The following is a 114,414-nucleotide window of genomic DNA, read 5'->3' as shown; positions in this document are numbered from 1 at the left end:
GAGCTTCGCGACCTGATACTGCTGATCCCCGCCACTCACCAACACCAAGTTCCCGCCAGCGGTAATTTCGCTGCCGATGTTTTTCACATCGGTCACTTCGTCGTGCTTGGTTTTCTTTGCGCCGAAGGAGCCTTTTTTCTTCATGTCGTATAGCGAGTAGTCGCTGTCCTGCGCGGCCAGGACTTCGAGTTTGTTGCCTGCCGCCAGATACGCTTCGTCGTTGGCGGCGATGCGGCTGGAGGTGACGGCCAGATTTTGACCGGCGCTGACGGCAACACTGCCGCCCGCCGTGATCTCGGTTTGAACCTGGCTGACGTGGTCTTCCTGCTTTTTGACCTTCTTGCTCTTGCTGTACGAGTGCTCCTCATCCGCTGCGGAGCTGATGGTGACGTCTTCGGTCGCGGCCATGGCGATGTCGCGTTTGGCGTCGATCTCGCTGGCGATGGCGTTGATGTCGCGTCCGGCCTGGACCGAGAGGTCGCGGCCTGCGCTGACGGTCGAGCCGATCTGGGTGATGTCGCTGCTGGTGTGTTTAGGGCTGAGTATCTGGCTGTTGGTAACTTGCGCAGAGGCGATGTTGACGTCTCGCCCGGCGTTAAGGATCAGGTCGCGGCCGCTCTGGAGCGTGCTGCCAATGTTGTTGATGTCACGCCCGGCGGAAACGCTCAGGTCATTGGCCGCTTCGATGCGGGCGGCGTTGTCGGCGTACTCCTTGTGCAGTTGGCCCCGCACGTCGCTGTCCAGCGACGTGACGCTGCGCTCGTTGGTGACATCGCCGCCGATGGCGGTCACGGTGACGTCTCGACCGGCGATGATGCCGCCTGCTTTGTTGGTGACGTCGTTGCCCGCGAGCAGGTCCAGGCGGTTGCCGGCTGAGATCAGGCCGCTGTTGACCAGGTCATTGCCAGCGGTAGTGGACAGGTTGTTGGTGGCCTTGAGGGTGCCGACGTTGTCGAGGTTCTGGCCGGCGATGAGGGTCACGTCCTTACCGGCGATCAGCGCGCCGTTCGGGGCGAGCCGACCATCGGCCTGAGCCAGATACAGCACTGGCACCAGCACGTTTTCGCCATTCACTTCGCGCTCTTCGAGCCAGACGATGTCGTGAGTGAGCGCCGCCACTTGCTCGGAGGTCAGCGAGACGCCGACGGTCAGGTTGAGCTGGGTTTTGCTGGCGATGGCGTTGTTCATCAGGTACTTGAACTGATCCTCGTTGGAGGTCTGTCCGTCGATGAACGCCTGGCCGGTGCGTGAGGTAACGGCTTGCTGCACCAGACGCTGTTCGTAAAGGCCGTCGCCCAGGCGCTTGGCGCTTTCGTCGGGGTTGTAGCCGAGGCCCGCGAGCAGGTAATCCGAGCTCATGAATTGCTTGAGGTCGGTGAGCACCGGGTTGGTTTCGATCAGGTACTTGCCGGTGCGGGCCGTGGCTGCGGTGGATGGCAGGCCTTGAACCCTGACGACCGTCTGCGCGGTCGCCGACTGACCTGGGCTGATGCCGGTGGGGTTTGCGCCACCGATGACGCTGATGCCGGGAATGGGGGTAACGCCTGGGGAGCCTGGATTTCCGGAGACGCCTGTGACGCTTGCTGCGCCTGTGACACCGTTAACGCCGCGAGGTCTTGCTCAGGGCATCACGGTAGATGACACGCTCGGCGCGCAACTGATGGGTCTGGCTGTCGCCGTTCTGCTTGAAATCGAAGCCGTTGGCCTGGGCCTGTGAGCGGTATTCGCTTTCGCTGTAGCTGTAACTGAAATTCCACCAGCCCCACGGCAGGTTGTAGGCCAGCCCGCTGTTGTGCGAGGTGTGCAGGTGATCGGTCATGGCGTCGTGGCCGCCGCGCAGGCTTAGTTGATCCGCGAGGCCCAGCGGGCTGTCCCACTCAAGCCCGGTGTTCCACTGTTGCTCGCCGGTGCTGCGCTGGCCGTCATTGTTGCGCGACAGGCTCACGCGCCACGGCTTTTGCGGGGTGTTCTTGACCATCACGTCGCTGCCGCCGACTTCCTGGCCCGGCGTCAGCTCCATTTGCGCCTGATTGGAGGGCAGGCGATTGAGCTGATCAACCATCTGCTCGATCTCGCGCAGGTTGACCAACTGCCCTTCCCGCCCCGGAAACGCCATCGCCAGCTCACGCTCACTCAGGCCACCGTCGGCAGCGCTGCGCAGTTTTTCCAGCTGGCCTTCTATCACCAGCACCTGCAACTGCCCCTTGGACAGATCTTGCTGTGGCAAGTAGGCACGGCTGGTCACCAGCCCTTTCGCGATGTACAGGTTGGTGATGGTCTTGAGCAGTTCGTTGAGCTGGGACACGCCCATGCACGTGCCCAGATAGGGCTGGGTCAGGCGCTGCCGTTCGGCATCCGACAACGACGCAGCACCCTTGAGCTCGATGGCCGTGATGGTGAAGCAACGCGTGTCGACTGGGGCAGCCGGTGCGACAGGTGCAGCTTGCTTGCCGGGCAGACTCTTGAGGTCTTCGAGGCGGCGCTGCTGATCCTGGAGCAGTTGTTCCTGACGGTCGCGCAGCAGATCCTGATCGCCCGGAGTGGGCGCGGCGCGAGTCATTAGAGGCGTTGCGGCGAACAAACAGAGCAGCGCAACTCTTAGGGCGGAGAGGTCCACGAAGCGTCCTTGCAATAGCACAGTGATATCAAACAACGGCGCGACGGTAATGAGCCATTAGAATGACGTCAATAAGCCGACGAAAAGTTTCATGTTCGCCCGAATCGTCGGTCGCGGACCTCCCTCGGTTGGCCAACGCTCGCCACAAAAAAAGGCCGCCCACGAAAACGGACAGCCCTTTTATCGTCCCGCCATCTCATCTTTTGAGGGACGCAGGTTGCGGTTTAAACCGCGTTTAATTCAATGGCGCAGCAACTTGCGCAACGGCACCCCATCCTTGAGCACCGGCGACTTGATGACGATGTAGCTGAAGTACTTGGAGATCCCGATGTTCTTGTCGAGCAGGCTTTCCACCACTTCCTGGTAGTGCTGAATGCTGCGGGTCATGAAGCGCACCAGGTAGTCGTAGCCGCCGCTAATGAGGTGGCATTCGAGGACTTCGTCCACCAAGCGGATGTTGGATTCGAACTTGGCGAAGTCTTCGCGCTTGTGGTCGCTGAGGGTGATTTCAGTGAAGACGGTGACCGAGTCGGTGATCTTGCCCAGGTTCAGATGCGCTTTGTAGCTGGAGATATAACCAGCCGATTCCAGCCGCTTGACCCGTTGCAGGCACGGGCTGGCGGACAGGCCGACGGCATCGGCGAGGCTGACATTGGTCATCCGGCCGTCCTTCTGCAGTTCGACCAGGATGCTGATGTCGATCCGATCCAGTTTTACGAGCCCTTCCATCACGTACCTCTTGACTGCCGTTGTAAGACAATCTTCTAGCAAAATCAGCGCCGTAAAGACAGCTGATGCTGCGCCACCAGGTCAGCCATGCTGTTAATGCAGTATTCCGCCGCGCAGGGCGAAGGCTGACGCGCCCGGTGGCGGCCGATCAGGCAGCGGTCCAGACCGGCGAACGTGTCGACCGACGGTCCCGTGACGTGCAGGACCGGTTGCACCTGATCGCCCTGATCCGTGAGCCATTGCGGACCTTCGGCCAGGGAAATGAAATCTTCCGGTGCAATTCCCAGCCGCTCGCAGAGCACGCCACGGTCCTCGGCATCGCGGTCGCCGCGCACCAGCAGCCGATAGAACTTGCGCAAGTACAGCATCGCCCCCGGTGCGTCTTCGAACAACGACCAATTGCCCGCCGAACGGGCGAAGCTCATGCCCTCCTCCCAACTGGCGTGCAGGCCCCACTTTTCGGCGAGTTGGCGATGGGCGAAGCACAACAGGCCGCTGAAGCCCAGCTCGGCGAAGCGCGGATACAGGGTCGCAACGACGGCGTTGAATTCCGCCAGCACTTCATCTTTGGCCGGTTGCCCGCCGCGGCTGTCGAGCAGCGGTTGCAGCGCGGCCCAGACGCCTGAATCGCGGTCCACCAGCACTTCATCGCAATCAATCAGTAACGCTCGGTACTCTGTCAGCCCAAACCCTGTCAGCCCCAATTCTGTCAGCCCCATGTGGATTGAACCTCCTGGATGCATCTGGCCCGTAGCGGGCAAGGCACTACTTTAAATTCGAGTTCAAGACCCGTGCCAAGGCGGCGTCGAGGATCTGCACGGCTTCATCGACCTGGGCTTCTGTCGTCACCAATGGTGCGAGGAAGCGCAGCACGTTGCGATAAACGCCGCATTTGATAACCAGCAAACCACCCGCCCGGGCTTCGTCGATCACCCGTGCATTGAGGTCGGCGTCCGGGGTGCGCGCGGCGTCATCCTTGATCAGCTCGATCGCCAGCATGAAACCGGTGCCGCGCACGTCGCCGATGCGCGGGTAGCGCGCCTGCAAACCGATCAGGCCGCGGCGCAGACGCTCGCCCAGGAGTTGGCTGCGCGCCAGCAGTTGCTCTTCCTCGAACGCATCGATCACCGCCAGTGCCGCCGCGCACGCCAGGGCGTTGCCGCCGTAGGTGCCGCCGAGGCCGCCGGGCAGCGGCGCATCCATGATATGCGCCTTGCCGACCACGCCCGATAACGGCAGGCCACCAGCGAGGCTTTTGGCGACGGTGACCAGATCAGGCTGTATGCCGGCGTGCTGGTAACCGAACCAGGTGCCGGTACGGCCGAAACCGGTCTGGATTTCGTCGAGGATCAGCACGATGCCGTGCTTGTCGGCCAAGGCGCGCAGGGCCTGGAGAAACTCCGGCGGCGCGGTGAGGAAACCGCCGTCGCCCTGCACCGGTTCGATCAGAATCGCAGCCACGCGGTCCGGTGCCACCTGGGTGGCGAGCAATTCATTCAGCGCAGTGATTGCGTCAACACTGCTGACGCCGCGATACGCGTTCGGGTACGGCGTATGGAACACTTCCGGCGCAAACGGCCCGAAGTTCTGTTTGTAGGGTTGGCTCATGCCGGTGAGCGTGGTGCCGAGCAAGGTGCGTCCATGGAAGCCGCCGCGAAAGGCGATGACTGCCGAACGGTTGGTGTGGGCACGGGCGATCTTCACGGCGTTCTCCACTGCTTCAGCGCCGGAGGTGAAGAACGCGGCCTTGTAGGCTTCCTGACCGCCGATCATTTCGCAGAGGCGCTGAGCCAGATCGAGGTAAGGCGCATAGGCCGCCACCTGAAAGCAGGCATGGGAGACTTTTTGCAGTTGAGCCTGCACGGCGGCGACCACTTTCGGGTGATTGTGGCCGATGTTGAGCACGCCGATGCCGCCGACGAAATCCAGGTAGCGCTTGCCATCCACGTCCCACAATTCGGTGCCTTGGGCACGGTCGATCACCAGCGGGTGCGCGGTGACCAGACCACGGGGCACAAATTGCTCGCGCTGACGGAGCAAAAGAGGGGTTTCGTCGACTTTGCTGTTCATGGCATTTCCCATCGTGAGTCCGGCAACCTGGAGGCGGTTGCGATGCTGATCAGGTTACGGCGTGCGGGCAACGCACTTAGCCGAACTTGGCCCGTGAGAAATTCGGATCAACTGTTTTGGCCCCGCCTTTCAACAGATCCTGCGCCGGGCTTGGAGGATGATGTGGGCTGGCTCCCTACCCCTTCCCTTCAGCCTCTTTTCAGCAGGAAACGCCCATGGCCTTGCTCTATAAAGCCGACCCCGCGCGCGCGCCACACTGGCAGAGACTCTTCGCCGAACATGCACCGGACATCGAATGGCGCGCCTGGCCGGACATCGGCAATACCGAGGAGGTCGAGTATCTGGCCGCCTGGCAGGCGCCGGATGATCTGACGCAGTTGCTGCCGAATCTGAAAGTGCTGTTCGCGCTGTCGGCCGGGGTCGATCAGTTGGATCTGTCGCGGTTGCCGGCGGATCTGCCGGTGGTGCGGCTGCTGGATCCGGGCATTACGCGGGGGATGTGCGAGTACGCGACTTGGGCGGTATTGAGTCTGCATCGGGATATGCTTCGGTACCGCGAGCAGCAGGCGGCGCGTTGCTGGCAGGCGCATCTGTTGCAGCCGGCAGAGAACCGGCGTGTGGGGGTGATGGGGCTGGGCACCCAGGCGCAGCAGATTCTGGCAACACTGGCGCCGTTCGGGTTTGCCTTGTCGGGCTGGGCGCGGAGTGTTCATGAGATTGAGGGCGTGACTTGTTTCGCGGGTCAATCGCAGTTGGCGGCGTTTCTGGGGCAGTGCGATATTTTGCTGTGTGTGTTGCCGTTGACGGAGCAGACGGAGGGGATTCTGGACCGGAATCTGTTTGCGTTGCTGCCGCGGGGCGCAGGGCTGGTGAATATGGGGCGCGGCGGGCATCTGGTGGAGGGGGATTTGCTGGAGGCGCTGGACAGTGGGCAGTTGGGCGGCGCTGTTCTGGATGTGTTGCAGGTGGAGCCGGCGGCGACCGATCATCCGTTTTGGGGTCATCCGCAGGTGGTGTTGACGCCGCATGTGGCGGCGATGACGCAGCCGGCGAGTGCGTTTGGGGTGTTGCTGGAAAATATTCGGCGGTTTGAGCGGGGGGAGCGGATGGTGGGGCAGATTGATCGAAATCGGGGCTATTGAGATCTAGATCAAGATCAAAGGCGTCTGCCTGGGGGCAGACCGTTTCGCCTTCGGCGACTTACTTTTGAAAAGCACCAAAAGTAAGCAAAAGTGCCTGCTCTCGGTTTGGCCCTTCCTTCGTCAGGGTTCCTTCACTCCGGTCTCGCTCCGTGGGCCCGCCGCCATCCGCCATCCATGGCGGGGGGCGGCTCTCGCGGCATCCATGCCGCTCGGCCCACGGAGCGAGACCTGCGTTCAGCCTGCACCCAAGTCGCGATTGGTGTCGTCTGGGCTATTTGCGTATGAGGATCAAAAGCAGATCAAAAGCAGATCAAAAGCAGATCAAAAGCAGATCAAAAGCAGATCAAAAGCAGATCAAGGGCTTCCCGACTGAGCCGGTCTTACGGGGATCGCCGCCGGTCCCACTGACACAGCGCATGCTTTTAGTGGGACCGGCTTTAGCCGGGAAGTTTTTGATCTGATCGTTCCCACGCTCCGCGTGGTAATGAAGCCCCGGACGCTCCGCGTCATCGGTCTCACTGATGTACGCGCCCTCATAGTGGGACCGGCTTTAGCCGGGAAGAGGCCCGCGCAATCGATATTAATTTCGTGGTGTGGCATCCGACGCCTTCCCGGCTGAAGCCGGTCCCACTGACATCAAAAGCCTGTCGGCACGGCAACATTCCGAAACCGCCCTACCGTTGACCACTCATCGACCCGACCGCATCCTCCGCCGCCCTAAATTGGCGGACTTCAGGAAGGTCATGTTCAAGGACGACAAAAAAGATCCCTTCGGGGAGAACTCGATTTTCAAAGGGCTTCCAAACGGGGGCGCGTCATGGACACCGTGGAATCCGCCTCCCGAACCCGTGCGGGTGCCCACTCCGATGCCAGAGCGCTGGCCGGTCCCGAAGGAGCGCACGGACAAGGTCTTCGCCAAATCCTGTACCGGGGAATGGTGCAGCACTGACGCCGGCACTGAGGTAGAGCCCGCCTCCAACTTCGGCGCGATCATGATGGCGGGCGCCATGCTCCTGCCCTACGCCTCCGACGCCATTGCCGCCGCACTCGGCGCAGACATGGGATTGGGCCGCATGGCCGGCGGCGGCATCGTGCAGCGCAGCCACACGTGGCTGCTTCGCGGAGCAGGCGGCCCGGCGAGTCTGTTCATCGTCGGCATGCTCCCGGCGAAGATGGGCGATGGCACGCTGTACACCGACGACGAATTGCGCAACCTGACTCAGGCGACAACGCGGGTGCGTTTCCAGATGCGCCGTGATGCAGAAGGCGAATTGCAGATCTACGGCATCCATTCCAAGTCATCCGGCGATGACTCGGTTCGCACCGTGCAAGCCCGCTGGAACGCCGACAAAAGTGCGATGGAAGCCCACCTCAATGGCGTCACCATTCTCATGACGCCCCGCCGGGGCCGACACGGGAGACTGGAACCGCTGGTCTACCCTGAAAACAGCGACGCGAGCTTAGGCACCATCCTCGTCCACCCGATCCCGGACGACACCGACAGCCAGCTCGAAGGCCTCCCCGGCGACGACATCACCGCCGAAGACTGCATCCTCGTCTTCCCCGCTGACTCGGGGCTGAGGTCGATGTATGTGGTGTATGCAAGGCCGTTTAATGGGGATCATGGGTATCATCCGCCTCCGAAAGAACTCGCCGCATTTCCCGACGCAAAGGTTGCGCCCCGGAAGACATCGGTCAAGGGCGGTGGAGGTCTGCGCAAACGCTGGAAAACCCAGGCAGGCGAGATTTTCGAATGGGACAGCCAGCACGGGGCAATTGAAAAATACAACAAGCGAGGAAAACACTTGGGAGAGTTCGACGCAGAAACAGGCACTCAAACCAAAAGTGCAGACAGCACACGCGAGGTTGAACCTTGAAATACATCGTTGAGGTATTCGACAGAGAGAGCGAACAGCTCAAGCTTGAAATCAATCTGCCCGACGGTTGCGACGCTCAATTGAGCGAAATCATGGAGTGGTCGGAACCGCAACGCGGCGACGAAGGATACGACCTGAACCGCGATCAGGCTTCAGCCATTGAGGCATTGGTTGGAAGAAAATTCTTTGATGAGGTTCATATCTTCCAACTTACATGCAATGTCGCTTAAAGCTCGACCGTTTAAAGGGGACTGATTTATTTACAGCGCTTCTCCATAAATTAATCTGTCCCCGGTCCGTTGGTGTGGCATCCGACGCCTTCCCGGCTAAAGCCGGTCCCACTGAGATCAAAACCTATAATCGGTGAGCCAGACACATGCAGATCGTTCCCACGCTCTGCGTGGTAATGCCGCCCCGGACGCTCTGCGTCCCTGTAGGACCGGCTTTAGCCGGGAAGAGGCCCGCGCAATCGATATTAATTTCGCGGTGTGGCATCCGACGCCTTCCCGGCTGAAGCCGGTCCCACAAAAGTCAGAAGCCAGTCCTGCAGAAATCCCGGCCCTAAACCAACCTCCCGGCAATCGCCGCCCCCACGTCTTGCGTCGAGCCCTTCCCGCCCAAATCCGGGGTGATTGGCCCCTCTGCAATCACTTCCTCAATCGCCTTCAATATCCCGTCATGGGCCGCGCGGTAGCGTTCGTCTCCGTTGCCGAGGAAGTCGAGCATCAGCGCGCCGGACCAGATCATCGCGATCGGGTTGGCGATGTTCTGTCCGTAGATGTCCGGCGCGGAGCCGTGCACCGGTTCGAACAACGAGGGGAAGCGCCGTTCCGGGTCAAGGTTCGCCGAGGGGGCGATGCCGATGGTGCCGGCGCATGCCGGGCCGAGGTCGGAGAGGATGTCGCCGAACAGATTCGACGCCACGACCACGTCAAAGCGGTCCGGCTGCAACACGAAGCGTGCGCAGAGGATGTCGATGTGCTGCTTGTCCCACGTCACCTCAGGGTAATTTGCCGCCATCAAGGCCGTGCGTTCGTCCCAGTACGGCATGCTGATGGAGATGCCGTTGGATTTGGTCGCGGCCGTCAGGCGTTTGCGCGGGCGGGTCTGGGCGAGTTCGAAGGCGAATTTGAGGATGCGGTCGACACCACGGCGGGTGAACACCGATTCCTGCAGCACGAATTCGTGTTCGGTGCCTTCGAACATCTTGCCGCCCACCGACGAATATTCGCCCTCGGTGTTTTCGCGGATCACCACAAAGTCGATGTCGCCCGGCTTGCGCCCGGCCAGCGGACAGGGCACGCCGGGGAACAGGCGCACGGGGCGGATGTTCACGTATTGGTCGAAGTCACGGCGAAACTTGAGCAGCGAGCCCCACAGGGAAATGTGGTCCGGCACCTTGTCGGGCCAGCCCACGGCGCCGAAGTAGATCGCGTCATAGCCCTTGAGCTGTTCGAACCAGTCGTCGGGCATCATTTTCCCGTGGGCGAGGTAGTAGTCGCAGTGGGCCCAGTCGAGCACGTCGATGCTCAGGTTCAGTTCCCATTTTTTCGCCGCTTGTTCCAGTACCCGCAACCCTTCCGGCAGGACTTCCTTGCCAATGCCGTCGCCCGCAATCGCGGCGATTCTGAATGCCTTGCTCATGGTGCGCCCCTTGCAATGAATCAGTTCAAGCCGCCGATGTGGAAGGCTTTGACTTCAAGGTACTCGTCCAGGCCGTACTTGCTGCCCTCGCGGCCGAGGCCCGATTGTTTGATGCCGCCGAACGGCGCGACTTCCATCGAGATGATCCCGGTGTTGAGGCCGACCATGCCGAATTCCAGCGCTTCGCCGAAGCGCCACGAGCGCTTGAGGTCCTGGGTGAAATAGTAGGCGCCCAAACCGAACGGCGTGGCGTTGGCCAACGCCAATGCCTCGGCTTCATCAGTAAAGCGCATCAACGGCGCCACCGGGCCGAAGGTTTCCTCATTGGCCAGGAGCATGCCGGCGTGGGCGTCAGCCAGCACGGTGGGTTGCACGAACTGACTGTCGCCTGTGGGAATCCCGCCGCAGAGCAGTTTCGCGCCCTGACTCAGGGCATCGTCGATGTGCCGGGCCACCTTGCTGACCGCCGCCGGATTGATCAGCGGGCCGATGGTCACGCCTTTTTCCAGGCCGTTGCCGACCTTGAGTTTGCCCACCTCCTCCACTAGCCGCGCGGCGAATCGGTCGTAGATGCCCGCCTGCACGAGGATGCGGTTGGCGCACACGCAGGTTTGTCCGGCGTTGCGAAACTTGCTGATCATCACCCCGGCCACGGCTTGTTCCAGGTCGGCGTCGTCGAACACCACAAACGGCGCATTGCCGCCCAGTTCCAGGCTCAGGCGCTTGATGTGTTCGGCGCTCTGGCGCATTAGCAGGCGGCCGACGGCGGTGGAGCCGGTGAAGGAAATCTTGCGCACCGCCGGGTTGCCGGTGAGTTCTTCACCGATGCCGGCGGGCATTCCGGTGATGACGTTGAACACGCCGGCCGGAATGCCGACGCGCTCGGCCAGCACCGCCAGCGCGAGGGCCGACAGCGGCGTGAGGTCCGACGGTTTGACGATGACCGGGCAACCGGCGGCCAGGGCCGGCGCGCATTTGCGGGTGATCATCGCGTTGGGGAAGTTCCACGGGGTGATCGCGGCGCAGACGCCCACGGGTTGCTTGAGGGTCAGCAGGCGGCGGTCGCCACTGGGGGCCGGCATGGTTTCGCCGTAGACCCGGCGCGCTTCTTCGGCGAACCATTTGACGAAGCCGGCGCCATAGCGGATTTCGCCCTTGGCCTCGTTCAGCGGCTTGCCCTGCTCGCAGGTCATGATCAACGCGAGGTCGTCGAGGTGGTCGATCATCGCCTGGAACCAGCGCTCCAGCAGCGCCGCACGTTCTGCCGCCGGGCGCGCGCGCCACGCCGGCCAGGCACGCTCGGCAGCTTCGATGGCCCTGCGGGTATCGGGCGCGTCCATGGCCGGAACCTGGGCAAGCAGTTCGCCGGTGGCGGGGTCGCGGACGTCCAAGGTGGCGCCGCTGTCGGCAGCGATCCACTGGCCGTTTACGTAGGCGCGTTCAGCCAACAGGCCGGGGTCTTGCAAGCGATTCTTGAGCATTGTCGAGTCCTGATCCGAGACAGATTCCAGTCTAGGGATCTGCCTCGGACGAGGATGCCGAAAGCGTCTTCAAACCAGCGTGCCGTGCTGAAATTCACGTCAGGACGGCAGGCTCTGCTACGCCTTCAGCGAGCCCAGCAGCCCTTGCAAAAAGCGCTCGCCGGCGTCCATCTGGCTGACCTCGATAAACTCGTCCGGCTTGTGCGCCTGCTCGATGGAACCCGGGCCGCACACCACCACCGGCACGTCGAGGCGCTGCTTGAACAGACCGCCTTCGGTGCCGAAGGAGACCTTGGTCATGCCGGTGTCCGGCGCGGCGAATTGCTTGAGGAAGCTCACCGCTTCGACCGTCGGGTGGGTATCCAGGCCGGGGTAGACATTGATGGTCTCGATCTCGATGGCCGCCGCGCTGGAAAGCTTCTGCGCCTCCCGCACGATCACTTCGGCGCGCTCGCGCATCTGCTCGATGAACTGCTCCAGATTGTCTGCCGGCAGGTTACGCACCTCGAAATCCAGGGTGCACAGGTTCGGCACGATGTTCAGCGCCTTGCCGCCACTGATCTGCCCGACGTGCACGGTGCTGTAGGGCACGTCGTAGTCGGTGTCCTGGGCGCCGTGTTGTTGCAGGTGTTGCTGGCTTTCACGCAGGGAGGCGATGAAGTCGCAGGCCACGTGAATGGCATTCACCGAGCGCGGCGCCAGGGAGGAATGCGCCTCCTGACCCCGGCAATAGGTCCGGTAGGAGCCCTTGCCTTTGTGCCCAAGGACGAATTGCATGTTGGTCGGCTCGCCGATCACGCAGAGAAACGGCCGCACCGGCGCCAAGTGCAGCACATCGAGCAAGCGCCGCACGCCGACGCAGCCGATCTCCTCGTCATGGGACAGGGCCAGTTGCAGCGGGCGAGTAAGGTTGTGGGCTGCCGCATCGAGCATGGCGTCGATGGCCAGGGCGATGAAGCCCTTCATGTCGCAGCTGCCACGGCCATAGATGCGCCCGTCCTGCACGGTGGCGGCGAAGGCCGGAAAGGTCCATGCCTGCCCCGCCGCCGGCACCACGTCGGTGTGCCCGGAGAGCAACACGCCGGGCTGGTCTTTCGGCCCGATGCTGGCGAACAGGTTGGCCTTCTTGCCACTCTCGTCCTTGACGATCAACGACTCGATGCCCTTGCTCAGCAGCAGGTCGCGAACGTAGTCGATCAGGGCCATGTTGGACTCCGACGACACGGTATCGAAGGCCATCAGCCGTTTCAGAATCTCGAGAACGCGGGGTTTCATGAGGCGTGGCTCCGTTGCGCGGCAGGAAGGGCAAAACGTCTGATGGAGAATGCCTCGATCGGGGTCGTGGTGCGACCGGTGTCGAGCAGTTCGGCCATCACATCACCGACGCCAGGGCCAAGCTGAAAGCCGTGGCCGCAAAAGCCGAAGGCGTAGAACAGGCCGTCGACAGTGCCGCTGGGCCCCATCACCGGCAGCGAGTCCGGCAGGTAGCCTTCGATGCCGCTCCACACGCGGATGATGTTCAGATTGCCGACGCCCGGCAGCAGGCGGCGCATCTGCTCCGCCTGATTGAGGATGCTGCGCGGCTCCACAGCGGCGCGACGGTTGAGCATGTCCGGTTTGCTGCGAAAGCCGCCGCCGATGACGATGTTGCCCCGGGGAATCTGGCGGAAATAAATCACCTCTTCGGCGATCTTGGTGTACACACCGATCACTGTCGGCAAGGCGTAGGGCACCGGCTCGGTGACCGCCATCTGCGGGCCGTGGGTGTCCAGCGGCACCGGCTCGCCAAACTGCGCCGAGAGCTTCTGGCCCCAGGCGCCGGCGGTGATCAACAGCTGCGCGGCGTGAAACTGACGACCGTCCGTTGTGGTGACATGAAAATCCCCGCCAACCTTCTCGACCTCGGCCACTTCCGTGCGCTCTTCGATCTGAGCGCCCAGGCGCCGGGCGGCGCGGGCAAAGGCCGGGGCGGCGAGGCGTGGGTTGGCATGGCCGTCGTGGGGGGCGTAAGAGCCGCCTTTGACGTCCGCGCCGAGGAAGCCAAAGCGCTGATGCAGCTCGGCGCCACGGTAGATTTTCAGGTCAAGTTCCTCGGCTTCCGGGGCGGCGGCATACGCCTCCAGCTCGGCGATTTCGTCTTCGCGGTAACACACGCGCATGTGCCCGCTGGGGATGAATTCGAGGTCGTCGTCGATCAGTTCCGGCAGGCGTTTCCACAGTGCGTACGATCGGTTGGCCAGCGCCAGTTGCCCGAGAAAACGCCCTTGCCGGCGCACGTTGCCAAAGTTGACGCCGCTGGCGTACTGGCCGATCTGATCCCGCTCCAGCAGGATCACCGACTGCCCGCGCCGACGCAGAAAGAACGCCGTCGCTGAGCCCATCACGCCGCCACCGACGATCACTACATCTGCTTTTTGCACGCTCATGGCGACACCTCCTCAATGAGCATCGACAAGGGTTTGACCGGTGCCTGCCCGCGCTGGCGACCGACTTCCTGCACCTGCACGCCGGCCTCTGCGGCGATCACTTCAGCCCCCGCCTGGGAGCAATAACGCCCCTGGCAGCGACCCATGCCGACCCGGCTGAAAGCCTTGGCACGGTTGACTTCACACGCGCCCTTCTCGTTGACCGTGCGGCGTAATTCGCCGGCGGTGATCATCTCGCAGCGGCACACGATGGCGCTGTCGGGCAAGGCCTTGGCCTGCTCGGCGGGCCAGGGAAACGCTTCGGCCAGGCCCAGACGAAACTGGTCCATCACCGTGAGCGCCTGTTGCTGTTCATCACGCAGTCCGGCATTGAACGGCTGCTTGATGTCTTCCAGCAGCGCCAAGGCCACTCGGCGTCCGGCGTGCTCGGCGGCATCGGCGCCGCGAATTTTTGCCCCGTCGCCGGCGGCATAGACGCCGTTTACCGACGTACGACCGGCCTCGTCCGTCGCCAGCCACCATTGGCTGGAGGCTTCATCGAAGGCCATGGCGCAACCGGCCAGATCACCCAGCTGGGTTTCCGGGCGCAGGTGATAACCCAATGCGACGGCATCCGCCTGCACGGTCACGGCCTTGCCGCTGTTGGTGGTGAAGCGCACGCCTGCCACGCCATTGGCGGCATCGCCCAACACCTCTAACGGCTTGACGCCGAGATGCACGGGCACTTTAGCCTGATACAGCTGCGCCAGAAATTTCATGCCGGTCCACAACAGCCCCGGCCGTGCCAGCAGTTTTGGCAGGGCTTTAAGACGCAGGCTGAAGGGTGAGGTATCGAGGACCGCGGCCACAGTCGCGCCGGCTTTGACGTACTGGCTGGCGACCAGGTACAGCAACGGCCCGCTGCCCATGAACACCACCCGATGGCCGATAGACACGGCCTGATTTTTCAGAGCGATCTGCGCCCCGCCCAGGCTGTAGGTGCCCGCCAGTTGCCAGCCTTCGATGGGCATCAAGCGGTCGGTGGCGCCGGTGCAGAGGATGAGCGCGTCATAGTCCAGCGTGCTGTGGCGGCCCTGATTCGCGCAGCACAACTGCCCCGGCGTGAGGTTCCACACCAGCGTGTCCGGGCGGTAATCGATGGCGCCACGGATGCGGTCGAAGGTCTGGTGCAGGTCCTTGGCCTTGTCGGCTTCGCTGCCATACAAGGTGGAGTAATCGCGGGTGAATCCGTCCGGCTGACGGCGGTAGATCTGCCCGCCGTCGCGACGGTTTTCGTCCACCAGAATCGGCTTGATGCCGGCCGCCAGCAAGGTTTCGGCGCAGCGCACGCCGGCCGGGCCCGCACCGACGATGACGACGCGATGGGTGCTCAACTGTGCAGTGGCCATGTCGCCTCCGGTTGTGTGGTGACGATGTCCAGGCCGTCGCGGACTTCATTGGAGCAGGCGCGCAGGCGTTCGCCGCCACGGGTCCAGACCCAGCAATCCTGGCAGGCGCCCATCAGGCAGAAACCGGCGCGGCGGCCGCTGTCGAATTCCGACTGGCGCAGCGAACCGCCCTGGGTCAGCAACGCCACCATCAGCGTGTCGCCCTGCAACGCTTCGATTGGCGCGCCATCCACGATCAGGTTGACCGTCGGCCGGCCCTGTTCGGCCAGCCTCACAAAACGCCCTTTCATGCATACGCTCCAAAGCTTGTGGGGGTAACGCCGCGCTGGGTCGCCAGCAGATCGGCGCCATCGCGGTGGCAAAGAATTTCGCTGCCGTTGTCCAGCGTGCGGCGCTTCGGCGCGGTGCGGTTGCACAGGCCGTCGACGCGCACCGGACAGCGGTTGAGGAAGGTGCACAGCTCCGGCAGGTTGGCCCGCTCGCCGATCGGCGGCAGCTCGCCACTGGTCGCGCCGCAGGTTTCCAGCCAGCCCTGCCGCAGTTCCGGCACCGAATGGATGAGCAGGTCGGTGTACGGGTGGTACGGCGCTTCGGCAAAAGACTCGCGGCGGCCGGCGTGGACTTTGTGGCCGCTGTACATCACCACGATGTCGTCGCACAGCGCACGCACGGTGGAGATGTCGTGGCTGATGAACAGGTAGGACACGCCCAGTTGCTGACGCAGGTCGCGGAGCAGTTCGAGAATCGCCGCGCCAACCACGGTGTCGAGGGCCGAGGTGACTTCATCGCAGAGAATCAGGTCCGGCTTGGCTGCCAGTGCACGGGCCAGATTGACCCGCTGTTTCTGGCCGCCCGACAGTTCATTGGGGCGGCGGTCGGCCATGTCTCGCGGCAGGCGCACCAGATCGAGCAGCTCGCCGATGCGCGCCTGCAACGCCGCGCCCTTGAGACCGAAATACATTTTCAGCGGACGGCTGAGGATGGTCGCCACGCTGTGCATCGGGTTGAGCGCGGTGTCGGCGTTCTGGAAGACCATCTGAATCCGGCGGAACTGCTCCGGCGTGCGCTCGGACAGGCTGCCGCCCAACGGCTGGCCGTCGAAGGTCAGACCACCCAAGGCCGGGGTCAGCAGCCCCGCCACCACCCGCGCCAGAGTCGATTTACCCGAGCCCGATTCACCGATCACGCCGATGGCCTGGCCCCGCCGCACGGTCAGGTCGATGTCTTCCAGCACGCGGATCGCCGGCATGCCGTGCAGGTTTTTGTTGCCGTAGCCGGCAGTCAGGCCAGTGATGGTCAGCAGTGGCCCCTCTTCAGCAACGCCGCACGGCGGACGAATGCCCGTGTCAGGCCGCGCGGCCGCCAGCAGGCTGCGAGTGTAGTCGTGGGCCGGCGCCTTGAGCAGCGGCGCGGTGGCGCTTTGTTCAAGGATCTGCCCGCCGTTGAGCACGACGATCTGGTCGGCCATCTGCGCGACCACGGCCAAGTCGTGGGACACGTAAACCGCCGTGGCGCCTCGCTCGCGTACCACACGTTTGAAAGCGCGCAGCACGTCGATCTGGGTGGTGACGTCCAGCGCGGTGGTCGGCTCATCGAGCACCACCAACAGCGGGTCGCTGATCAGCGCCATGGCGGCCATTACCCGTTGCAGTTGCCCGCCAGAGACCTGGTGCGGATAGCGGCGGCCAATGCGCTCGGGGTTTGGCAAAGCCAGGTCGCGGAACAGGCCGATGGCCTTGGCTTCCAGTTCGGCGCGGGTGCCGAGGCCGTGGATCAACGGCCCTTCCACCACTTGATCGAGGAGTTTTTTCGCCGGGTTGAACGCCGCCGCCGCGCTCTGGGCAATGTAGGAGACACGATTGCCCCGCAGGCCCTGCAACTCTTTTTCGCTCAGGGCCAGCATGTCGTGGTCGCCGACCTGCACCACGCCACCGGACAACCGGCAGCCCCGTCGCGCATAACCAAGCAAGGCCAGGGCAATCGTGGTTTTGCCGGAGCCGGACTCGCCGATCAGCGCCAGCACTTCGCCCTTCTCCAGGGCAAAACTCACGCCCTTGACGATCTCCACTTCGCTGCCCGGATCACCGGCCACCACGCGCAAGTCTTCGACGCGAATCAACTGGGTCATATCAATGGCCTCCCGAGCGTCGACCGCGTCGCGATGACAGGTAGTCGATCAGCAGATTGACGCCGATGGTCAGCGTGCCAATGGCCAGCGCCGGAATGATGATCGCCATCGCGCCCTGGTTGAGGCCGCCGATGTTTTCCCGCACCAGCGAGCCAAGGTCAGCGTCCGGCGGTTGCACGCCAAGCCCCAGAAAACTCATGCCGCTGAGCAACAGCACGATGTAGCCGAAACGCAGGCCCAGGTCGGTGAGCACCGGGTTGAGCATGTTCGGCAGGATTTCCCGGCACGCCACGTACAACTTGCCTTCGCCCCGGGTGCGCGCCACTTGCACGTATTCCAGGGCTTCGATATTGACCGCCATGCTGCGGGCCACCCGGAACGAGCCGGGGATGTAACTGATGACCGCCGTGCAGATCAGCAGCGTGACCGACGAGCCGAAGGCCGACACCATGATCAGCGCAAGCATCTTGCTGGGGATCGAAATGAACGCGTCCATGATCCGGCTGATGATTTCGTCCAGCCATTTCGGAGAGACCACCGACAGCAGCGCGCAACCGGTGCCAAAGGTGCTGGCCAACAGCGCTGCCACCAGCGACAGGCCGACGGTGAAGCGTGCGCCCACCAGCACTCGGCTGAGCATGTCGCGGCCCAGGTAATCGGTGCCGAAGGGATGGGCCAGGCTGAAGCCTTCGAAGATATTGTCGGAAATCACTTCCCCGACCGGGTGCGGCGCCAGCCACGGGCCGAACAGCGCCACCAGCAGCCAGATCACACAGACGGCAGCGCCGACCAGTCCCAGCCAGGACGGGTTGCCGGAGACCTTGGCCAGTGCCAGGGCTGAAGACGCAGGCCTGGATTTCGCAATGAGCGGGTTCATTGGTTTCTCAGCCTCGGGTTGGAGAGGATGGCGCAGAGGTCGGCAAGCAACACCAACGCCAGATAGGCCGCGCAGAACAGCATGGTGCAGGCTTGCACCAGGGCCATGTCGCGGTTGGTCACGGCATCGACCATCAGGCTGGCGATGCCGGGGTAGTTGAAGATGGTTTCGACGATCACCACCCCGCCGAGCAGGTACGACAGGCTCAGGGCGATGGCGTTGGCAATCGGCCCGATGGCGTTGGGCAAGGCGTGGCGCAGCACGATGCGGATCGGGCTGACGCCTTTGAGGCGGGCCATTTCCACGTACGGGCTGTCGAGCTGGTCGATGACGGCAGCACGGGTCATCCGCGCCATCTGCGCCACGATCACGCAGCACAAGGTCATCACCGGCAGCGCGTAGGTGCGCAAAAACTGCAGCGGCGAGGTGATGTCAGTGGCATAGGACAGTGCCGACAGCCAACCGAGGTTGACCGCGAAAATCAGCACCGCCAGGGTCGCCACCAGAAACTCCGGCACCGCGACCATCGCCAGAGTGATGAAACTCAGGCAGCTGTCGATGCGCCCGCCCCGGCCCATGGCCGAACCGATGCCGAGGATCAGCGCCAGCGGCACCGACACCAGCGCCGTGGCGCCCGCCAGCATCAGCGTGTTCGGCACCCGGCCCGCCATCAATTCACCCACCGGCATGGCGTTGGACACCGACTGGCCCATATCGCCGGTGAGCAAATTCATCAACCAGTGCAGATAGCGCAACACGCCGGGTTGATCGAGCCCCAGTTTCAGGCGCAGGGCCGCCACCTGTTCCGGGGTGGCGAACTGCCCGAGGGATTGCTGCGCCGCGTCGCCCGGCAGCACGGCCGTGATCGCGAACACGACCATCGACACGATCAACAGGGTCACGACCCCGGCACCGAGGCGCCGGCAGATCAACCACAGCGTATGGCTATTCATCGCACTGCCTCCTCAAGCGTCCAGCCACACCTGCTCGGCGAACATGTAACCCATGAAGCCGCCCAACGGGTTGGAGTCGTAGCCCTTGATGCGCTGGTCGACGCCGTCGATATTGCTGATAAACACCGGCACGCCGATGCCGCAGTGATCGTGCACCAGGGTCTGCATGTCGCCGTACATCTTGGCGCGCTTGGCGTCGTCGGTTTCCCCCCGGGCCAGCATCAGCAACTGGTCGAACTGATCGTTCTGCCAGCCGGACTCGTTCCACGGTGCCTTGGACTGGAAGAACTGCGAGAACATCACGTCGGCGTTCGGTCGCGGGTTGATGTTGCCGAAGCTCAACGGGTGCTTCATCCAGTGGTTGGACCAGTAGCCGTCGCTCGGCAGGCGGTTAACGTCCAGCTTGAGCCCGGCCTGTTTCGCCGATTGCTGCAGCAGCACGGCGATGTCCACGGAACCTGTCGCGGCAGGCGATGCCATGACCGGCATGGTGATGCTTTCCATGCCGGCTTTCTTCAGCAGGAATTTGGCTTTTTCCGGGTCGTAGACCGTTTGCGGCAAGTCGGTGTTGAAGTAGCGCGAACCCGGTGCAATCGGGTGATCGTTGCCGACCACGGCGAAGCCACGGAAGACCGCGGATTTGACCTGTTCACGGTCCAGCAGCAGTTTCATGGCCTGGGTGAATTCCGGGCTTTTGCCGGGGAGCTGGTCCTGGCGAATGATCAAGTCAGTGTAGTTGCCCGACGGCGCATCAACGACGCGGTGTTTGGGGCTGGCGGCGATGCGCGTGGTGGAGCGCGGGTTGACCTCGTTGATCATGTGCACGTCACCGGACAGCAACGCGTTGACCCGCGACGGCTCGTCGGCGATGGCGATGAATTCGATCTCGTCGAGGTACGGCAGGCCCGGTTTCCAGTAGTTCTTGTTGCGCACGGCCACCGAACGCACCCCCGGCTTGAACTCGCCGACGGTGAACGGCCCGGTTCCGATGCCTTTGTTGAAATCGGTGGTGCCCTCGGGAACGATCAGCAGGTGCGACACGGCCAGGATCGACGGCAGTTCGGCGTTCGCGGCGCTGAGGCGAATCTGCACTTCGTTCGGGCCGGTGGCTTTGATTTCGGCGAACTGCTCCATCAGCGGCATGACTTTGGAACCGGTGAGCGGGTCCTTGTGGCGGTTGAGGGAGAACACCACGTCGGCGGCACCGAGGCTCTTGCCGTTGTGGAAGGTCACGTCCTTGCGCAGGGTGATGGTCCACAGCGTGGCGTCGACATTGTCGATGCGCTCGGCCAGTTCCAGCTGCGGCACCAAGTGCTTATCGAAGCGGGTCAGGCCGTTGTAGAACATGTAGTGACGGGCGTAGTCGGTGGACAGCGCGCCCTTGGCGGGGTCGAGGGTGTCGGCGGTGGAACTGGACATGCCGGCGACGCGGATCTTGCCGCCCGGTTTGCCCTTGCCGCCAGCGGTGGCTTCTTCGGCGAACAGTTTGCCGGCGCTGCCGAACAGGCTGCCCGCCCCCGCTGCGGCAACACCGGCCAGGCCGAGCATCTGCAAAGCATTGCGCCGCGACATGCCGCGATTGAGGCCTTCGAATACCCGCAGGCTGTCTGGGCCGGAGATAAGCTCGGGGGTGTCTTTGTGGTCAGTCATATCAAGGCTACCTGTCGATGATCGGGATATTCGAGTGCTCACGGATGTCCGGAGCGTCCTGGAAACGCAGACGACGGTGACGGTACAGCGGCGACTCAGTGCAGGCTCAGTGCATGATTCAGTGCAAATAGTCCTGCAAGCGGTAGTACGCGCCCACGAACGGCAGAAACCACGGCTTGCCGAAGTGCCCGGGAATCGCCGGCCACTCCAGTTCACGCCAGGGGTTGGCCGCTGCGTTGCCCGCCATGACCTCGGCCATGACCTGGCCCATGTGCACGGACATCTGCACGCCATGGCCGCTGTAACCCATGGAATGGAACACGCCGCCGTGCTGGCCGGCGCGGGGCAGACGGTCGGACGTCATGTCCACCAGACCGCCCCAGCAGTAATCGATTTTCACGTTGGCCAATTGCGGGAACATGTTCAGCATCGCCGCCTGCAGCACCTTGCCGCTCTTGGCGTCGGACACACCGTCGGACATGGCAAACCGCGCACGCCCGCCAAACAGCAGGCGGTTGTCCGGGGTCAGGCGGAAGTAGTTGCCGATCTGGCGGCTGGTCACGTACGCCCGGTGCTGTGGCAACAACTCGTCGATCAGCGCCTGGGGCAAGACTTCCGTGGCGATGACAAAACTGCCCACCGGCACGATCCGCCGGCGGTACCAGCCGAGGTCGCCGTGCTGGCAAGCGCCGGTTGCCAGCAGCACTTGGCCTGCGTGCAGCGAGCCCTTGGCGGTGTTGACCTGATAACCGCCGGCCTGGGGCTTCCAGTCCTTGACCGGGGTGTGTTGGTAAATCATTGCGCCGCGCCGGGCAGCGGCTTCCGCCAGACCGACCCCAAAGCGGCCGACGTGCATTTGCACGCCGTTGCGCTGCAACAAGCCACCGTGAAACTGCGACGAGTTGACTTCGGCACGGGTTTGCTCGGCATTCAGCAGCTCGACGTCGGCGTCCACCTCTTGGCGGATCAACTCGCAGGTGCGGGCCAGGCCTTCGTAATGCAGGGGTTTGGCCGCCAGCTTGAGCTTGCCGTTGCGCAGCAGATCGCAGGCGATCCTTTCCTGCTCGACCAACGACACGACGGTCTGCACCGCGCTCTCATAGGCCTGGTAATAGGCCCGCGCTCTGGCCGCACCGAGACTGGCGTGCAGCCCGGCGTAGTCTTGCGCCACGCCGGTGTTGCACTGGCCGCCGTTGCGACCGGAGGCTTCACCGATCACGCGACCGGCGTCCAGCACCACCACGCTGGCCCCCTTGAGCGCCAGCGCCCGCGCCGCCGACAGACCGGTGAATCCACCGCCGATCACGGCCACGTCGACCTGCCCGGGCAAGCCGCCGAGTTGGGCACCGGTGAAGGCCGGTGAAGTGTCGAGCCAATAGGATTCACTGCCCATCTTTAACCCCTTATTGCGAAAACGGCGGCGCTGAAACGGCGTGGGAGACGGCGCTTGAGTTACAGGCCCACCAGCGCCGGCAGCCCGCCGATGTCGGTGATTTGCTGGTACTCGAAATACGCATTCGCCGGCACTTCATGCCCGCGGGCGACGAAGGCCTTGTTCTTGATCTTCATGTCGTGGGCCGGCATCAGGTCGTAACGGAAGCTCGAAGACACATGCAAGATGTCTTCCGGGCCGCAGCCGAGGTTGTCGAGCATGAATTCAAAAGCTGCCAGACGCGGCTTGTAAGCCTGGGCCTGTTCGGCGGTGAAGACCTTGTGAAACGGCGCGCCGAGTTTGTCGACGTTGGACATGATCTGGCTGTCGCTGGCGTTGGAGAAGATCACCAGGGGAATCTTGTCGGCGATCTTCGACAGACCGGCCGGCACGTCGGCGTGGGGGCCCCAGGTCGGCACCGCGTCGTAATACAGCTGGCCTTCATCGCGGTATTCGACGCCCCAGCGTTTGCAGGTCCGGGCCAGGGCGGTCTTGAGGATCACGTCGTACGGCTGCCAGTCGCCCATGACCTGATCGAGACGGTAGGCCGAAAAATCTTTGACGAACTGGTCCATCTGTTCAGGCTTGACGCGGTCGGCGAAGAGCTCGCGGGTCATGGTGCCCATGTGGAAGTTGGTGAGCGTGCCGTAGCAGTCGAACGTAATGAATTTGGGACGAAGAAAGCTCATTGAGTGCGGTCCTGAAGTCAGTTGAGTGTGGCAAGCGTTCGCTGCCCTGGCGGCGCGTCGGCCTCGTTGCAGCACAGGTTCATTACATCACTGTGAAATCAGCATATGCCGTCTAAAACGACCCGTGCTCAATACAAACCACCGTTTTGGTGGCTGACCTCAGCAGAGTTTGCGGTGCGCGCCAGCCTTGGGCAGGGCCTGTGTTTGTGCGCTTTTAGGGGGCTTTTGTGAGGATTGCCGGGTGGAAAGGCTTAAGAATGGGGCTTGCGGCGGCAGATAATGTTGATCGTTCCCACTCAGACCGCGGGAACGATCATCGGGGCTGAAACGATAAAATCCGTCCCTGGCATTTGCTGCCGCCCTCACCCCGGATTTAAGTACGAAGTAGGGTACCGTCCCCCGCCGCGGGACGAATCTGCCGAATATCCCGCGCCCTCTTGTCAGCCCTTTAATCAGGTGGGATACAGGCGCTCAGCGCTATCTGAATAACGCATAACGGAGCCTCGCCATGTCCGCCCTGCCGCACCCTTCTTATACCTACCGCCGGATGACCGTTGCCGATCTGGCCGCCGCCCATGACCTGTCGGTGCAACTGAAATGGCCCCATCGCCTGGACGACTGGGCGATGTTGCATCGGGTCAGCGACGGCTTCGTGGTCATGGACGGCAGTCGCCTGATCGGCAGCGCCTTCGTCTGCCCTCAAGGTGATTTCGCGACCATCGGCCTGGTGATCGTCAGCAACGACTATCAGGGCCAGGGCATTGGCCGCCGCTTGATGGAGACGGCCCTCGCCGCGTGCGAGCCGCGTACGCCGATTCTCAACGCCACCGTCGCGGGCAAGCCGTTGTATGCCAGTCAGGGTTTCGTCGAATTCGGCCGGGTGCAGCAGCATCAGGGCCAGGCCATCGTCCCGCCGCTTGAGGACTTGGCCGAAGGTGAAACCTGCCGCGCCCTCACTGCCGACGATCACGCCCCCCTGCTCGCCCTCGCCAAAGCCGCCAGCGGCCTGGATCGCCGCGACGTGCTGCGCGATCTGCAGGTGGAGCACGCCGTGGGCATCGAGCGTGACGGTCAACTGCGCGGTTTCGCCCTGCTGCGGCCGTTCGGGCGCGGGCGCTGCATCGGGCCGGTCGTGGCGGAAAACATCCATCAGGCCCAGCACCTGATCGGTGTGTTGCTTGCGCAGGTGCCAGACACTTTTGTGCGCATCGACATCCCCTTGGCCTGCGGACTCAGCGACTGGCTGGAAACGGCGGGTCTGAAGAACGTCGACACCGTGGTGCAGATGGCCCGAGGCACGCCGCCCGAGGCCAGCCAGGGCGTGCAACCTTTCGCGCTGATCACTCAAGCGATCGGCTGACTTTTTTACGGAGCATCAACTATGTCATCTCCCGGTATTTTGCTGTTGGCGCGCGCTGATGGCAGCGGCGTTGCGACGTCTTTCAACTCGGCGCCGTTGAGCGCCCTCGATCCTTTTGCCGAGGCGCGAAATGTGGCGTGGCGCGGCGATGACGGGGTGTCGGCCGGGCTGGTGCGGTTCACCGGCGACGCGTTGATCGAGGACTTTCCCTACAGCGAGACGCTGGTGGTGCATGCAGGGCATGTGGTCTTGAGCAGCGCGGAGCAGACGCTGGAGTTGGGCGTCGGCGACAGTGCGGTGATTGGCCGTGGCAGTCGGGTGGCGGTGCATGCCAGCAGTGGCAGTGAGTGGGCATTTTGTGCGGTGGATGTGGAGAACGCGCCTGCGCGCCCCGGTTTGACGCTGTTGCCGGCGCATACGTGGCTGGAGCCGTCTGCGACGCTGGAGCCGCCGATTTTGGTCGGGCCTGCGCCGCAGTGTCGGGCGTTGAGTCTGTTCGATGATGAGGTGACGGATTTAAAGGTTGGGATCTGGGATTCGACGCCGTATCAGCGCCATGGTCGTGCGCATCGGTTGCATGAGTTGATGCATCTGTTGGAGGGGAGTGTGACGCTGGCCGATGATGAGGGCGGTGAGGTGACGGTCAATCCGGGGGATACGGTTTTTGTGGTGAAGGGGGCGTTTTGTGCGTGGACCAGTGCGGTGTATGTGCGCAAGGTCTATGCGGTGAAGTGAGTTCGGCGTCTCTCTTTAGATCAAGATCAAGATCAAGATCAAGATCAAGATCAGGATCAAGGGCGTCTGCCTGGGGGCAGACTGTTTCGCCTTCGGCGACTTACTTTTGAAAAGCACCAAAAGTAAGCAAAAGTGCCTGCTCTCGGTTTGGCCCTTCCTTCGTCAGGGTTCCCTCACTTCGACGACGCTCCGTGGGCCCGCGCCGAACGGACATCCATGTCCTGACGGCGCTCTCGCCGCATCCATGCGGCTCGGCCCACTCCGCGTCGTCTGCGTTCGGCCTGCACCCAAGTCGCGTTCTGCGGTGTCTGGGCTTTTTGCGTATGAAGATCAAAAGCGCTTAGTAGGACCGGCTTTAGCCGGGAAGCCTTTGATCTTGATCGTTCCCACGCTCCGCGTGGGAATGCATCCTGTGACGCTCCGCGTCACCGGTCTCACTGGCTCCACGCGGTGCTTTTTTGTGGGACCGGCTTCAGCCGGGAAGCCTTTGATCTTGATCGTTCCCACGCTCCGCGTGGGAATGCATCCCCTGACGCTCCGCGTCACCGGTCTGACTGATTTACGCGCGCTTTTAGTGGGACCGGCTTCAGCCGGGAAGTGCAGTCAAGGACGCGGAGCGTCCCAAGCTGCATTACCACGCGGAGCGTGGGAACGATCATCGGCGTGATGCCGGTGCAACTATTCACACCTTCAACGCATCTTCCAGAAACGCCACCAACGCCTGCACCCTCGGACTCCGCAATTTCCTGGAGGGCACGAGGAGGTTGACCGGGGCGCTGTCGAAGTTCCAGTCGGCGAGGACGCGCACGAGGTTGCCGCTGGCGATGGCGTCGCTGACGTCCCATTGCGAGCGCAGGACCAGGCCCAGGCCTTGTTCTGCCCAGCGGCGGGCGACGCTGCCGTCGTTGGTGAGCAGGGCCGGTTCGATGCGCAGGGTTTTGCGGGCGGCGCCTTTGCGCAGGTGCCACAGGGTGACGTCTTCGTCGTTTTCACGGATGCAGATGCAGCGGTGGGCGCTGAGTTGGTCCGGCGAGGTCGGCTCGCCGTGTGCTTGCAGGTAGGCCGGGCTCGCGCACAGCCAGCGTTCGTTGGGTGAGAGTTGCCGCGCGGTCCAGAGGCTGTCGTTGAGGTGGCCGATGTGGATCACGGCGTCGCTGTCGTGCCGGTCCGGCCAGGGTGTTTCGCGCAGGTCCAGGTGCAGGCACAACTGCGGATGTAGCCGGATGAAACGCGCCAGCAGCGGTGCAAGTCGCTGGCGTCCGAAGCCAAACGGCGCCGCCAGCCGCAACGTGCCGACCAGTCTTTCGTCCTTTTGCCGGAAGGATTCCGGTAGCGCTTCGAGCTGTTCCAGCAACAGCGCGCTTTCCCGGGAGAAGCGTTCGCCGTCGGCCGTCAGGCTCAAGCGGCGGGCGTCCCGGTTGGCCAGGGTCAGGCCCAGCAAGGTCTCCAGTTTACGCAGGCGCATGGACAGCGCCGGCGGCGAGACATTGAGCGCTCTGGCCGCCGCGCTCAGGGATTCGGCACGGCTCAGGGCGACCGCCAGGCGCAGGTCTTCGATTGAGATCATTCACTTTTACTTAATGATTGATGAGGCTGGATTGAACCACACCTTAACGACAGCTGAGTAGAGTGCAGCCTGTCCCTCGCCACCCGAGTTCCGTCATGTCTACGCCGATCGCTTCTCTCGACACCCCCGCCGCGCTGGTGGACGTCCCGCGCATGCAGCGCAACATCCAGCGCATGCAGCAGCGCATGAACAGCCTCGGCGTGCGGTTGCGTCCCCACGTCAAGACCAGCAAATGCCTGCCGGTGATTCAGGCGCAGATCGCGGCCGGTGCGAGGGGCGTGACGGTCTCGACCCTGAAAGAAGCCGAGCACTGTTTCAACCAGGGCATCAGCGACGTGTTGTACGCGGTCGCCATCGCGCCCGGCAAATTGGATCAGGCACTGGCGCTGCGGCGCGCCGGCTGCAACCTGAGCGTGCTCACCGACAGCGTTCAGGGCGCCCATGCCATCGTCGCCTTCGCGAAGGAGCACGACGAACGCTTCCCCGTCTGGATTGAGGTCGACTGCGACGGCCATCGCTCGGGCCTCGCCGCTGAGGACCCAGCGCTGATCGACGTCGCGCGCATCCTGAGCGAAGGCGGCGTGCAGCTGCGCGGCGTGATGACCCACGCCGGTTCCAGCTACGAACTCGACAACCCCGAAGCCCTGCAAGCCCTCGCCGAACAGGAGCGCGCACTCTGCGTTCAGGCTGCTCAACGCATACGTGACGCCGGGATGGACTGCCCGGACGTCAGCATCGGCTCCACGCCCACAGCCCTATCCGCCCTGAATCTGGATGGCGTGACGGAAGTACGTGCCGGTGTGTATGTGTTTTTCGATCTGGTCATGCACAACATCGGCGTCTGCCAGGCCGACGAGTTGGCGCTGAGCGTGCTGACCACGGTGATCGGCCATCAGCAGGAAAAGGGCTGGATCATCACCGACGCCGGCTGGATGGCCATGAGTCGTGATCGCGGCACCCAGCGTCAGCGTCACGATTTCGGTTACGGCCAGGTGTGCACTGAAACGGGCGAGTGGATCGAAGGGGCGTTGGTCACCGGCGCCAATCAGGAGCACGGGATCATTACCCTGGGCGACGCCGACAGTACCGACCTCGCCACGCGTTTCCCCATTGGCAGTCGCCTGCGCATTCTGCCCAACCACGCATGCGCCACCGGCGCACAGTTTCCGGACTATCACGCCCTCGACGCCGAGGGCGCGGTGCACACCTGGAGTCGTCTGCATGGCTGGTGACATCGAGATCATTCACACGCCCCACGCAGCGGCGCCGGGCGGACACTATTCCCAAGCAGTGGCTTACGGCGGCTTGCTGTACGTGTCCGGGCAGTTGCCGGTGCGGGCCAACGGCGAGCACAGCGCCGATCAGCCGTTCGAAGTGCAGGCCTCGATTGCCCTCGACAACCTCATGGCCATCCTCCGGGAAGCGGGCCTGGGCCCAAGCGATTTGCTGAAAGTCACGGTCTACGTGGTGGGAATTGAACACTGGCCGGCGTTTGACCGACTCTATGCGCAGTGCCTGGGTGAGCATCGGCCCGCCCGCGCTGTGGTGCCAGTCCCGGTTTTGCATCACGGTTACCTGATTGAGATAGAAGCCGTAGCCCGTGGCCTGCAACCCCATAACCTGCGTGAGGAACCTTCATGACCCCGCAAAAAAGCGATGTGCTGGTAATCGGCGGCGGCGTCATGGGCGCCTCCTCGACGTTTTTTCTGCAACGGCGCGGCCGCTCGGTGACCCTGCTGGAACGGGACCAGATCGGTCAGTACGCCAGCGGCGTGAACTTTGGCAACGTCCGTCGCCAAGGTCGTTATCTGGGCCAGCTCGAACTGGCAAACCGGTCGTGGGGATTGTGGAAACGTCTGCCGGAGCTGATCGACGACGACCTGGAATTCATCCCCAGCGGGCACATGCGCGTGTGTTATCGCGAGGACGAAATCGCCGAGCTGGAGGCTTATGCCGCTGCACCGGAAGCCGAGCAACTGGACCTGAAAATCTATCGCGGTTCAGAGCTGCACGAGCGGTTTCCCTTCCTCGGCGCAGAGGTCAAGGGCGGCTCTTACGCGCCTCACGACGGTCACGCCAACCCGCGTCTGGCGGCCCCGGCATTTGCCCGCGCGGCCGGTCGGCTTGGCGCACGCATTGAGGAGCGCACCGAAGTCGCGGACGTGCAAAAGGTCGGCGGACAGTTCCACGTCACCACCACCGACGGGCAATTGTTCGTCGCCGAGCAGCTGTTGATCACCGCCGGCGCGTGGGCGACCAAACTGTCGCAACAGTTCGATGAGGCCGTGCCTCTGGAACCCAACGGCCCGCAGATGTCGGTGACCGAGCCGGTGCCCTACGCGTTGCCGACGGTGATCGGCGTGTTCACCAAGATCAAGGAAGAGGTGATCTACTTTCGGCAGATTCCCCGCGGCAACATCATCATCGGTGGCGGCGCCCGTTGTGCGCCGGACATGGTCAACCGTCGGGCATTTTTCAAGCCTGAAAGCCTGATCAATCAGATGCGCCAGATGAAACGGCTGGTTCCCGGCGCCGAGAAGCTCAACATCATCCGCACCTGGAGCGGTATCGAAAGCTACACGCCGGACTCGCTGCCGGTCATGGGCCGCAGCGGCATGGTCGACGGGCTGTTTTACGCTTTCGGCTTCTGCGGCCATGGCTTCCAACTCGGCCCTGGCGTCGGCGACGTAATGGCCGAACTGATCAGCACCGGCAGCACCAGCACGTCCATCAGTCCCTTCGACATCCGCCGGTTTACTCAGCCATCACTCGTACCGCAACTGGCAACAAGCCTTCTCAGCACAGGAAAACTCATATGAGCGACGCCTACGTTTATCGCACGGCCACGGCGGCCGACATGCCGGCTGCCCACGCGCTTTCCGTGCAATTGAAGTGGCCCCATCGCGAGGAAGACTGGGCGATGGTCCAGCGCACGTCCGAGGGCTTTGTGGCTGAACGTGAAGGGCAATTGGTGGGCGTGGCGTTTGCTTGCCATCAGGGGGCTTATTCCTCCATCGGGCTGGTGATCGTCAATGATCAGCACCAGAGCAAAGGCATTGGCCGCCAGTTGATGAACCTGTGCCTGGACGCCGCCGCGCCGCGTACGCCGATCCTCAATGCCACTGAATCGGGGGCGCCGCTGTATGTGAGCATGGGTTTCGTCGAATACGCGCGGATTCAGCAGCATCAGGGCGTGCCGCAGTTGCCGCCGGTTCTGGCTTCGACGGGAGAAGCACGCTGTCGTGAGGTGACCCAGGCCGAATACCCGCAGGTGATCGAACTGGCCAACGCTGGCAGCGGGCTGGACCGCACGGCGGTGCTCAACGATCTGCTGCCGATGGCGGAGTGCGTGGTGGGCATCGAGGTGGACGGGCAACTGAAGGGATGCGCCCTGCTCCGTCGTTTTGGTCGCGGGCATCTTATTGGGCCGGTGGTTGGGCAGGATCTGGCGCAGGCAAAACAGATGATCACGCACCTGCTGGGCCTGATCCCCGGCGCGTTTGTGCGTTTCGACATTCTGGCTGAATGCGGTCTGGTGGATTGGCTGGAAGGACTGGGGCTGCCATGCGTTGATCGCGCGCCCCGCATGGTGCTGGGTGAACCGCCGGAGTCACGGGATGGCATTGCCCAGTTTGCGATGGTGACCCAGGCGATTGGGTGAACGTTGCAAGGCGCACCGCCATTTGTAGGACCGGCTTCAGCCGGGAAAGCGTCAGGCGCCACACTGCATAATTGATGGCGCTCACACGGGCCTCTTCCCGGCTAAAGCCGGTCCTACGAAAACACATCGCGTGCATTCAGGATCTCCGGCATGACCTCGACTGTAGGACTGGCTTTAGCCGGGAAGGCGTCGAGCGTCACGCCGCAAAACTGTGGGTGCACATGCGGGCCTGTTCCCGGCTAAAGCCGGCCTACGAAAAACAGACCGCATGCATCCCGCCAATCAGGCAGCTTACGCAATCCCTTGTGGGACCGGCTTTAGCCGGGAAAGCGTCAGGTGTCACGCTGCGAAATTGATGGCGCACACGCAGGCGGATTCAGCAGATTCTCCCTTGCAGACCGCAACAACGGCATCTTTTGCCTGGGCCGGTTTGTTAGCGTATCGAGACGTCAGGACTCGCTGTTCGCAGCACTTATCACCGCTCCAGGGAGCTAGCTGGATGACCTCATACGCTTCAAATACCCACGGCATCGAGCTGCAAAACGCCGGGCAGTTCTACATCAACGGCGAGTGGATATCCCCCGCTATCCACGCCAGTTTGCCCGTGGTCAATCCGGCCACTGAAGAGGTGGTCGCCGAGGTCGCGCGGGGTTCGGCCGAGGACGTTGATCGCGCCGTCGCCGCAGCCCGCGCTGCCTTCTCTGGCTGGTCAGCAACACCGGTGGAAGAACGCGCATCGATCCTTGGCAAAATCCACGAACTCATCCTTGAGCGCAAAGAGTCCCTCGCCCAGATCCTGTCCCTGGAAATGGGCGCGGCCATCAGTTTCTCCCGCGCCATGCAGGTGCCGCTGGCCGCCGAACACGTGCGGGTCGCCCGGGATCTGCTCTCCACCTACCCCTTCAGAACCGTTGAAGGCAGCACCGCCATCGAACGCGAGGCCATCGGCGTCTGCGGCCTGATCACGCCGTGGAACTGGCCGCTCTACCAGATCACCGCCAAAGTCGCGCCGGCCCTCGCCGCCGGTTGTACGGTGGTGCTGAAACCCAGCGAGCTGTCGCCGTTGAGCGCCCTGCTATTCGCCCAACTGGTCCACGACGCCGGCCTGCCTCCCGGCGTGTTCAATCTGGTCAACGGCAGCGGTGCGGACGTCGGCGCCGCCATCGCCGCCCACCCCGACATCGACATGATCTCCATCACAGGCTCGAACCGTGCCGGAGCCCTCGTCGCACAAGCGGCGGCGGTCACGGTGAAGCGCGTCACGCAGGAGCTGGGCGGCAAGTCGCCGAACGTCATGCTGCCTGACGCCGACTTTGCCAAGGTCGTGCCGCTGGGGGTGATGTCGGCCTTACGCAATGTCGGCCAGTCGTGCAGTGCACCGACCCGCATGATCGTGCCCCGCGCCCGCCTCGCCGAAGTCGAAGCACTGGCCGCCGACACCGCCAACGCCTTGATCGTCGGTGACCCGCAATCCCCCGACACCCAACTCGGCCCGATTGCCAACGAGGCCCAGTTCAGCCGCGTCCAGGCGTTGATCCAGGCCGGTATCAGCGAAGGCGCGAAACTGCTGTGCGGCGGGCCGGGCCGGGTGCCGGGGTTTGAAAAAGGTTATTACACCAAGCCAACGGTGTTCTCCGAGGTCGACTCAGCCATGCGCATCGCTCAGGAGGAAATCTTCGGTCCGGTGCTGTGTATCCTCGCCTACGACACCATCGACGAAGCCGTGGCAATTGCCAACGACACGGTCTACGGCCTGGGCGCCCACGTGCAGGCGCAGGACCTCGAACTGGGCCGCGCCGTCGCCTCGCGCATTCGCGCCGGGCAAGTGCACCTGAACCACCCGGCGTGGGACCCGATGGCGCCCTTCGGCGGCTACAAGCGCTCGGGCAATGGCCGGGAGTACGGCGTGATGGGGTTTGAAGAATATCTGGAGACCAAGGCGATTATCGGCTTCAACGCCTGATCGCGCGTGCACCGGAATCCTTGGACGTCTCGGCTTGTGGGATCGGCTTCAGCCGGGAAGTCGTCATTCGTCACACCGCAAAATGGGTGGCGCACAAACCGGCCTCTCCCCGGCTAAAGCCAGTCCTACAAAGGTATCGGCGTGCAAGACAGCATCCGCAGCCGCTGAAACCATGAATCAGCCACCGCAAAAAAGGGCTGTCCGCGCAAACGGACAGCCCTTTTCAACATCCGCCCGATTTACGCCAGGCTTTTGCTCACCACTTCATACACGTCCGGCGACAGCGGCCCGGAAGCGAGGATGCGCTCCAGTTCCGCTTTCATCAGCGCTTGCCGCGCGCTGTCGTACTTGCGCCAGCGGGTCAGCGGCGCCAGTTGGCGCGAGGCGATCTGCGGGTTGAAGCCGTTCAGCTCGATGACCAGATCGGCCAGGAAGCGATAGCCCGAGCCATCCGCCCCATGGAAGTTGATCAGGTTCTGCCCGGCAAAGGCGCCGATCAAGGCACGCACCTTGTTCGGGTTCTTCATCGTGAACGCCGGATGCTGCATCAGCGCTTTCACCCGCTCCAGCCCGCCCGGCAAGGTGCTGCCGGCCTGCACACTGAACCACTGATCCATGACCAGCGCGTTGTCCTTGAAGTTTTCCGCGAACACTTCAAGCGCCTTGGCCTTCTCGGCCTCGAACGGCGAGTTCACCAGCACGGCCAGCGCGGTGAGGCGCTCGGTCATGTTGTCGGCGGTGTCGAACTGGTCGATGGCGGCGGCCAGGACTTCCGGCTTGCCGGTCAACATCAGGTAAGACAGGGCGATGTTCTGCAGCGCACGGCGAGCGAAGTGCTCGGACGCAGCCACATAAGGCGTCTGCTTCGACAGCTCGCGGTTGGTCTGGTAACGCTGCCACAGCGCGTCGCTCAGGTTGTCGGCCAATTGCTGACGGGCAAACTCGCGCGCGGCGTGGATCGCATCGACGTCAGCCACTTCGCTGATCTCGATCAGATACGCCTCGCCCGGCAGCGAGAGCATTTCCGCGACCATGGCCTGATCCAGGCTTTCGTCGGTCAGCACCGTGTGCAACGCGGTGATCAGACGCTGATCCATGACCAGCGATTCGCCTTTCTGGTGCTGGCCGATAAGGTCCTGCAGCACTTGCACGGACAGTTGCTGACCGGCATCCCAGCGGTTGAAGCCGTCGCTGTCATGCTGCATCAGGAACATCAGTTGATCGCGGTTGTACGGGAAGCTCAGTTTCACCGGCGCCGAGAACCCGCGCAGCAGCGAAGGCAGCGGCTGCTCGGCGATGTCGATGAAGGTGAAGGTCTGCTCGGCTTCGATCACCGAGAGCACGCGGGAGGTGTTCACCGCCGGGGCCTCGCCCTGCAGGCGCAGAGGGAGTTCCTGACCCTGAGCGTCCAGCAGGCCCATAGCGACCGGGATCACGAACGGCAGCTTCTGATCGCCCGGCTGGCCAGGCGTGGTCGGCGTGCTCTGACGGAAGGTCAGGCTGTAAGTTTTCGCAGCAGCGTCGTAAGACTCGCTGACCGCCAGACGCGGCGTGCCAGCCTGGGAGTACCAGCGCTTGAACTGCGTGAAGTCGACACCGTTGGCGTCTTCCATGGCCTTGACGAAGTCGTCGCAGGTCACGGCCTGGCCATCGTGGCGCTCGAAGAACAAGTCGCTGCCCTTGCGGAATCCTTCCACGCCCAACAGCGTGTGGATCATGCCGACCACTTCCGCGCCCTTCTCGTACACGGTCAGGGTGTAGAAGTTGGAAATCTCGATGAAGCTGTCCGGGCGCACGGCGTGGGCCATGGGGCCGGCGTCTTCGGCGAACTGGTGGGTGCGCAGGTAGGCGACGTCCTGGATGCGCTTGACGGTGGCCGAGTTCATGTCCGCCGAGAAGCCGGAATCACGGAACACCGTGAAGCCTTCCTTCAGCGACAGCTGAAACCAGTCGCGGCAGGTGACGCGGTTGCCGGTCCAGTTGTGGAAGTATTCGTGGGCAACGATCGCTTCGACACGCTGGTGGGCGGCATCGGTGGCGGTTTCGGCGCGGGCCAGGACGGCGCTGGAGTTGAAGATGTTGAGGCCCTTGTTCTCCATGGCGCCCATGTTGAAGTCGTTGACGGCGACGATCATGAAGATGTCCAGATCGTATTCGCGGCCATAGACTTCTTCGTCCCATCGCATGGACTTCTTCAAGCTGTCCATGGCGTGCTGGCATTTGTCGACGTTTTCCGGCTCGACGAAGATGCGCAGCGTGACCTTGCGCTGGCTCATGGTGGTGAAGGTGTCTTCGATGCACCACAAGTCACCGGCCACCAGCGCGAACAGGTAGGCCGGCTTCTTGAACGGGTCTTCCCACGTCGCCCAGTGGCGGTCGCCGTCCTCGGACGGGCCGGCGGCGATCAGGTTGCCGTTGGACAGCAGGATCGGGAACGCCTGCTTGTTGGCGCTGACGGTCGTGGTGAATTTACTCATCACGTCCGGGCGGTCGAGGTAATAGGTAATCTTGCGGAAGCCCTCGGCCTCGCACTGGGTGCAGAACATGCCGCTGGATTTGTACAGGCCTTCCAGGGCGGTGTTGGTTTCAGGGTGGATCTTCACGGTGGTGTCGAGGGTGAAGGTCTCGGACGTCGGCTGCACGGTCAGGCTGTCGGAGGTCAACTGGTAGCCGTTGTGTGACAGGTCGCCCGCGGTCAGGTCGACATCCGCCAATTTCACCGACAGCAGCTCAAGCTGCTGGCCGTCGAGTTCCAGCGGTGGCAAGGCCGCGCTCTGGGCCAGCGCGGCGCGCTCCGGGTTGCGGCGCATCACCAACTGCGCGTGGACAAGCGAGTGGTCGTCGAACAATTCAAACGTCAGGTGGGTCTCGTCAATGAGGTACTCCGGCGCCTGATAATCCTTCAGGTAAATCATTTTCGGCTGGTCGGTGCGCATGCTGTTGTCCCTTCTTCTGCTAATACGGGCTACTGATGCACGGCGAGTTGATACGCCGTGTATTTGCGAATATTGATCACGCCGGTGTCGAAGATCAGGTACTGCCCTTTGACGCCTAACAGGGTGCCTTCGGCGATCGGATCCTTGTCCAGGTTGAAGCTGACGATCTTGGTCGGGTAGGCCTCTACCGGGTATCGGATCTCGATGGGCTCGACATCGTTCATCACCTGAATGGCCTGCAAGCCAAAGCGCATTTGCAGCGCGACAAGCCCCTCGGCACAAGACTCGAACAGTTGCTGACGAATCGCCGCCAGATCAACCGCCGGTGCGTCGCCCTTGAGCAGCGCGCGCCAGTTGGTGCGATCAGCCACCTGACTGCGGAACAGGTCTTCGACGAAACCGGATTGCTGGCGCGTGGCACAGCGCACGATCGGCAGCGCCTGGCTGGCGCCCTGGTCCAGCCAGCGGGTGGGCAGCTGGGTGGCACGGGTAATGCCGACTTTGACGCCCGACGAGTTGGCCAGATAGACCACGTGATCGGTCATACAAAACTGCTCGCCCCACGCCGGATCGCGGCAGGTGCCATGTTCGTGGTGGCAGCGTTCGGGGCTCATGATGCACAGGTCGCACTGGGCCAGCTTGAGCATGCACGGGTAGCAATAACCCTGGCTGTAGCTGGTCTTGGTGCGTTTGCCGCAATGGCTGCAGTGAATGGCGCCCAGAAACTCAAGGCGCACGGTCTTGCCGATCAGCGGATTGACGGGGATCTGTGAATCCCCCAGCCGGAACGCGTATTCCACCCGCGAGGCCTCAAGCCGCGCGGACATTTTGTTGACGGAGCCTCTGCCGATTTCAATCAATGAATGGAGTCCGATTTGAACAGGATATTGGGGACCGGCGCCGACTTCGACGCGCACTCTTGCGGGCCCATGTAGCCGATGCGCTGGTCCTCGGGCACGTTGCGCACTTCCCAGGCAATCAGCGCCTGCAGCGACAGCTCACGTTGTTCCTGGGTCAGCTTGCGGCCGTCGGACCATTTGCCGATTTCCACCGCCAGCTTCAGGCTTTCGTAGACGTCCGGGGTGATGTTTTCGATCATTTCGACAAAAGAGGACATTGGGTTCTCCCAGAATTAAGCGGGCGATTTTAATGTCTGCGGCGGGCCAGTGCACCGCCCACAAGACCTGTAGCACAACCGATGATCAGGCCGCCGACATGGGCGCCGTTGGCGATTTCGCCAAACCCGAGCACACCGACGACGCCGGACAGGCACACCACCAGCCAGATCAGCATCATCCCCAGAACACCGCGTGGTAAACGATACATGGGGTTGGGGGCGAGCAATTGAAAGATCCAGCAGTGACCGAGCAGGCCATACAGCACGCCGGACAGACCACCGAACAGACTCGGGCCGCTCCAGAAATACTGGACGTAATTGGAAAAGGCGCTGAACGCCAGGGTCAGGCCGAGCAACTGCCAACTGCCCTGGCGCATTTCGATGCGCCGGCCCAGCTCCCAGAACCACAGCGCGTTCATCACCAGGTGCAGCACGCCGAAGTGAATCAGCATCGGCGTGACAACCCGCCACCACTGCCCCGCCCCCAGCGACGTTTCCACCGGCAAAAAGCTGATGTACTCGCCGTTGACGCGGAAGTCGTTGAAGGTCAACCCGCTCAAGGCTTCAAAATTGTCGCCGAGCAAAGTCACGCCGGCGACGATCAGGCAGATCAGCAAGATCACGCTGGTCACCGGACTGTTGCGCACCTGCACCAGCGGACTGGGCCGGCTTACGGTCACGACTTCACGGCCCGGGGGCAACTGCGCGGTCGGGTCGCCTTCAGGGTATTGCTGATACAACTGACGGACGTCATCGGCCAGTTGCGGTGCATCGGGCACCCACAGCACTTGCTCGCCCGCCTCTTCGCTGACCCGATGGGGCACGTTGAGGCGTCGCAGCAACTCGACGAAACCGCTCAGGTCGGTTTGAAGCGGCAGGCGTAAAACAGCAACCGGACTCATTGACCTATCTCCGGTCGGGTGACGTCGACCCAGACGAACTTGTCCGGGTCGATCTGGGTTTCCTGATCCAGCCGGTAGGCGACCAGCTTGCCGTAGAGCACGGCGCTGTAGTCCAGGCACGCCAGGTTGGGCCGGATCGGCGCGGGAATGCCGCTGCGCCAGTAGTGGCCGACGAACAACAGCGGTTCATTGGCGCCGTATCGCAGCAGCGCGTTCTTCTCGCTGGGGGACAGCGGCCGCCGCGCCACCGGCTCCGGCAGCGCGTCAGGCTGAAACACCACGTCGCCGTAGGTCTGCGGGTCGTCTTCCCAGAACTTGGTGCGGAACGAGGCGCGGGTCAGGCCGTCGCCGCCGGTCAGGGTCATGCCGTGGGGCAGGCGCATGTCGGTGCCGCGCAGCAGGCGATCAAACACCGCGCAGGCAAAACTGCCCGGCTCCGCCGACGCCTGCACGAAGGCCTGGTCGATGCGACCGTCGCCATGAACGCTGCGCAACGGCGCGATCAGGCTGGCATCCCAACAGGCGTGGACGACACGGAAGCGCTCGGCGTCGATGAACAGCGGCAGTTGGTAAAACCATTTGAGAAAGTCGTTCCAGTCACCGGGATGCTGCTCGAACTGCGCCAGGGTTTCGCCCAACAGACGGGCATGGCGCGGCGTGTGTTCGCGCACCCACTCATGGCCGCTCTCGGGCGGCGCCGGCGTGCTCCAGCCCAGCGCGTTGAATTCATGGTTGCCCATGATGCAGAACGCCTGGCCGGCCTCGACCATGTCACGGACGATGTGCAGCGCTTCGCGAATACGCGGGCCGCGGTCGATGATGTCGCCGAGGAACACGGCGATGCGTTCAGGGTGGCGCCAGACGCCGGCCTGAAAGCGGTAACCAAGGGTGTCGAGCAAGTGCTCAAGGGTCTGGGCACAACCATGCACGTCACCGATCAGATCGTAGCCACGCGCGGGATCGAGCATCAGTCGCTCCCGCCGCCAAGCCGACTGCCCCAACCGAGTTTGGTCCGGCAGACTTCGTAGTAATTGTGATCGAGCGGGTGAATGAGTCGCAGCTTCTGCGGCTTCTTTTTCACGGTCACGGTGTCACCGGGCGCGCAGGTGAAGTGGTTCTGGCCATCGCAGGAAACCTGTGGGTAGATCGTCATGTCCTTTGAGACAACGATTTTCAGCTCACTGTTTCCATCGACGACAATCGGCCTGCCGGACAGCGTGTGCGGGTACATCGGCACGATGACGATGGCGTCGAGCTTGGGGTGCATGATCGGGCCGCCCGCCGACAGCGCGTAGGCCGTGGAGCCGGTGGGCGTGGCGACGATCAGGCCGTCGGCCTTCTGGCTGCAGACGAACTGGCCGTCGATGTAGATTTCGAATTCGATCATCCGCGTGGATTTGCCGGGGTGCAGCACCACGTCGTTGAGCGCGTCGCCCTGGCCGATCGCTTCACCGTGACGGCGCACTTCGGCCTGCAACAGGAAGCGGTTTTCCACCAGATAGTGGCCGTCGAGCACTTCGGCGACTTTGACTTCCAGCTCGTCGGGGCGGATGTCCGTCAGAAAGCCCAGGCTGCCACGGTTGATGCCCAGCACCGGCACGTTGTGCTTGGCCAGCGCACGGGCGGCGCCGAGCAGACTGCCGTCGCCGCCGACGACGATGACCATGTCGCAGACTTCACCGAGCATCTTGCGCGAAGACGTCTGCAGACCATGCCCCGGCAGGACCTCGGCGATGGCGTCTTCGAGGATCACATGCAGGTGCCGCGATATCAGGAATTTCTTGAGTCGGCGAACGGTCTCCACCACCTGGGTACTGCCCAGGCGACCAATGATGCCGATATTTCGAAATTGCTCCATGGGGCTCCCGCAGGCGTGATGCGTGTAAAGAACGCGATTATGGGCGAAGGGGTCGGGTGCGGCAAATGAAGCGCCAATTGCACGCTATCCACACCCGCTCTGGGTTAGGCGAGTGAACGCCCTCTTGAGGTCGATTCACTCTGTGGGAGCCGGCTTGCTGGCGAATGCAGTGTGCCAGCCGGTGAACTGGGTGCTGATCAACCCTATTCGCCAGCAAGCTGACTCCCACAGGTGTTGCATGGCCTTCGGATTTTGCGTGCACTCAACACACGGTTTGCGTACGGCCGCGATCTCCCGGCTCGACGCAGCTCCATTGTGGGAGCGAGCTTGCTCGCGAATGCGGTCTGCCTGTCTCAATTTATCTCGCCTGAACTAACGCATTCGCCAGCACCTCCATTCCACTGACATATCCGGCCTCGTGCGCAGGCTCAGGCCGCAGGGCCGACCATGGCGCGGCGAATATGATCCGGTGGCTGCAACCGCCCCTCACCCGCTATCCTGCCACGATGAATACCCCGTTCCCGACCCTGAGCACTCTGCCCCGTCAGCTTCGTACGCCCACCGTGCGTGACCTGGCGTGGGTGGTCCTGTCACCGCCCCTGCTGGCTGAAACCCAATGGCCCCAGCGTCACCCGCTCAGCGGCAGCGACTGGGTGCAGCACCCTAAAGCACTCGAAGCTTTTTTAACGCAGCTGGATCAAGACGACAGCGCACTCAACGACTGGCTGGCGAGAAGCTCGACGCGGCGGCTCGGGCTGTATTACGAGCGACTCTGGCAGTTCGCAATCCAGCACGCGCCCAGCGTCGAGTTGCTCGCGGCGAATCTGCCGATTCAGGGCGACGGTCGCACACTGGGCGAGCTGGACTTGCTGCTGCGGGATAAGGACGGCGATCACCACATTGAATTGGCGATAAAACTGTATCTGGGGCGGCAGGATCAGGACGCCGAAGATCCGGAGCACTGGCTCGGCCCCGGCTGCGTCGACCGGCTGGATCTGAAGCTCGCCCACTTGAATCAGCATCAACTGCCCATGTCGGCGCGCCCGGAAAGCACCGCGATACTCGCCGAACGGGGGGTGGACACCTTCAACGCGTCGCTCTGGCTGGCGGGTTATCTGTTTTATCCCTGGCCAAACACCGCAGCTTGGCCCCAAGGTGCGCACCCCGACCATCTGCGCGGAACGTGGCTGCATCAGAAGGACTGGCCGGGCTACGTAGAACAGAGCCGGGAGGGCCGCTGGCAATTGCTGCCGCGTACGGCCTGGCTGGCGCCGGCGCGCTGCGACGAGGCCTGGACACCTGGCCAGTTTCAGGACTGGCTAAACGCCCTCGACCCGCTCGCGCCGGCGCAACTGCTGGTGCGCCTGACCCGCCATGCCGACGCCCACTGGGAAGAAGCCGAGCGGTTGTTTCTGGTGCCGGACCTGTGGCCGAACCTGCCCGACGCGCGCCGCGTTACAGGCTCAGTCGCAGCACCAGCGCCGCGAGAGTAATCAACAGCACCGGCACGGTCAGCACAATGCCGACGCGGAAGTAATAGCCCCAGCCGATGGTCACGCCCTTCTTCGCCAGCACATGCAGCCACAACAAGGTCGCGAGGCTGCCAATTGGCGTGATTTTCGGGCCCAGATCGCTGCCGATCACGTTGGCGTAAATCATCGCTTCCTGCAGCACGCCGTGGGCGTGGCTTGCATCAATGGACAACAGGCCGATCAGTACCGTCGGCAGGTTGTTCATCACCGAGGACAGCAGTGCCGTCAGTACGCCCGTGCCCATCGCCGCGCCCCACAAACCATGCTCAGCGAAACGATCGAGCCAGGTCGCGAGGTAATCGGTCAGGCCCTGATTGCGCAGGCCGTACACCACCAGGTACATGCCCAGGGAGAAAATCACGATCTGCCACGGCGCGTCTTTCAACACCTTGCGCGTCGAGATGCGGTGGCCCTTGGCGGCAATGCCCAACAGGATCGCCGCGCACACGGCGGAGATCGCACTGATCGGAATCCCCAGCGGTTCCAGGGCAAAGCAGCCCACCAGCAAAATCCCAAGCACCCACCAGCCGGTCATGAAGGTCGCGCGGTCCTTGATCGCCGAAGACGGTTCGGCCAGTTGCGAGGCGTCGAAGGTCTTCGGGATGTCGCGGCGGAAGAACAGCATCAGCACCGCCAGCGTGGCGGCGACGCTGACCAGATTCACCGGCACCATCACTGAGGCGTAGCGGTTGAAACCGATGCCGAAATAGTCGGCGGACACGATATTGACCAGGTTCGAGACCACCAGCGGCAGGCTCGCGGTGTCGGCAATGAACCCTGCCGCCATCACGAAGGCCAAGGTGGTCGCCGGCGAAAAGCGCAGCGCCAGCAACATCGACATGACGATGGGGGTGAGGATCAGCGCGGCGCCGTCGTTGGCGAACAGTGCCGACACCAGCGCGCCGAGCAGCACGATAAACGCGAACAGTCGCCGACCCTTGCCGTTGCCCCAACGCGCCACGTGCAGCGCAGCCCAGTTGAAAAAACCGGCCTCGTCGAGCAGCAGGCTGATGATGATCAGCGCAATGAACGTCCCGGTGGCGTTCCAGATGATGTGCCAGACCTGGGGGATGTCACTCAGGTGCACCACCCCGAAAATCAGGGCGAGCACTGCGCCGAAGGTTGCACTCCAGCCGACACCAAGGCCTTTGGGTTGCCAGATCACCAGGGTGATGGTGACCAGAAAAATCGCGACGGCTATCAACATCTTTTTGAAGTTCTCGGAAGCAGGATGGCGAGGATGCCCAACAGCGGCAGGTAGGAGCACAGCGTGTAGACATAGACGATGCCGTGAAGGTCCGCGAGGTGACCCAATAATGCGGCGCCGATGCCGCCGAAGCCGAACATCAGGCCGAAAAAGATGCCAGCGATCATGCCGACGTTGCCCGGCACCAGTTCCTGGGCGTAAACGACGATGGCCGAGAACGCCGAAGCCAGAATGAAACCGATGATCACGCTGAGCACACTGGTCCAGAACAGGTCGGCGTAGGGCAGCGCGATGGTGAACGGCGCCACGCCCAGAATCGAGAACCAGATCACCGCCTTGCGGCCAATGCGATCGCCAATAGGCCCGCCGAAGAACGTACCCGCCGCCACCGCTGCCAGGAACATGAACAGATGCAGCTGCGAGCTGGCGACCGTCAGCTGGAATTTGTCGATCAGGAAGAAGGTGAAGTAGCTGGTGAAGCTGGCCATGTAGAAGTACTTGGAGAACACCAGCAGCGCCAGCACCACCAGCGCGCTGGTCACCCGACGTTTCGACAATCCGTGTGTCGCCGCCTGACCGGCCTTGATCTTGAACAGCGCCAGATGGGCCTTGTACCAGCGGCTGATGGCGTACAGCAGGCCCACAGAAAACAGCGCCACCAGCCCGAACCAGGCGATATGCCCCTGACCGAACGGAATGATGATCGCTGCCGCGAGCAACGGCCCGATGGCCGATCCGCTGTTGCCGCCCACCTGGAAGCTCGACTGCGCCAGACCAAAGCGCCCGCCTGAGGCCAGCCGGGCGATGCGCGAGGCTTCAGGGTGAAAGGTCGACGAGCCGATGCCGATCAGGCCTGCGGCGAGCAGGATCAGCGGGAAGCTGCCAACGGTCGCAAGCATCATCACGCCGCCCAGAATGCACAACGAGCCGACTGGCAACACTAACGGATTGGGATGACGATCAGTGAAATAGCCGACCCAGGGCTGCAGCAGCGACGCTGTGACCTGGAACGTCAGGGTGATCAAACCGACCTGGGTGAAGCTCAAGCCGTAGGAGGCCTTCAGCATCGGGTAAATCGAGGGCAGGATCGACTGGATCAAATCGTTAAGCAGATGCGCCAGCGCCACCGCACCGATGATGCGCATGACCAAGGGGCTTGATGACGTTGATTGCGGGGCGGGAACGGGTTGGGTATCGGTCGCGGGCACGGTTGCAGGGCGGGTAACGGCCATCAGGTCCATCCATCGAACATTGATGCGCCGTCGGACTCGTTACAGAACATGTCAGCGGCACAGGGGGTCGCCAATGTGCCATTTTTTGGGGCGCCGCTGCCATGTTTTGTTGCGGATTTGTGCGTCGGGTTGCGTGGTGTCAGAACACCTTAAGCTTTCTGACACCACTCTCCTGTCAAGCAAACGCAAATCCTGTGGGAGTGAGCTTGCTCACGAAGACGGCGTGCGATCCGCCCAACATCCACCAGGCACACCGTCTCCTTCGCAAGCACGGTGGAGCCCCAGTCAAACCGCCGTCTGCAATCTCCCCCGCGCAGTCAACGAACCTTCCACCTCATGCAGCGACACTTTGGACGTTTCCGGCAACGCCAGTCCGCCCGCCAGCGCCAGCAGCGCAATCACGATCAGGTAAAACGCCGGTGCCAGGTTGCTGCCCGTTGCGCCGATCAGCCACGTCGCCATCAACGGCGCCGTTCCGCCGAAGATCGTGTACGCCATGTTGTAGGTGATCGCCGAAGCGGTGTACCGGGTGCGCGTCGGAAAGGTCTCCGACAACAGCGCTGCCGTTACCACGCCGCAGAGGACGGCGCCAATTGCCAGCAACATCACGCCGACGATCGACGCCACAAACGAACCGGAACTGGCCATCAGAAACGACGGATACACCACCACGATCAGCAGGACGCAGGTGCTGAGCACTGTCTTGCGTCGCCCGACCTTGTCGGAAAATGCTCCGGCCACCGGGCAGATCGCCGCCGCGAACAGCAACGCAATCAACGACACCAGCAGCGCGGTCGCACGACTGAGCCCGCCAGCGACCTGCAAATACGTCGCGAAGTAGGTGGTGAACATGTAGAACGACAGCGCCGTCAGCGACACAAACGCTCCTAGGCAGCAGATCGCCGCGCCGTGATTGCGCAGGGTTTCCTTGAGCGGCGAATGAGCCACCGCGTGCTCCTGCTTGACCGCTTGAAACGCCGGGGTTTCGTCCAGTTTCCAGCGCAGGTACAGCCCGACCAGCCCCAACGGCGCGGCGATCAGAAACGGCAGCCGCCAGCCCCAACTGCCCATGGCTTCGGTGCTCAAAGAGGCTTCCAGCGCGTAGGCGATGAGCGCCGCCGCCGCGAACGCCGAAAAAGTCGACACCGGCACGAAGCTGCCGTACCACGCCCGTTGCGTGCGCGGCGCGTGCTCCATCAAGTAAGCGCACGCCCCCGCGTATTCACCCCCGGCGGAAAAGCCCTGGGCGCAGCGGATGAGGGTGAGCAAGACGGGCGCCATGACGCCGATTGCCGCGTAGGTGGGCAGCAGACCGATGATGGTCGTCGCCCCGGCCATTAGCAGAATGGTGAACGCCAGGGTGCGCTTGCGGCCGATGCGGTCGCCCAGCATGCCGAAGAACACCCCGCCCAAGGGACGAAACGCGAAAGCCACGGCGAACACCGCGAAGGTTTTCAATAACGCCGCGCTGGCATCGCCGCTGGGGAAGAACTGCTGGGCGATGGTCGTCGCCAGAAAGCCATACACCGCGAAGTCAAACCATTCGACGAAATTGCCGATGGCGGCCGCCACGATGACTTTTCTCAGGGTGGCAGGATCAACCTGCTCAAGGACGGGAGTGGTCATGGAAACCTCGGCGCGCGTGGGAAAGATCCGATTATCGGTACAGCGCCCTGCCCGCCCGACTCCAGAAATGTCGCCGACGTACTCAGGACCGACCTATCGGAGGGTGTGGGCCGCAGGATTCGTGCCAGTGCCCGGAGCGGGTAATTTGCTCTCGCTCAGGCCAAACGCCCGTGGACACAGTCGTCGTTCATATTTCACATCCCATTTATCCACTGTAGCGACGAGCACCACATCGTCATCCACGCGCACGACGCGTTCGCGAGGTTTGGCGCACGCATCATTGACGTAGGTTTCGAACCGGTACGCAAAGACCTCTGCCACTCCGAGTAATGCCCTGTCGAACCACGGCGACGCTAGGGCGATGACTAGGAAAAACATCGCCATCGCGATCAGACGAGCGAATTCGAGCTGCACTCGGCGGCCTAAACGCGCTCGCGAGCGCTTGAACGAAGCCCGCCCGGAAAACACAAGAGACTGGAGGTTGTTGACCAGCGCAGACCACACGCCGTAGCCAAGGGCACGAATGGCGACGGTGATATACAGCAGCGTTAGAAACGCGACGGCCACAGCGACAGTCGCAGGCACCACAATGAAAGCGGTGGTGTACGGAAAAGGATTCGACGCCGTTTTCGAGAATTCATTGATCAGCGTAGAGGCGTAGCCGGCGGACACCGAAGCGGACATGGTCAACAGCCCGGCCATCAGGGCTTTTCCATACAAAGACCGCTTCGCCCACCGATCCACTGCGCCGATCCAGCCGTTGATCTCAATACACAGGGCAATAATCAGTGGGATCCCTGACAACGCCATGAGGCTATGGGCCGCTGCTCCAAACTCACTGGTGTACGCCACGGTCAGAAGTGACACGACAGAAATGAGCAGGCCAGCGTCATAAAGGCTCACTTTGAGCGAAAGACGCCGACGCTTTTTAACGAACCTGACTTTTTTGGCGTGCAGATAATCCATGAACTTCAACAGCATTTGAACTCCTTGTTTTAGGTGGGAGACGACACGCGAAGATAAGCGGCCTCCCCACTGGAACGCCTGCCTTGCAGCCCTCCCGAATGTATAAAGATCAACCGAGTGCCGATTGCAAACCGCCCCTCCTGTACGGACTGCTTCAACGCCAACAACGCCTTGCCGGTGTAGATGGGCTCGAACGGAATTCCAGATTCGCGCTCGCAGCAACGGATGAAGTCGAGCAACTGAGCATCAGTCCTGGCAAAGGCGCCGAGGGATGCATCAAGCAACGAATAAGGCAGCCTTGACTTCAAACAGCTGCTTTTTTCAGGGTCCCCATATTCCGATATTCCAGTAGTCCATTTCTCACACGTTCGCGAACCTTCCCGGAGCAATGCGTCGACGTTGCCTGCCACCCCATGATCCCCCGGCACCGCCACCGCGCCGATCACCTCATGCTGCCCCGCCTCTGCCAGCACCAGTCCGGCAAGGGTGGTGCCGGTGCCACAGGCCAACCACCAGCCGTCGTAATCTTCCCACCCCAAAGCGCTAAGCTGGCTGCGCGCCTGTTCGACGATTTCAGCGCAGCCCACCGCACCGTCAAGCCCGCCGCCGCCTTCAGGCACCGGATAAAGATGCGGATACCGCTCGCGCCACGGCAGCCAGAAATCCGCGTCATGCCGCGCGCGATACGCGGCGTAGCCCAGCCAGTGCAACTCCATGCCGAACGCCTGCAGATCCAGCACCGTCGGCGTCTCGACCGCATGCCCGCGCAACAACCCGACCGTGCCAAAACCAAAGCGCTTGCCCGCCGCCGCCAGCGCATGCAGGTGATTGGAATGCGCGCCGCCCAGACTGATAACGCCCCGCGCCCCGGCCCGTTCAGCCGCCGCCAGATGGTGCTTGAGCTTGAACCATTTATTGCCGCTGATCAGGGGGTCGACAAGGTCCAGCCGCAGGATCGCCGCCTCCACGCCGGCTGCCTGGAGCCAGTCGAAACGGAGGGGTTGCAGCGGTGCACGAGGGAGTGGTGATGAGGGAGCAAACATGAAATCGGTCGGGCAATGGACGGTGCGAGAGTCTAGCACTCGTCGCGCTGGAGTCTCGATTTGGGGGGCTGTGTAGGGCGATTCTTGTTCTTCATTAGGACGCGTCCGGTTCGTGTTTTCGCTATGGAACGGCGCCTGGAAATGCCTCATCTTCGCCCGCTTCAGCCCCCGTCATGGATGAGTTGACTGGTTCTTTATGGACCGGTCGGGGGCGCATTCTCCTGCCAAGGACGCTCATTCATGCTCACCGTATTGCCGCCTTTCTTTGATCACAGTCGCCATAAACTGGTTGTTCACAGCCTGCCTATCGCCCTCGACGTTTTAGCCTTTGAAGGTGAAGAACAGCTGAGCCGGCCGTTTCTTTACCGCGTTGAATTTACTTCGGTTGAGCAGGACATAGGGGCTGAACGTGTGTTGGGGCGGGATGCGCAGTTCAGCCTGCATGCGGCGGCGCATACGTTGCCGGTGGCGATTCGTGGTTTGTCGGTGCCGTCGGTTAAACCGTTGCGAACGCTGCATGGGGTGGTGACAGGCTTTAAGCGGCTTTCCGGTTCTGCTGACGAGGCCAGATACGAGATTACTTTGCAGCCGCGGCTGGCGTTGCTGGGTCGTGGGCGGCAGTTCCGGATCTATCAGCATCAATCGGTGCCGCAGATTGTCGAGAGCATTTTGCGCACTCGGCATGATTTCGAAGGGCAGGATTTTCTGTTCACGCTGGTGCGGGAGTACCCGAAGCGCGAGCAGGTGATGCAGTACGGCGAGAGTGATCTTTCGTTTATTGCGCGGTTGTTGGCCGAGGTGGGGATCTGGTATCGGTTTACCAATGATGAGCGATTGGGTATTGCGGTCGTCGAGTTTCATGATGATCAGCGGCATTACGTTCGGCCGCGGGTGAGCGTGCCGTTCAGGCCTCAGTCGGGGTTGGGTAGCAGCGGGCAGGATGGCGTCTGGGGGCTGCAGGTCAGTCATCAAGTGGTGGAGAAGAACGTTCACTTTCGGGGTTATCACCATCGGGATGCGAACGCATGGCTGGATGGGGATGTTGATCAGACGCGGGGTGACACCACAACTTATGGCGAGGCTTATCACTATGCCGAGCCGTACAAGATGCTCGGTCACAAGCTGGATCAGGACGAGGATTTAGAAGGCGAAAGCGGGTTTTTCTATGCCCGATTGCGGCATGAGCGGTATTTGAATGACCAAACGCGGCTGAGTGGGATTAGCAGCAGCGTTACATTGGGATTGGCGCAGGTGCTGGCGATTTCCGGTGGGGCGCCTCAGGCTTTTGAACCGGGGGCGGTGATCACAAGGCTACGGTTGCGTGCGGCGCGGGATCGCAGTTTTGAACTGAGCTTTGAAGCGATTCCCTATTCGGAGAGCGTGTGCTTTCGGCCGCCTTTGCTGACCAAGCCTGAGATAGCGGGCACCGTTCCGGCTCGCGTGACCAGTTCGCTGGCCAACGATCCCTACAGCCACATCGACAGCGAAGGTCGTTACAAGGTCAGCTTTCTGTTCGACCGCGACAGCTGGAAACTCGGTGAGGAAAGTCTGTGGCTGCGGCTTGCCCGTCCCTATGCCGGGGATACCCACGGGCTGCATCTGCCGCTGATCTGCGGGACCGAGGTGGCGATTGCTTTCGAGCAAGGCGACCCGGACCGGCCCTACATCGCCCATGCCCTTCACGATAATCGCCACCCTGACCATGTGACGCTGCTGCGCAGCGATTACAAACGCAACGTCCTGCGCACGCCGGCGAACAACAAGCTGCGCATGGAAGATGATCGCGGCAAGGAACACATCAAACTCAGCACCGAGCACAGCGGCAAGAGCCAGCTGAACCTTGGGCATCTGGTCGACAGTGAGAAGGATAAGCGCGGCGAAGGCTTTGAATTGCGCACGGATGGCTGGGGCGCGATTCGGGCCGGGCGCGGGGTGTTTATCAGTGCGGATGGGCAAACCAGGGCGCAGGGCCAACAGCTCGACATGAGCGCGGCGGTCGGTCGATTGCAAAATGCCGGTGAACAGCTGGAAAAACTCTCGGCAGATGCTGCCATCAGTCACGCCTATCCTGCCGACGTGCAGGCGCAACTTGATCTGCTCAAACAGGATCTGGACGCACTGAAATCCTCGGTGTTGCTGCTCAGCGCTCCCGACGGCATTGCCCTGACCAGCGGCAAGCATCTGCAACTGGCCGCGCAAGACAACCTGATGCTCAACGCTAGCGGTGAAGCCGACATCAGCGTGGTCAAGAAACTGTTCATAGGTATCGGCCAGGGCCTGAGCCTGTTCGTGCGCAAGGTCGGGCTCAAGCTGATCTCCAACGAAGGCCCGGTGAGCATCCAGGCGCAGAACGACACGCTTGAACTGCTCGCTCGCCAGGGAATAAACATCACCAGCACCGAAGACGAAATCCACATCACCGCCAAGAAGCGAATTGTCCTCAACGCCGGCGGCAGCTACCTCGCCATTGAGCGGTGCAGCATTGAATCCGGCACCGCCGGCGACTACCTGATCAAGGCCGCGCACTTCGATTTCAAAGCGAAAGCGGAACAGCCGATTGAAATGCCAGTCCTGCCGCCCCTGCTGGATATTCCGCCTGAACTGCACGAATTCTGGCCTAGCTTCAGCGGCGGCAATATTCATTACGAGCGGAGCATGATCAAAAATGCCGCGCCGGTTGAACAGCCCGAGCCACTTGAGGAGGAAGAAGAGGAAGAAGAAATCACCGAAGGGATCACTCTGCGTATCGGGCTTTTCTTTGACGGTACGGGGAATAACCAGAGCAATGCGGCAGCGACCGCACAGTGCCGACAATCGGATTTGGACAGTTTCAGTCGTGAAGAGCTTGAGAGCATTGCGGCGACGTGCAAGCAGTATGGGTTTGGGGAGTTTGACGGGAGTGCATTTAACAGCGCGCCGAATAACAGTTACGGGAATGCGCCGAGCAATGTGGCGTATTTGTATGACTTGTATCCGGATAACTCCGTGGCGCTCATAACTAAGGGCTCGGACATAGGATACATAAGGGCTTACATTGAGGGCATCGGCACCCGTAGCGGCGGGAGTGATGACATGCTGATTGGGCAAGCTCTCGGGCAGGGAGAAACTGGAGTTGTGGCCCGGGTGAAGCAGGCTCCGGATCTAGTGGCGACGCAACTGGGAATCTTCCAGCAAACCAATCCCGGCGTTGTTATTCAGAGTATAGAGTTCGACATTTTCGGGTTCAGCCGGGGCGCGGCTGCTGCTCGGCATTGTGCGAACGAACTGCTGAAACCTGTCCGTGGGATATTTGGAAATCTGCTCAAGGGTGGTCGATCCAGCCTGTTGAGAAGCGTCAATCCAGACTCCGACGTCAGCATTAATCTGATTGGCCTGTTCGATACGGTTGCGGCCATCTCAGACCCTTTACATGGGGACTTCAGTCCGGGGGATGATGTTAATCGTGGCGTTAATCTCTACCTGCCACCCGACTGCGCCCGGCAGGTCATTCAACTGCAATCGCTCGACGAGTATCGCGCCGACTTTTCTCTTAATAATGTTCACCACACGCACCGCCAGATAGGCCTGCCGGGCGCTCACTCCGATGTCGGCGGGGGCTATCTCCCACGAGCACGAGAAAAGTTGTGGATGACGCAGCCCTGCAAGGCCAGCGTTCCGACCGGTCAAAGGGTTGAATCCCACGCCGCCTGGGCCCGTGCAGAAGCGGACGCCAACGTATTGCGCGAATCAGGCATGGCTCGCGATGGCTACGTTGCGGTGAAAGCCTGGCCTGCAGCAACTAACCCTCGCGGCAAAGCTGCGTCGGTCATGGAGGACTACTGGATAACCGTGCTGCTCGAACGCCCCGTGCATGGCGAACTGAGCCTGATTGCACTGCGTGTTATGCGTGAACTGGGGATACGTCACGCCGTTCCCTTCAAGGGTCTGGAAGCGCGGCCTGAACTCGCAGTGCCAGAGGAGCTTATGCCTATCGCCAAGCGAATCTTGCAGCAGGTAATGACTGACCGGCTCGTACGCCTGGAACCTGCGCAAGAGGCATTGCTACGAGCGCGTTACATCCACATATCCGCGCACTGGACCCCTGAAGGTCCCTTCTTACTTAGCAAACCGGCACCGCTGAATCGTAGGAACGTGCACCTCAACCGCCCTCAAAAAGATTATCCGGAATGAGGCGTCTGGTCTGTACAGTGGGGTTTTTAGTCAGTCTAAGTGCGTGCGCGAATGGCCCTGGATTGCCGCCTGCCCCCAGGTTGCCGTACCCGGCTTGGTACGTGGGCTTCGCCGCGCCAAAACACATGGAAGTCTGGGTTGAGACCGTCGATGTACTGGACAAGCGTGGACTTGCGTTTTATCGAGTACACGGCGGGGTCGCGAGTTACACCGGAAAGGTAGAGGGGTGGCACCAAGGAGCGTCAGGAGGAAAGCCAATCAATAACGTCGATCTGCCTGACAAGATTTTCCTTCGATGGCAGTCACTGGTAGAGCCGCAGGTTTACAAGATCAAAATACAGATACCACAGTGGGTACGTGAAGAGATGCTTCGGCCCGAGCGTGTTCTTTGCCCGTGGAATCAACAATGGAAAACCGACTATCGAGAGATGATCACACTGGGCATGGCGCCCGGCGGAATTGTAAAAGTGTGGCTAGGCGGATCGTGTCTGGGCTTCAAAGAAGTCGGCCGTTACCAGGCCGAAGTCGAACCGCTCGGACCCTACCGTGGCGCAAGCAAAGGCAAGTACATCCCGCTCGAACCAGAGAACAAAGCCTACGTCGACCAGCACGGCATTCCCTATGGCAGTTGGTAACTCGGCCATGAGTGCTCACAAGGGGCATCACGGCACGCGACGGCTAGCGCACTTGCGGCTTTGTTCAAGGCTTCCATTTGCAGACTGGGTTTCCCGAATGAGGCGTCTGGTCTTTGCGGTCGGATTGCTGATCAGCCTGAGTGCCTGCGCAACGGGTGGCTCAGTACCCCCACCTGTCAAGCTGCCTTATCCGGCATGGTACATCGGCTTCGCCGCGCCCAAACACATGGAAGTGTGGGTGGAAAGCGTCGACGTGCTCGATCAGCGAGGATACATTTTCTTCAATGTGCATGCTGGGGTCGCCGGTTACACGCGTAAGCCCGAGGGTTGGCATAAAGGCACATCTGGTGGCAAACCCATCAACAACGTCGACTTACCAGACCAACTCCTTCTGCGCTGGCAGTCACTTGTGGAGCCTCAGGCTTACAAAATCAGCATCCGAATACCGCAGTGGGTACGCGATGAGATGGTTAGGCCAGAGCGCGTCTACTGCCGTGGCTCAAAAGAATGGATAGACGACTACCGTTTCGCGATTACGTTGGGAATGGCTCCGGGAGGTATCGTGAAAGTTTGGGCCGGTGGGCCATGTCTGGGTTTCAAGGAAGTCGGCCGTTACCAAGCCGAAGTCGAACCGCTCGGCCCCTACCGTGGCGCGAGCAAGGGCAAGTACATCTCGCTCGAACCGGAGAACAAAGCTTACGTAGAACAGCACGGCATTGCCTATGGCAGTTGGTAACTCGGCCATGAGTGCTCGCAAGTACTACTGGTGCACGCAACCGCAGGCGCGATGGCGTCTTGGCTCAAGGGGCTCAGCCGCAGACTGGATCCCGCGCCTGAAAAGGCTGGCTTGTGCAGCCGGTCTGTTACTAAGCCTCAGCTCCTGCGCGAGCGGGCCAAGATTACCCCCAGCCCCCAAGCTGCCTTATCCAGCGTGGTACGTCAGCCTCGTTGCGCCCCGCCACATGGAAGTGTGGGTCGAGAGTGTGGATGTGCTCGATCAGCGGGGCCGCGCCTTCTATCGGGTTCATGGGGGGAATGCTAGTTACACCGGCTCGGTCAAGGGATGGCCAACAGAAGGCGGCGGAGGAAAACCCATAAACAATGTAGATCTTCCAAAGACTATCCATCTGCGTTGGCAGTCGCTGGTGGAACCTCAGGCTTACAAGGTACTCATCGACATTCCGCAGTGGGTCCGTGATGAGATGGTCAAACCACAACAAGTATTTTGTGCTTGGGATCAGAAGATTGTGACCCTCTATCCTCAAACGATCAGCTTGGGGATGGCCCCTGGTGGCATCGTCAAGGTTTGGGTTGGGGCCGGCTGCATAAAGGATAAAGAAGTCGGCCGCTTTCAAGCCGAAGTCGAACCGCTCGGTCCCTACCGTGGCGCAAGCAAGGGCAAGTACATCCCACTCGAACCGGAGAACAAAGCCTACGTCGACCAGCACGGAATTCCCTATGGCAGTTGGTAACTCGGCCATGAGTGCTAACAAGGAGCATCACGGCACGCGACGGCTAGCGCATTTGCGGCTTTTTTCAACGCTTCCATTTGCAGACTGGGTTTCCCGAATGAGGCCTCTGGTCTTGGCGGTCGGTTACCTGATCAGCCTGAGTGCCTGTGCCACGGGTGGCTCAGTACCCCCACCTGTCAAGCTGCCCTATCCGGCATGGTACATCGGCTTCGCCGCGCCCAAACACATGGAAGTGTGGGTGGAAAGCGTCGATGTGCTTGATCAGCGGGGATATGTTTTCTTCAACGTGCATGCTGGAGTCGCCGGTTACACACGTAAGCCCGAGGGCTGGCACAAGGGCACATCTGGCGGCAAACCCATCAACAACGTTGACTTACCAGACCAACTTCTTCTGCGCTGGCAGTCACTAGTGGAGCCTCAGGCTTACAAAATCAGCATCCGAATACCGCAGTGGGTACGCGATGAGATGGTGACGCCAAAGCGCGTGTATTGCCGCAGTTCAAAAGAATGGATGAACGACTACCGTTTCGCGATTACGTTGGGAATGGCTCCGGGAGGTATCGTCAAAGTGTGGGTCGGTGGGCCATGCCTGAGCTTCAAAGAAGTTGGCCGCTACCAAGCCAAAGTCGAGCCCCTCGGACCCAACCAAGACGGAAAAGGGTTGTTTTACCGAGCACCCAATCCAGCAGCGCAAGCCTGGATAGACCAGCATGGCATTCCGTATGGCAGTTGGTAATGCTGCTGCGGCCTCGCACCCATTGCGCCACCGCACAAATGAACGTCTCAGAATCCAGTGCGGCGCCCACCCCGATGTCGGTGGGGGCTATCTGCCACGCGCGCGAGAAAAGCTGTGGATGACGCAGCCCTGCAAGGCCAGCGTTCCAACCGGTCAAAGGGTTGAATCCCACGCCGCCTGGGCCCATGCAGAAGCGGACGCCAACGTATTGCGCGAATCAGGCATGGCCCGCGATGGCTACATTGCGGTGAAAGCCTGGCCTGCAGCAACTAACCCTCGCGGCAAAGCTGCGTCGGCCATGGAGGACTACTGGCTAACCGTAATCTTTGAACGCCCGGTGCATGGCGAACTTAGTCTGATCGCACTGCGTGTCATGCGTGAGCTAGGCGTGCGTCACGGGGTGGCATTCGACGTCATCAACGATACGGATAAACGCTTCAAGTTACCGGATGAACTCCTGCCTATCGCCAAGCGAATTTTGCAGCGGGTAATGACGGACCGGCTCGTAAGACTTGAACCTGCGCAAGAGGCGTTGCTACGAGCGCGTTACATCCACTTGTCTGCACACTGGACCCCAAGAGGCCTCCTCCTACTTAGCAAGCCGGCACCGCTGAATCGCAGGAATGTGCATCTCAACCGCCCGCAAGAAGGGTACCCAGAATGAAGCGACTGCTCTTAGTGGCTGGGTTACTGATCAGTCTGACTGCCTGCGCAATGAGCCCCTCAATGTCACCGCCCCCCAGGCTGCCATATCCAGCATGGTATGTCGGTCTGGCGGCTCCCCAACATATGGAGGTGTGGGTGGAGACGGTTGATGTGATCGATCAGCGAGGTCTGGTTTTTTTTCGTGTGCATGGTGGGGTCGCGAGTTACACCGGTCAGCCGGAGGGCTGGGGAAATGGCGCGGGCAAGTCGAAACCCATCAACAACGTCGATCTTCCTGAGCGAATCTTTCTGCGTTGGCAATCTCTGGTCGAGCCGCAAGCCTACAAGATCAGTATTCAGATACCGCAGTGGGTGCGCGATCAGATGATCAAGCCAGAGCAAGCCTTTTGCTTATGGGCAGGCAAATGGGAGGAGGACTATCGCGACGCGATCACCCTTGGAATGGCGCCGGGGGGGATTGTTAAAGTCTGGGTGGGTGGATCTTGCTTGAGCTACAAAGAAGTCGGCCGTTACCAGGCCGAAGTCGAGCCGCTCGGTCCCTACCGCGGCGCAAGTAAGGACAAGTACATCTCGCTCGAACCAGAGAACAAAGCCTACGTCGACCAACACGGAATTCCCTATGGCAGTTGGTAACTCGGCCATGAGTGCTCACAAGGGGCATCACGGCACGCGACGGCTAGCGCACTTGCGGCTTTGTTCAAGGCTTCCATTTGCAGACTGGGTTTCCCGAATGAGACGTGGGGTCTTTGCGGTCGGATTGCTGATCAGCCTGAGTGCCTGCGCAACGGGTAGCTCAGTACCCCCACCTGTCAAGCTGCCGTATCCGGCCTGGTACATAGGTTTCGCTGCACCCAAGCACATGGAAGTCTGGGTCGAAATCGTAGATGTACTGGACAAGCGTGGACTCGCTTTCTTTCGGGTACACGGTGGCGTAGCGAGCTACACCGGGAAAGTGGAGGGCTGGCACCAAGGGGTCTCGGGAGGGAAACCTATAAATAACGTCGATCTACCCGACCAGATTTTCCTGCGTTGGCAGTCACTGGTAGAGCCTCAGGCTTACAAGATCAAAATACAAATACCCCAGTGGGTACGCGAAGAGATGATTCGGCCAGAGCGGGTCTATTGCCGCGGCTCAAGGGAATGGATAGATGACTACCGTTTCGCGATTACGCTGGGCATGGCCCCAGGAGGGATCGTGAAAGTCTGGGTTGGCGGTCCATGCCTGGGCTTCAAAGAAGTCGGCCGCTTTCAAGCCGAAGTCGAACCTCGCGGCCCTTACCTGAACGATAAAGGGCTGTACTACAGAGCCCCAAACCCAGCAGCCCAAGCCTGGATCGACCAGCACGGAATCCCCTACGGCAGCTGGTAACCGTCCCACCCGCCAGAGTCCCCACAGACCCTGGCGGCACGCGATCCAAGCCCATCAACCCCAACCGCAACATCACCCGCCAGAAACCAGCTCCTTACAACCCCGCCGCCAACCGCGATCCCTGATCAATCGCCCGTTTGGCATCCAGCTCCGTCGCCACATCTGCGCCGCCAATCAGATGCACGCTCTGCCCCGCCGCCTGTAATCCGTCATGCAGTTCACGCAGCGGATCCTGCCCGGCGCAGATCACCACGTTGTCCACCGGCAGCAGTTTCTCCTCGCCGTCAGCCCCGATACGAATATGCAGACCCGCGTCGTCGATCTTCAAATATTCCACGCTGTTGAGCATCTGCACCTGTTTGTTCTTGAGCCCCGTGCGATGAATCCAGCCTGTGGTTTTGCCCAAGCCATCGCCGACTTTCGCGGTCTTGCGCTGAAGCAGAAACACCTGACGCGCTGGTGCATGGGGATGAGGCTTGATCCCGGCGACACCGCCTCGCGCCGCCAGATGCGTGTCGATGCCCCACTCGTCCCAGAACGCGTCGCGATCCAGGCTGGTGTAGACGCCCTGATGGACGAGGAATTCCGACACGTCAAAACCAATGCCACCCGCGCCGATCACTGCCACGGATTTGCCCACCGGCTTGCGGCCGAGGATCACGTCGAGGTAGCTCAGCACCTTGGGGTTGTCGACGCCAGGGATGGCAGGGGTTCGCGGCGCGATGCCGGTAGCCAGAATCACTTCGTCATAACCTTTGCCGAGCAGGTCATCGGCGGTGACGCGGGTGTTCAGGCGCAGGTCGACGCCGGTGGTTTGCAGCTTGCGGCCGAAGTAGCGCAGGGTCTCGAAGAACTCTTCCTTGCCTGGAATGCGCTTGGCGATGTTGAACTGCCCGCCGATTTCGCTGGCCGAGTCGAACAGCGTCACGTCATGCCCGCGCTGGGCCGCGACGGTGGCGGCAGCGAGGCCCGCAGGACCGGCACCGATGACGGCGATTTTCCGGACCTGGGTGACCGGCAGGTAATTGAGCTCGGTTTCATGGCAGGCGCGTGGGTTGACCAGGCAGCTGGTGAGCTTGCCGCCAAAGGTGTGGTCGAGACACGCCTGGTTGCAGCCAATACAGGTATTGATCTCGTCGCTGCGGCCGGCCGCGGCCTTGTTGACGAATTCCGGGTCGGCGAGAAACGGGCGCGCCATGGAGACCATGTCGGCGTCACCTTCGGCGAGTATCTGCTCGGCAACCTCGGGGGTATTGATGCGGTTGGTGGTGATCAGCGGGATCGACACCGAGCCGCGCATTTTCGCCGTCACTTTGGCGAAGGCAGCGCGCGGGACTTTGGTGGCGATGGTCGGAATCCGCGCTTCGTGCCAGCCAATGCCGGTGTTGATCAGCGTGGCCCCCGACCGCTCGATGGCCTGGGCCAGTTGCACCACTTCTTCCCAGGTGCTGCCGCCCTCGATGAGGTCGAGCATGGACAGGCGATAAATGATGATGAAATTCGGGCCGACGGCTTCACGCACGCGCCGCACGATCTCCACCGGCAGGCGCATGCGGTTTTCATAGCTGCCGCCCCAACGGTCGCTGCGATGGTTGGTGTGCGCGACGAGAAACTGATTAATGAAATAACCTTCGGAGCCCATGATCTCGACGCCGTCGTATTCGGCGGTCTGCGCCAGGGTCGCGCAGGTGACGAAATCCTGAATCTGCTTCTCGATGCCCTCTTCATCCAGCTCTTTGGGCTTGAAGGGGTTGATCGGCGCCTGGATCGCGCTCGGTGCCACTTGCTTCGGGCTGTAAGCGTAGCGCCCGGCGTGAAGGATCTGCATGCAAATCTTGCCGCCAGCCTCATGCACGGCTTTAGTGACGACACGATGGTTGGCGGCTTCTTCCGGCGTCGACAGCTTGGCCGCCCCCGAATACACCCCGCCTTCAGCGTTCGGTGCGATACCGCCGGTGACCATCAGGCCGACCCCGCCCCGTGCGCGCTCGGCGAAATACACCGCCATGCGCTCGAACCCGCCCGGCTTCTCTTCAAGCCCGGTGTGCATCGAGCCCATCAGGGTGCGGTTGCGCAGCGTGGTGAAACCCAGGTCCAGGGGCGCGAGCAAATGCGGGTAGTGGGGGGCGGCCATAAAAACTCCATCGAGCATCATCACGGGGCGCGAGCGCTCTGTGGCGCACGTCGGATCAGTCAGGGCCTCGAACGAGCGCCTTGTACATGGCGCAAACAGTAAACAGCCGCCCGGCCATGCTCAATGACTCAAACTGACAAATCAATGATCAAGCGGTGCACCGCATCGTTCGTCGGTCCACCCTCCAGCCTAGGACTTCGCCGCCGATAGCCCCATAACGACATTGCCCCATCGCCCTGGTGGCCAAGCAATGTCCTTCTTCTTAAGACCTCGGCAGGACGATCAATGAGCTGGATCAATGATGCAAAAATATCGACGAAATTGATCACAGCCTTTGTGCTGTGCGCATTCATCACCCTGGGAGTGGGCGTGCTCGGGAGCCGCGGCGTTTCCGAACTGTCGGGCAGCTTGAAGCTGGTGTTCGGCAACAACCTGGTGTCCGTCGCAAAAACCGGCCAGGCCAAAACCAACGCTGTAGGGCAAAGCCGTGACCTGTACCGGTTATATACGGCCACGGCCGCCGGTCTTCCCCAGAGCGTGAAGGACGAGGTGATTGCATCGATAAACGCCAATCAGCAAGAGAGCGAAAAAGCCTTCGCGGAATACCGCAAGACCCCGCTCGCCGACGATGAGCGCGCGGCAGGCGACCAGATGGAAAAGGACTGGCCGATCTACCAGGCACTGGTTCAGAAATACCTTGGCCTCATGAAGGCCGGTGACCTTGATAACGGCCGCGCCTTGTTGTTTGGTGATCTGCAGGCGGCGTACCGTGTTGTGCTGGATGAACTGACTGTCATGGTCAAATCCAATGACCGGCAGATCGGCGAAGGCGCCGAGGATGCCGCCCACATGGAGTCCTCCGCCAAGACCTCGCTATACATCGGCATTGCCATTGCGTTCCTGGCTGCGATCCTGCTGGGTATGTTCATCAGTCGCCTGATCAGCCGTCCTCTTGCCTATGCGGTGACGAGCGCGCGGAGCATTGCCGGCGGTGATCTGACTCAACAGATTGTCAGCACCGGCCGCGATGAAGCCGGGCAATTGTTGACGGCGCTGGGCGAGATGCAGGGCAGCCTGAAAAGCACCATTCAGCAGATTGCCGATGCGTCCAATCAACTGGCCTCTGCCGCAGAAGAGCTGACCGCCGTCAGCGATAACGGCAGCCGCGGGTTGGTCCGCCAGAACGACGAGATCCAGCAGGCCGCGACCGCCGTCACGGAAATGACTTCCGCTGTGGAAGAAGTGGCGCGCAACGCCGTGTCCACGTCCGATGCGTCGAGGACCACCAGCAAACAGGCCAGCGATGGCCGTGACCAGGCCCGTGGCGCGGTCGAAGCCATCAATAGCGCGACCACCGAAATCGCCACCTCGACCAACATGGTTCGCGACCTGGCCGTGCAGGTCCGGGACATCGGCAAGGTGCTGGACGTGATTCGCGGTATCGCCGAGCAAACCAACCTGCTGGCCTTGAACGCTGCCATTGAAGCCGCACGTGCCGGTGAGCAGGGCCGGGGCTTTGCCGTGGTCGCCGACGAAGTCCGGGCCCTGGCTGCGCGCACGCAGGCCTCGACCGGTGAAATCGAAGGCATGATCAACAGCGTCCAGGCCAGCGCCGATCAGGCGGTCGGAGCGATGGGTAAAAGTCAGGCGCTGGTCACCGACACCCAGGCGCTGGCGCAGGCAACGGGCCGCGCGCTGGAGCAGATCGCCGACGGCATTGCCCAGATCAACGATCGCAACCTGGTCATCGCCACTGCCTCCGAAGAGCAGGCCAATGTCGCGCGGGAGGTAGACCGCAATCTGGTGAACATCCAGGACCTGTCTACTCAGACGGCAGCCGGTGCGCACCAGACCAATGCGTCGACTCAGGAGCTTTCCCGCCTGGCCGTTTCGTTTAACACCCTCGTCAGCCGCTTCCGCCTGTAAAACGTAGTGCCCGTGATGCCTGCAAGTCGCCGGCATCACGGTTGATCCCTACAGCGCAGGCGGCCGCCGATGCCGCCTCGCCTCAACGCATTCACCAAATGGCCGCCCAGGCTGTTGGCAAACCTTCTCCAAATCGCCGTTTTGCCGTAGCCTTCCGGCAACGTCATCGCGCCCTGCGCGCTTTCTTCCCAGAGGCAGTTCTCCTTTCTTCATGCGCAAAGTTCTCGGTTCACTTACCGCTGCAGTGCTGGTGATTCTCCTCGTCAGCTACGGGCTGTGGACGGGCAAGCGTCATGTCGGGCATTACCTGACGGACCTGCGCATTCAGCTGGTGATCAACGACGGGCAACCCGGCGCACGCGGCAACCTGCTGGGCATTCAGCCCGAGCTGTTTCCTTCCGACTATTCGAGCGTCAAACGCCTGCACCGCAAGCTCGCGTCGTATCTCGTACAGGCCCGCGACCATGGGCTGCTCAACGATAAAACCATCGTGGTACTGCCCGAGCACATCGGCACCTGGCTGTTGGCCGTCGATGAAAAGGCCCAGTTCTACCAGGCCACCACCCTCGACGAAGCCATGAACTGGCTGGCGTTCAGCAACCCGCTGCTGTTCATCGACGCCATGTTTCATGCGCGGGGCAGCAGCCGCCTGGAGGACGCACACTTACGCATGAAGGCGCCTGGCATGGCGCAGGATTATCAGAACGTATTCGGCGGGCTGGCGAAGGAATTCGGCGTGACGCTGGTCGCCGGCTCGATCGTGCTGCCCAGCCCGCGTGTGGAAAACGGCGAACTGCGCATCGGCCGTGGCGCGCTCTATAACAGCAGCCTGGTGTTCGGCCCCGACGGCCTGCCCCTGGGGCAGCCCCAGCGTCAGTTGTTCCCGGGCTGGAATCAGCGGGGTTACATCCGTCCCGGCAAAGACGCGCCGCTCAACGTCATCGACACCCCGGCCGGGCGGCTGGCGACGCTGATCGGCAGTGACAGCTGGTACCCCGACAACTACGCGCGCCTCAATGCCAGCGGCGTCGAGCTGATCGCAGTGCCCGCTTACGTCGCCGGCACTGGCGGCTGGGCGGAACCCTGGCGCAGCGACAAGCACGAGGCACTGGCCGCCCATCTGAACCTCGGCGCAACACCCATGACCCAGGGCGAAGCCTGGCGTCGACTGGCCCTGACCCCGGCCAGCACCGCCAAGGCGGGTATCGGCGTATTCATGCGCGGGCAGTTCTGGGATCAAGGCAGCGCCGGCCACAGTTTCGCCAGTCGCGACGGACAAAGCATCGCCGAGCAATCCATCAGCGCCACCCCGAAAGGTGTCCGCCCCGGTCATGGCGCGCGCCTGATCAATCTGTGGTTGTGACCGATGGCCTCCCCTCGCGTGCGTCTGGGCGATCTGTCCGTGGGCTTCGTCCACAGCCTCACCGACGCCGTTCGCAAAGAAGGGAAAGACCCGCAACCGCTGCTGGCGCAATACGGCCTGGATGCCGCGCGACTGGGCGAGGCCGGTGCCCGGCTGTCGATCCCGCGCTACATGCGCCTGGGCCATGGCGCCATCGAGCTGACCGGCATGACTGCGCTGGGCTTGCGAATGGGCCAGGCCAGTCGTTTGAGCCACGCCGGTCTGGCGGGTATCACTGCCGGGCAGGCGCCGACCGTGCGCGAAGCGGCGCGCACGCTGATTCGTTTCGAACCGCTGTACGGCTCGAATTATCGCGGTCAGTCGAGCCTGCACGAGGACAGTGACGGCGCCTGGCTGCGCTTCTATTCCATCAGCCCGTACAACGACTACAACCGCTTCGTGGTGGATTCTATTCTCAGCGGCTGGCTGCATCAGCTCTCGACGCTGAGCGGGACGACACTAAAAGCCGAACGTCTGGAGATCGAGTTCGAGGCCCCCGACTACGCCGCTGAATACGCCGTGCTCTGCGAGCAGCCTGTGAGTTTCGCTGCGGGCGTCAATCAGTTGCGCCTCAACCAGCGTCAGCTTGGCCTGCGCAATCCCGACCACGTGCCGAGTACCTGGCGGCATCTGCTGCAGGTGTGTGAGCGGGAACTGGAACAGCTCACGCGCACCCGCAGCCTGCGGGAGCGCATCACCCAACTGCTGGGGCCGTTGTTGAATGGGGGGCGGGAGCCGGATCTGAAAGAAGTGGCCGCGCGACTGCAGCTGCCGACCTGGACGCTGCGCCGCAAGCTGGCGGACGAAGGCACACAGTTTCGCGCGATCCTCAATGACACCCGGCGCGACCTCGCCATGACCTACATTCGGGACACCGAGCTGGCCTTTGGCGAAATCGCTTACTTGTTGGGATTTGCGTCGGCCGAAGCCTTTCAACGGGCCTTCAAACGCTGGACCGAACAGACGCCCGGCGCGTTTCGCCGCAGCCAGCGCCAGTCGTTCTGACTGGCAGGCGCGGATTTCCTACAACTCGGTGGCGTCTTCGGCAGGTTCCAGCGGGTCCATCTCGTACGCCTGGTATTCCAGCAGTTCTTCTTGGTACTCGTCCATTTTTGCGCCCTCGTGGCGGGTTCTTGTGACAGATGGCTTTTGTGCTCGACATCGTTCAGGCGCCGCCGAGTCATTCAGCAGCAGATTCACTGACTACGAGCCCAACCCTAAAGTGCCCTCATGAACAAAAAATGAAGGCCCGTTGAACACTGAACGCGCGCGGATAAACGGCAAGGGTCGCGATCACGTGCAGACCAATCTGCAAGCCTGCTTTGAGCTCGCATACGGTTTGTGGGCTGTAAGCTCTTTTTTATGCATGACGGGTTGGCCACTTGACGATCGCGCCGTGTTCGCCATAGTCTCGACGCCATGAACGTACCCCAGCATTTTTTCGGCCAGATAATTATTACCGCCATTCCAGTCATGGCGGGTTAGCCGACGTTTGCACCCAACCCGCCCTAGAGGCGGGTTTTTTCTCTCTGTCTCCCGGGCCAAAGACCACACCAGGAGCCAGACATGATCATTCGCCCTTCCCTCGCCTTCTTCGCCGCCAGCCTGATCATCCCAAGCCTTCCGACGAGGCCCACACGATGAGTCAGCTACCGGCCTACCCGCTCGTTCAGGGCGACCTGCTCAATCACTACGTCAAAAAGATCCTCACTTCCCGCGTGTACGACGTTGCCGTGGAAACCCCGCTGCATGTCGCGCGCCAACTGTCCCAGCGCCTGGGCAACAACGTCCTGCTCAAGCGCGAAGACCTGCAGCCGGTCTATTCCTTCAAGATTCGCGGCGCGTACAACAAGCTGGCGCAGCTAAGCCCGGAAGAACTGGCGCGGGGCGTGGTGACAGCGTCGGCAGGCAATCACGCCCAGGGCCTGGCGCTGGCGGCGAAGACGCTGGGCGTGTCCGCCACCATCGTGATGCCGAAGACCACCCCCGAGATCAAGGTCGAAGGCGTGCGCTCCCGGGGCGGAAAAGTCGTACTGCACGGCGACTCGTTTCCCGAAGCGCTGGCGTATTCGCTGAAACTGGTCGAGGAACATGGCTACGTCTATGTCCACCCGTATGACGACCCCGACACCATTGCCGGGCAAGGCACCGTGGCGATGGAAATCCTGCGTCAGCATCAGGGGCCACTGGACGCGATCTTCGTCCCAGTGGGCGGTGGCGGGTTGATTGCCGGCATTGCGGCGTACGTGAAATACCTGCGCCCGGAGATCAAGGTAATCGGCGTCGAGCCAGACGATTCCAACTGCCTGCAACAGGCCATGGCCTACGGCGAGCGCGTGGTGCTGCAACAGGTCGGGCTGTTTGCCGATGGCGTCGCGGTGGCGCAGATCGGTCAGTACACCTTCGACATCTGCAAGGATTACGTCGACGAGGTGATCACCGTCAGCACGGATGAAATCTGCGCGGCGATCAAGGACATCTACGACGATACCCGCTCGATCACCGAGCCCGCCGGCGCGCTGGGCGTGGCCGGGATCAAAAAGTACACCGAACAGTACGAAGTCACCGGGCAGACGTTTGTCGCCATCGACTCCGGCGCCAATGTCAACTTCGACCGCTTGCGCCACGTCGCCGAACGGGCCGAACTGGGCGAAGGCCGCGAAGCAATCATTGCCGTGACCATTCCGGAACAGCCGGGCAGCTTCAAGGCGTTCTGCGCAGCCATCGGCAAGCGGCAGATCACCGAGTTCAACTACCGCTACCACACTGACCGCGAAGCACACATCTTCGTCGGCGTGCAGACCCACCCCGACACCGACCCTCGCAAAGCCCTGATTGCGAGCCTGACGGAACAGGGTTTCCCTGTGCTCGACCTGACCGACAACGAACTGGCCAAGCTGCACCTGCGGCACATGGTGGGCGGGCATTCGGAGCGGGTCAGCGATGAGGTGGTGCTGCGCTTTGAATTCCCGGAGCGGCCGGGTGCGCTGTTCAACTTTCTGAACAAGCTGGGCGGGAAATGGAATATTTCGATGTTCCACTACCGCAACCATGGCGCGGCAGATGGGCGTGTGGTGGCCGGGCTGGTGGTGCCGGAGGACGAACGGCATCTGGTGCCTCAGGCGCTGGCGGAGATTGGCTATCCGTATTGGGACGAGACCAGGAACCCGGCGTACAAGCTGTTTTTGGGGTGAGCCAGACAGTGCTTCCACCACAGATTGTCTGACTGTATGGAGACTCCGTGTGGGAGCGAGCTTGCTCGCGAATAGGCCAGATCAGTCACTGAATTTCCAGCGGCTGAAAGACCCTCTTCGTGAGCAAGCTCACTCCCACAGGTTGCGTGTTGGCAGAGAGACCTTCGTGAGCAAGGTGGAGCGCCACCCCGGTCACTCCCACAGGTTTTGCGTTTGCTGCACGTGCGGTGTCAGCGCGCGGGACCGCTCCTGGGAATTAGCAGAACAGCTCACTGCGCCGGCGTTGACTCAACCGCTGGCGCAGGGCTCGGCTCGGTGGTCGTTTCCGGCGCAGGCGGCGTAGCAGGCGCAGCCTCGGCAGGCGTCGCTGTTTCGGCCTTCAACGGTTCCGGTTCGGCAGGCGCAGGCATTGGCTCGCTGCTCTGCTCGGCGGCGGGCGCAGGCTGAGTCGCAGGGGTCGCCAATGGCGCCGGCGCGACGGGCGTAGTGGGTGCAGGCGTGGTTGGCGCAGGTGCAGCCGGTGCAGCGGCCGGCTTTTGCTCCGTCAAGGCCGCCGGTTTACCCGGTACCGGCTCAGGCATACCGAGGTCGGTTTTGGGCTTCTCTTCAATGTGCGCGGCCTTCTTCAGTTCAGGCGGCAGGAAGTTTTCCACCAGTGCGAAGAAGCGGTCATAGAACTTGGACGACGCAACGGTTTCACTGGCGACCTTGACCATCGAGTCGTCGGTCGAACCAATCGGCATCGACACAGAACCCAGCACGCCTACCCCCAGGCTCGCGGAGTTATTGACCTTCTTCAACGCATAGCGATCCTGCAGCGCGTTGGCGAACATTGTGGTGCGGTTGTCGGGGCTGCCGTCCGGTGCGCACACCACGTTGAAGCTGATCTCCATGTGGGTTTCGCCGGTTTGCTGGAAGCTTTTATGGCCGCTGATCACTTTGGGATCGCTGCTGGTGATGATGTAGCCCTGACTCAGCAATGCCCGTCGAGCCGCTTCACAGGTGGCGGCGTCCGAAACCGGGTAGTTACGGGAGAATGTCCCCGCATCGTCGAAATTCTCATGCTCATAGACCGTCGGTTTCTTTGACGAGCAGCCTGCGGCAGCCAGCAGGGTAACGACCCAGCATGCGGTACGAAAGCTCAGTAATTTAGGCATCAAACATCCTGGGGCAATTGGTCGACTAAACGTGGACCGGAGAAAACGCCGGTAAGTCTGCAACAAGCCTGCCATGGGATCAACGCAGAGTTTGCAACCGTATGGATACATCGAAAGGGTGTCTGTCCACGGGGCCTGCATCCGTGGGCCTGTCAGGGAGGCGAAGGTTGCGCTGATCAGACTGCAACAAGGTCGGAAAAGTCGGCATGCCGGGCCTGGCGTCGATCAGTCAACGGCTTCAGGCTCGGCATGCCCTGCAGGTCAGACCTCGCCGTGCACCAATTTCACGCCGAGGAATTCCAACGCACGCCAGTAGCCGGGGTAGGTTTTGCCGACGCACTCCGGATCCTGAATCCGAACACTCGCCACTTTCAGACCGGCCAGCGCGAAACACATGGCAATGCGGTGGTCGGAGTGAGTGTTGATCAGGGCGCTGCTGCTGGTGCCCGCCAGACTCGGATCAGACGCGACGAGTAAATCATCCCCTTCTACCGAGGCCAGCCCCGGGCGGACCTGATTCAGGCCATCGTGCAGCGCCTGGACACGATCACATTCCTTGACCCGCAGGTTGGCCAGATCGACGAAGCGCACAGGCGTCTCGTTGAAGGCTGCCAGCACCGCCAGCGTGGGAATCGCGTCCTGCATCTGTGAGCCATTGATAACTGCAGGCATCTTGGGAAACTGCGCGATGACTTCCATGGCCTTGGCGTCTGGCTGAGTGAACGCCTCCCCCGCCACGCCCAGGTCGATCTTACCGCCCGTCAACGCCTCGGCAGCCCACAAATAGGTTGCGGCCGAAGCGTCGGGCTCGATCTGGTAATCGCAGGCGGTGTAACCCGTCGGGGCTACGCGCCACAACGCGTCATCCAGCACCTCGACCTCAGCGCCAAACGCGCGCATGCAGGCGATGGTCAGGTCGATGTAACCGCGGGCACCGATCTCCTTGCCGGTCAGCGCCACTTCAATCGGTGCATCGCCACAGGCCGCCACCATCAACAGCGCAGAGACGTACTGACTCGACAGGCCGCCGTCGATTTCGAAGCGTGTGGCAGTGATCGAACCCGCCCCGTGCACCACGACCGGTGGGCAACCGGTGGCGCTTTCCGCGTTCAGGCCGCCTTTGCGCAATGCCTCCAGCAACGGGCCGATCGGGCGCTTCTGCATGTAGTGATCGCCGTCCAGCGTGACGCTGCCATTGACCGTGCACACGGCCGCCGTCAGGAACCGCACCGCTGTTCCGGCGTTACCGAGGAACAGCGGGTCTTGCGGCGCCTCGAGGCGCCCGCTGCTGGTGACGACGAAGCTCGTGTCGTCTGGCTCGTCGATGGTCACGCCCATCTGCCTTAGGGCATTGGACATGTGGCGGGTATCATCGCTTTTCAGTGCGCCGCGCAAGTGGCTGGTGCCCTTGGCGAGGGCAGCCAGGAGCAGCGCGCGGTTGGTGATGGACTTCGAGCCGGGCGGCGACACATGGCCCGTCAGCGGTACGCCCGGCGGGATGACAGTGATGGTTTGGTTCATGCCCATGGTCCAGCTCTCCAAATTCGAAATCAGGCACCGCTCAGCGCCGTGTTAACAGCCGGCGATCATGGCATTTATCACCGAGCTCTGCAGCATCAAGCGCGACAGCCGACGCTTTCGCCAAATCGCAGGCACAAAAAAAGCGATCCTGGGATCGCTTTCTTTGTTGCTTCAGGGCGTTCAAGGGCCCCGAAGCTATGTATGGCGCAGCGGACGGGACTCGAACCCGCGACCCCCGGCGTGACAGGCCGGTATTCTAACCGACTGAACTACCGCTGCTTGTCGCACAGACTTTCATCTGCTTAACGCTGTTGAAACCGACCCTTGGGCCTGCTTCGTAAAACACTGACCGAAAACCTTGGCTTTCAATCTCAAACCGGGAAACCCGATTTGGAAAATATGGCGCAGCGGACGGGACTCGAACCCGCGACCCCCGGCGTGACAGGCCGGTATTCTAACCGACTGAACTACCGCTGCGCATTGCGTGGACTTTCGTCCTGCTGAATCTCAGTAACATTCAACACGTACAGCGTCTGATGCTTCTGTAAAACACTCAACGATGGTGGGTGATGACGGGATCGAACCGCCGACCCTCTGCTTGTAAGGCAGATGCTCTCCCGGCTGAGCTAATCACCCTTGCTTCGCTGAGGCCGCGAAATTTACGCAGATGACGAACCTAAGTCAATAGCCCGCTTGAAGTTTTTTTCAAAAGAGCCATTTTTCCCGAGAGGCACGAAGCTGCACATCAGGAACAAAAAAGCGAGCCCCGAGGCTCGCTTTCGTGTTCAGACACCCCGCTTACAACGCAGCCAGACCCCGCACGAGATCCGCCTGCAGGTCAGCGACGTCTTCCAGCCCTACGGCGACGCGGATCAGGCTGTCACGTATGCCGGCGGCCTCACGCTCCTGCGGCGACAGCCGACCGTGGGAGGTGGTGCTCGGGTGGGTGATGGTGGTTTTGGTGTCACCCAGGTTCGCGGTGATCGAGATCAACCGCGTGGCATCGATGAAGCGCCATGCGCCGTCCTTGCCGCCCTTCACCTCAAAGCTCACCACCGCGCCAAACGCCTTCTGCTGACGTTTGGCCAACGCGTGCTGCGGGTGACTCTCGAGACCGGAGTAATGCACCTTCTCGATGCCCTCCTGCTGCTCGAGCCACTGCGCCAGTTCCAGGGCGCTCTGGCAATGGGCACGCATGCGGATGTTCAGGGTTTCGAGCCCCTTGAGGAACAGCCAGGCGTTGAACGGGCTCAGGCTTGGCCCTGCAGTGCGCAGGAAGCCCACCACTTCTTTCATCAGTTCGCTGCGACCGACTACCACCCCGCCCATGGCGCGGCCTTGCCCGTCGATGAACTTGGTCGCCGAATGCACGACCACGTCCGCGCCCATGCGCAGTGGTTGCTGCAGGGCCGGCGTGCAGAAGCAGTTGTCGACCACCAGCAGCGTGCCCTTGGCGTGGGCGATTTCCGCCAGCCCGTTGATGTCGACCAGCTCCGCCAATGGGTTGGAAGGCGATTCGACAAACAGCATCCTGGTATTTGGCTTGATCGCCGCGTCCCAGCCAGACAGCTCTGCGAGGGGGACGTAATCGACCTCGACCCCGAAGCGCTTGAAGTACTTTTCGAAGAGGCTGATGGTCGAACCGAAGACGCTCTTGGACACCAGCACATGGTCGCCAGCGCTGCAGAAGCTCATCACCGTGGCGAGGATGGCCGACATCCCGGTGGAGGTTGCCACCGCCTGCTCGCCGCCTTCCAGCGCAGCCATGCGTTCTTCGAACGAAGCCACGGTCGGGTTGGTGTAACGGGAGTAGACGTTGCCGGGGATCTCACCGGCGAAAGTCGCGGCCGCCTCGGCTGCCGTGCGGAACACGTAGCTGGAGGTGAAAAACAGTGGATCGCTGTGCTCGCGTTCCGGCGTGCGGTGCTGACCGGCACGAACCGCGAGGGTGTCAAAACCGACACCCTCGAGATCGCTGTCCAGTCGACCGGCATCCCATTCCTGAGTCATGCCGCCTGCTCCTTGTCTGGATTAATTGTTGTACAGATCGATGATCGCGCTCACCGCCTGAGTCTTGACCTTGGAGGCGTCGTTACGCGCCTGCTCGATCCTGTTCAGATAATGCGCGTCGATGTCACCGGTCACGTACTTGCCGTCGAAGACCGAACAGTCGAAATTGTCGATCTTGATCTTTTTGCTGCCACTCACCGCCTCGATCAGGTCGTTCAGATCCTGATAGACCAGCCAGTCGGCACCGATGAGGTCGGCCACGTCCTGGGTGGAACGGTTGTGAGCGATCAGCTCATGGGCACTCGGCATGTCGATGCCGTAGACGTTGGGAAAGCGCACGGCCGGGGCCGCCGAACAGAAATAGACGTTCTTGGCGCCGGCTTCACGGGCCATCTGGATGATCTGCTTGCACGTGGTGCCGCGAACGATAGAGTCATCCACCAGCATCACGTTCTTGCCACGGAATTCCAGCTCGATCGCATTGAGCTTCTGGCGCACGGATTTTTTCCGCGCGGCCTGGCCCGGCATGATGAACGTGCGGCCGATGTAGCGGTTCTTGACGAAGCCTTCGCGGAATTTCACGCCGAGGTGGTTCGCCAGCTCCAGCGCGGCCGTGCGGCTGGTGTCCGGGATCGGGATGACCACGTCGATGTCATGATCAGGACGCTCGCGCAGGATCTTGTCGGCGAGCTTTTCGCCCATGCGCAGACGCGCCTTGTAGACCGAGATGCCGTCGATGATCGAATCCGGACGGGCCAGGTAGACGTGCTCGAAGATGCACGGGGCGTATTTGGGATCGGTGGCGCACTGACGGGTGTGCAGCTTGCCGTCTTCGGTGATGTACACCGCTTCGCCCGGTGCCAGGTCACGAATCAACGTGAAGCCGAGCACGTCCAGCGAAACGCTTTCGGAGGCGATCATGTACTCGACGCCTTCGTCAGTGTGACGCTGACCGAAAACGATTGGGCGGATGGCGTCCGGATCGCGGAAACCGACGATGCCGTAACCGGTAATCATCGCCACGACCGCGTAACCGCCACGGCAGCGCTTATGCACGTCGGCGACGGCCGCGAAGATGTCTTCTTCGGTCGGCTGAAGCTTGCCGCGCACCGCCAGCTCGTGGGCAAACACGTTGAGCAGCACTTCGGAGTCGGAGTTGGTGTTGACGTGACGCAGGTCCGACTCGAAGATTTCCTTCGCCAGTTGCTCGACGTTGGTCAGGTTGCCGTTGTGCGCCAGGGTGATGCCGTAAGGCGAGTTGACGTAGAACGGCTGGGCCTCGGCTGACGTCGAGCTGCCCGCCGTTGGATAACGTACGTGCCCAATGCCCATGTGCCCGACCAGCCTTTGCATATGGCGCTGGTGGAACACATCACGAACCAGACCGTTATCCTTGCGCAGGAACAACTTGCCGTCATGGCTGGTCACGATACCGGCAGCGTCCTGGCCGCGGTGCTGGAGGACGGTGAGCGCGTCATAAAGCGCCTGATTGACGTTCGACTTGCCGACGATACCGACGATGCCACACATGCGACACAACCCCTACTTAGTGGAACTGGATTTACCGAACACTTCCGGCGGCGTTGTAGGCGGCAGGAGGTGATCCTTGAACGGGATGTCAACAGGTACGCTGACTCCGCTGGCTAGCCACTTGCTGGACATCCCGAGAATCAGGTTTTTCGACCAGTCAGCGACCATGACAAATTGCGGGAGCAGCCTCGACTGCTGCCACCATTGATCCTGTTGCACCGGGCCCAGGCTCAACAGCCCGACCGCGACGACAACCAGCAAGGCTCCGCGCGCCGCGCCGAAGACCATACCCAGAAAACGATCGGTCCCGGACAGCCCGGTGACGCGTATCAGTTCTCCAATCAGAAAGTTGACCATGGCGCCAACCAGCAGTGTGGCGACGAAAAGAATGGTGCAGCCCGCAATCACGCGCGCCGAAGGTGCTTCGATGTAGTTGACCAGATACTGGGCCAGCGATCCGCCGAACATCCAGGCGACGGCACCTGCGATGATCCACGTCAGCAAGGACAACGCTTCTTTGACGAAGCCGCGCTTGAGACTGATCAAAGCGGAGATGGCGACAATTGCAATGATCGCCCAGTCAACCGGAGTAAATGACACGTCGCAGCCTACAGACTGATAAGGCGGCGGATTTTAGCAGAGCACTCGCCTGCCGGTAAGCAGCGATTGCGGATGAAGGGCAATTAAGGCGAACTATTGGACTTTGTTCGAGGTCGAGGCGGGTTGAACCCGAAATCGAGGGTGTCAGATCCGGCCCCTTCCCTAGTAGGTCCTGCTGGGGAAGGCGTCGGCCGGGGACGCTTACTTACGCTCCGGCTGGAAACGCACGACGATGCCTTTGATCTTCTGCTGTTTTTCCAGCGTGTCACGCAGGCGATCGGCCTCAACACGTTCGATCACCGGGCCAACGAAAACACGGTTCACGCCATCGGCGGTGCGGATGTAAGCGTTATAGCCCTGAGTGCGCAGCGTCTTCTGCAGTGTGTCGGCATTGGCGCGATTGGACAGGCTCGCCAGCTGCACCGCCCACGTGACCGACAGACCATTGGCATCGACCCGGCTGGTGTCAGCGGCTGACGCAACTGGCGCTTGAGCGGGCGCAGGTGTCGGTGCCGGAGCTGGCTTCGCAGGCGCAGTCTGAGCGGGTTTGGGCGCAGCAGCCACAGGCTTGGAAGGCGCAGGGGCTATGGGCATGGACGGCGGCTGTTGACTGGTGCGCTGCTGAACGGGCTGGGCAGGATGCACGGGCTGAGCAGGTTGCGTCAGTTCGTCATCGGTCGGCACCGGCTCCTGGGGCAATGGCTGCTGTTCAGGCACGCTGACGGGTTCTACCTTGATCTGCGAGGTGGCCGGCGCTTGCGGCGCGGCAGGCGCCTCGACCTGCACACGGCGGGCTTCATCCTGACGCGAAAACAGCATCGGCAGAAAAATCACCGCGATGGCAATCAGCACCAACGCTCCCACCATGCGCTGCTTGTACGCTTTATCCAGCAAAGCCATGTGTCACTTCCTCCGTGACGCGCCAGCAAGCCATTCCAGGGCCTCGGCTACGCAGTAAAAAGACCCGAACAGAACAATCTCGTCGTCGGCTGTCGCGTGGGCGCACTGAGCTTCAAGTGCCAGCGCGATACTCGGGTGAGACGTCACGCGAGCGCCAAGGTTCTGCAACGCCTGTTCGATCTCTTGCGCCGGACGGCTGCGCGGCGTTGGCAGCGGTGCGACGGCCCAACTGCTGAACGTTTCGCCCAACTGCGCCAGAACGCCTTGCAGGTCCTTGTCACTGAGCAGTCCGAACACCGCCAGCCGCTTGCCCGGCACCGGTCGCTGATTCAAGCGCTGGGCGAGAAACGTTGCCGCATGGGGGTTATGGCCGACGTCCAGCAGAAGGCTCAGCGATTTGCCCTGCCAGTCGATGCTGCGACGGTCAAGGCGACCGGTGACGCGCGTCTTGACGAGCGCATCGCGAAGGCTCGCCTCATTCCACGGCAGATCCAGCAGCAGGTAGGCCTGCAGCGCCAAAGCAGCGTTCTGCATGGGCAGGTCGAGTAACGGCAGCGCGTGCAGTTCGACCTTCCGACCGGTCGCGTCGGTGCCAGACCAGTCCCACCCCGTGGCATTGATCTGCAGCTCGAAATCGCGACCGAGCAGCGACAGCGGGCAATTCAGTGACCGCGCCTTGTCGAGCAATGGCTGCGGTGGATCGAGATCGCCGCACAGCGCGGGCTTTCCTTCACGGAATATCCCGGCCTTCTCGAAGGCCACGGTCTCACGGGTATTGCCGAGGAATTCCGCGTGGTCAACGCCAATGCTGGTGACCAGCGCCATGTCGGCATCGATCAGGTTGACCGTATCGAGCCGCCCGCCGAGACCGACTTCCAGCACGACCGCATCCAGCCCGGCCTGCTCGAACAGCCAGAAGGCTGCCAGCGTGCCCATTTCGAAATAGGTCAGGGAAATGTCGCCGCGGCCGCGCTCGACCACCTCGAACGCCGCGCACAGCGCGGCGTCGGTGGCTTCGACGCCCTGCACCTGCACACGCTCGTTGTAGCGCAGCAGGTGCGGCGAGCTGTAAACGCCGACTTTCAGGCCCTGGGCCTGCAACAAGGAAGCAACGAATGCGCAGGTCGAGCCTTTGCCGTTGGTCCCGGTGACCGTGATCACTCTGGGCGCCGGCCGGGTCAGGCCCATCTGCGTTGCCACCTGCTGCGAACGCTCCAGCCCCATGTCGATGGCCGACGGGTGCAGGTGTTCCAGATAGCTGAGCCAGTCGCTCAAAGAGCGTGCGGTCATATGTTCGCCGGAGCAGGCGGCACAACGATCGGCTCAAGTGTCGGCGCCACGAATTTCGGCGTCGGCAGCCCCATCATCTGTGCCAGCACGTTGCCCAGACGCTGACGCAGTTCCTGACGGTGGATGATCATGTCGATCGCGCCGTGGTCGAGAAGGAATTCGCTGCGCTGGAAGCCTTCAGGCAGTTTCTCGCGCACGGTTTGCTCGATCACGCGAGGGCCGGCGAAGCCGATCAGTGCCTTAGGCTCGGCAACAATGATATCGCCCAGCATCGCCAGACTGGCGGAAACACCACCGTAGACCGGGTCGGTCAATACGGAGATGAACGGCAAGCCTTCTTCACGAAGACGCGCCAGGACGGCCGAGGTCTTGGCCATCTGCATCAGGGAGATCAGGGCTTCCTGCATACGCGCACCGCCGGATGCCGCGAAGCAGATCATCGGGCAGCGGTTTTCCAGTGCGTAGTTGGCGGCTTGGACGAACCGCTCACCCACCACTGCGCCCATCGAGCCGCCCATGAAGGAGAACTCGAATGCGCTGCACACCACCGGCATGCCCAACAGGGTACCGCTCATGGAAATCAGCGCATCCTTCTCACCGGTCTGCTTCTGAGCAGCGACCAGGCGGTCCTTGTACTTCTTGCCGTCGCGGAATTTCAGACGGTCTACCGGCTCCAGATCAACGCCGATCTCCTGGCGGCCATCGGCGTCCAGGAAGATATTCAGACGGGCACGGGCACCGATGCGCATGTGGTGGTTGCACTTCGGGCAGACGTCCAGAGTCTTTTCCAGCTCGGGGCGATACAGCACCGCTTCGCAGGACGGGCACTTGTGCCACAGACCTTCGGGCACCGAGCTCTTCTTGACCTCGGAACGCATGATCGAAGGGATCAGTTTGTCTACCAACCAGTTGCTCATGCTTTCTTTCTCCAGTACCGATGGCTCGAACGCGATGGCCTTTGGTGCCATGCGCATGCCCTTAAATCAATGTCATGTACGGTGCCGCGAAATGTCGCACGACGATCGGCGCGAGGCCTGACCTGCCGGGACAACACTCACGAACACCACGCTCAACTTCATCACGAGACGCAAGACGTCTTCGCTCAACCAATTCGGCCACACGCATCAGCGGATGGCAGGCTAGTGGACGGCGAACGCTGGTCCGCCGTCACATCACAGCCGATGTTGCCGGAAAAACGCCCTAGGCGCCGTGCACTGCACTCATGAACGCGCGGATCTTGTCGTGATCCTTCAAGCCTTTGGATTTCTCCACCCCGCCGCTCACGTCAACCGCGTAGGGATGCACCTGGGCGATCGCCTGGGAGACGTTGGCCGAGGTCAGGCCGCCGGCGAGAATCAGCGGCTTGCTCAGATGTTTCGGAATCAGCGCCCAGTCGAAGGTTTCGCCCGTACCGCCCGGAATGCCTGCGACGTAAGTGTCGAGCAGGATGCCGCAAGCGTTGGCGTAGGCATCGCAGCTGGCCGCGATGTCGTCGCCGGCCTGGACGCGCAGCGCCTTGATGTACGGGCGGTTATAGCCTTCGCATTGCTCGGGACTCTCATCGCCGTGAAACTGAATGAGGTCGAGGGGAACAACGTCGAGCAGCGCCTGCAGGTCGGCGCGTTCGGCGTTCACAAACAGGCCGACGGTGCTGACAAAAGGCGGCAGCGCAGCAACGATTGCCTGAGCCTGCTCAACAGTGACGAAGCGCGGGCTCTTGGGATAAAACACCAGCCCGATGGCATCGGCACCCGCGTCAACGGCGGCCAACGCATCTTCTATGCAGGTAATCCCGCAGATCTTGCTGCGAACGGCTGACATGTAGTGGAGACCTCAAGCCTTGCGAAAGTCCCGGATGGTAGCAAATGCAGTCACCTGCGTCAGCCGTCCAGTTCCGAGAAGCCAGTGAGAAAATGCGGGCCGATGTAGCGATCCGGTAATGGGAACTCGTCACGGTATTCCACCTGAACCAGGTACAGGCCAAAAGGATGAGCCGTCACCCCGCCGGTTCTTCGTACTCGGCTTTCGAGCACTTCCTTCGCCCACTCGATCGGCCGCTCCCCTGCCCCGATGGTCATCAGCACGCCGGCAATGTTGCGCACCATGTGATGCAGGAAGGCATTGGCGCGGACATCGATGACGATCATCTTGCCGTGGCGGGTGACGCGCAGGTGGTGAAGCTGCTTGATCGGCGACTTGGCCTGGCATTGCCCGGCACGGAATGCACTGAAATCGTGGGTACCGACCAGGTATTCGGCGGCCAGCGCCATTCTCTCCGCATCCAGCGGGCGGTGATTCCAGGTGATTTCCTGGCCCAGGTGGGCCGGGCGGATCTGATCGTTGTAGATAACGTAGCGATAACGCCGGGCGATGGCCTTGAAGCGCGCATGAAAGTGCGCGGGCATGACCTTGGCCCAGGTCACGCTGATGTCGTGGGGCAGGTTGATATTGGCGCCCATGGTCCAGGCTTTCATGCTGCGCTCGGCCTGGGTGTCGAAGTGCACCACCTGACCGCACGCGTGCACGCCCGCATCGGTGCGCCCGGCGCACATCAGCGACACCGGTGAATCCGCGACTTTCGACAGGGCGTTTTCCAGTGTTTCCTGGACGGTCAGCACGCCGGTCAACTGCCGCTGCCAGCCGCTGTAACGCGAGCCTTTGTATTCCACGCCCAGCGCGATTCTGGAAAAACCTTCGGCGGCCAGCTCGGCTGCCGCTGTTTCTGCCTCGGTGTCTGTAGTTGCCAAGAGCTTAAAGCCTGTCGATGTGCGCAAGGGCGGCCATTATACGGATCGAAAAAAAAGACGCCATCGCCAGTGGCCAACGGTTAACCCTGCGCCGCGGAGAAGCCGAAAGGCCCGACCCGGAAATGCAAACGACCGCCGAAGCGGTCGTTTTTTGCAGCGATAAACCGATCAGACCAGACGCGACAACATGTCCCGCGCTTCGGTCTTCTGGCCATCGTCGCCTTCGGCCACCACCTCATCGAGGATGTCGCGCGCGCCATCGGCGTCGCCCATTTCGATATAGGCCCGGGCCAGGTCCAGCTTGGTAGCCGCTTCATCGGTACCGGACAGGAAGTCAAATTCCGGTTCATCGTCCGCCAGCAGCGCGTCGTCTTCCGTAAAACGAGGTGACGCTTCCACCGGCTTGTCCAACGCCGTGTCGAACGGCCTGGCGATCGGCGGCTGCTCCAGACTCTGGGAAAGACGGTCAAGCTCAGCGTTGACGTCGTCGATCTCGGACGCAAAGGCTTCAGACGCCTGCTCGGTTTCCATCTCGTCAGCCAGGGAGAGGTCGAAATCGGCTGGCAATTCGATGACGTCTTCCATCGCAGGCTTGGACGCGCCCAGCGATGCAGGCTGTTCGAACGGCGGCAGATCACGCAGATCGTCCTCCATCCCCAGCAAGTAGTCGTCTTCGGCTTTCAACGCCGGCTGATCTTCCGCCAGATTGAGATCGAAATCGTCCAGCTCAGCGGGCTGAGCGGCAACGGAGGTCGCCTGCTGCTCGCGCAGAATCGCGTCGAAGTCCAGGTCATCGGATGCCGATCCGGCAAACGACGCGTCCAGGTCCAAATCGTCCAGAGCAGCGTTGTCCTGTGCCGCAGCGTGATTCGGCGCAGCGGCAGGCGATTCGCTGTCCAGATCATCAAGGCTCAGGTCAAAGTCGTTATCGAACTCGTCGTCCAGTGGCACTTCGGTGACCGTTTCTGCAGCCGGAGCAGGCTGCGCGGCGACTTCAGGTTCGTCATGGAGCAGCTCTTCAACGTACTTTGCGTCCATTTCCGCTGCCAAAGCCGCTGCTGCTGCCACCCCTGCCGCCGCCGCAGCCGCAGCGGCCATGGACGGATAGCGGGATTTCAGCTCTTCGACTTCAGCGTGGTTCTTTCCCGTGGCGATCAGCTGCCGCTCCTGCGCGACAAACCCGGATTGGTTGTCCTGCTCGGCATAGACTTCCATCAGCTTGAGGCGCAAGTCACTGCGCTGCGGCTCATGCTTGATGGCGTCTTCCAGAACGGCGACCGCCTGATTGGTACGGCCGTATGCGATGTGGATTTCAGCCTGAACGAGCGCGTCAGCCGGATGTTCGCGGACCGGCTCGGCGACGGTCGGCGCCGGCGGCGTCTTTGCATGGGGCGCCGGCGCCTCCAGGCCTTCGAAGCTGTTGGGAGACATGTCCAAATCGGACGCGAAGTCCGATTCTTCCGACAAAGCGCGGGCCATCTGGCGATGGCGCTCGGCCTCGATCAGCGCATTGCGTCGGCGAGCCAGCAGCAACAGGAGCAACAGCAACACCAACAGCGCGCCGCCACCGATCAAGCCCATGAGCATCGGGCTGGAGAGGATCTTGTCGAGGGCGCTGCGGTTGTCTTCATCGACCACCGGCTCGGTGGGTACGATCAGCGCCTGATCAGGCGTTGCGCTGGTGACCGTCGCCCCGTCAACCGGCAACGCATCCTCGGGGGCGATTTCGTCGGGTGCCTTGCCGGCAACATCAGGCGCCGCAGCGTTCGGCACGACCTGGGCCTGCATCGCCGGGTTGGCGGCATTATTGGGGTTGGTGACGCTGTTAGGGCTGACAGCAGGATTAGCAGGATTCGCGGCATCGACAGGCGGTGGAACCGTCGCGCCTGACGCCTGCATCTTCGCCAACTGATCATTTTTTAGCTGAATCAGCCGCTGCAGTTTGTCGACCTGGCTCTCCAGGTCAGTCATGCGGCTCTTCAGCTCGGCATTGTCCCGACGCGTGGTGTCCAGGCTTTCCTGGGTAGTCGCCAGCTGGTTGCTGATATCGGCATTGTCGCCCGCCTTGCCTTTCGCACCCGCCTTATTGGCAGAAACGAGGCTGAGATTGTCTTTGGCGTCGATTTGCGACGGCGCAGCGCCAGCGCGGTCACGGCGGGTCGCATCGACCTGACGCGCGCCGCTGGGCATGCGCCGGCCTTCGCGCCAGGCACGATTCTGCTCGGCCACTTCAGCCACTGCACGCGGCTGTGCCAGCGCTGTTGATTCCTGCGGCGACGGCAGACGCAACACCTGACCTTTCTTCAGGCGGTTGATGTTGCCGGCAATAAAGGCATCAGGGTTCAACGCCTGAATGGCCAGCATGGTCTGCTGCACAGTCCCGCCGTTCTTCACGCGCTCGGCGATTTCCCAGAGCGTGTCGTTATTGGCGGTGGTGTATTGGGTGAACTTGGGTTCCGGCGCCGGCGCTGGAGCGGGCGTTGGAGGCGCTGGTGCCGGGGCCTCGGCGGCGGGCGCCGGAGCCGGTACAGCGCTCGGTGCCGTTGAAGGCAATTGCGCGGCGGCCGCAGCGGCTTGCGGGGAGAATTTGGGCGGGTCCAGCAACAGGCTGTACTCGCGCAGTGCCCGGCCATTGGGCCAGAGCACTTGAACGAGGAATTTTACGTAGGGATCTCGAATGGGCTTGGTGGAGGTGATGCGCAACACGCTCTTGCCACCGGGATTGACGACCGGGGTAAACGTCAGGTCATCCAGAATCGCCACTCGGCCAACGCCGGCCTGAGCGAACTCCGCAGAGGTCGCCAGACTTGGCACCACCTGGGAGGCATTGAGGTCCTGCACTTCCGTCAGCTCGATTTCGGCCAACAGTGGTTGATTCAGGGTCGACTTCACGGTCAGACCGCCGAGGCCGAGCGCTTGGGCCACTCCCGATGACAGCGCCGACGCCGCAGCGATTGCTAAAACGAGTTTACGAACCTGAACCATAGCCCATCCCTTGTTTGAAATTTCCCCGGCAATCGCGAAGATAATGCCTGCTCGGGTGTAGGGCGTATCAGCACGCCGCAGCTAGAATGATTCTTCGAATTGTCGGCAAGTATCTTTTACGCAACATCTTTTATCAACAACTCAGCCACCTGCACAGCGTTCAGGGCTGCGCCCTTGCGCACATTGTCCAGCGTGACCCAGAAATTAAGTTCACAACCGTCGTCGACACCCCTGCGCAAACGTCCTACATAGACAGCGTCCTGTCCTACGGCGTCGCCCACCGGCGTCGGGTAATCGCCGGCCTCGACCACCTCAATGCCTTCTGCGGTTTCAAGTGCAGCATTGATCGCCTTGATGTCGACCGCCCCGCTCGTCTGCACTGACACGCTCAGGCTGTCGCCGAAGAACACCGGCACTTGAATGCAACTCACGCCGACCTTGATTAAAGGCAGCGAGAGCAACTCGCGCAACTCGCTGACCAAACGTTTTTCCAGTGGCACATGACCTTCGGCGTCAGGCTTGCCCACCTGAGCGAGCACGTTGAAGGCCATCTGCCGGTCAAACACTTTGGGTTCCAGCGGGCGAACGTTGAGCAGCTCGGCGGTTTGTCGGGCGAGTTCGGTGACCCCTTCGCGGCCCATGCTCGACACCGCCAGGCACGCTGTCACGGTGATCCGCTCGATGTCCAGCAGTGCGCGCAACGGCGCCAGCACCAGCGCGAGTGCAGCAGCGCTGGAGCTCGGGCAGGCCACCTGCTGCGGTCTGGCCAAGTCAGCCAGGCGGGCGCCATTGACCTCGGGCACCACATTCGGCGCCTGCTCGACGGACAACCCAGCGGACAGGTCGATCACTACACAACCGGCGGCCGTGGCGCGCTCGGCATAACTGCGCGTTACGGCGACGCCTGCTGCGAAGAAGGCAATGTTGGCCTTGTTGAAATCAAAAGCATCGACTTCACGCACCCGGACATTCTTGCCACGGTACGGCACCGAGCTGCCGGCGGATTCGGCACTGGCGAGCAGGTGCAAATCGCCGACCGGGAAGTCGCGCTCCTCAAGAATCTGGACGATGGTTTCGCCGACAGTACCGGTGGCGCCGATCACGGCGATATCAAAGGACTGGCTCATGGAAAAACCTCAGGGAAAAATCAGGGGGCGGCACTGTAACTGCACGGTGGTGGTCAGGCAATTGGCCGCAAGCGGATAGCCGAACGGACTGAGACTTATCAGGGCTCAAGGCCGATGGGGAAAAACTCGCCACCGCTCCACACGCCCAGCCAGCGCTGCTTGTCGATTTCACGCACGACAGCAAGGTCCACCAACTGATAGAAGACGTTGCGGTGAATCAGGGCTTCGAGGTTGTTGCGCACAAGCACGTAGGGCGCCGGTTCCTGGGTCTGCGGATCAAGGTCGATGCGCAGCGGGTGTTCAGCCCCCGCCTCCACTCTGTCTTCGACGTTGGTGGTGAACCGCAGCAACTGCGACTCACCGCTGCCTTCGACGTCCAGCAGCACCGCCACAAAAGGCGCGTCGTCGACCGTAATGCCGACCTTCTCAACCGGTGTGATCAGAAAGTAATCGTCGCCGTCCCGGCGAATGATGGTGGAAAACAGCCGCACCATCGGCTTGCGACCAATGGGGGTGCCCAGATAGAACCAAGTGCCATCGCGGGCGATGCGCATGTCGATGTCACCGCAGAAATCGGGGTTCCACAGGTGCACGGGCGGCAAGCCCTTGCCGCTTTTGGCAATCTGGGCCAACAGATCATTGGCTTTGTCCTGCCCACTCATACGCCACTCCTCAGCGGGCTGAGACGCCCAGCAAACCGCGAGCGTAAGCTTCCATCGGGGGTCCTAGCAAATCCTCGGGCTTGGTGTCGTACAACGTCAGCAGACCACCACGCAGGTGAATGCGTGCCGAATCGATGAGATAGCGGGTGTTGGTTTCGATCAGCATCAGCTGAATAACGCCGTTGTCGATGCCAAGACGGTCCACCGCTTCCTGGTCCGACCACTCGTCGAATGTGCCGATGCGGTCATCGGCCTTGGCGAAACGGGCGTACAGCAGGTAGTGCGCGCCGGCGGCCCGGGCCTCGTTCATCGCGTCATCCAGACCTTCCGGGGCGCGAGCGCGGCGGACCATCGGGAAGTATTCGATAAATCCGTTGAAGGCCTCTTCGGCCACGACGTTGCGACGCGGGTAGGCACCGCCCGGCGGTGCGAAGGCGCCCTGGGCGATATAGATGAACGAATCAGGTTGCACGCGAAAGTTGTTCAACCGACGGGTCGAGCTGTGATCCAGCAGCCCGGCGTCGCTGAGCTCATCGTGAGCGCCTTGTGCCAGATCGCTGACGTGCATGCAGCCACTCAACGCCAGTAGAGCCAGCAGTAAAACCAGGCTACGCATTGTTATCTCCAAAGTCCGGCGACGGAAAACCGGCGAATGGCCAGTTAATGCAGCTTTTGCGCCATGTCGAGTTGGAGAAGGCTTGGCTCAATGAATCGGCTTAACGCGGCTGCGCTTTATTCAACAGCCGAGTCGGCCTGTGAGTCGGATCGAAGCTCTGGTTTAGCCTCGAGCCCGTGATCGACATCCCGCTTGCGCTTGTTACCCATGCGCACGCCGATGTCCATCAGGAACTGGAAGAACCCTTCCTGATCTTCAAGGACATTGCTCCAGAACGGCGAGTGGTACAGCGCCACCGCGCCATGGACCAGCGCCCAGGCGGCGCAGTAATGGAAATACGGCGGGACGTCTTCCAGCTTGCCTTCGGAAATCCGGCCCTTGATCAGCAAGGTCAGGTGTTCGAAGTTCGAAGCGCGGATCTTGTGCAGCTCCTCCACCAGCTCCGGCACCTGATTGCCCTTGACCACCTTCTCTTCAAGCCGGTCGAAGAGGCGATAGCGCTGGGGGTCGCGCATGCGGAATTCGAAGTACGCCCGGGACAGCGCTTCCTTATCCTTATCGACATCCGCCGAATGCAGCAGCTCGTTCAAATCACGCTCGTAGTCGAGCATCAGGCGCAGATAAATCTCGGCCTTGGATTTGAAGTGTTTGTAGATGGTGCCTTTGCCGATACCCACGGCATCCGCGATCATCTCGACGGTGACGCTGTCTTCGCCCTGCTCGAGGAAGAGCTTGAGTGCGGTGTCGAGAATCTCCTGCTCACGGCGGCGAAACTCACGGACTTTACGAGGTTCTTTCTGCATAGGAGGAGACTGTGGGTTCGGAATCAGAAGCGGCACATTATGCCTATCCCGTAGCAGAATGCACGGATCATCCGACCTATATCCGTTTTCTGACGGATTTCACTGTCGGCAGGCAAAAGCGAAACGATTGAAGCCGAAGCAGTCTCGTTTTTTGGCAGGATCGGCTGGATGGTCGAGAATCCGGAAGGGTCGGCGGAATTGCGGTATCAGCAGCCCTTCAGGTATTCCAAAACTGTTTAAAAATCGTACAGTCGGCGGCTGGACGCCTGCGGATTATAGCCAATACTTATATTCGCCACCGCCGCATCTCCCCCAAGTGCAGCGTTGGTAAGGACACCAATGGACAGCGTGTCTTTGTTTTACTCCTAATGGTCTTAACCCGGATTCACCCCCCAGAACCCGGGTTTTTTTTGCCTGCGATTTGACGAGCGCCCGGGCTTGCCGCGGCGCAAGAGCTGGAAAACAGCGCATGCCCCGGGGAGTCAGCCTTTTACGCGCGCCAGCGGGAACAGCCGCTTGAAGTTCTCGCTGGTCTGCTCGGCAAAACGCTCGTAGGTCTCGCCGCGCAACATCGCCAGAAACTCGGCCACTTCACGCACGTATTGCGGCAGGTTCGGCTTGCCCCGATAAGGGATGGGCGCCAGGTACGGCGAGTCGGTCTCGACCAGCAGCCGGTCGGCGGGCACTTTGCTGGCGACGTCCCGCAGCGCGTCAGCATTGCGGAAGGTGACGATGCCGGACAGCGAGATATAAAAACCCAGATCCAGCGCGGCCTTGGCCATGTCCCAGTCTTCGGTGAAGCAATGCAACACACCCGCTTGTGGCAAAGCGGCCTCGCGCAACAGCGTCAAGGTGTCGGCCCGCGCTCCGCGGGTATGAACGATCACCGGCTTGCCGGTCACGTTGGCCGCTTGCAGATGAAGCCGGAACGAGGCCTGTTGCAACTCGGCTGCCTCCGGCTCGTAGTGATAATCCAGACCGGTTTCGCCGATGGCCACCACGCGCGGATGATTCAGCTCGCCGAGCAGCCACTCCAGCGCAGGCGCCTCGCCGGGCTTGAGGTCAAGGGGGTGAATGCCGACCGAGCAATCAACGTCGTCGTAACGGTCGGCCAACGCTTTTACGGCACCGGCATTCTCGGCACTGACGCCGATGCACAGGAAGTGCCCGACGCCCCGCTCTCTCGCCGCTTGCAGGGCGTTGTCGAGGGAGCCGTCGTGGGCGCTGAGGTCGAGGCGGTCAAGGTGGCAATGGGAATCTACAAGCATGGCGGCGGGGGCAACTTACATCGTGTGGGTAGGACGGTCGGACTTAAGCGCTCCGGCCAGGTAGTTTTCAATCATATTGCGCGCGGTGTTGTCGCCATCGTTGAACTGCACCCCAACGCCAGCGGCGCGGTTTCCCTGAGCACCCTTCGGGGTGATCCAGGTGACCTTGCCCGCGACCGGAATCTTTTCAGGCTCGTCCATCAGGTTGAGCAGCATGAACACTTCATCGCCCAGCTTGTAGCTTTTGCTGGTGGGAATGAACAGGCCGCCGTTTTTGATGAACGGCATGTACGCGGCGTACAGGACGGACTTGTCCTTGATGGTCAGGGACAGGATGCCGTTACGTGGACCTGGACTCAGTGGCACGCTCATCTCGTTTCCTCAGGCAATGCATGATGTCATGCAGATGGCCAGTCTAACCCTGTCCGGTCAGGCCTGCCCACTGCACCAATAACGCTTCGAGCAACAAAACCCGGTTGAGGTTCGCTTTTGACATGACCTTCTGGCGCTGCAGCAGGACCCAGTCCTGTATCGCCAGCACATTGCGCTGGGATGATTTCTGCGCCAGGTACTGCACAACCTTGCGCATGTCGGCCAAGCCCAAGCCTTCTTCATCCTGGGTCAGCTGATAGCGCAGGATCAGGCTCGACCAGTCGCAGAACCAGTCGAACAGCAACAACAGCGGAATGTCCTTCCAGCCTTCGGCCAGCTGGGTGGGCGATTGCTGGCCCTTGAGCAGCTTTTTAACGCCGTCCACCACCAGCGCCCGTTGCTCGTGAACGCCCTGGGCGTGCAGCTTGACCGCCACCAAGGGCGAACCGGCCGCGAGGGTCAGCAGATCGGCGCGTTCCTGATCGGTGCAATCGGGCAGCGCATCGGCCAGCCAGGCGATGCTCATGGCGTCGCTGGGCAACGGACACGCCTGTTGCACGCAACGGCTCTTGACCGTGGGCAGTAGCCGACTCGGCTGATGGCTGACCAGCAATAGAATGGTGTTGCCCGAAGGCTCTTCCAGGCTTTTCAGCAGGGCGTTAGCGGCGTTGATGTTCATCGCCTCGACCGGTTCTATCAGCACCACTTTGCGCCCGCCCATCTGCGCGGTCTGCACCACAAAGCTGACCAGGTCGCGCACTTGATCGACCTTGATCGCCTTGTCGGCTTCTTCAGGCTCCAGCACGTAATGGTCAGGGTGACTGCCGGCCGCCAGCAGCGAGCAGGATTTGCATTGGCCGCAGGCCTCCAGGCCTGCCGGGCGCTGGCACAGCAGCAGGTACATCAAACGCTCAGCCAGTGCCCGCTTGCCGATACCGGCCGGGCCGTGCAGCAAATAGGCGTGAGCATGCTGCTTGCGGCCTGCCAGTTGCTGCCACAGGCCGTGCTGCCAGGGATAGGCTTCAGCCATGCCGGCGAGCCGCCAGCAGCGCAGTCAATTCAGGAATCAGCACATCGAGAGACGCCTGGACTTCGGTCAGCGGCAGCGACGCGTCCACCAGGCGATAACGCTCGGGGGCGGCGGCCGCACGGGACAGGTAAGTACTGCGGACAGCGTCGAAGAAGGCCCGGCCCTCTTGCTCGAAACGGTCGAGCTGACCCCGAGCGGAAGCGCGGGCCAGGCCGATTTCGATGGGCAGATCAAACACCAGGGTCAGATCCGGACGCAGCGCACCCTGGACGAAATCTTCCAGCACGGCGATACGCTCTATGGGCAGGCCTCGGCCGCCTCCTTGATACGCGTACGTGGCATCGGTGAACCTATCGCAAAGCACCACGGCCCCTCGCGCCAGCGCCGGGCGAATCAGCGCGGCGAGGTGTTGCGCGCGGGCGGCGAACATCAGCAGCAGCTCGGTATCCACGAACATCGGCTCGTCACCGGGCGTCAACAGCAGCTCGCGGATGCGCTCGGCTAACGGCGTACCACCGGGCTCACGGGTCAGGACGACATCAATGCCCTCATTGCGCAGCCGTTCGGCAAGGTACTCGCGGTTGGTGCTCTTGCCCGCGCCTTCGGGGCCTTCCAGGGTAATAAACAAGCCGGTCACGGGCAGTCCTTGGTGAGATTCATGGCGAGAGTGCTCGCGGTTGTCATTTGCCGGGGTCATTGGCTGGAGCCGAAGGCGTTTCAGCGTCTGTCTGCGGTTTCGGCGAGTGCTCGCTCGCGCCCGGCTCTACAGACTTGGACTCAACTGACTTAGTCTCTGCAGCGTTGGACTCTGTCGGCTGCGCATCAGTACGTTGTGAATCCAGGGGCTGCTGTTCGGATGCGGGCTTATCGAGGGAATCAGCGGGCGCCGCCGGTGCGACGACCGGCGCCGGGCTGGAACGATAATCCGCGCGACGCTTGAGCTGAAACTCCTTCACCGCCGCATTATGCGCATCCAGATCGGCGGAGAATACGTGACTGCCGTCTCCTCTTGCCACGAAGTACAGGCTGTTGCCGGCCACCGGGTGCATCGCCGCATGGATCGCCTCGCGCCCGACCATGGAAATCGGCGTTGGCGGCAAGCCGGAGATGACATAAGTGTTGTACGGCGTAGGCTCCTTCAGCAACCCGCGGGTGATCTTGCCGTTGTACCGGTCGCCGAGGCCGTAAATGACGGTCGGATCGGTCTGCAGCAACATGCCCTGTTGCAAGCGACGCACGAACACGCCGGCAATCTGGCCGCGCTCCTGAGGCACGCCGGTTTCCTTTTCCACCAGCGACGCCATGATCAGCGCCTGGTAGGCATCGGTATACGGCACATCGGCAGCGCGTTTCTCCCACTCTTCCTGGAGCACTTCATCGAGGCGGTTGTAGGCTTGTTTGAGCAGCTCGACATCGGTCATGCCGCGCACGTAGCGATAAGTGTCCGGGAAAAACCGGCCTTCGGGGAAGACGTTCGGATGGCCCAGCTTCGCCATCAACTCGGTGTCACTGAGTTCGCTCGCTGTTTGCTCCAGCTTGACCTGCCTGGCCAGCGCCGCGCGCACCTGACGGAATGTCCAGCCCTCCACAAGGGTGACGCTGTACTGCACCACTTCACCTTTTTGCCAGAGATCGAGTAGCGACTCGGCGTTCATGCCCGGCGCCATGCGGTATTCGCCGCTGTGCAGCGACTGCCCCTGCAGATTGAAGCGCCAGTACAAACGCAGCCAGAACGCGTCCTTGATGACACCGTCGGCCTGCAGCCGATTCAGCACGCCGGTCGGCGAAGAGCCCGCCGGCACATCCAGCAGTTTTTCCTGGGTGAGATTGAGGGACTGTTGCAGCGCGCTGTTCTGCTGCCAATAAGCCACACCCAGCAACAGCCCCGCCAGAACCACACCTGTTTCCAGCAAGACGAGTAATTTTCGGATCACGAATCAGATATCCAGAAGCCCGCGAACAAGGTGTTGGAGTTTACGGGTCAGCGGCCCAACGGGCCAGTTCAGATGCTCGACGCCGCGCACCGGCCAGATGCCGTACACGCTGTTGCAGACGAAGACCTCGTCGGCCTTTTGCAGGTCGGACATCTGCAGGTCAAGCTCACGGGCCGGCATGTTCTCGCGCTCGGCCAGCGCCAGGATCTCGGCCCGCATCACACCGGCCACGCCGCAGCGGCGCAGGTGCGGCGTCAGCAACACCCCGGCCTTGACCATAAACAGATTGCTGTACACCGCTTCGACGATGCGCCCCGACACGTCCCGCATCAGCCCTTCGGCGTACTCGGCACTTTGCCATTCGCCACGGGCCAGGACTTGCTCAAGGCGATTGAGGTGCTTGAGCCCGGCCAGCAACGGCTGCTCGGCGAGGCGGGTCTGACAGGCGAACAGTTTGATGCCCTGCTCTGCATGGCTTTCAGGGTAAGCCGGCAGCGGGCCCCCTTGGAGGATGCGTCGCGGCAGCGCGTCCGAAGCGGGTGCATAACCACGCACACCATCGCCCCGGGTGACGATGAGCTTCATCACGCCTTCACCCAGATGGGCGGCGAATCGGCGGCACTCCTGCTCGACCAGCGCCAGATCCACGTTAAGTGCCAGGCGCTGCGCCCCCAGCGTCAGACGCTGCAGATGACGGGGCAAGAGCACTGGTTGCCCGGCCTTGACGAGGACGGTCTCGAAGAGACCATCGCCGTACGCCAGACCCCGATCCTTGACGGCAACGGAGTCAGCAGCAAGACCATCGATCCAGCTCGCAATCATTCGGTGTACCGGCGGAAGACCAGGGAACCATTGGTGCCACCAAAACCGAAGGAGTTGGAGATCACCACATCAATCGGCATCTTGCGCGGCTCGTGGGGAACGAAGTCCAGGTCACAGCCTTCGTCCGGCTCATCGAGATTGATTGTCGGTGGTGCAACCTGATCCCTGATTGCCAGGACGCTGAAAATCGCTTCGATAGCACCGGCGGCGCCCAACAGGTGGCCTGTCATCGACTTGGTCGAACTGACAGCCAGTTTGTAGGCGTGTTCGCCAAACACCTTCTTGATGGCGCTGACTTCGGCCAGATCGCCCGCAGGCGTCGAGGTGCCGTGGGCATTGATGTACTGCACCTCATCCGGACGAACCTTGGCGTCACGCAGAGCATTGGTGATGCAGCGCGCGGCACCGGCGCCGTCATCCGGCGGTGAAGTCATGTGAAACGCATCGCCACTCATGCCGAAGCCGATCAGCTCGGCGTAAATGGTCGCGCCCCGCGCCCTGGCGTGCTCGAGTTCTTCGAGGACCATGGCGCCGGCACCGTTGGACAGCACAAAGCCGTCACGGCCTTTGTCCCACGGACGGCTGGCGCGCGCAGGCTCATCGTTGCGGGTGGACAGCGCGCGCGAAGCGCCGAAGCCGCCCATGCCCAGGCCGCAGGCCGCCATTTCAGCGCCGCCGGCAATCATCACGTCGGCTTCGTCGTATGCGATGTTGCGCGCGGCCATGCCGATGCAATGGGTGCTCGTGGTGCAGGCAGTGGCGATGGCGTAGTTGGGGCCCTGCGCGCCGAGGTGGATCGACAGGAACCCGGAAATCATGTTGATGATCGACCCCGGCACGAAGAACGGGGAAATCTTGCCAGGCCCCTGCTCATGCATCAGCCGGCTGGTGTTTTCAATGTTGGTGAGGCCCCCGATGCCCGATCCCATCGCCACGCCGACGCGCTCGCGATTGGTGTCGTTGATCTCGATACCGGAGTTGCGCACGGCCTGAAAGCTGGCAGCCAGCCCGTACTGGATGAACAGGTCGAGTCTGCGGGCCTCTTTGGCCGACAGGTATTCCTCGACGTTGAATCCCTTCACCGAACCGCCGAAGCGGGTGGTGTACTGGGACAGGTCCGTGTGTTCGATAGGCCCAATGCCACTCTGGCCAGCCAGAATGCCTTGCCAGGTGCTCGGCACATCCGTGCCCAAAGGCGTCAGCATACCCATACCGGTGACCACGACGCGTCTACGCGACACAGGACTCTCCTTTCTTCTATTGATGAAACGCTGCCCTATTCAAAGAAAAAACCGCACGCCAGGGGCAGTGCGGTTTCTCCAGGACAGCAAACTACGATTACAAAATCTTACGCCTGGTGGGCAGTAACGTAATCGATAGCGGCTTGTACGGTGGTGATCTTCTCGGCTTCTTCGTCAGGGATTTCGGTCTCGAATTCCTCTTCCAGAGCCATTACCAGCTCTACGGTATCAAGGGAGTCGGCACCCAGGTCTTCAACGAAAGAAGCACTGTTGGTGACTTCCTCTTCCTTGACGCCAAGTTGTTCGGCAACGATTTTCTTGACGCGCTCTTCGATGGTGCTCATACCGTGTTTTAACTCCTAGTGGACAAATTCAGGCAGCTGGCCGATGGGTAAGTGTATAGAAGAGGTTTTGCGCATTTCAAGCTAAACGCAATTCCCGCTACGCCCAACAGCCCTCGACCCCTTAAAAGATTTCAGCTTTATAACGGATTTTAGACAGCCCGTATGACATTTTTTCGATACGACCGGTCACATGTACATGCCGCCGTTAACGGGGATTGTAGCCCCGGTCACGTAGCCTGCACCTTCTGAGGCAAGAAAAGCGACAACATGCGCGATCTCTTCTGCCTGCCCCAGTCGGCCCAGAGGAATCTGTGCCGTCAGGGAATCACGTTGCGCTTCTGGCAGCTCGCGGGTCATGTCGGTGTCGATGAAACCCGGCGTCACCGAGTTGACCGTCACTGCGCGCGACCCGACTTCACGTGCCAGAGCACGGCTGAAGCCTTCCAGACCCGCCTTGGCGGCTGCGTAGTTTACTTGACCTGCGTTGCCCATGGCACCCACCACCGAACCAATGCTGATGATCCGGCCCCAGCGCGCCTTGGTCATCCCGCGCAGAACGCCCTTGGACAGGCGAAACAGACTGCTCAGGTTGGTGTTGATGACGTCATGCCACTCGTCATCCTTCATGCGCATCATCAGGTTGTCACGGGTGATACCGGCATTGTTGACCAGGATCAACGGCGCACCCACACGCTCGGTGATCTGGGCGAGCGCAGCGGCAACGGATTCGTCGCTGCCCACGTCCAGCGCCAGGCCGAAGCCTTCGATGCCGTTTTCCCTGAAATAAGCGGTGATCTTCTCGGCGCCGGATTCGGACGTCGCTGTGCCCACAACGGTAGCGCCGTTACGACCCAGTTCAAGGGCGATCGCCCGGCCAATGCCTCGGCTCGCGCCGGTGACAAGTGCAACTTTACCCTGACTCATGCAGGCGTCTCCTAATCAGGCCAGCGCCGCACGAGCGGCGGCGAAGGCGTCTGGGGTATTGAGGTTGTGGGTGGCCACGCCATCGGCGCAACGCTTGTTCAATCCGGCAAGCACCTTGCCCGGGCCGCATTCGACCAGTTGCAGGGCGCCCTGGGCTGCCAGCGTCTGGATCGATTCAACCCAGCGCACTGGCTTGTAGAGCTGCTGCAGCAGATCGGCTTTAAGGGTATCGAGGTCGGACACGACACCTGCGGTGACGTTCTGCACCAGCGGGATCTGCGGCACCTGCCAGTCAATGGCAGCGATCGACTCGGCGAAGCGTTCCGCCGCCGGGCGCATCAGCTCGCAGTGCGAGGGCACGCTCACCGGCAACGGCAAGGCACGCTTGGCGCCTTTGGCCTTGCAGACGTCGATGGCGCGCTCAACGGCGGCCTTGGCACCGGCAATCACGACTTGTCCGGGTGAATTGAAATTCACCGCACTGACCACCTCGCCCTGAGCCGCTTCGGCACAGGCAGCAATGACCACCGCATCGTCCAGGCCCAGAATGGCCGCCATGCCCCCCTGCCCCGCAGGCACAGCTTCCTGCATCAGCTGACCACGACGCTCGACCAGCTTCACCGCATCGGCAAGGGTCAGGCTGCCGGCCGCAACCAGCGCGCTGTACTCACCCAGACTGTGGCCGGCGACATACGCCGGGCGCACGCCGCCTTCCGCCAGCCACAGACGCCACAAGGCGATCGACGCGGTAAGAATGGCAGGCTGGGTTTTATCGGTCTGATTGAGGCTTTCTTCCGGGCCTTGCTGGGTCAGCGCCCAGAGGTCATAGCCCAGAGCATCGGAAGCTTCTTTGAACGTTTCCAGCACCAGCGGATGCTGCGCGCCCAGCTCGGCCAGCATGCCGAGGGACTGCGAGCCTTGGCCCGGAAAGACAAATGCGACGGAAGCAGACATTAACAAGCCCCTGATTATTGTCGTCAAAATGAGCGTCCGGCGGGCCGAACGCGAAGTAATTCAATGTGTTGCGATGGACAGTTGGATGACCACTCGGTCACAGGCGTCACATTCTAGCCCAAGACCAGGATCGAAGCCCTAAAGCAGATCCTCAAGACGACCGCGCAAGCGCTGTGGCAGGTTTTCCTGAATCTCGATCAGCGCCCGCTGTATCGCGCTTTGGAAACCCTGAGCATCGGCCGAGCCGTGACTCTTTACCACGATGCCCTGCAGACCCAGAAAACTGGCGCCGTTGTGCCGCGCCGGCGCCAGATCGGCCTTGAGTCTGCCGAGCACAGGCCTTGCCATCAAACCCACCAGACGCGACAGCAGGTTGCGGCGAAACAACCGCTCGATCCGCTCGCCAATCATCAACGCCAGGCCTTCGCTGGATTTCAGCAGCACATTGCCGACGAAGCCGTCGCAAACCACCACATCGGCCTCACCCCGATACAGGCCATCGCCTTCGACAAAGCCGGTGTAATTCAGCCCCGGCGCAGCCTGCAACAGGCCAGCCGCCAGCTTGACCTGCTGATTGCCCTTGATGTCTTCGGTGCCGACGTTCAGCAGTGCGACTCTGGGTCGCACCAAGCCCAGCGCCTCTGCCGCCACCGAACCCATCACGGCGAACTGGTAAAGATGCTCGGCGGTGCAATCGACGTTCGCGCCCAGATCCAGCAACTGGCAATAACCACTGCGTGTCGGCATCGCGGCCACCATGGCCGGGCGGTCGATGCCCGGCAGGGTTTTCAACACAAACCGGGACAGCGCCATCAAGGCGCCGGTGTTGCCTGCACTGACACAGGCGTGGGCCTTGCCTTCGGCGAGAAGTCCCAGCGCGACGCGCATCGACGAATCAGGCTTGCCGCGCAAGGCCTGGGACGGGCGCTCATCCATGGTGATGACTTCGCTGGCGTGCACAACGCGCAGGCGTGAGCGATCGACACCGGAGTGGCGTGCGATGAGTTCTTCAAGAAGAGAGGATTGACCGACGAGGGTCAGGTGCAGCGAGGGTGTAGCAAGCAGGCAGGCAATGCTGGCCTGAACAATGTTGCGGGGACCGAAGTCCCCGCCCATTGCGTCGATCGCGATGACCGGAGCAGACAAGAAATTACTCGTCAGCGCCCTTGTCGATCACTTTACGGCCACGGTATACGCCTTCTGGCGATACGTGGTGACGCAGGTGAACTTCACCGGTGGTTTTTTCTACAGACAGGGTGCTAGCCTCGAGAGCGTCGTGGGAACGACGCATGTCACGGGCAGAGCGGGATTTTTTGTTCTGCTGAACAGCCATAATTGATTAACTCCTAAACGTTTGGGTCACGCTTTAACTGCGCCAATACACTGAACGGGTTGGACCGCGTTACCTCGTCCTCGCTCGGTTCGGACTCGTTGAGGTCCGCCGGCGGCTGGCATTCTTTCGGATCATGAGTTGGAACAATGGGCAAGGCGAGCAGAAGCTCATCCTCGATCAAAGCCAGCAGATCCATGGGATCTTCGCCGAGTTCCAGCACGTCATAGCCTTTCGGCAACGACTGGGTGTTTGCACCCTCCTTCACCACCGCATAACTGCATTCGCTGTGGATCGGAAAGGTGACCAGCTCAAGACAACGCTGGCAAACCATTTTGACTTCGACGTCAATTGCACTGTGGATAACCACAGCGCGCTGCTCGTCTCGCTCAAAAACGAATTTCGCCTGCACCGTACCGAGATTGTCAGCAAGCGGGTCGCAGAGTCTCTCCAAATCAGCCAGCAGCATCTCTCCCTGAAGAGTAGTGCCACGATCAGCTAATTTGCGCGGGTCAACGTGAGGTGGAATCGGGTCATTCAACATAGGCGCAGCATTCTAGGGACGACCCTTGCGACTGTCAAAGGAAATTCAGGCCTGTTCGCAACCTGAGCCGCTGATTACACTCGACTTTCATGTTACGGAGCACCCCATGCTGCCTCTACTCCTTGCTTCCAGCTCGCCCTACCGCCGCGAATTGCTCGATCGCCTGCGATTGCCGTTCGTCTGTGCCTCACCCGATATCGATGAAAGTCGTTGCCCAGACGAACCGGCCGTCGATCTTGTGACCCGCCTGGCGCGCGAAAAAGCCATGGCACTGGCTGACCAATTCCCCGACCACTTGATCATCGGGTCAGACCAGGTGGCCGTGCTTGGCGAGCAGATTCTCGGCAAGCCCCACACGTTCGAGCGCGCGCTGGAACAGCTGAAGGCGAGTAGCGGCAACAGCGTCAGCTTCCTCACCGGGCTTGTGCTCTTCAATAGCCGCACGGGTCAGTGCCAGGTTGATTGCGTGCCCTTCACCGTCCACATGCGCCAGTTGGACGACGCTCGCATCAGCCGCTACCTGCACGCCGAACAACCCTATGACTGCGCCGGCAGCTTCAAGGCCGAAGGACTCGGCGTCAGCCTGTTCCGCCGCACCGAAGGCCCGGATGCGACCAGCCTGATCGGCCTTCCTTTAATACGCTTGGTGGACATGTTGATAAACGAGGGCGTCGAACTGCCCTGACCTCGCTAAAAAACCGATATGAAAAGCCCGACCATTGGCCGGGCTTTTCATCACACATCAAGACTGTCGCGATCAGCGCAGGGACGGCCCAGTGAAGCCTGCCCACATCGCGATCTGCTCAGCGACGCTGGCGCCCATCTTTTTGGAGAAACGATCGAACGGCGACTCTTTAACCGTGTAATCGACCATCTCTTTCTCGCCGATGATATCGCGCGCCACGTAGCTGGCACTGCCAAGCCCATCGACCAGCCCCAAGCCCACCGCCTGCTCGCCCGTCCAGACCAGCCCCGAGAACAACTCCGGATGGTCCTTGTCCTTCAGGCGATCACCGCGACCCGCTTTGACGCTGGCGATGAACTGGTTGTGAGTGGTGTCCAGAACACCCTGCCAGAACGCAGTCTCGTCAGGCTTTGGCGGCTGAAACGGGTCAAGGAAGGCCTTGTGCTCGCCCGAGGTATAGGTACGACGGTCAACACCCAGCTTCTCCATCGTGCCGACGAAACCGAAACCGGCCGCCGTGACACCGATCGAACCCACCAGACTGGCCTTGTCGGCGTAGATCTGGTCGGCGGCGCTGGCGATGTAATACGCACCAGACGCCCCGAGATCAGTAATCACCGCATACACCTTGATATTCGGCTTCTGCGCACGCAATCGCCGGATTTCATCGTAGATGTAGCCGGACTGCACCGGACTGCCGCCCGGGCTATTGATGCGCAGAATCACGCCCTTGGTTTTTTCGTCCTCGAACGCTGCCCGCAGACTGCCAACGATATTGTCGGCACTGGCGGCTTCGGTGTCGGCGATCATGCCCTTCACTTCGATCAGCGCCGTGTGACTGGTGCTGCGCGAGGCGCCCTTGCCGAAATCCATGAGCGGCGAAAACAACGCCAGCGCGCCGAACAGATAAAGAAAGGTCAGGGATTTAAAAAAGATTCCCCAGCGTCGCGACCTGCGCTGCTCCTGCACGCTGGCGAGCAGGGTCTTTTCCAGCAGTTTCCAGCTTTTTGCATCCCCTGCGTCGTCGCGCTCTGGCGAAGACGGAGATTTCCATTCGTCCGACATAGATCAGTTACCCCAACAACGAAGTTTCAGCAGTCCGCGCACCCAACCAGGTGCGCAATTCGGAAAAGTGCTCGATCGCCAGACGCGGCTGATATTGAAGCAGAGAGCCTAGCGCTTGCGCGCCGTACCCGACAGCCACTGAATCCATTCCGGCGTTGCGAGCCATGAGCAGATCGAACGAAGCATCGCCAATCATCAGCGCCTTTTCAGGCCTGACGCCGCAATGCTGCAGGATTTCATTCAGCATCAGCGGATCCGGCTTGCTGGCCGTTTCGTCCGCTGCGCGGCTGGCGTCGAAGAAGTCGGTCCAGCCGTGCGCCTTTAACACTCGATCCAGGCCACGCCGGGCCTTGCCGGTGGCGACCGCCAGGCGATAGCCCTCGGCACGAAACGCCTCCAGCGACTCATGCACACCGTCGAACAGTTTAGAAGGCTCAACGTCCATGGCCATGTAACGGTCGGCGTAGTGCTGCCGGAACTCGATCAGGTCATTGGCCGTGATGTCCGGGTACAAGGTGCGAATCGCTTCCGGCAAACCCAGACCAATAATGCCCTTGATGGCTGCATCATCACGTACCGGACGATGGGCAAGATGCGCGGCGGCTTGCATCGCTTCGACAATACGACCGATAGAGTCGGACAGCGTGCCGTCCCAATCGAAGATCAGCAGTTCGTAATCAGGGCGCAAGCAGCAGTCGCTCCACGGTCTTGGCCCACATCTCGTCGACGGGCGCTTCAACTTTAAGCTCGCCACCGTCCGGCAGCGGCACGGTCAGGGCGTAGGCGTGCAGGAACAGGCGCTTGCCGCCGAGGTCTCGGATTTCACGACTGAAATCCTCATCACCGTACTTCGGGTCACCGGCAATGCAGTGGCCGGCATGCAAGGCGTGCACGCGAATCTGATGAGTACGGCCTGTAATGGGCCGGGCTTCGACCAGGGTGGCGAAGTCTCCAAAGCGGCGCAGGACCTTGAACAGGGTCAGCGCCTCCTTGCCCTCTTCGTTGACTTCTACCATGCGCTCGCCAGAGCGAAGATTGCTCTTGAGCAATGGCGCACGGACCTGCTTCTGCGCGGTCGACCAGTTTCCACGGACCAGCGCCATGTAGCGCTTATCCACGCCATCGCCGCGCAACTGCTCGTGCAGGTGACGCAACATGCTGCGCTTCTTGGCGATCATCAACAGCCCGGAAGTGTCACGGTCCAGACGGTGGACCAGCTCCAGCTCCTTGGCGTCAGGCCGCAGCTGACGAAAGGCTTCAATGACCCCAAAGCTCAAGCCGCTGCCGCCGTGAACCGCGATGCCGGCAGGCTTGTTGAGGACGATCAGGCCTTTGTCTTCATGGACAATGGCGGCTTCCAGACGCTGCAGCAGACCTTGGGCAACGGGCACTGGCTCGTCGCGCTCAGGCACGCGAACGGGTGGGACGCGCACGACATCGCCCGCCTGAAGCTTGTACTCGGGCTTGATCCGGCCTTTGTTTACGCGCACTTCGCCTTTGCGCAAAATGCGGTAAATCAAGGTCTTGGGAACGCCCTTGAGGTACGTGATCAGAAAGTTATCGATGCGTTGACCGGCAAATTCCGGCGCAACCTCTACCAGCCGGACGCCGGGGGTTGGGGGGGTGAGATTTGTCATGGCGCAAATCATAACAATTTTTTATGGATTTGAAGCACTTAATGATTGCTGCTATAGTCGCGAACGCCGCCAAAAGCGGCCTGGACAGCGGACAAACGGTATGACAGCCGGCCCTGTTCAACGCAATTCACGAGGGCGCGAGGCCGTCCTACGGGGCTTTCGGTGACAACGGAAGATATGCGAGCGTAACGAGCGCAGGTGACATGAGGCCTGAAACAAGCCCGATCGCAGAGTGAGTCACTCGCCATCGAGGCCCACGTTCAAGGCCAGTTCACAAAGTGCAGTCGCTGGCAGTCGCACCGGGCGAATGCTTCGGAAACCATGCCTTATTTGAGCCATGACGCGCGAACTTCCCTTGGAAGATCGCGATAAATGCAACCCGCTGCGGATTCAGCGCGCGGCAGCACCCGAATTATCAGGGATACGTGTGGGGTGGAGACGCACAACCGTCGGACTGTGTAGCACAAGGCTTTATTCAAGACGCTTCATATCGTCCGCTACCGATGGTTGATTCCTCCTCCTGACAAAGCTTTTGCTGACAGGGTGTCATTTGTCACCACAGCAAGCAGGAACGTCGTCGCGACTCGGCCCCGCTGGCCGAACCTCGTTAGACACTGGAGTGTTCAAGCACTCCTGACGTGCCCTGACACCGACCGTGAGAAGTCGTGTGTGCCGAACGCCGTTTCCGGCAGCCCGGAAACCGACGGTACTACATGAAAAGAATGCTGATTAACGCAACTCAACCCGAAGAGTTGCGTGTTGCGCTGGTAGACGGCCAGCGCCTCTACGACCTGGACATCGAATCCGGGGCCCGCGAACAGAAGAAGGCCAACATCTATAAAGGCCGGATCACGCGTATCGAACCCAGCCTTGAAGCCGCGTTTGTCGACTTCGGCTCCGAGCGTCACGGCTTTCTGCCGCTGAAAGAAATCTCCCGCGAATACTTCAAGAAGTCGCCCGAAGGCCGCGTCAACATCAAGGACGTCCTGAGCGAAGGCCAGGAAGTCATCGTTCAGGTCGAGAAAGAAGAGCGTGGCAACAAGGGCGCTGCCCTGACCACATTCATCAGCCTCGCAGGCCGTTATCTGGTCCTGATGCCGAACAACCCTCGCGCCGGCGGCATCTCGCGTCGTATCGAAGGCGAAGAGCGCAACGAACTGCGTGAAGCGCTGAACGGCCTGATCGCCCCTGCCGACATGGGTCTGATCGTTCGCACCGCCGGCCTTGGCCGCAGCAGCGAAGAAATGCAGTGGGACCTCGATTACCTGCTGCAACTGTGGACCGCGATCAAAGAGGCTTCCCTCGACCGCTCCGCGCCGTTCCTGATCTATCAGGAAAGCAACGTCATCATCCGCGCCATCCGCGACTATCTGCGCCAGGACATCGGCGAAGTGCTGATCGACAGCGTCGAAGCCCAAGAAGAAGCGCTGACCTTCATCCGTCAGGTGATGCCGCAGTACGCCAGCAAGATCAAGCTCTACGAAGACAGCGTTCCGCTGTTCAACCGTTTCCAGATCGAAAGCCAGATCGAAACCGCCTTCCAGCGCGTCGTCGAACTGCCTTCCGGTGGCTCCATCGTCATCGATCCGACCGAAGCACTGGTGTCCATCGACATCAACTCGGCGCGCGCCACCAAGGGCAGCGACATCGAAGAGACCGCCCTGCAGACCAACCTTGAAGCGGCTGAGGAAATCGCCCGTCAACTGCGTCTGCGCGACATCGGCGGCCTGATCGTCATCGACTTCATTGACATGACCCCGGCCAAGAACCAGCGCGCCGTGGAAGAAAAGGTCCGTGAAAGCCTTGAAGCGGACCGTGCCCGTGTCCAGGTCGGTCGCATCTCGCGCTTCGGCTTGCTGGAAATGTCCCGTCAGCGCCTGCGTCCCTCCCTCGGCGAGAGCAGCGGCATCGTTTGCCCGCGTTGCAATGGCACCGGCATCATCCGTGACGTTGAATCGCTGTCGCTGGCGATCCTGCGCCTGATCGAAGAAGAAGCGCTGAAAGACCGTACGGCCGAAGTGCGCGCTCAGGTGCCGATCCCGGTCGCTGCGTTCCTGCTCAACGAAAAACGCAACTCGATCACCAAAATCGAACTGCGCACCCGCGCGCGCATCATCATTCTGCCGAACGACCATCTCGAGACCCCGCACTTCGAAGTGCAGCGTCTGCGTGATGACAGTCCGGAAGCCCACAGCCTGCAGACCAGCTATGAAATCGCTGCCGCTGCTGCTGAAGTGGAAGAAGTGGCGCCGCCTGCCGCCGCCACCCGCACCCTGGTTCGTCAGGAAGCGGCAGTCAAGACCGCCCCGGCCCGCGCCAATGCACCGGTTCCGGTTGAAGCCGCTGCGCCGGTCGCGGTTGCGCCTGCACCGGTCGCCCATGAGCCAAGCCTGTTCAAGGGCCTGGTGAAATCGCTGGTCAGCCTGTTCGCTTCCAAGGAAGAGCCTGCTGCTGTCGCGCCTGCCGCCGTGGTTGAAAAACCGGCTACCGAGCGTCCTGCGCGCAATGACGAGCGCCGTAATGGCCGTCAGCAGAGCCGCAGCCGTAACGGCCGTCGTGACGAAGAACGCAAGCCGCGTGAAGAACGTGCGCCGCGTGCCGATCGCGAAGAACGCGCACCCCGTGAAGAACGTGCCCCGCGCGAAGAGCGCGCGCCTCGTGAAGAGCGTGCACCGCGCGAACCGCGTGAAGAAACCACGGCACCGCGCGAAGAGCGTCCGGCCCGTGCACCACGGGAAGAGCGTCAGCCACGTGCTGGACGTGAAGACCGCAAGCCGCGTGAAGAGCGTGTGCGTGAACTGCGTGAGCCGATCGACGCCGCACCGGCGGTCAACCTGCCCCGCGAAGAACGCCCTGAGCGAGCTCCGCGTGAAGAGCGTCAGCCACGTGCACCGCGTGAAGAGCGTCAACCGCGCGCTGAACAGGCTGCAGTGGCTGCCGAAGACGAAACCCTGCTGACCACCGAAGAGCAACAGGATGACAACCAGGAGCACGCCGAAGGCGATCGCCCTCGTCGTCGTTCACGCGGTCAGCGTCGTCGCAGCAACCGTCGCGAGCGTCAGCGTGACGCCAATGGCAATGAAATCGAAGGCAGCGAAGGCGTAGAAGGTTCGGAAGGTTCTGAAGCCAACGACGGCGAAGGCAGCGAGCGTGGTCATGAGTCCCATGACGAAGTGCACGCGAACGCTGACCGTGGCAACGTCGCCGCCAGTGCAAGCGTTGCGGCGGTAGCGGAGCGCGTCATCAGCGCCACCGCCGAAGCCGATGCCCACCGTCAGGCTGAACGTGCGAACACGTCCGTTGAAGCCAGCGCGACTGAAGCAGCACCGATCGCTCAGGCCCATGAAGCAGCGCCAGAAGCGCCTGTCGTTGAAAGCCCTGCACCTGAAGCCAAGCGTTCGGTGATGCCGGAAGTTGAAGTGGCCACATTCGACGCCTCGCTGAGCCCGTTCGAACGTCAGGTGAAAGCAGCCGCTGAAGCCGAATCGACCGACACGCCAGCCAGTGCCGAGACTTCGGTCGCTGTTGAAGCGCCAGCGGTTGTGGAAGCCCCGGCGTTTATGCCGACTCCTGCACTGGTGCATGAGGCGGTTGAAGTAGCCGTCGCTGAGCCGGTTCACGTCGTTGAGCCTGTTAAAGCCGAGCATGTCCAGGCTGCCGAGCCTGCCAAAGCACCTGAGCTCGTTCAGATCACTGAACCGGCTCAGGCTGCAGAGCCAGAGCAAGCCAAGGCGCCGGAAATCGAGGCACCGAAAGTCGTCGAACCCGTTGCTCAGCAGCCTGTGGCCGCTGAACAGGTCATCGCCCCGGCCGTGGAAGCAGCCGCTCAGACCGCAGCACCGGAAATCGTCGCCGCGCCAGTGGCGGTCGAACCTCCTCAGGCGCCGGTTGCAGAACCGGCCAAAGAAGAGACACCTGCGCTGCCGGTTGCCAGCAATGGCCGTGCACCGAACGATCCTCGTGAAGTGCGTCGCCGTCGTCTGGAAGCCGAGCGTCAGCAGAAAGAGGCGCAAGCCTCGGATGAGCCTAAACCGCTCGTATAATCGGCTGTAACCAAAAAGCCCCACCTGTGTGAACAGGTGGGGCTTTTTTATGCCTGCCGTCTAGGGGACCTGAGGTTATGTAGTGTGAGATCAGCGCGATTGAAAGGTCAGCGCAGCGGGTACGTCCACGTCCCACAACACGCCCGGGTCGTCGACCTCGATCTCCTTGATCCGCGCGCCCTGGAATAACCGTCTGGCGCCCTTCTCCCCCGCCAGCGCCATGAGAGCCGGGCCGAACGCACGACCAAAAGCAACGGGGTGCCCATACTTTCCGCCATGGACCGGCACGCTGATGGCGTCGTCCTCCACCGAACGGGCCACACGTTCGAGGGTGTCAGGATGAATGAAAGGCATGTCGCCCAACGCAATCAACCAGCCGCGATGGGCGGGCTCGGCCGAAACGGCTGCGGCGATGCTGTCGCCCATGCCAGGGGAATCCAGTACCACCACTTCGTAGCCATGGCGCAGGCCCAACTCGGCAACGCTGCAGTAATCGGCTCGGGTCAGCAGGACGGTCTTATCGGCCAGGGGGCTGACGGTGACAAGCACCTGCTCCAGCACAGATCGCTCCGTGCCGTCACGCCCGAGGCATTGCGCCAGGAGCTTGTTACGGTGGTCACCGGCAACTGCGCGGTATCGGCTGCCGTGGCCCGCCGCCAGCACGATCGCGCATAGGGTTTCACTCATGGTTAACCCTCACTGAATAGCGACTAAGTGACGCTCAAACCGGAGGACACGCCCCGATCAATAGAGGTTGGGTTCCATTTCCAGCCCAACACCGAAGCGCTCGAGGATGTCCGCCTGAATGCGCTGCGCCAGAGCGAGCAATTGCTCGCCCGATGCCTGGCCATAATTGACCAGCACCAGTGACTGCAGCGCATGAACCCCTGCGTCGCCGTCACGGAAGCCCTTCCAGCCCGCCTGCTCGATCAACCAGCCGGCCGCCAGCTTTACCTGGCCATCGGCCTGAGGGTAGCCGACGACGCCAGGGTGCGTGAGTTTGATGACAGCCACACGCTCGGCGGACACCAGCGGGTTCTTGAAGAAGCTCCCTGCGTTGCCCAGCGTGGCGGGGTCCGGCAGTTTTTCGCTGCGAATGGCGCAGATCGCCCGGCTCACGTGCATCGGCGAAGGCTCTTTGATGCCCTGCTCTTCCAGGCGCTGACGCACCGGCCCGTAATCGAGGTGAAGGGTCGCCGAGTAGCTGAGCTTGAAGCGAACACGCAGGATCAGCCAACGGTTTGGCTGACGCTTGAACAGGCTGTCGCGGTAGCCGAACTCGCAGTCGGCCAGGACAAATTCCCGCAGCTCGCCGCTGTGCCGATCAATCGCGGTCAGGCTGTGAAAAACATCCTTGAGCTCAACGCCGTAAGCGCCGATGTTTTGCATCGGTGCAGCGCCAACGGTGCCGGGGATCAGGCTGAGGTTTTCCAGCCCGGCCAACCCTTGGGCGAGTGTGTCCAGCACGAACGGATGCCAGGGCTCGCCTGCCTCCGCTTCGACAATGGCGCCGCCGCAATCCTCGTGGGTGATGCGGATGCCCCGGCTGGCCATGCGCAACACGAGCGCATCGACGTCACGGGTCAGCAGCAGATTGCTGCCGCCGCCGATAACCATCAGCGGCACGTCGTGGCGGGTCGAATACGCCAAGGCCTCGCGTACGTCGTCGTCGCTGAACGCCTCGGCAAAACGCCGGGCACGGACATTTACGCCGAATGTGTTGTGGGGCTTGAGAGACACGTCGTGTTGTACATTCAGCGTCATGGATGCGTCCGCGAAAACAGTGGAAGAAGTACCAGACCCACGCTCATCAAGCCTCCAGCAGACGACGAACGCGTTCCAGATCTTCCGCAGTATCGACGCCGGCCGGTGGCGCCTCGAGGGCGTCGGCCACGTGAATGCGCACACCGTGCCAGAGCGCACGCAACTGCTCGAGGTTTTCTGTGTTTTCCAGCCAGCATGGGCCCCAGCTGACAAAGTCGTGGAGGAACCCGGCGCGGTAGGCATAGATGCCGATGTGGCGGCGATACGGCACGCCTTCTGGCAGCGTATCGCGGGACTTCGCCAAGGCATCGCGAGCCCAGGGCAGCGGCGCGCGGCTGAAAGTCAGCGCCAGGCCGTTGAGGTCAGAGCAGACCTTGACCACGTTGGGATTGAACAGCGAGGTCACGTCCTCGATTGGCTCGGCCAGGGTCGACATGCGCGCCTCGGGATGAGCTGCAAGATTATCGGCGACCTGATCGATCACGGCGGGCGGGATCATCGGCTCGTCGCCCTGGACATTGACCACGATGGCGTCGTCGGCCAGGCCCAGCTGGGCGGCGACTTCAGCCAGGCGGTCGGTGCCGGAATTGTGATCGTCGCGGGTCATCAGCACTTCGGCGCCGAACGCCTGGCAGGCGTCGACGATGCGCTGATCGTCAGTGGCAACCACCACGCGCTCTGCGCTGCTTTTACGCGCCTGTTCCCAGACGTGCTGGATCATCGGCTTGCCAGCGATGGTTTTCAGTGGCTTGCCGGGAAAGCGACTGGAGCCGTAGCGCGCCGGAATGACAACGGTGAACGCAGCGGTCATTTGTCCAGACGCTCGTCTGTGGTAAGGGTGCGCGCTTCGCTTTCCAGCATCACCGGGATGCCGTCGCGGATCGGGTAGGCCAGGCCGGCGCCTTTGCTGATCAGCTCGGTTTTGTCGGCGCTGAGCTTGAGCGGACCCTTGCAGATCGGGCAGGCAAGAATGTCGAGCAATTTGGTGTCCATAAAAGATCCTGAGCGAGTCATGGCAAAAGACGGGTTAACTGCGAATCGAACCAACTGACGAACGCCGGCGAAGGCACGGCTTCCACGGCCAGGTACCACCAGTCCGGTGCGGCAAAAGACGCGCATTTGACGGCGTCCTTCTCGGTCATGACCAGGGGCAATGCCGGGGTGAACGACAGTGCCTGGGCACTGAACACGGCGTGGTCGGCGAACGCATGTGGAACAGGCCGCCAGTGTAGTCCTTCGAGGGTGTTGAAGAAACGTTGCGGGTTACCGATGCCGGCCACTGCGTGGACCTGCTGACCGCGCGGGAAATGATCGACCGGCCGGCGCTCCCCGGTGACCAGGTTGACCAGCGCCGAGGGCTTGAGCTGAAACCCGAAGCCGTCTTCGCGATCCGCGCTCGCGCCGTTGTACAGCAGCGCATCCACGCTCCGCAGCCGCTCGACCGGTTCGCGCAACGGGCCTGCCGGCAGGCAGCGGCGATTGCCAAGCCCGCGGAGGGCATCGATCAGCACCAGTTCGAGGTCGCGATTCAGGCGATAGTGCTGCAGGCCGTCGTCCGAGAGAATGAGATCAAGGGGCTCTTCAGCGAGCAGGGCGCGCACGGCCTGCGAGCGGTCCGGGTCGATCATCAATGGCACGCCGGTGCGATTGACGATCAGCAGGGGCTCATCGCCCGCGTGCTCGGCGGGCTGTTGCGGCAGTACGCGCCAGGGCAGGCTCGGCGGCTTGGAGCCATAGCCCCGACTGACCACACCGACGCGCAGCCCGCGTGCCCGGCAATGATCAATCATCCAGAGGATCAGCGGCGTCTTTCCGGTGCCACCGACAGTGATATTGCCGACGACCACCACCGGAACGGGCGCTTTATAAATGTCGCCCTGCCCTGCGAGGAAGCGCGCGCGCTTGCGGTTCACCACGCGCCGGTACAGGCATTCGAGCGGGCGCAACAGCACCAGCGCCGGATGGCCGTTGTACCAGGCGTCGAGCAGTCGGTCAGTGAATGCCATCAGTTAGCCGATGCGGCCTCGACGGTGGTCATGCGCAAATGGGCGAAACCGAGTTTGCCGGCGGCGTCCATGGCGGTGATCACCGCCTGGTGCGGGGTCTTGCCGTCAGCGCTGATCGACAGCGGCAGACTGGTGTCGCCCTCGGATTCCTTCTGCAGGGCATCGATGAGGGTTTCCAGCTTGCTGTCGCCCAGCAGGGTGTTGTTCACCGAATACACGCCGTCGGCATTGATCGTGATGTCGAGGTGTTTTTTGTCGACGTCATCGGCCGAAGCGCCGGTCACCGCCTGGGGCAGGTCAACGCGCAGCTGGGTTTCCCGGGTGAACGTGGTGGTCACGACAAAGAACAGCAGCAGAATGAACACCACGTCGATCAGCGACACCAGATTGATGTCGATGGTCTCCCTGGGTTTGCGACGGCGGAATTTCACTTCTTCCTGCCCTCGCCACGTGCGGCAGCCTTGATGTCCGGCTTGGCGTCGGTGAGGTCGACGTCACGGTCGCCCTGCACGACTTCCACCAGCTTGATGGCTTCCTGTTCCATGCCGACCACCAGCTCATCGACGCGCGTTTGCAGGTAGCGATGGAAGAAGATCGCGGGAATCGCAACGGTCAGGCCGGATGCGGTGCAGATCAATGCCTTGCCAATACCGCCGGCAAGCATGCCGGCGTTCCCGGTCATGCCGCTGCTGGTGAACGAGCTGAAGATGTCGATCATGCCGAGCACGGTGCCCAGCAAACCCAGCAGCGGGGCCATGGCAGCGATGGTCCCGAGTGTCGCCAGATAGCGTTCGAGCTCGTGAATGACCCGGGCTGCGGCCTCCTCGATGCACTCTTTCATGATCTCGCGACCATGGCGGGAATTGGCCAGACCGGCGGCGAGGATTTCACCCAGCGGCGAGTCGGCGCGCAGCTCTTTGAGCTTTTCGGCGCTCAGTTGCTTGTCCTGAATCCAGCGCCACACCTGGCCGAGCAAATGCGGCGGCGTGATGCGACTGGCGCGCAGGGTCCAGAGGCGTTCAATGATGATTCCGACGGCGGCGATGGAACTCAAAATGATCGGTAGCATCATCCAGCCACCTGATTTGACCAGCTCCCACACAGCGACCACCCCCTCAAAAAAAGTGGCGCCACTCTAACATAGCGTCGGCGCCTCGCCGAACGTGTCGATGAATAACCAGACCTTTCAGTCACGCCAGAAGCGTCGCGTCCTACGTTCGGCCAGCGCCCTTTCGTAAGCGCCCAATTGCACGGTAATAGCACCCAGCACAGCGCTGTCGTGAATCTCCATGCCCGACCATGCGTATCGGGACATCACCAGCGGATGGGGATGGCCGAACGCATTATTGCGGCCTCGGGAAATCAGCACGCCCCGCGCACCGACCGCGCGCAGAAACCCGCGGGACGACGAGCTGCGGCTGCCGTGGTGGGGAGATTGCAGCCAGTGGGCGCTGACGTTGAAGCCGTCGTCGAGCATCGCGCGTTCGGCAGCGACGTCGATATCACCGGTCAGCAATAGCCGCTCGCCATTGGCCTGGACGCTGAGCACACAGGAAGCCTGATTGCCCTCGGCGGCCTGCTCCCATATCCAAGTGGAAAAAACGACTTCATCCCACGTCCATGTTTCCCCGTTACGGCAGGACTCGGCTGACAATTCGGTCGGCATGCGCCCTACGTCACCCGTCAGCACCCGCGCGACCGGCACGCCCTTGCGAACGGCAGCGGCACCACCGGCATGATCGGCATCGGCATGACTGAGCAGCAGGGTGTCCAGTTGCTTGAGCCCGGCGCGCCGAATGGCCGGCAATACTACGCGCTCACCGATATCGAAATCACCGAAACGCGGCCCTGCGTCGTACAGCAGGGCGTGGTCGCGGGTGCGCAGCAGGATGGCGAGCCCCTGCCCCACATCCAGCTGCAGCACTTCGACCTGCCCGACAGGCACGGTTTTCTGCGGCGGGAAGATGCACAGCAACAGTAACGGCCAGCCCAACGGACACATCGGCAGGCCTTTGGGCAGCAACAGCAGAAACGCGCCGAACAGGCTCAGCGGCCAGACCCACAGTGGCACGTGGGGGCCGGTCCAGGCGGGAGCGAGCTCGGCCATGAACGTCAGCCAGCGAAACAGCCCGTCCATCGCGCCGCCTGCCAGCCACAACAGACCTTCGCCCAGCGGAGGGATAGCAAGCAGCGCCGTGCCGAGCAACGCCAGGGGCAAGATCAGCAGGCTCGACCACGGCACGGCGAGCAGATTGACGGCGGGACCGCTCACGCTCACCGGCAAGCTCAACATCAGCAGCACCGGCAGCAGCCCCACCGCGATCAGCCATTGTGCGCGGGTCCAGCTCTGCAGCCAGCTCCACGGCCCGAGTCGCCCGCTGAAGATCAGCATCAGGATCGCGACCGCAAGAAACGACAGCCAGAAACCCGGGCGCAACGTGATCAGTGGCTCGGCGAGCAGCACCAGATTGAGCGCCAGCAACAGCGGCCAGGTGGCGCCCAGATGGCGGAAACGAAGACGCCACAGCAGCACCAGACCCAGCATGGTGACAGCCCGCTGCACCGGCACTTCAAAGCCCGCCAGCACGCCATATGCCAGCGCGCCCGCGAAGGCCGCCATGCATGCCGAGGGCAGCCAGGGCAGAAATGGCGGCCACGCGCCCCATCGGGCCAAGCCAGCCACCAGGCCGTAGAGCAAACCGGCGAGCAAGCCGATGTGCGTTCCGGAAATGACCAGCAAGTGGACGGTGCCGGTGTCCTGCAGGACTTGCCAATCGGCGGCGCTCAATCCGGAATCGTCCCCCAGCACCAAGGCCGCCAGACCGCCCTCCCGGCCCTGGGCATCCACACTCAGCAGGCGCTGGCGAATGCTGTCGCGCCAATTGTCCTGGGCCGGTTCGAGCAACTGGCCGTCCACCACGGTGCCGGTGGCCCCAATGCGCTGCGCCAGCAGCCATGCCTCGTAATCGAACGCGCCGGGATTGACCAGCCCACCCGGGCGCTTGAGTTTGACCGCCAGACGCCAACGCTCCCCGCTATTGACCGGCGGCCCGCCGTACCAGCCAATGCGGATCTGTTCGGGAAGCCGCGCGCGTCGTGAAACGGGATCATCCAGCTGAAACCGCACCACGCCGTCGATTGTCTGCGGCAGCCCGACGACGCGTCCCTCCAGCCAGAGCGTTTGCCCATCGAGGCGCTCGGCCAGTCGGTCATCCAGCGCCGACGACGCCGAGACGCAGGCCCAGGTCAGCCCGAACAGATAAAACGCCAGGGGGTAGGTGCGAAACGGCAGCAGCATCAGCGCCACCACGGGCATCGCCAGCAGCAACCAGACCGGCGGTAATGCTGGCAGAAAACGTAGCGTCAGCAGTCCGAGTGCGAGGGCGAGCATCCCTGTGCGCATGAGGCTTTCCTTGTCTGCGGGTGAAATCGACCTCCATGGCTTAGCCGATGCGCCGGCACGCGCGCTTATTAATTGTCACAAAGTCTGAATTTGCGTTTGCGACTATCCGTGCATACTTCCCCGAATTTCCCGCCCACCTCGCCGGATTCCCGTATGCCACGCCACCTGATCAAGCGGTACATGCCCGATCCGAACAGCATCCGGGAACACAAATCCTTACGCTTTCTTGGCTCTCTTCTGCACGACCCCAACCTCTGGCACCTCAATCGACATTCCGTGGCCCGCGCGATGGGGATCGGGCTGTTTGCCGCCTTGATGCCAATGCCGTTGCAAATGCTCCTGGCGGCCGTGCTGGCGATCTGGGTCCGGGCAAACATGCCGATCGCTGTCAGTCTGTGCTGGCTGACCAACCCGCTGACGATGCCGCCAGTGTTTTATTGCACCTATAAAATCGGCGCGCTGCTGATGGGCTTGCCGCCGCGGCATTTCCCGGACGAGCTGAGTTGGGACTGGATCAGCGGACAGCTGTCCACCTTGTGGCAGCCGTTTTTGCTGGGGTCGGTGGTGGCGGGGATTGTGCTGGGCGTGGCCGGGTATTTCGGGACGATGGCGTACTGGCGCTGGTGGGTGGGGCGGCAGTGGAAGCAGCGCAAGGCAAAGCGCCGATAGTACGAACACAGCAGAACATGTGGGCATGAGCTTGCTCACGAAGGCGTCAGTACATCCGCTACATGTTCAGCGCATGTAATGACGTCTTCGCGAGCAAGCTCACTCCCACAAGGTGCGGCGAAATTACTGACGCATCCCGCGTCCGCTCACCAGCAATCGCGCGCAGCCGAGGTACAGCACGATGGTCGCAACGACCATGAACGCCAGGGCAATGCTGATCTTGATGTCGGACACGCCGAGGATGCCGAAGCGGAAGGCATTGACCATGTGCAGCACCGGGTTGGCCAGCGACACGGTCTGCCAGAACGGCGGCAGCAGGTTGATCGAGTAGAACACCCCGCCCAGGTAGGTCAACGGCGTCAGCACGAAGGTCGGGATGATGGAAATATCATCGAAATTGCGGGCAAACACGGCATTAATGAAGCCCAGCAGCGAGAAGATCGTCGCGGTCAGCAGCACCACGATGATCGTGATACCCAAGTGATGAACCTGCAGATCGGTGAAGAACATCGACAGCATCGTCACGATCACCCCCACCGCCAGCCCGCGCAGCACGCCGCCGATGGTGTAGCCGATCAGGATGGTGTGGGGCGACACCGGCGAAACCATCAGTTCTTCGACCGAACGCTGGAACTTGGCGCCGAAGAAGCTCGATACCACGTTGCCGTAGGAATTGGTGATCACTGACATCATGATCAGGCCGGGCACGATGTACTGCATGTAAGTGAAGCCACCCATGTCGCCGATCTGCCGACCGATCAGGTTGCCGAAGATCACGAAGTACAGAACCATGGTGATCGCTGGCGGCAGCAAGGTCTGCGGCCAGATCCGCATGAAACGCCGGACCTCACGGTAAACGATGGTGTTCAGGGCGATCAGGTTGGGGCGCAGCTCCGAGCTCATATCGCCACCTTCGCCAGATTCTTCTCGACCAGACCCACGAACAACTCCTCAAGGCGGTTGGTTTTATTGCGCAGGCTCAACACTTGAATGTTCTGCAGCGACAACTGACTGAACAGCGACGTGATGCCGATGGTCTTGTCGACTTGCACCTCAAGGGTCTGGCTATCCACCAACTGCACCGGATAGCCGTTGAGCTGAGGCGCGGCTTGCAGCGGATCCCGCAAATCCAGCAGGAAGGTCTCTACGTGCAGTTTGTTAAGCAGCGTCTTCATGCTGGTGTTTTCGATGATCGTGCCGTGATCGATGATGCCGATATTGCGGCACAGCTGCTCAGCCTCCTCCAGGTAATGGGTGGTGAGGATGATGGTGATGCCCTTCTCGTTCAGCTCGGTGAGGAAGGTCCACATGGAACGGCGCAATTCGATATCTACACCCGCGGTTGGCTCGTCGAGGATCAACAGGCGGGGCTCGTGAATCAGCGCGCGGGCGATCATCAGACGGCGCTTCATGCCGCCGGACAATGAACGTGACGGCGAGTCGCGCTTGTCCCACAAACCCAGCTGGGTCAGGTACTGCTCGGCGCGCTCTTTGGCGATCTTCGGCGGGATGCCGTAATAACCCGCCTGGGTCACGACGATGTCGAAGGTCTTCTCGAACTGGTTGAAATTGAATTCCTGCGGCACCACACCGATCGAGCGCTTGAGCTGCGCCGGGTTGGTATCGAGGTCGTGGCCGAAAATGTTCACCGTGCCGCTGGTCTTGTTGACCAGGGTCGAGATGATCCCGATGGTGGTGGATTTGCCGGCGCCGTTAGGGCCGAGCAATGCGAAGAAATCACCCTCGGCGACGTCCAGATCAATGCCCTTGAGGGCCTGGAAACCGTTGCCGTAGGTCTTGGTTAGCTGCCGGATGGACAGAGCTGAACTCATGACTGAACACACACCAATAAAAATGAAAAAGGGAAGATAAACGAATACGAAAGTACAGTCGCCGGACTGACACGGCCGCTGACATTTACCGTGCCGCGCAGCGGGAAAATCAGGCGCAACACAAGGTTGCAAGCGCAGTGGTCGCAATGTTGCGTGCCGATGCCGCCCAAGTACAACGACATCGGTTGATAGTCAGTATTAACTCGACACGGGCTGAACTCAGGTCAGCGCGGTCATGACCGCCTTGCGATACGCCGGACGCTGTTGCAAACGCTCGTACCAGGCTTTGAGGTGGGGCAGCTCGCGACGTTCAATCGGCATTTCGAACCAGGGATAAGCGAAGCAGCCGAGGGGAATGTCGCCCACGCCGAATTCATCGCCCGAGAGGTACGGCTGATGCGCCAGTGCTGCGTCGACGATGACCAGCAGGCGTTCGACTTCGGCTTTCGCAGCGTTGATTTGCGTCCAGTCCTGTTTGTCGGCTGGCGTGCGTACTACGCCCCAGAACACCGGCCGAAAGGGAGCGGCCAGCGTCGACGTGGTCCAGTCCATCCACTTTTCAGCCTGGGCACGCGCCTTGGGGCTGGCGGGATAGAGCGAAGAATCCGGCGCGTATTGAGCCGCCAGATAGCGAACGATGGTGTTGGATTCCCACAGCACAAACTCGCCGTCTTCAATCATCGGCACCACGCCGTTGGGGTTCTTCGCCAGGTACTCGGGCTGATCGTTGACCCCGAAAGCGCCGCCGGCATTCAGCGACTCATATTCCAGCCCCAGTTCCTCGGCGATCCACAATGCCTTGCGCACATTGGACGAGTTCTTGCGGCCCCAGATCTTCAACATGTTGTCATTCTCCGTGTGCTCAACGATCGATGAGTGGCGTTTGCGGCGGGCCACAGTCTACTCCGGGATGCGGGTGTTCGAGCCACAACTTCCTGTGCATCGGCCAGGTCCCGAACTCCCTTGGTAGCGCGGGGTCACTATCGAAGCGCGGGCCAGAGCGGTCGACTGCGCAGCCGGTTGCGCTTATCGCACCGTCATCATGGAGGGCTGTTTATGCTGTTGTTGTGGATCGTAGTGTTGGTGGTCGGCGTGGCCTGGCTGGCCCATCGGCGTGTTGCGCCCTTCCCCGCCCTGGGCATCGTCGCGGTGTACCTGTTGGCGATGGGCGCGTTCAGCCATGCCCACGGATGGATGATTATCCCGTGGGTACTGTGGCTCGGCGTCGCGTTGATGCTGGCGCTGCCGGACCTGCGTCGCAAACACTTCAGTGCGCCGATGTTCTCGTGGTTTCAGAAAGTGCTGCCACCGATGTCCGCCACCGAGCGTGACGCCATCGACGCCGGCACGGTGTGGTGGGATGGCGAGCTGTTCAGCGGCCGTCCGGACTGGAACACCCTGCTGAGCTACCCGAAAACCACGCTCACCGACGAAGAGCAGGCGTTCCTCGACGGTCCGACCGAAGAACTCTGCGCCATGGTCAGCGACTGGGAAATCGGTCAGGCCATGGACCTGCCCCCGGAAGCCTGGGCGCATATAAAAGCGCACGGCTTTTTTGCTCTGATTATTCCCAAGGAGTATGGCGGCAAAGGGTTCTCGGCCTACGCCCACTCGCAAGTGGCGATGAAGCTGGCGACCCGCAGCGGCGATCTGGCCTCCACCGTCATGGTGCCCAACTCACTGGGCCCGGCAGAGCTGCTGCTGCATTACGGCACCGATGAGCAGCGCAATCACTACTTGCCACGCCTGGCCCGTGGCGACGAGATCCCGTGCTTTGCATTGACCGGCCCGCTGGCTGGCTCCGACGCAGGGGCGATGCCCGACACCGGGATCATCTGCAAGGGCCAGTGGGAAGGCGAAGAAGTCATCGGTCTGCGCCTGAACTGGGAAAAGCGCTACATCACCCTCGGCCCGGTCGCTACCCTTCTGGGCCTGGCCTTTAAGGCTTACGACCCTGAGCATTTGCTGGGTGACGAGACAGACCTGGGCATCAGCCTGGCGCTGATACCCACCGACACCGCGGGTGTGGAGATCGGTCGTCGTCATGTGCCACTGGGCGCTGCCTTCATGAACGGCCCGAACTCCGGCAAGGACGTGTTCATTCCGCTGGAATACCTGATCGGCGGCCAGGACATGCTCGGCAAAGGCTGGATGATGCTGATGAATTGTCTGTCGGTCGGACGTTCGATTTCCCTGCCGGCGGTCGGTACCGGCGCTGCGAAGTTCACCAGCCTCGTTACCGGGCAGTACACCCAGGTGCGCGAGCAGTTCAACGTACCGCTGGCAGCGTTCGAAGGGATTCAGGAATCCCTCGCGCGCATCGGTGGCAACGCCTGGCTGATGGACAGCGCGCGCATTCTGACCGCCAACGCGGTGGACTTGGGCGAGAAGCCTTCGGTGCTGTCGGCGATTCTGAAGTACCACCTGACCGAGCGTGGCCGTGAGTGCATCACCCATGCGATGGATGTGCACGGCGGCAAGGGCATCATCATGGGCCCGAACAACTACCTCGGTCGCTCGTGGCAAGGCGCGCCGATCTTCATCACCGTTGAAGGCGCGAACATTCTGTCGCGCAACCTGATGATCTTCGGTCAGGGCGCCATTCGCTGCCATCCGTTCGTGCTGAAGGAAATGGCCCTCGCCGGTCGTCAGGATCATGACCGGGCGGTGGTGGAATTCGACGGCCTGCTGATGCAGCACATTGGTTTTGCCTTTCGCAACGCGGCCAGCACGCTGGTGCTGAATCTGGGTCTTGGGCATTTCGAAAGCGTGCCGGGTGATCGCCTGAGTCAGGGTTATTTCCGCGCACTGAACCGGCAGGCTGCAGCGTTTGCGATGCTGGCTGACCTGAGCATGATGCTGCTGGGCGGCGAGTTGAAACGCCGTGAACGTCTGTCGGCGCGACTGGGCGATGTGCTGAGCCACATGTACCTGGCGTCCGCTGCGCTCAAGCGTTATCACGATCTGGATTATCCCGAAGCGCTGGCGCCGCTATTTTGCTGGTCCATGGAAGAAGCGCTGGGTGAGTCGGAGCGCGCGCTGGACGAATTGCTCAGTAATTTCCCGAACCGCATTCTAGGCGGGCTGCTGCGGGTGATCGTGTTCCCGTTCGGTCGTCGCCACAAAGGGCCTTCGGACAGGCTCGATGCCCAGGTCGCGGAAATCCTCGGCCGCGCCAAAGGCGACCCGGCGCTGGAATCGGTGCTTGCCGGTTGCTATCGCCCGACCGACGCAGAGGATCCAGTCGGCGCATTGCAGCACGCCAGCGACCTGCTCAGCGGCGCCAAGGCTACCCGCAGCAAACTGCATCACGCGGTGAAAAGCGGTCAGGTCAAGCCAGCGGGTGGCGAGCATCTGATTGACGCCGCGCTCAATGCAGGCGTGCTGCAGGCGGCGGAAGCGCAAACCTTGCGCGCTGCGGAAGCGGCGCGGCGCAAAGTGATCGACGTGGATGACTTTGATAAGGAAGAGCTGGTCGCCACCGAAGGCAAAACCCGCTAACAACGGCATACCGAGTAGGAGTGCGGTTGCTCGCGATGGCTTAGGTACAGGCGCTGATGACAGGTCAGCCCCTCCGAAGCCTTCGGGCAAGCGCGCTTTTATAATGGCGGCCCGCGACTTACGTCTACATACACCGCTCTGGTGATTTGTCCTACACTCCTTGGTAACAACAAGAAAAACCCAAGGGGACGCATCATGATTAACCAACGCCTGACTCATCGCTGCCTGCTCTCTGAAATCGCCTCGGGGGAGGATCTTTACAGGGGCAAGCCGACACAAACGCTGCAAACCCTTCTGATGATGGGTTTTGTCACCCGTCTGCCCAGTCCTGATCGCACTTATGCGCACCTCGCCCTCACTGAAGCAGGCCACCGGTATCTGGCCGGGTTGTGGCATTGAGATAGCCGCAGGCGGCGGGGGCCTCTATACTCCCGCGCCTGTTTTTGTCTCTGAGGGCTTCATCATGGCCGACGCCAATCTCGACCACATCATGAATCTGCTGTTGCACTTGCGCGGCATCCTGGTCGCGCTGGGAGAGGCCGAGCAGGTCCCCGAGGAAAGTCATGCGCTGTTTCTGGAGCGTTAC

General features: G+C 61.8%; 100 protein-coding genes, 3 tRNA genes and 4 pseudogenes (2 of these 107 only partly in view). 31 read left to right on the top strand and 76 right to left on the bottom strand.

What is annotated here, in order from left to right; all coding sequences use genetic code 11:
• The 5 genes and pseudogenes from AC3ISG_RS07880 to gabT all read right to left on the bottom strand — a co-directional run.
• A protein-coding gene (locus AC3ISG_RS07880) for a DUF637 domain-containing protein (protein WP_489299472.1) crosses the window boundary here: on the bottom strand, nt 1-1,188 show its 5' portion. Its footprint begins 2,385 nt before the window's first position; only the first 1,188 of its 3,573 coding nucleotides appear in the window; it begins with the start codon at nt 1,186-1,188; its stop codon lies beyond the left edge, outside the window.
• Between the two features lie 421 nt (nt 1,189-1,609).
• A pseudogene (locus AC3ISG_RS07875) lies at nt 1,610-2,560 on the bottom strand (ShlB/FhaC/HecB family hemolysin secretion/activation protein); the annotation flags it as partial.
• A 297-nt stretch (nt 2,561-2,857) separates the two neighbouring features.
• Nucleotides 2,858-3,346: an Lrp/AsnC family transcriptional regulator gene (locus AC3ISG_RS07870; protein ID WP_122534823.1), complete on the bottom strand. Its 489-nt coding sequence runs from the start codon at nt 3,344-3,346 to the stop codon at nt 2,858-2,860.
• Between the two features lie 44 nt (nt 3,347-3,390).
• Nucleotides 3,391-4,065: an HAD family hydrolase gene (locus AC3ISG_RS07865; RefSeq protein WP_489298920.1), complete on the bottom strand. Its 675-nt coding sequence runs from the start codon at nt 4,063-4,065 to the stop codon at nt 3,391-3,393.
• Between the two features lie 46 nt (nt 4,066-4,111).
• The gene (gene gabT / locus AC3ISG_RS07860) at nt 4,112-5,416 is read right to left on the bottom strand and encodes a 4-aminobutyrate--2-oxoglutarate transaminase (protein ID WP_489298919.1); all 1,305 of its coding nucleotides are present in this window, start codon (nt 5,414-5,416) and stop codon (nt 4,112-4,114) included.
• Nucleotides 5,417-5,631: 215 nt separating this feature from the next.
• Here gabT and AC3ISG_RS07855 point away from each other — a divergent pair, with 215 nt between their 5' ends.
• From AC3ISG_RS07855 to AC3ISG_RS07845, 3 genes are all read left to right on the top strand, one after another.
• A complete protein-coding gene (locus AC3ISG_RS07855) occupies nt 5,632-6,558 on the top strand; it encodes a 2-hydroxyacid dehydrogenase (RefSeq protein WP_489298918.1) in 927 nt (308 codons plus the stop codon).
• Nucleotides 6,559-7,301: 743 nt separating this feature from the next.
• On the top strand, nt 7,302-8,435 hold the full coding sequence (locus tag AC3ISG_RS07850) for a colicin E3/pyocin S6 family cytotoxin (RefSeq protein ID WP_489298917.1): 1,134 nt from the start codon (nt 7,302-7,304) through the stop codon (nt 8,433-8,435).
• On the top strand, nt 8,432-8,665 hold the full coding sequence (locus tag AC3ISG_RS07845) for a DUF7683 domain-containing protein (protein WP_074887955.1): 234 nt from the start codon (nt 8,432-8,434) through the stop codon (nt 8,663-8,665). The genes AC3ISG_RS07850 and AC3ISG_RS07845 overlap by 4 nt, the downstream gene beginning before the upstream one ends.
• Nucleotides 8,666-8,996: 331 nt before the next feature.
• Here AC3ISG_RS07845 and AC3ISG_RS07840 read toward each other — a convergent pair whose 3' ends face one another.
• The 12 genes from AC3ISG_RS07840 to AC3ISG_RS07785 form a co-directional block, all read right to left on the bottom strand.
• Entirely contained in the window at nt 8,997-10,079 is a 1,083-nt protein-coding gene (locus AC3ISG_RS07840; RefSeq protein WP_489298916.1) for a tartrate dehydrogenase, read from the bottom strand.
• A 20-nt stretch (nt 10,080-10,099) separates the two neighbouring features.
• Nucleotides 10,100-11,560 (bottom strand): NAD-dependent succinate-semialdehyde dehydrogenase, encoded by a 1,461-nt coding sequence (locus AC3ISG_RS07835; protein WP_489298915.1) that lies wholly within the window; start codon nt 11,558-11,560, stop codon nt 10,100-10,102.
• A gap of 117 nt (nt 11,561-11,677) precedes the next feature.
• On the bottom strand, nt 11,678-12,835 hold the full coding sequence (gene argE / locus AC3ISG_RS07830) for an acetylornithine deacetylase (RefSeq protein WP_489298914.1): 1,158 nt from the start codon (nt 12,833-12,835) through the stop codon (nt 11,678-11,680).
• Nucleotides 12,832-13,986: an NAD(P)/FAD-dependent oxidoreductase gene (locus AC3ISG_RS07825; protein WP_489298913.1), complete on the bottom strand. Its 1,155-nt coding sequence runs from the start codon at nt 13,984-13,986 to the stop codon at nt 12,832-12,834. The genes argE and AC3ISG_RS07825 overlap by 4 nt, the downstream gene beginning before the upstream one ends.
• A complete protein-coding gene (locus tag AC3ISG_RS07820) occupies nt 13,983-15,374 on the bottom strand; it encodes an FAD/NAD(P)-dependent oxidoreductase (RefSeq protein ID WP_489298912.1) in 1,392 nt (463 codons plus the stop codon). Before AC3ISG_RS07820 ends, AC3ISG_RS07825 begins: the two co-directional genes overlap by 4 nt.
• The gene (locus AC3ISG_RS07815) at nt 15,356-15,664 is read right to left on the bottom strand and encodes a (2Fe-2S)-binding protein (protein ID WP_489298911.1); all 309 of its coding nucleotides are present in this window, start codon (nt 15,662-15,664) and stop codon (nt 15,356-15,358) included. Before AC3ISG_RS07815 ends, AC3ISG_RS07820 begins: the two co-directional genes overlap by 19 nt.
• On the bottom strand, nt 15,661-17,502 hold the full coding sequence (locus AC3ISG_RS07810; protein WP_489298910.1) for an ABC transporter ATP-binding protein: 1,842 nt from the start codon (nt 17,500-17,502) through the stop codon (nt 15,661-15,663). The genes AC3ISG_RS07815 and AC3ISG_RS07810 overlap by 4 nt, the downstream gene beginning before the upstream one ends.
• Nucleotide 17,503: 1 nt before the next feature.
• Entirely contained in the window at nt 17,504-18,379 is an 876-nt protein-coding gene (locus AC3ISG_RS07805) for an ABC transporter permease (RefSeq protein ID WP_122624288.1), read from the bottom strand.
• The gene (locus AC3ISG_RS07800) at nt 18,376-19,332 is read right to left on the bottom strand and encodes an ABC transporter permease (RefSeq protein WP_122624287.1); all 957 of its coding nucleotides are present in this window, start codon (nt 19,330-19,332) and stop codon (nt 18,376-18,378) included. Before AC3ISG_RS07800 ends, AC3ISG_RS07805 begins: the two co-directional genes overlap by 4 nt.
• Before the next feature lie 12 nt (nt 19,333-19,344).
• Nucleotides 19,345-20,982, bottom strand: a complete 1,638-nt coding sequence (locus tag AC3ISG_RS07795) for an ABC transporter substrate-binding protein (RefSeq protein ID WP_489298909.1) — start codon at nt 20,980-20,982, stop codon at nt 19,345-19,347.
• Nucleotides 20,983-21,100: 118 nt separating this feature from the next.
• Nucleotides 21,101-22,375, bottom strand: a complete 1,275-nt coding sequence (locus AC3ISG_RS07790; protein ID WP_489298908.1) for an NAD(P)/FAD-dependent oxidoreductase — start codon at nt 22,373-22,375, stop codon at nt 21,101-21,103.
• A 59-nt stretch (nt 22,376-22,434) separates the two neighbouring features.
• Complete coding sequence (locus tag AC3ISG_RS07785) at nt 22,435-23,103, bottom strand: haloacid dehalogenase type II (RefSeq protein ID WP_122535510.1); 669 nt, start codon at nt 23,101-23,103, stop codon at nt 22,435-22,437.
• A 508-nt stretch (nt 23,104-23,611) separates the two neighbouring features.
• Between AC3ISG_RS07785 and AC3ISG_RS07780 the strand changes: the two genes are divergently transcribed.
• Both AC3ISG_RS07780 and AC3ISG_RS07775 read left to right on the top strand, forming a co-directional pair.
• Nucleotides 23,612-24,463: a GNAT family N-acetyltransferase gene (locus AC3ISG_RS07780; RefSeq protein ID WP_489298907.1), complete on the top strand. Its 852-nt coding sequence runs from the start codon at nt 23,612-23,614 to the stop codon at nt 24,461-24,463.
• A 21-nt stretch (nt 24,464-24,484) separates the two neighbouring features.
• Entirely contained in the window at nt 24,485-25,198 is a 714-nt protein-coding gene (locus AC3ISG_RS07775) for a cupin domain-containing protein (protein ID WP_489298906.1), read from the top strand.
• Nucleotides 25,199-25,880: 682 nt separating this feature from the next.
• On the opposite strand, the gene AC3ISG_RS07770 is transcribed toward AC3ISG_RS07775, so the two are convergent.
• The gene (locus AC3ISG_RS07770) at nt 25,881-26,765 is read right to left on the bottom strand and encodes a LysR family transcriptional regulator (RefSeq protein WP_489298905.1); all 885 of its coding nucleotides are present in this window, start codon (nt 26,763-26,765) and stop codon (nt 25,881-25,883) included.
• Nucleotides 26,766-26,860: 95 nt separating this feature from the next.
• On the opposite strand from AC3ISG_RS07770, the gene AC3ISG_RS07765 reads away from it, so the two are divergent.
• The 5 genes from AC3ISG_RS07765 to AC3ISG_RS07745 all read left to right on the top strand — a co-directional run bounded on the left by AC3ISG_RS07765 (nt 26,861) and on the right by AC3ISG_RS07745 (nt 32,389).
• Nucleotides 26,861-27,997, top strand: coding sequence for a DSD1 family PLP-dependent enzyme (locus AC3ISG_RS07765; protein WP_489298904.1), 1,137 nt, complete (start codon nt 26,861-26,863; stop codon nt 27,995-27,997).
• Entirely contained in the window at nt 27,987-28,406 is a 420-nt protein-coding gene (locus tag AC3ISG_RS07760) for a RidA family protein (protein ID WP_489298903.1), read from the top strand. The genes AC3ISG_RS07765 and AC3ISG_RS07760 overlap by 11 nt, the downstream gene beginning before the upstream one ends.
• Nucleotides 28,403-29,584, top strand: coding sequence for an NAD(P)/FAD-dependent oxidoreductase (locus AC3ISG_RS07755; RefSeq protein ID WP_489298902.1), 1,182 nt, complete (start codon nt 28,403-28,405; stop codon nt 29,582-29,584). The genes AC3ISG_RS07760 and AC3ISG_RS07755 overlap by 4 nt, the downstream gene beginning before the upstream one ends.
• Nucleotides 29,581-30,426, top strand: coding sequence for a GNAT family N-acetyltransferase (locus AC3ISG_RS07750; protein WP_489298901.1), 846 nt, complete (start codon nt 29,581-29,583; stop codon nt 30,424-30,426). The genes AC3ISG_RS07755 and AC3ISG_RS07750 overlap by 4 nt, the downstream gene beginning before the upstream one ends.
• Nucleotides 30,427-30,925: 499 nt before the next feature.
• The gene (locus tag AC3ISG_RS07745) at nt 30,926-32,389 is read left to right on the top strand and encodes an aldehyde dehydrogenase family protein (RefSeq protein ID WP_489298900.1); all 1,464 of its coding nucleotides are present in this window, start codon (nt 30,926-30,928) and stop codon (nt 32,387-32,389) included.
• Nucleotides 32,390-32,628: 239 nt separating this feature from the next.
• On the opposite strand, the gene pepN is transcribed toward AC3ISG_RS07745, so the two are convergent.
• Genes pepN through AC3ISG_RS07715 form a run of 6 tightly spaced genes read right to left on the bottom strand, consistent with a single transcriptional unit; the run spans nt 32,629 to nt 39,202 of the window.
• Complete coding sequence (gene pepN, locus AC3ISG_RS07740; RefSeq protein ID WP_489298899.1) at nt 32,629-35,325, bottom strand: aminopeptidase N; 2,697 nt, start codon at nt 35,323-35,325, stop codon at nt 32,629-32,631.
• Between the two features lie 29 nt (nt 35,326-35,354).
• On the bottom strand, nt 35,355-36,185 hold the full coding sequence (locus AC3ISG_RS07735) for a DUF2797 domain-containing protein (RefSeq protein WP_163022093.1): 831 nt from the start codon (nt 36,183-36,185) through the stop codon (nt 35,355-35,357).
• A complete protein-coding gene (locus AC3ISG_RS07730; protein WP_074888021.1) occupies nt 36,182-36,442 on the bottom strand; it encodes a YeaC family protein in 261 nt (86 codons plus the stop codon). The genes AC3ISG_RS07735 and AC3ISG_RS07730 overlap by 4 nt, the downstream gene beginning before the upstream one ends.
• A 29-nt stretch (nt 36,443-36,471) precedes the next feature.
• Nucleotides 36,472-37,344 carry a rhomboid family intramembrane serine protease gene (locus tag AC3ISG_RS07725; RefSeq protein ID WP_489298898.1) on the bottom strand — a complete coding sequence of 291 codons (873 nt, stop codon included), beginning with the start codon at nt 37,342-37,344 and terminating at the stop codon, nt 36,472-36,474.
• Complete coding sequence (locus AC3ISG_RS07720; protein WP_074888027.1) at nt 37,341-38,312, bottom strand: metallophosphoesterase; 972 nt, start codon at nt 38,310-38,312, stop codon at nt 37,341-37,343. Before AC3ISG_RS07720 ends, AC3ISG_RS07725 begins: the two co-directional genes overlap by 4 nt.
• Nucleotides 38,312-39,202 (bottom strand): NAD(+) kinase, encoded by an 891-nt coding sequence (locus tag AC3ISG_RS07715; RefSeq protein WP_037011709.1) that lies wholly within the window; start codon nt 39,200-39,202, stop codon nt 38,312-38,314. Before AC3ISG_RS07715 ends, AC3ISG_RS07720 begins: the two co-directional genes overlap by 1 nt.
• A gap of 461 nt (nt 39,203-39,663) precedes the next feature.
• Here AC3ISG_RS07715 and AC3ISG_RS07710 point away from each other — a divergent pair, with 461 nt between their 5' ends.
• Nucleotides 39,664-40,695, top strand: a complete 1,032-nt coding sequence (locus AC3ISG_RS07710) for a DUF1853 family protein (protein ID WP_489298897.1) — start codon at nt 39,664-39,666, stop codon at nt 40,693-40,695.
• Here AC3ISG_RS07710 and AC3ISG_RS07705 read toward each other — a convergent pair.
• The 5 genes from AC3ISG_RS07705 to AC3ISG_RS07685 form a co-directional block, all read right to left on the bottom strand.
• On the bottom strand, nt 40,658-41,941 hold the full coding sequence (locus AC3ISG_RS07705; RefSeq protein ID WP_427689303.1) for an arsenic transporter: 1,284 nt from the start codon (nt 41,939-41,941) through the stop codon (nt 40,658-40,660). The genes AC3ISG_RS07710 and AC3ISG_RS07705 overlap by 38 nt on opposite strands.
• Nucleotides 41,935-43,086, bottom strand: a complete 1,152-nt coding sequence (locus AC3ISG_RS07700; protein ID WP_489299471.1) for an MFS transporter — start codon at nt 43,084-43,086, stop codon at nt 41,935-41,937. Before AC3ISG_RS07700 ends, AC3ISG_RS07705 begins: the two co-directional genes overlap by 7 nt.
• Before the next feature lie 372 nt (nt 43,087-43,458).
• On the bottom strand, nt 43,459-44,799 hold the full coding sequence (locus AC3ISG_RS07695) for an MFS transporter (protein ID WP_122535523.1): 1,341 nt from the start codon (nt 44,797-44,799) through the stop codon (nt 43,459-43,461).
• Nucleotides 44,800-44,892: 93 nt separating this feature from the next.
• Nucleotides 44,893-45,780 (bottom strand): hypothetical protein, encoded by an 888-nt coding sequence (locus tag AC3ISG_RS07690; protein WP_489298896.1) that lies wholly within the window; start codon nt 45,778-45,780, stop codon nt 44,893-44,895.
• Nucleotides 45,781-45,794: 14 nt separating this feature from the next.
• Nucleotides 45,795-46,808: a 1-aminocyclopropane-1-carboxylate deaminase/D-cysteine desulfhydrase gene (locus AC3ISG_RS07685; RefSeq protein ID WP_489299470.1), complete on the bottom strand. Its 1,014-nt coding sequence runs from the start codon at nt 46,806-46,808 to the stop codon at nt 45,795-45,797.
• A gap of 240 nt (nt 46,809-47,048) precedes the next feature.
• Between AC3ISG_RS07685 and AC3ISG_RS07680 the strand changes: the two are divergent.
• The 9 genes and pseudogenes from AC3ISG_RS07680 to AC3ISG_RS07640 all read left to right on the top strand — a co-directional run.
• Nucleotides 47,049-49,311 (top strand): annotated as a pseudogene (locus AC3ISG_RS07680) (type VI secretion system Vgr family protein); the annotation flags it as partial.
• A 59-nt stretch (nt 49,312-49,370) separates the two neighbouring features.
• On the top strand, nt 49,371-50,978 hold the full coding sequence (locus AC3ISG_RS07675; protein ID WP_489299469.1) for a T6SS phospholipase effector Tle1-like catalytic domain-containing protein: 1,608 nt from the start codon (nt 49,371-49,373) through the stop codon (nt 50,976-50,978).
• Nucleotides 50,975-51,613, top strand: a complete 639-nt coding sequence (locus tag AC3ISG_RS07670) for a DUF2931 family protein (protein ID WP_489298895.1) — start codon at nt 50,975-50,977, stop codon at nt 51,611-51,613. The genes AC3ISG_RS07675 and AC3ISG_RS07670 overlap by 4 nt, the downstream gene beginning before the upstream one ends.
• Nucleotides 51,614-51,710: 97 nt before the next feature.
• Nucleotides 51,711-52,349, top strand: a complete 639-nt coding sequence (locus AC3ISG_RS07665; protein ID WP_489298894.1) for a DUF2931 family protein — start codon at nt 51,711-51,713, stop codon at nt 52,347-52,349.
• A gap of 226 nt (nt 52,350-52,575) precedes the next feature.
• Entirely contained in the window at nt 52,576-53,085 is a 510-nt protein-coding gene (locus AC3ISG_RS07660; protein WP_489298893.1) for a DUF2931 family protein, read from the top strand.
• Entirely contained in the window at nt 53,072-53,821 is a 750-nt protein-coding gene (locus AC3ISG_RS07655) for a DUF2931 family protein (protein ID WP_489298892.1), read from the top strand. Before AC3ISG_RS07660 ends, AC3ISG_RS07655 begins: the two co-directional genes overlap by 14 nt.
• Complete coding sequence (locus AC3ISG_RS07650; RefSeq protein WP_489298891.1) at nt 53,796-54,485, top strand: hypothetical protein; 690 nt, start codon at nt 53,796-53,798, stop codon at nt 54,483-54,485. Before AC3ISG_RS07655 ends, AC3ISG_RS07650 begins: the two co-directional genes overlap by 26 nt.
• Nucleotides 54,482-55,120, top strand: coding sequence for a DUF2931 family protein (locus tag AC3ISG_RS07645; protein WP_489298890.1), 639 nt, complete (start codon nt 54,482-54,484; stop codon nt 55,118-55,120). The genes AC3ISG_RS07650 and AC3ISG_RS07645 overlap by 4 nt, the downstream gene beginning before the upstream one ends.
• Before the next feature lie 97 nt (nt 55,121-55,217).
• Complete coding sequence (locus tag AC3ISG_RS07640) at nt 55,218-55,856, top strand: DUF2931 family protein (RefSeq protein WP_489299468.1); 639 nt, start codon at nt 55,218-55,220, stop codon at nt 55,854-55,856.
• Between the two features lie 94 nt (nt 55,857-55,950).
• Here the strand turns inward: AC3ISG_RS07640 and AC3ISG_RS07635 are convergent, their stop codons facing one another.
• A complete protein-coding gene (locus AC3ISG_RS07635) occupies nt 55,951-57,990 on the bottom strand; it encodes an oxidoreductase (protein ID WP_489298889.1) in 2,040 nt (679 codons plus the stop codon).
• A gap of 285 nt (nt 57,991-58,275) precedes the next feature.
• Here AC3ISG_RS07635 and AC3ISG_RS07630 point away from each other — a divergent pair.
• The 4 genes and pseudogenes from AC3ISG_RS07630 to AC3ISG_RS07615 form a co-directional block, all read left to right on the top strand.
• Nucleotides 58,276-59,058 (top strand): annotated as a pseudogene (locus AC3ISG_RS07630) (MCP four helix bundle domain-containing protein); the annotation flags it as partial.
• Nucleotides 59,053-59,916 carry a methyl-accepting chemotaxis protein gene (locus AC3ISG_RS07625; protein WP_420793048.1) on the top strand — a complete coding sequence of 288 codons (864 nt, stop codon included), beginning with the start codon at nt 59,053-59,055 and terminating at the stop codon, nt 59,914-59,916. The pseudogene AC3ISG_RS07630 and the gene AC3ISG_RS07625, both read left to right, overlap by 6 nt.
• A 211-nt stretch (nt 59,917-60,127) precedes the next feature.
• Nucleotides 60,128-61,279 carry a carbon-nitrogen hydrolase family protein gene (locus AC3ISG_RS07620; RefSeq protein WP_122623934.1) on the top strand — a complete coding sequence of 384 codons (1,152 nt, stop codon included), beginning with the start codon at nt 60,128-60,130 and terminating at the stop codon, nt 61,277-61,279.
• 3 nt (nt 61,280-61,282) lie between these two features.
• Nucleotides 61,283-62,323: an AraC family transcriptional regulator gene (locus AC3ISG_RS07615; RefSeq protein ID WP_489298888.1), complete on the top strand. Its 1,041-nt coding sequence runs from the start codon at nt 61,283-61,285 to the stop codon at nt 62,321-62,323.
• An 18-nt stretch (nt 62,324-62,341) separates the two neighbouring features.
• Here AC3ISG_RS07615 and AC3ISG_RS07610 read toward each other — a convergent pair whose 3' ends face one another.
• Complete coding sequence (locus tag AC3ISG_RS07610) at nt 62,342-62,518, bottom strand: hypothetical protein (protein ID WP_489299588.1); 177 nt, start codon at nt 62,516-62,518, stop codon at nt 62,342-62,344.
• 479 nt (nt 62,519-62,997) lie between these two features.
• On the opposite strand from AC3ISG_RS07610, the gene ilvA reads away from it, so the two are divergent.
• Nucleotides 62,998-64,512 carry a threonine ammonia-lyase, biosynthetic gene (ilvA, locus tag AC3ISG_RS07605; protein WP_489299467.1) on the top strand — a complete coding sequence of 505 codons (1,515 nt, stop codon included), beginning with the start codon at nt 62,998-63,000 and terminating at the stop codon, nt 64,510-64,512.
• A gap of 269 nt (nt 64,513-64,781) precedes the next feature.
• Here ilvA and AC3ISG_RS07600 read toward each other — a convergent pair whose 3' ends face one another.
• The 31 genes and pseudogenes from AC3ISG_RS07600 to AC3ISG_RS07450 form a co-directional block, all read right to left on the bottom strand.
• Complete coding sequence (locus AC3ISG_RS07600) at nt 64,782-65,669, bottom strand: DUF2242 domain-containing protein (protein ID WP_489298887.1); 888 nt, start codon at nt 65,667-65,669, stop codon at nt 64,782-64,784.
• A 261-nt stretch (nt 65,670-65,930) separates the two neighbouring features.
• Nucleotides 65,931-67,196 carry a 3-phosphoshikimate 1-carboxyvinyltransferase gene (aroA, locus tag AC3ISG_RS07595; RefSeq protein ID WP_489298886.1) on the bottom strand — a complete coding sequence of 422 codons (1,266 nt, stop codon included), beginning with the start codon at nt 67,194-67,196 and terminating at the stop codon, nt 65,931-65,933.
• Between the two features lie 196 nt (nt 67,197-67,392).
• Nucleotides 67,393-67,469, bottom strand: a tRNA-Asp gene (locus tag AC3ISG_RS07590).
• A gap of 121 nt (nt 67,470-67,590) precedes the next feature.
• A tRNA-Asp gene (locus tag AC3ISG_RS07585) sits at nt 67,591-67,667 on the bottom strand.
• Nucleotides 67,668-67,750: 83 nt separating this feature from the next.
• Nucleotides 67,751-67,826 (bottom strand) — tRNA-Val (locus tag AC3ISG_RS07580).
• 162 nt (nt 67,827-67,988) lie between these two features.
• Entirely contained in the window at nt 67,989-69,200 is a 1,212-nt protein-coding gene (locus AC3ISG_RS07575) for an O-succinylhomoserine sulfhydrylase (protein WP_489298885.1), read from the bottom strand.
• A gap of 21 nt (nt 69,201-69,221) precedes the next feature.
• Nucleotides 69,222-70,730: an amidophosphoribosyltransferase gene (gene purF / locus AC3ISG_RS07570; RefSeq protein ID WP_122535535.1), complete on the bottom strand. Its 1,509-nt coding sequence runs from the start codon at nt 70,728-70,730 to the stop codon at nt 69,222-69,224.
• A gap of 12 nt (nt 70,731-70,742) precedes the next feature.
• Complete coding sequence (locus tag AC3ISG_RS07565) at nt 70,743-71,330, bottom strand: CvpA family protein (protein ID WP_037011737.1); 588 nt, start codon at nt 71,328-71,330, stop codon at nt 70,743-70,745.
• A gap of 201 nt (nt 71,331-71,531) precedes the next feature.
• Entirely contained in the window at nt 71,532-72,230 is a 699-nt protein-coding gene (locus AC3ISG_RS07560) for an SPOR domain-containing protein (RefSeq protein ID WP_122535536.1), read from the bottom strand.
• Nucleotides 72,214-73,520 (bottom strand): annotated as a pseudogene (gene folC, locus AC3ISG_RS07555) (bifunctional tetrahydrofolate synthase/dihydrofolate synthase). The gene AC3ISG_RS07560 and the pseudogene folC overlap by 17 nt, the downstream one beginning before the upstream one ends.
• The gene (gene accD, locus AC3ISG_RS07550; RefSeq protein ID WP_122535753.1) at nt 73,517-74,437 is read right to left on the bottom strand and encodes an acetyl-CoA carboxylase, carboxyltransferase subunit beta; all 921 of its coding nucleotides are present in this window, start codon (nt 74,435-74,437) and stop codon (nt 73,517-73,519) included. Before accD ends, folC begins: the two are co-directional and overlap by 4 nt.
• Before the next feature lie 283 nt (nt 74,438-74,720).
• On the bottom strand, nt 74,721-75,341 hold the full coding sequence (locus AC3ISG_RS07545) for a phosphoribosylanthranilate isomerase (RefSeq protein ID WP_205487151.1): 621 nt from the start codon (nt 75,339-75,341) through the stop codon (nt 74,721-74,723).
• Nucleotides 75,342-75,400: 59 nt separating this feature from the next.
• Complete coding sequence (gene truA, locus AC3ISG_RS07540) at nt 75,401-76,225, bottom strand: tRNA pseudouridine(38-40) synthase TruA (protein WP_122623808.1); 825 nt, start codon at nt 76,223-76,225, stop codon at nt 75,401-75,403.
• A gap of 210 nt (nt 76,226-76,435) precedes the next feature.
• The gene (locus tag AC3ISG_RS07535) at nt 76,436-79,252 is read right to left on the bottom strand and encodes a FimV/HubP family polar landmark protein (protein WP_489298884.1); all 2,817 of its coding nucleotides are present in this window, start codon (nt 79,250-79,252) and stop codon (nt 76,436-76,438) included.
• A 116-nt stretch (nt 79,253-79,368) separates the two neighbouring features.
• The gene (locus AC3ISG_RS07530; protein ID WP_489298883.1) at nt 79,369-80,379 is read right to left on the bottom strand and encodes an aspartate-semialdehyde dehydrogenase; all 1,011 of its coding nucleotides are present in this window, start codon (nt 80,377-80,379) and stop codon (nt 79,369-79,371) included.
• Between the two features lie 98 nt (nt 80,380-80,477).
• Nucleotides 80,478-81,041: a DUF1285 domain-containing protein gene (locus AC3ISG_RS07525; protein WP_489298882.1), complete on the bottom strand. Its 564-nt coding sequence runs from the start codon at nt 81,039-81,041 to the stop codon at nt 80,478-80,480.
• A gap of 10 nt (nt 81,042-81,051) precedes the next feature.
• Entirely contained in the window at nt 81,052-81,657 is a 606-nt protein-coding gene (locus AC3ISG_RS07520; RefSeq protein ID WP_122535542.1) for a DUF4823 domain-containing protein, read from the bottom strand.
• A 116-nt stretch (nt 81,658-81,773) separates the two neighbouring features.
• Nucleotides 81,774-82,460 (bottom strand): TetR/AcrR family transcriptional regulator, encoded by a 687-nt coding sequence (locus AC3ISG_RS07515; RefSeq protein ID WP_122623755.1) that lies wholly within the window; start codon nt 82,458-82,460, stop codon nt 81,774-81,776.
• A 482-nt stretch (nt 82,461-82,942) separates the two neighbouring features.
• Nucleotides 82,943-83,728: a TatD family hydrolase gene (locus AC3ISG_RS07510; RefSeq protein WP_489298881.1), complete on the bottom strand. Its 786-nt coding sequence runs from the start codon at nt 83,726-83,728 to the stop codon at nt 82,943-82,945.
• A gap of 15 nt (nt 83,729-83,743) precedes the next feature.
• A complete protein-coding gene (locus tag AC3ISG_RS07505; RefSeq protein WP_037011754.1) occupies nt 83,744-84,100 on the bottom strand; it encodes a PilZ domain-containing protein in 357 nt (118 codons plus the stop codon).
• A gap of 43 nt (nt 84,101-84,143) precedes the next feature.
• A complete protein-coding gene (locus tag AC3ISG_RS07500; RefSeq protein ID WP_272632244.1) occupies nt 84,144-85,130 on the bottom strand; it encodes a DNA polymerase III subunit delta' in 987 nt (328 codons plus the stop codon).
• Nucleotides 85,123-85,767 (bottom strand): dTMP kinase, encoded by a 645-nt coding sequence (gene tmk / locus AC3ISG_RS07495; RefSeq protein ID WP_122623758.1) that lies wholly within the window; start codon nt 85,765-85,767, stop codon nt 85,123-85,125. The genes AC3ISG_RS07500 and tmk overlap by 8 nt, the downstream gene beginning before the upstream one ends.
• 43 nt (nt 85,768-85,810) lie before the next feature.
• Nucleotides 85,811-87,064: an endolytic transglycosylase MltG gene (gene mltG, locus AC3ISG_RS07490; protein WP_489298880.1), complete on the bottom strand. Its 1,254-nt coding sequence runs from the start codon at nt 87,062-87,064 to the stop codon at nt 85,811-85,813.
• Between the two features lie 3 nt (nt 87,065-87,067).
• Nucleotides 87,068-87,883, bottom strand: coding sequence for an aminodeoxychorismate lyase (gene pabC / locus AC3ISG_RS07485; RefSeq protein WP_489299466.1), 816 nt, complete (start codon nt 87,881-87,883; stop codon nt 87,068-87,070).
• Nucleotides 87,883-89,127, bottom strand: a complete 1,245-nt coding sequence (fabF, locus tag AC3ISG_RS07480) for a beta-ketoacyl-ACP synthase II (protein WP_489298879.1) — start codon at nt 89,125-89,127, stop codon at nt 87,883-87,885. The genes pabC and fabF overlap by 1 nt, the downstream gene beginning before the upstream one ends.
• 107 nt (nt 89,128-89,234) lie before the next feature.
• A complete protein-coding gene (gene acpP / locus AC3ISG_RS07475) occupies nt 89,235-89,471 on the bottom strand; it encodes an acyl carrier protein (RefSeq protein WP_016973676.1) in 237 nt (78 codons plus the stop codon).
• Nucleotides 89,472-89,657: 186 nt separating this feature from the next.
• Nucleotides 89,658-90,395: a 3-oxoacyl-ACP reductase FabG gene (fabG, locus tag AC3ISG_RS07470; protein ID WP_489298878.1), complete on the bottom strand. Its 738-nt coding sequence runs from the start codon at nt 90,393-90,395 to the stop codon at nt 89,658-89,660.
• A gap of 15 nt (nt 90,396-90,410) precedes the next feature.
• Nucleotides 90,411-91,349, bottom strand: a complete 939-nt coding sequence (gene fabD / locus AC3ISG_RS07465; protein ID WP_122623760.1) for an ACP S-malonyltransferase — start codon at nt 91,347-91,349, stop codon at nt 90,411-90,413.
• Between the two features lie 138 nt (nt 91,350-91,487).
• Entirely contained in the window at nt 91,488-92,495 is a 1,008-nt protein-coding gene (gene plsX, locus AC3ISG_RS07460; RefSeq protein ID WP_489298877.1) for a phosphate acyltransferase PlsX, read from the bottom strand.
• 4 nt (nt 92,496-92,499) lie between these two features.
• Nucleotides 92,500-92,682 (bottom strand): 50S ribosomal protein L32, encoded by a 183-nt coding sequence (gene rpmF / locus AC3ISG_RS07455; RefSeq protein WP_003179396.1) that lies wholly within the window; start codon nt 92,680-92,682, stop codon nt 92,500-92,502.
• A gap of 13 nt (nt 92,683-92,695) precedes the next feature.
• Nucleotides 92,696-93,223, bottom strand: a complete 528-nt coding sequence (locus AC3ISG_RS07450) for a YceD family protein (RefSeq protein ID WP_065993122.1) — start codon at nt 93,221-93,223, stop codon at nt 92,696-92,698.
• Nucleotides 93,224-93,329: 106 nt separating this feature from the next.
• Between AC3ISG_RS07450 and AC3ISG_RS07445 the strand changes: the two genes are divergently transcribed.
• Entirely contained in the window at nt 93,330-93,908 is a 579-nt protein-coding gene (locus tag AC3ISG_RS07445) for a Maf family protein (RefSeq protein ID WP_489298876.1), read from the top strand.
• A gap of 72 nt (nt 93,909-93,980) precedes the next feature.
• Here the strand turns inward: AC3ISG_RS07445 and sppA are convergent, their stop codons facing one another.
• Genes sppA through rluC form a run of 3 tightly spaced genes read right to left on the bottom strand, consistent with a single transcriptional unit; the run spans nt 93,981 to nt 96,610 of the window.
• Complete coding sequence (gene sppA / locus AC3ISG_RS07440; protein WP_122535552.1) at nt 93,981-94,973, bottom strand: signal peptide peptidase SppA; 993 nt, start codon at nt 94,971-94,973, stop codon at nt 93,981-93,983.
• Between the two features lie 7 nt (nt 94,974-94,980).
• Entirely contained in the window at nt 94,981-95,661 is a 681-nt protein-coding gene (locus AC3ISG_RS07435; protein WP_489298875.1) for an HAD-IA family hydrolase, read from the bottom strand.
• The gene (gene rluC / locus AC3ISG_RS07430) at nt 95,651-96,610 is read right to left on the bottom strand and encodes a 23S rRNA pseudouridine(955/2504/2580) synthase RluC (protein ID WP_489298874.1); all 960 of its coding nucleotides are present in this window, start codon (nt 96,608-96,610) and stop codon (nt 95,651-95,653) included. The genes AC3ISG_RS07435 and rluC overlap by 11 nt, the downstream gene beginning before the upstream one ends.
• 722 nt (nt 96,611-97,332) lie before the next feature.
• Here rluC and rne point away from each other — a divergent pair.
• Nucleotides 97,333-100,653: a ribonuclease E gene (rne, locus tag AC3ISG_RS07425; RefSeq protein ID WP_489298873.1), complete on the top strand. Its 3,321-nt coding sequence runs from the start codon at nt 97,333-97,335 to the stop codon at nt 100,651-100,653.
• Nucleotides 100,654-100,743: 90 nt separating this feature from the next.
• Here the strand turns inward: rne and AC3ISG_RS07420 are convergent, their stop codons facing one another.
• The 8 genes from AC3ISG_RS07420 to AC3ISG_RS07385 form a co-directional block, all read right to left on the bottom strand.
• Nucleotides 100,744-101,340: a nucleotidyltransferase family protein gene (locus AC3ISG_RS07420; RefSeq protein WP_489298872.1), complete on the bottom strand. Its 597-nt coding sequence runs from the start codon at nt 101,338-101,340 to the stop codon at nt 100,744-100,746.
• Nucleotides 101,341-101,397: 57 nt separating this feature from the next.
• Nucleotides 101,398-102,417, bottom strand: a complete 1,020-nt coding sequence (gene murB, locus AC3ISG_RS07415) for a UDP-N-acetylmuramate dehydrogenase (RefSeq protein ID WP_489298871.1) — start codon at nt 102,415-102,417, stop codon at nt 101,398-101,400.
• A gap of 46 nt (nt 102,418-102,463) precedes the next feature.
• On the bottom strand, nt 102,464-103,228 hold the full coding sequence (gene kdsB, locus AC3ISG_RS07410) for a 3-deoxy-manno-octulosonate cytidylyltransferase (RefSeq protein ID WP_205487137.1): 765 nt from the start codon (nt 103,226-103,228) through the stop codon (nt 102,464-102,466).
• Entirely contained in the window at nt 103,225-103,410 is a 186-nt protein-coding gene (locus tag AC3ISG_RS07405) for a Trm112 family protein (protein ID WP_003174668.1), read from the bottom strand. Before AC3ISG_RS07405 ends, kdsB begins: the two co-directional genes overlap by 4 nt.
• A 17-nt stretch (nt 103,411-103,427) precedes the next feature.
• Nucleotides 103,428-104,423, bottom strand: a complete 996-nt coding sequence (gene lpxK / locus AC3ISG_RS07400; protein ID WP_489298870.1) for a tetraacyldisaccharide 4'-kinase — start codon at nt 104,421-104,423, stop codon at nt 103,428-103,430.
• On the bottom strand, nt 104,423-104,854 hold the full coding sequence (locus AC3ISG_RS07395) for an ExbD/TolR family protein (protein ID WP_065993112.1): 432 nt from the start codon (nt 104,852-104,854) through the stop codon (nt 104,423-104,425). The genes lpxK and AC3ISG_RS07395 overlap by 1 nt, the downstream gene beginning before the upstream one ends.
• Nucleotides 104,851-105,525 carry a MotA/TolQ/ExbB proton channel family protein gene (locus tag AC3ISG_RS07390; RefSeq protein WP_122535561.1) on the bottom strand — a complete coding sequence of 225 codons (675 nt, stop codon included), beginning with the start codon at nt 105,523-105,525 and terminating at the stop codon, nt 104,851-104,853. The genes AC3ISG_RS07395 and AC3ISG_RS07390 overlap by 4 nt, the downstream gene beginning before the upstream one ends.
• Nucleotides 105,526-105,609: 84 nt before the next feature.
• Complete coding sequence (locus tag AC3ISG_RS07385; protein ID WP_489298869.1) at nt 105,610-107,826, bottom strand: DNA internalization-related competence protein ComEC/Rec2; 2,217 nt, start codon at nt 107,824-107,826, stop codon at nt 105,610-105,612.
• 153 nt (nt 107,827-107,979) lie between these two features.
• On the opposite strand from AC3ISG_RS07385, the gene AC3ISG_RS07380 reads away from it, so the two are divergent.
• A complete protein-coding gene (locus AC3ISG_RS07380) occupies nt 107,980-108,495 on the top strand; it encodes a DUF2062 domain-containing protein (protein WP_122535563.1) in 516 nt (171 codons plus the stop codon).
• Between the two features lie 123 nt (nt 108,496-108,618).
• Here AC3ISG_RS07380 and AC3ISG_RS07375 read toward each other — a convergent pair whose 3' ends face one another.
• The 3 genes from AC3ISG_RS07375 to AC3ISG_RS07365 all read right to left on the bottom strand — a co-directional run bounded on the left by AC3ISG_RS07375 (nt 108,619) and on the right by AC3ISG_RS07365 (nt 111,170).
• Complete coding sequence (locus AC3ISG_RS07375; RefSeq protein ID WP_065993104.1) at nt 108,619-109,398, bottom strand: ABC transporter permease; 780 nt, start codon at nt 109,396-109,398, stop codon at nt 108,619-108,621.
• Nucleotides 109,395-110,327, bottom strand: a complete 933-nt coding sequence (locus AC3ISG_RS07370; RefSeq protein ID WP_122535564.1) for an ABC transporter ATP-binding protein — start codon at nt 110,325-110,327, stop codon at nt 109,395-109,397. The genes AC3ISG_RS07375 and AC3ISG_RS07370 overlap by 4 nt, the downstream gene beginning before the upstream one ends.
• Nucleotides 110,328-110,546: 219 nt before the next feature.
• A complete protein-coding gene (locus AC3ISG_RS07365; RefSeq protein WP_122623810.1) occupies nt 110,547-111,170 on the bottom strand; it encodes a glutathione S-transferase family protein in 624 nt (207 codons plus the stop codon).
• 213 nt (nt 111,171-111,383) lie between these two features.
• Here AC3ISG_RS07365 and AC3ISG_RS07360 point away from each other — a divergent pair, with 213 nt between their 5' ends.
• From AC3ISG_RS07360 to AC3ISG_RS07350, 3 genes are all read left to right on the top strand, one after another.
• Entirely contained in the window at nt 111,384-113,828 is a 2,445-nt protein-coding gene (locus AC3ISG_RS07360; RefSeq protein ID WP_489298868.1) for an acyl-CoA dehydrogenase, read from the top strand.
• 195 nt (nt 113,829-114,023) lie between these two features.
• Nucleotides 114,024-114,227: a helix-turn-helix domain-containing protein gene (locus AC3ISG_RS07355; protein ID WP_163022082.1), complete on the top strand. Its 204-nt coding sequence runs from the start codon at nt 114,024-114,026 to the stop codon at nt 114,225-114,227.
• 64 nt (nt 114,228-114,291) lie between these two features.
• On the top strand, nt 114,292-114,414 hold the 5' end (the start) of the coding sequence (locus AC3ISG_RS07350) for a PA2817 family protein (RefSeq protein WP_074888183.1). It continues 288 nt past the right edge of the window; the window shows 123 of its 411 coding nt (coding positions 1-123); the start codon lies at nt 114,292-114,294; the stop codon falls past the right edge of the window.

The sequence above is a fragment of the Pseudomonas sp. GL_135 genome (assembly GCF_057834665.1).
The sequence above is the reverse complement of the archived record's forward strand: the minus strand, read 5'-3'. Positions and strand labels throughout refer to the sequence as shown.

Excerpts from the sequence above, each read along its gene's own strand:
- AC3ISG_RS07870 (WP_122534823.1), bottom strand. The coding sequence starts at position 3,346 with ATGGAAGGGCTCGTAAAACTGGATCGGATCGACATCAGCATCCTGGTC.
- AC3ISG_RS07865 (WP_489298920.1), bottom strand. The coding sequence starts at position 4,065 with ATGGGGCTGACAGAATTGGGGCTGACAGGGTTTGGGCTGACAGAGTAC.
- gabT (WP_489298919.1), bottom strand. The coding sequence starts at position 5,416 with ATGAACAGCAAAGTCGACGAAACCCCTCTTTTGCTCCGTCAGCGCGAG.
- AC3ISG_RS07855 (WP_489298918.1), top strand. The coding sequence starts at position 5,632 with ATGGCCTTGCTCTATAAAGCCGACCCCGCGCGCGCGCCACACTGGCAG.
- AC3ISG_RS07850 (WP_489298917.1), top strand. The coding sequence starts at position 7,302 with ATGTTCAAGGACGACAAAAAAGATCCCTTCGGGGAGAACTCGATTTTC.
- AC3ISG_RS07840 (WP_489298916.1), bottom strand. The coding sequence starts at position 10,079 with ATGAGCAAGGCATTCAGAATCGCCGCGATTGCGGGCGACGGCATTGGC.
- AC3ISG_RS07835 (WP_489298915.1), bottom strand. The coding sequence starts at position 11,560 with ATGCTCAAGAATCGCTTGCAAGACCCCGGCCTGTTGGCTGAACGCGCC.
- argE (WP_489298914.1), bottom strand. The coding sequence starts at position 12,835 with ATGAAACCCCGCGTTCTCGAGATTCTGAAACGGCTGATGGCCTTCGAT.
- AC3ISG_RS07825 (WP_489298913.1), bottom strand. The coding sequence starts at position 13,986 with ATGAGCGTGCAAAAAGCAGATGTAGTGATCGTCGGTGGCGGCGTGATG.
- AC3ISG_RS07820 (WP_489298912.1), bottom strand. The coding sequence starts at position 15,374 with ATGGCCACTGCACAGTTGAGCACCCATCGCGTCGTCATCGTCGGTGCG.
- AC3ISG_RS07815 (WP_489298911.1), bottom strand. The coding sequence starts at position 15,664 with ATGAAAGGGCGTTTTGTGAGGCTGGCCGAACAGGGCCGGCCGACGGTC.
- AC3ISG_RS07810 (WP_489298910.1), bottom strand. The coding sequence starts at position 17,502 with ATGACCCAGTTGATTCGCGTCGAAGACTTGCGCGTGGTGGCCGGTGAT.
- AC3ISG_RS07805 (WP_122624288.1), bottom strand. The coding sequence starts at position 18,379 with ATGAACCCGCTCATTGCGAAATCCAGGCCTGCGTCTTCAGCCCTGGCA.
- AC3ISG_RS07800 (WP_122624287.1), bottom strand. The coding sequence starts at position 19,332 with ATGAATAGCCATACGCTGTGGTTGATCTGCCGGCGCCTCGGTGCCGGG.
- AC3ISG_RS07795 (WP_489298909.1), bottom strand. The coding sequence starts at position 20,982 with ATGACTGACCACAAAGACACCCCCGAGCTTATCTCCGGCCCAGACAGC.
- AC3ISG_RS07790 (WP_489298908.1), bottom strand. The coding sequence starts at position 22,375 with ATGGGCAGTGAATCCTATTGGCTCGACACTTCACCGGCCTTCACCGGT.
- AC3ISG_RS07785 (WP_122535510.1), bottom strand. The coding sequence starts at position 23,103 with ATGAGCTTTCTTCGTCCCAAATTCATTACGTTCGACTGCTACGGCACG.
- AC3ISG_RS07780 (WP_489298907.1), top strand. The coding sequence starts at position 23,612 with ATGTCCGCCCTGCCGCACCCTTCTTATACCTACCGCCGGATGACCGTT.
- AC3ISG_RS07775 (WP_489298906.1), top strand. The coding sequence starts at position 24,485 with ATGTCATCTCCCGGTATTTTGCTGTTGGCGCGCGCTGATGGCAGCGGC.
- AC3ISG_RS07770 (WP_489298905.1), bottom strand. The coding sequence starts at position 26,765 with ATGATCTCAATCGAAGACCTGCGCCTGGCGGTCGCCCTGAGCCGTGCC.
- AC3ISG_RS07765 (WP_489298904.1), top strand. The coding sequence starts at position 26,861 with ATGTCTACGCCGATCGCTTCTCTCGACACCCCCGCCGCGCTGGTGGAC.
- AC3ISG_RS07760 (WP_489298903.1), top strand. The coding sequence starts at position 27,987 with ATGGCTGGTGACATCGAGATCATTCACACGCCCCACGCAGCGGCGCCG.
- AC3ISG_RS07755 (WP_489298902.1), top strand. The coding sequence starts at position 28,403 with ATGACCCCGCAAAAAAGCGATGTGCTGGTAATCGGCGGCGGCGTCATG.
- AC3ISG_RS07750 (WP_489298901.1), top strand. The coding sequence starts at position 29,581 with ATGAGCGACGCCTACGTTTATCGCACGGCCACGGCGGCCGACATGCCG.
- AC3ISG_RS07745 (WP_489298900.1), top strand. The coding sequence starts at position 30,926 with ATGACCTCATACGCTTCAAATACCCACGGCATCGAGCTGCAAAACGCC.
- pepN (WP_489298899.1), bottom strand. The coding sequence starts at position 35,325 with ATGCGCACCGACCAGCCGAAAATGATTTACCTGAAGGATTATCAGGCG.
- AC3ISG_RS07730 (WP_074888021.1), bottom strand. The coding sequence starts at position 36,442 with ATGTCCTCTTTTGTCGAAATGATCGAAAACATCACCCCGGACGTCTAC.
- AC3ISG_RS07725 (WP_489298898.1), bottom strand. The coding sequence starts at position 37,344 with ATGAGTCCGGTTGCTGTTTTACGCCTGCCGCTTCAAACCGACCTGAGC.
- AC3ISG_RS07720 (WP_074888027.1), bottom strand. The coding sequence starts at position 38,312 with ATGCTCGATCCCGCGCGTGGCTACGATCTGATCGGTGACGTGCATGGT.
- AC3ISG_RS07715 (WP_037011709.1), bottom strand. The coding sequence starts at position 39,202 with ATGGAGCAATTTCGAAATATCGGCATCATTGGTCGCCTGGGCAGTACC.
- AC3ISG_RS07710 (WP_489298897.1), top strand. The coding sequence starts at position 39,664 with ATGATCCGGTGGCTGCAACCGCCCCTCACCCGCTATCCTGCCACGATG.
- AC3ISG_RS07705 (WP_427689303.1), bottom strand. The coding sequence starts at position 41,941 with ATGTTGATAGCCGTCGCGATTTTTCTGGTCACCATCACCCTGGTGATC.
- AC3ISG_RS07700 (WP_489299471.1), bottom strand. The coding sequence starts at position 43,086 with ATGCGCATCATCGGTGCGGTGGCGCTGGCGCATCTGCTTAACGATTTG.
- AC3ISG_RS07695 (WP_122535523.1), bottom strand. The coding sequence starts at position 44,799 with ATGACCACTCCCGTCCTTGAGCAGGTTGATCCTGCCACCCTGAGAAAA.
- AC3ISG_RS07690 (WP_489298896.1), bottom strand. The coding sequence starts at position 45,780 with ATGCTGTTGAAGTTCATGGATTATCTGCACGCCAAAAAAGTCAGGTTC.
- AC3ISG_RS07685 (WP_489299470.1), bottom strand. The coding sequence starts at position 46,808 with ATGTTTGCTCCCTCATCACCACTCCCTCGTGCACCGCTGCAACCCCTC.
- AC3ISG_RS07675 (WP_489299469.1), top strand. The coding sequence starts at position 49,371 with ATGCCAGTCCTGCCGCCCCTGCTGGATATTCCGCCTGAACTGCACGAA.
- AC3ISG_RS07670 (WP_489298895.1), top strand. The coding sequence starts at position 50,975 with ATGAGGCGTCTGGTCTGTACAGTGGGGTTTTTAGTCAGTCTAAGTGCG.
- AC3ISG_RS07665 (WP_489298894.1), top strand. The coding sequence starts at position 51,711 with ATGAGGCGTCTGGTCTTTGCGGTCGGATTGCTGATCAGCCTGAGTGCC.
- AC3ISG_RS07660 (WP_489298893.1), top strand. The coding sequence starts at position 52,576 with ATGGAAGTGTGGGTCGAGAGTGTGGATGTGCTCGATCAGCGGGGCCGC.
- AC3ISG_RS07655 (WP_489298892.1), top strand. The coding sequence starts at position 53,072 with ATGGCAGTTGGTAACTCGGCCATGAGTGCTAACAAGGAGCATCACGGC.
- AC3ISG_RS07650 (WP_489298891.1), top strand. The coding sequence starts at position 53,796 with ATGGCATTCCGTATGGCAGTTGGTAATGCTGCTGCGGCCTCGCACCCA.
- AC3ISG_RS07645 (WP_489298890.1), top strand. The coding sequence starts at position 54,482 with ATGAAGCGACTGCTCTTAGTGGCTGGGTTACTGATCAGTCTGACTGCC.
- AC3ISG_RS07640 (WP_489299468.1), top strand. The coding sequence starts at position 55,218 with ATGAGACGTGGGGTCTTTGCGGTCGGATTGCTGATCAGCCTGAGTGCC.
- AC3ISG_RS07635 (WP_489298889.1), bottom strand. The coding sequence starts at position 57,990 with ATGGCCGCCCCCCACTACCCGCATTTGCTCGCGCCCCTGGACCTGGGT.
- AC3ISG_RS07625 (WP_420793048.1), top strand. The coding sequence starts at position 59,053 with ATGCAGGGCAGCCTGAAAAGCACCATTCAGCAGATTGCCGATGCGTCC.
- AC3ISG_RS07620 (WP_122623934.1), top strand. The coding sequence starts at position 60,128 with ATGCGCAAAGTTCTCGGTTCACTTACCGCTGCAGTGCTGGTGATTCTC.
- AC3ISG_RS07615 (WP_489298888.1), top strand. The coding sequence starts at position 61,283 with ATGGCCTCCCCTCGCGTGCGTCTGGGCGATCTGTCCGTGGGCTTCGTC.
- AC3ISG_RS07600 (WP_489298887.1), bottom strand. The coding sequence starts at position 65,669 with ATGCCTAAATTACTGAGCTTTCGTACCGCATGCTGGGTCGTTACCCTG.
- aroA (WP_489298886.1), bottom strand. The coding sequence starts at position 67,196 with ATGGGCATGAACCAAACCATCACTGTCATCCCGCCGGGCGTACCGCTG.
- AC3ISG_RS07575 (WP_489298885.1), bottom strand. The coding sequence starts at position 69,200 with ATGACTCAGGAATGGGATGCCGGTCGACTGGACAGCGATCTCGAGGGT.
- purF (WP_122535535.1), bottom strand. The coding sequence starts at position 70,730 with ATGTGTGGCATCGTCGGTATCGTCGGCAAGTCGAACGTCAATCAGGCG.
- AC3ISG_RS07560 (WP_122535536.1), bottom strand. The coding sequence starts at position 72,230 with ATGGCTTTGCTGGATAAAGCGTACAAGCAGCGCATGGTGGGAGCGTTG.
- accD (WP_122535753.1), bottom strand. The coding sequence starts at position 74,437 with ATGAGCAACTGGTTGGTAGACAAACTGATCCCTTCGATCATGCGTTCC.
- AC3ISG_RS07545 (WP_205487151.1), bottom strand. The coding sequence starts at position 75,341 with ATGTCAGCCGTTCGCAGCAAGATCTGCGGGATTACCTGCATAGAAGAT.
- AC3ISG_RS07535 (WP_489298884.1), bottom strand. The coding sequence starts at position 79,252 with ATGGTTCAGGTTCGTAAACTCGTTTTAGCAATCGCTGCGGCGTCGGCG.
- AC3ISG_RS07530 (WP_489298883.1), bottom strand. The coding sequence starts at position 80,379 with ATGAGCCAGTCCTTTGATATCGCCGTGATCGGCGCCACCGGTACTGTC.
- AC3ISG_RS07525 (WP_489298882.1), bottom strand. The coding sequence starts at position 81,041 with ATGAGTGGGCAGGACAAAGCCAATGATCTGTTGGCCCAGATTGCCAAA.
- AC3ISG_RS07520 (WP_122535542.1), bottom strand. The coding sequence starts at position 81,657 with ATGCGTAGCCTGGTTTTACTGCTGGCTCTACTGGCGTTGAGTGGCTGC.
- AC3ISG_RS07515 (WP_122623755.1), bottom strand. The coding sequence starts at position 82,460 with ATGCAGAAAGAACCTCGTAAAGTCCGTGAGTTTCGCCGCCGTGAGCAG.
- AC3ISG_RS07510 (WP_489298881.1), bottom strand. The coding sequence starts at position 83,728 with ATGCTTGTAGATTCCCATTGCCACCTTGACCGCCTCGACCTCAGCGCC.
- AC3ISG_RS07505 (WP_037011754.1), bottom strand. The coding sequence starts at position 84,100 with ATGAGCGTGCCACTGAGTCCAGGTCCACGTAACGGCATCCTGTCCCTG.
- AC3ISG_RS07500 (WP_272632244.1), bottom strand. The coding sequence starts at position 85,130 with ATGGCTGAAGCCTATCCCTGGCAGCACGGCCTGTGGCAGCAACTGGCA.
- acpP (WP_016973676.1), bottom strand. The coding sequence starts at position 89,471 with ATGAGCACCATCGAAGAGCGCGTCAAGAAAATCGTTGCCGAACAACTT.
- fabG (WP_489298878.1), bottom strand. The coding sequence starts at position 90,395 with ATGAGTCAGGGTAAAGTTGCACTTGTCACCGGCGCGAGCCGAGGCATT.
- fabD (WP_122623760.1), bottom strand. The coding sequence starts at position 91,349 with ATGTCTGCTTCCGTCGCATTTGTCTTTCCGGGCCAAGGCTCGCAGTCC.
- rpmF (WP_003179396.1), bottom strand. The coding sequence starts at position 92,682 with ATGGCTGTTCAGCAGAACAAAAAATCCCGCTCTGCCCGTGACATGCGT.
- AC3ISG_RS07450 (WP_065993122.1), bottom strand. The coding sequence starts at position 93,223 with ATGTTGAATGACCCGATTCCACCTCACGTTGACCCGCGCAAATTAGCT.
- AC3ISG_RS07445 (WP_489298876.1), top strand. The coding sequence starts at position 93,330 with ATGCTGCCTCTACTCCTTGCTTCCAGCTCGCCCTACCGCCGCGAATTG.
- sppA (WP_122535552.1), bottom strand. The coding sequence starts at position 94,973 with ATGTCGGACGAATGGAAATCTCCGTCTTCGCCAGAGCGCGACGACGCA.
- rluC (WP_489298874.1), bottom strand. The coding sequence starts at position 96,610 with ATGACAAATCTCACCCCCCCAACCCCCGGCGTCCGGCTGGTAGAGGTT.
- rne (WP_489298873.1), top strand. The coding sequence starts at position 97,333 with ATGCTGATTAACGCAACTCAACCCGAAGAGTTGCGTGTTGCGCTGGTA.
- AC3ISG_RS07420 (WP_489298872.1), bottom strand. The coding sequence starts at position 101,340 with ATGAGTGAAACCCTATGCGCGATCGTGCTGGCGGCGGGCCACGGCAGC.
- murB (WP_489298871.1), bottom strand. The coding sequence starts at position 102,417 with ATGACGCTGAATGTACAACACGACGTGTCTCTCAAGCCCCACAACACA.
- kdsB (WP_205487137.1), bottom strand. The coding sequence starts at position 103,228 with ATGACCGCTGCGTTCACCGTTGTCATTCCGGCGCGCTACGGCTCCAGT.
- AC3ISG_RS07405 (WP_003174668.1), bottom strand. The coding sequence starts at position 103,410 with ATGGACACCAAATTGCTCGACATTCTTGCCTGCCCGATCTGCAAGGGT.
- lpxK (WP_489298870.1), bottom strand. The coding sequence starts at position 104,423 with ATGGCATTCACTGACCGACTGCTCGACGCCTGGTACAACGGCCATCCG.
- AC3ISG_RS07385 (WP_489298869.1), bottom strand. The coding sequence starts at position 107,826 with ATGCGCACAGGGATGCTCGCCCTCGCACTCGGACTGCTGACGCTACGT.
- AC3ISG_RS07380 (WP_122535563.1), top strand. The coding sequence starts at position 107,980 with ATGCCACGCCACCTGATCAAGCGGTACATGCCCGATCCGAACAGCATC.
- AC3ISG_RS07375 (WP_065993104.1), bottom strand. The coding sequence starts at position 109,398 with ATGAGCTCGGAGCTGCGCCCCAACCTGATCGCCCTGAACACCATCGTT.
- AC3ISG_RS07370 (WP_122535564.1), bottom strand. The coding sequence starts at position 110,327 with ATGAGTTCAGCTCTGTCCATCCGGCAGCTAACCAAGACCTACGGCAAC.
- AC3ISG_RS07365 (WP_122623810.1), bottom strand. The coding sequence starts at position 111,170 with ATGTTGAAGATCTGGGGCCGCAAGAACTCGTCCAATGTGCGCAAGGCA.
- AC3ISG_RS07360 (WP_489298868.1), top strand. The coding sequence starts at position 111,384 with ATGCTGTTGTTGTGGATCGTAGTGTTGGTGGTCGGCGTGGCCTGGCTG.
- AC3ISG_RS07355 (WP_163022082.1), top strand. The coding sequence starts at position 114,024 with ATGATTAACCAACGCCTGACTCATCGCTGCCTGCTCTCTGAAATCGCC.